Origin of the sequence: Methylobacterium sp. Leaf91, assembly GCF_001422815.1 — a bacterium.
GTDB lineage: Bacteria > Pseudomonadota > Alphaproteobacteria > Rhizobiales > Beijerinckiaceae > Methylobacterium.
Genome location: NZ_LMMP01000045.1, coordinates 56,676 through 169,457, shown reverse-complemented (window position 1 = coordinate 169,457; position 112,782 = coordinate 56,676). Strand labels below are relative to the sequence as shown.

The 112,782-nt window shown below is 67.4% G+C and carries 105 protein-coding genes, 1 tRNA gene, 1 other RNA gene and 1 riboswitch (1 of these 108 cut by a window edge); of the genes, 50 read left to right on the top strand and 57 right to left on the bottom strand.

Annotated elements, in window-relative coordinates; genetic code table 11:
* The 10 genes from ASF32_RS19290 to rnpB form a co-directional block, all read right to left on the bottom strand.
* A protein-coding gene (locus ASF32_RS19290) for a PAS domain S-box protein (RefSeq protein ID WP_056432119.1) crosses the window boundary here: on the bottom strand, positions 1–2,852 show its 5' portion. The gene continues 808 nt to the left of window position 1, outside the view; only the first 2,852 of its 3,660 coding nucleotides appear in the window; the start codon lies at positions 2,850–2,852; its stop codon lies off the left edge, out of view.
* A gap of 159 nt (positions 2,853–3,011) precedes the next feature.
* Positions 3,012–4,262, bottom strand: coding sequence for an O-antigen ligase family protein (locus ASF32_RS19285; RefSeq protein WP_056432116.1), 1,251 nt, complete (start codon positions 4,260–4,262; stop codon positions 3,012–3,014).
* 230 nt (positions 4,263–4,492) lie between these two features.
* Complete coding sequence (murD, locus tag ASF32_RS19280) at positions 4,493–5,851, bottom strand: UDP-N-acetylmuramoyl-L-alanine--D-glutamate ligase (RefSeq protein WP_056432113.1); 1,359 nt, start codon at positions 5,849–5,851, stop codon at positions 4,493–4,495.
* A gap of 209 nt (positions 5,852–6,060) precedes the next feature.
* Positions 6,061–7,143, bottom strand: a complete 1,083-nt coding sequence (gene mraY / locus ASF32_RS19275) for a phospho-N-acetylmuramoyl-pentapeptide-transferase (RefSeq protein ID WP_056432110.1) — start codon at positions 7,141–7,143, stop codon at positions 6,061–6,063.
* Between the two features lie 128 nt (positions 7,144–7,271).
* Positions 7,272–8,735: a UDP-N-acetylmuramoylalanyl-D-glutamyl-2,6-diaminopimelate--D-alanyl-D-alanine ligase gene (locus tag ASF32_RS19270; protein WP_056432107.1), complete on the bottom strand. Its 1,464-nt coding sequence runs from the start codon at positions 8,733–8,735 to the stop codon at positions 7,272–7,274.
* Positions 8,736–8,934: 199 nt separating this feature from the next.
* Entirely contained in the window at positions 8,935–10,410 is a 1,476-nt protein-coding gene (locus ASF32_RS19265) for a UDP-N-acetylmuramoyl-L-alanyl-D-glutamate--2,6-diaminopimelate ligase (RefSeq protein ID WP_056432104.1), read from the bottom strand.
* Positions 10,407–12,122, bottom strand: a complete 1,716-nt coding sequence (locus ASF32_RS19260) for a penicillin-binding protein 2 (protein WP_210348164.1) — start codon at positions 12,120–12,122, stop codon at positions 10,407–10,409. Before ASF32_RS19260 ends, ASF32_RS19265 begins: the two co-directional genes overlap by 4 nt.
* 121 nt (positions 12,123–12,243) lie before the next feature.
* Positions 12,244–12,720, bottom strand: a complete 477-nt coding sequence (locus tag ASF32_RS19255; RefSeq protein WP_056432099.1) for a hypothetical protein — start codon at positions 12,718–12,720, stop codon at positions 12,244–12,246.
* Positions 12,717–13,781, bottom strand: a complete 1,065-nt coding sequence (gene rsmH / locus ASF32_RS19250) for a 16S rRNA (cytosine(1402)-N(4))-methyltransferase RsmH (RefSeq protein ID WP_056432096.1) — start codon at positions 13,779–13,781, stop codon at positions 12,717–12,719. The genes ASF32_RS19255 and rsmH overlap by 4 nt, the downstream gene beginning before the upstream one ends.
* 428 nt (positions 13,782–14,209) lie before the next feature.
* An RNA gene (gene rnpB, locus ASF32_RS19870) (RNase P RNA component class A) lies at positions 14,210–14,605 on the bottom strand.
* Between the two features lie 168 nt (positions 14,606–14,773).
* Here rnpB and ASF32_RS26030 point away from each other — a divergent pair.
* Positions 14,774–14,950, top strand: a complete 177-nt coding sequence (locus ASF32_RS26030) for a hypothetical protein (RefSeq protein WP_200919194.1) — start codon at positions 14,774–14,776, stop codon at positions 14,948–14,950.
* A gap of 54 nt (positions 14,951–15,004) precedes the next feature.
* Here ASF32_RS26030 and ASF32_RS19245 read toward each other — a convergent pair whose 3' ends face one another.
* The gene (locus ASF32_RS19245; protein ID WP_056432090.1) at positions 15,005–15,445 is read right to left on the bottom strand and encodes a VOC family protein; all 441 of its coding nucleotides are present in this window, start codon (positions 15,443–15,445) and stop codon (positions 15,005–15,007) included.
* A gap of 169 nt (positions 15,446–15,614) precedes the next feature.
* Between ASF32_RS19245 and pepN the strand changes: the two genes are divergently transcribed.
* The 3 genes from pepN to ASF32_RS19230 all read left to right on the top strand — a co-directional run bounded on the left by pepN (position 15,615) and on the right by ASF32_RS19230 (position 21,297).
* Positions 15,615–18,257, top strand: a complete 2,643-nt coding sequence (gene pepN / locus ASF32_RS19240) for an aminopeptidase N (RefSeq protein WP_056432081.1) — start codon at positions 15,615–15,617, stop codon at positions 18,255–18,257.
* A 191-nt stretch (positions 18,258–18,448) separates the two neighbouring features.
* Complete coding sequence (locus tag ASF32_RS19235) at positions 18,449–20,854, top strand: ATP-binding protein (protein WP_056432078.1); 2,406 nt, start codon at positions 18,449–18,451, stop codon at positions 20,852–20,854.
* On the top strand, positions 20,851–21,297 hold the full coding sequence (locus tag ASF32_RS19230) for a hypothetical protein (protein WP_056432076.1): 447 nt from the start codon (positions 20,851–20,853) through the stop codon (positions 21,295–21,297). The genes ASF32_RS19235 and ASF32_RS19230 overlap by 4 nt, the downstream gene beginning before the upstream one ends.
* Positions 21,298–21,357: 60 nt before the next feature.
* On the opposite strand, the gene fae is transcribed toward ASF32_RS19230, so the two are convergent.
* Complete coding sequence (gene fae, locus ASF32_RS19225; protein ID WP_056432453.1) at positions 21,358–21,897, bottom strand: formaldehyde-activating enzyme; 540 nt, start codon at positions 21,895–21,897, stop codon at positions 21,358–21,360.
* 260 nt (positions 21,898–22,157) lie between these two features.
* Between fae and ASF32_RS19220 the strand changes: the two genes are divergently transcribed.
* The gene (locus tag ASF32_RS19220) at positions 22,158–22,379 is read left to right on the top strand and encodes a hypothetical protein (protein WP_056432071.1); all 222 of its coding nucleotides are present in this window, start codon (positions 22,158–22,160) and stop codon (positions 22,377–22,379) included.
* Between the two features lie 21 nt (positions 22,380–22,400).
* Here the strand turns inward: ASF32_RS19220 and ASF32_RS19215 are convergent, their stop codons facing one another.
* The 4 genes from ASF32_RS19215 to ASF32_RS19200 form a co-directional block, all read right to left on the bottom strand.
* Positions 22,401–22,832: a hypothetical protein gene (locus ASF32_RS19215; protein WP_056432068.1), complete on the bottom strand. Its 432-nt coding sequence runs from the start codon at positions 22,830–22,832 to the stop codon at positions 22,401–22,403.
* 168 nt (positions 22,833–23,000) lie between these two features.
* Positions 23,001–26,753 (bottom strand): methionine synthase, encoded by a 3,753-nt coding sequence (gene metH / locus ASF32_RS19210; protein ID WP_056432060.1) that lies wholly within the window; start codon positions 26,751–26,753, stop codon positions 23,001–23,003.
* A gap of 157 nt (positions 26,754–26,910) precedes the next feature.
* Positions 26,911–27,831 carry a methylenetetrahydrofolate reductase [NAD(P)H] gene (gene metF / locus ASF32_RS19205; protein ID WP_056432058.1) on the bottom strand — a complete coding sequence of 307 codons (921 nt, stop codon included), beginning with the start codon at positions 27,829–27,831 and terminating at the stop codon, positions 26,911–26,913.
* A gap of 65 nt (positions 27,832–27,896) precedes the next feature.
* Positions 27,897–28,913 carry a metalloregulator ArsR/SmtB family transcription factor gene (locus ASF32_RS19200; RefSeq protein ID WP_056432055.1) on the bottom strand — a complete coding sequence of 339 codons (1,017 nt, stop codon included), beginning with the start codon at positions 28,911–28,913 and terminating at the stop codon, positions 27,897–27,899.
* A 176-nt stretch (positions 28,914–29,089) separates the two neighbouring features.
* Here ASF32_RS19200 and minC (ASF32_RS19195) point away from each other — a divergent pair, with 176 nt between their 5' ends.
* From minC (ASF32_RS19195) to minE, 4 genes are all read left to right on the top strand, one after another.
* Entirely contained in the window at positions 29,090–29,788 is a 699-nt protein-coding gene (minC, locus tag ASF32_RS19195) for a septum site-determining protein MinC (RefSeq protein WP_244477880.1), read from the top strand.
* 121 nt (positions 29,789–29,909) lie between these two features.
* Positions 29,910–30,608 (top strand): septum site-determining protein MinC, encoded by a 699-nt coding sequence (gene minC, locus ASF32_RS19190; RefSeq protein WP_056432051.1) that lies wholly within the window; start codon positions 29,910–29,912, stop codon positions 30,606–30,608.
* A gap of 14 nt (positions 30,609–30,622) precedes the next feature.
* The gene (gene minD / locus ASF32_RS19185; RefSeq protein ID WP_018045194.1) at positions 30,623–31,438 is read left to right on the top strand and encodes a septum site-determining protein MinD; all 816 of its coding nucleotides are present in this window, start codon (positions 30,623–30,625) and stop codon (positions 31,436–31,438) included.
* Entirely contained in the window at positions 31,435–31,740 is a 306-nt protein-coding gene (gene minE, locus ASF32_RS19180) for a cell division topological specificity factor MinE (protein ID WP_018045195.1), read from the top strand. Before minD ends, minE begins: the two co-directional genes overlap by 4 nt.
* A 10-nt stretch (positions 31,741–31,750) precedes the next feature.
* On the opposite strand, the gene ASF32_RS19175 is transcribed toward minE, so the two are convergent.
* Positions 31,751–32,998 (bottom strand): nucleoside transporter C-terminal domain-containing protein, encoded by a 1,248-nt coding sequence (locus tag ASF32_RS19175; RefSeq protein ID WP_056432049.1) that lies wholly within the window; start codon positions 32,996–32,998, stop codon positions 31,751–31,753.
* Between the two features lie 152 nt (positions 32,999–33,150).
* Between ASF32_RS19175 and ASF32_RS19170 the strand changes: the two genes are divergently transcribed.
* The gene (locus ASF32_RS19170) at positions 33,151–33,279 is read left to right on the top strand and encodes a hypothetical protein (RefSeq protein WP_018045197.1); all 129 of its coding nucleotides are present in this window, start codon (positions 33,151–33,153) and stop codon (positions 33,277–33,279) included.
* Positions 33,280–33,598: 319 nt separating this feature from the next.
* Here ASF32_RS19170 and ASF32_RS19165 read toward each other — a convergent pair whose 3' ends face one another.
* Both ASF32_RS19165 and ASF32_RS19160 read right to left on the bottom strand, forming a co-directional pair.
* Complete coding sequence (locus tag ASF32_RS19165) at positions 33,599–35,224, bottom strand: ABC-F family ATP-binding cassette domain-containing protein (RefSeq protein ID WP_056432047.1); 1,626 nt, start codon at positions 35,222–35,224, stop codon at positions 33,599–33,601.
* A 137-nt stretch (positions 35,225–35,361) separates the two neighbouring features.
* Complete coding sequence (locus ASF32_RS19160) at positions 35,362–36,561, bottom strand: patatin-like phospholipase family protein (protein ID WP_200919193.1); 1,200 nt, start codon at positions 36,559–36,561, stop codon at positions 35,362–35,364.
* Between the two features lie 400 nt (positions 36,562–36,961).
* On the opposite strand from ASF32_RS19160, the gene ASF32_RS19155 reads away from it, so the two are divergent.
* Together ASF32_RS19155 and ASF32_RS19150 are read left to right on the top strand one after the other, a co-directional pair.
* Positions 36,962–38,086, top strand: coding sequence for a histidine kinase dimerization/phosphoacceptor domain -containing protein (locus tag ASF32_RS19155; protein WP_056432044.1), 1,125 nt, complete (start codon positions 36,962–36,964; stop codon positions 38,084–38,086).
* Positions 38,079–38,519, top strand: a complete 441-nt coding sequence (locus tag ASF32_RS19150) for a response regulator (RefSeq protein ID WP_056432039.1) — start codon at positions 38,079–38,081, stop codon at positions 38,517–38,519. The genes ASF32_RS19155 and ASF32_RS19150 overlap by 8 nt, the downstream gene beginning before the upstream one ends.
* A gap of 18 nt (positions 38,520–38,537) precedes the next feature.
* Here ASF32_RS19150 and ASF32_RS19145 read toward each other — a convergent pair whose 3' ends face one another.
* Entirely contained in the window at positions 38,538–42,446 is a 3,909-nt protein-coding gene (locus ASF32_RS19145) for an EAL domain-containing protein (protein ID WP_348271431.1), read from the bottom strand.
* 232 nt (positions 42,447–42,678) lie between these two features.
* On the opposite strand from ASF32_RS19145, the gene ASF32_RS19140 reads away from it, so the two are divergent.
* Both ASF32_RS19140 and ASF32_RS19135 read left to right on the top strand, forming a co-directional pair.
* A complete protein-coding gene (locus tag ASF32_RS19140; RefSeq protein ID WP_056432033.1) occupies positions 42,679–43,407 on the top strand; it encodes a pyrimidine 5'-nucleotidase in 729 nt (242 codons plus the stop codon).
* Positions 43,404–43,823: a metallopeptidase family protein gene (locus ASF32_RS19135; RefSeq protein WP_056432028.1), complete on the top strand. Its 420-nt coding sequence runs from the start codon at positions 43,404–43,406 to the stop codon at positions 43,821–43,823. The genes ASF32_RS19140 and ASF32_RS19135 overlap by 4 nt, the downstream gene beginning before the upstream one ends.
* Before the next feature lie 29 nt (positions 43,824–43,852).
* On the opposite strand, the gene ASF32_RS19130 is transcribed toward ASF32_RS19135, so the two are convergent.
* From ASF32_RS19130 to ASF32_RS19110, 5 genes are all read right to left on the bottom strand, one after another.
* On the bottom strand, positions 43,853–45,127 hold the full coding sequence (locus ASF32_RS19130) for a hypothetical protein (protein ID WP_056432444.1): 1,275 nt from the start codon (positions 45,125–45,127) through the stop codon (positions 43,853–43,855).
* Positions 45,128–45,253: 126 nt separating this feature from the next.
* Positions 45,254–45,772 carry a DUF2937 family protein gene (locus ASF32_RS19125; RefSeq protein WP_056432025.1) on the bottom strand — a complete coding sequence of 173 codons (519 nt, stop codon included), beginning with the start codon at positions 45,770–45,772 and terminating at the stop codon, positions 45,254–45,256.
* A 61-nt stretch (positions 45,773–45,833) separates the two neighbouring features.
* Positions 45,834–46,100, bottom strand: coding sequence for a hypothetical protein (locus tag ASF32_RS19120; protein ID WP_056432022.1), 267 nt, complete (start codon positions 46,098–46,100; stop codon positions 45,834–45,836).
* A gap of 4 nt (positions 46,101–46,104) precedes the next feature.
* Positions 46,105–47,112, bottom strand: coding sequence for a WD40 repeat domain-containing protein (locus tag ASF32_RS19115; protein ID WP_056432020.1), 1,008 nt, complete (start codon positions 47,110–47,112; stop codon positions 46,105–46,107).
* A 13-nt stretch (positions 47,113–47,125) separates the two neighbouring features.
* On the bottom strand, positions 47,126–47,797 hold the full coding sequence (locus ASF32_RS19110; RefSeq protein WP_056432017.1) for a YoaK family protein: 672 nt from the start codon (positions 47,795–47,797) through the stop codon (positions 47,126–47,128).
* A 226-nt stretch (positions 47,798–48,023) separates the two neighbouring features.
* Here ASF32_RS19110 and ASF32_RS19105 point away from each other — a divergent pair, with 226 nt between their 5' ends.
* From ASF32_RS19105 to ASF32_RS19095, 3 genes are all read left to right on the top strand, one after another.
* Positions 48,024–48,452 carry a response regulator gene (locus tag ASF32_RS19105; RefSeq protein WP_056432015.1) on the top strand — a complete coding sequence of 143 codons (429 nt, stop codon included), beginning with the start codon at positions 48,024–48,026 and terminating at the stop codon, positions 48,450–48,452.
* Positions 48,453–48,490: 38 nt separating this feature from the next.
* A complete protein-coding gene (locus tag ASF32_RS19100) occupies positions 48,491–48,874 on the top strand; it encodes a hypothetical protein (protein WP_056432009.1) in 384 nt (127 codons plus the stop codon).
* Between the two features lie 200 nt (positions 48,875–49,074).
* On the top strand, positions 49,075–50,154 hold the full coding sequence (locus ASF32_RS19095) for an ROK family protein (protein WP_056432441.1): 1,080 nt from the start codon (positions 49,075–49,077) through the stop codon (positions 50,152–50,154).
* Between the two features lie 63 nt (positions 50,155–50,217).
* On the opposite strand, the gene ASF32_RS19090 is transcribed toward ASF32_RS19095, so the two are convergent.
* The 4 genes from ASF32_RS19090 to ASF32_RS19075 form a co-directional block, all read right to left on the bottom strand.
* Entirely contained in the window at positions 50,218–50,886 is a 669-nt protein-coding gene (locus ASF32_RS19090) for a DUF2939 domain-containing protein (RefSeq protein ID WP_056432005.1), read from the bottom strand.
* Positions 50,883–51,449, bottom strand: a complete 567-nt coding sequence (locus ASF32_RS19085) for an RNA pyrophosphohydrolase (protein ID WP_056432437.1) — start codon at positions 51,447–51,449, stop codon at positions 50,883–50,885. The genes ASF32_RS19090 and ASF32_RS19085 overlap by 4 nt, the downstream gene beginning before the upstream one ends.
* A 79-nt stretch (positions 51,450–51,528) precedes the next feature.
* Positions 51,529–52,287, bottom strand: a complete 759-nt coding sequence (locus tag ASF32_RS19080; RefSeq protein WP_056432001.1) for a phosphatase PAP2 family protein — start codon at positions 52,285–52,287, stop codon at positions 51,529–51,531.
* 13 nt (positions 52,288–52,300) lie between these two features.
* Positions 52,301–52,876 carry a 2'-5' RNA ligase family protein gene (locus ASF32_RS19075; RefSeq protein ID WP_056431998.1) on the bottom strand — a complete coding sequence of 192 codons (576 nt, stop codon included), beginning with the start codon at positions 52,874–52,876 and terminating at the stop codon, positions 52,301–52,303.
* A gap of 105 nt (positions 52,877–52,981) precedes the next feature.
* On the opposite strand from ASF32_RS19075, the gene ASF32_RS19070 reads away from it, so the two are divergent.
* The 7 genes from ASF32_RS19070 (at position 52,982) to ASF32_RS19040 (ending at position 58,237) form a co-directional block, all read left to right on the top strand.
* A complete protein-coding gene (locus ASF32_RS19070; RefSeq protein WP_056431995.1) occupies positions 52,982–53,959 on the top strand; it encodes a glutathione S-transferase family protein in 978 nt (325 codons plus the stop codon).
* Between the two features lie 133 nt (positions 53,960–54,092).
* Complete coding sequence (locus ASF32_RS19065; RefSeq protein ID WP_244477900.1) at positions 54,093–54,518, top strand: hypothetical protein; 426 nt, start codon at positions 54,093–54,095, stop codon at positions 54,516–54,518.
* Positions 54,519–54,673: 155 nt separating this feature from the next.
* Positions 54,674–55,603 (top strand): co-chaperone YbbN, encoded by a 930-nt coding sequence (locus tag ASF32_RS19060; protein WP_056431989.1) that lies wholly within the window; start codon positions 54,674–54,676, stop codon positions 55,601–55,603.
* A 28-nt stretch (positions 55,604–55,631) separates the two neighbouring features.
* Positions 55,632–56,300 carry an LON peptidase substrate-binding domain-containing protein gene (locus ASF32_RS19055; RefSeq protein ID WP_056431988.1) on the top strand — a complete coding sequence of 223 codons (669 nt, stop codon included), beginning with the start codon at positions 55,632–55,634 and terminating at the stop codon, positions 56,298–56,300.
* A gap of 26 nt (positions 56,301–56,326) precedes the next feature.
* On the top strand, positions 56,327–56,533 hold the full coding sequence (locus ASF32_RS19050; RefSeq protein ID WP_056431985.1) for a Trm112 family protein: 207 nt from the start codon (positions 56,327–56,329) through the stop codon (positions 56,531–56,533).
* An 8-nt stretch (positions 56,534–56,541) separates the two neighbouring features.
* Complete coding sequence (locus tag ASF32_RS19045; protein ID WP_056431982.1) at positions 56,542–57,531, top strand: asparaginase; 990 nt, start codon at positions 56,542–56,544, stop codon at positions 57,529–57,531.
* Positions 57,532–57,844: 313 nt separating this feature from the next.
* Positions 57,845–58,237: a hypothetical protein gene (locus tag ASF32_RS19040; protein WP_056431979.1), complete on the top strand. Its 393-nt coding sequence runs from the start codon at positions 57,845–57,847 to the stop codon at positions 58,235–58,237.
* Positions 58,238–58,243: 6 nt separating this feature from the next.
* On the opposite strand, the gene ASF32_RS19035 is transcribed toward ASF32_RS19040, so the two are convergent.
* The 3 genes from ASF32_RS19035 to ASF32_RS19025 all read right to left on the bottom strand — a co-directional run bounded on the left by ASF32_RS19035 (position 58,244) and on the right by ASF32_RS19025 (position 62,082).
* A complete protein-coding gene (locus tag ASF32_RS19035; protein ID WP_056432431.1) occupies positions 58,244–58,603 on the bottom strand; it encodes an STAS/SEC14 domain-containing protein in 360 nt (119 codons plus the stop codon).
* Positions 58,604–58,687: 84 nt separating this feature from the next.
* The gene (locus tag ASF32_RS19030) at positions 58,688–60,865 is read right to left on the bottom strand and encodes a primosomal protein N' (RefSeq protein ID WP_056431976.1); all 2,178 of its coding nucleotides are present in this window, start codon (positions 60,863–60,865) and stop codon (positions 58,688–58,690) included.
* A gap of 26 nt (positions 60,866–60,891) precedes the next feature.
* Entirely contained in the window at positions 60,892–62,082 is a 1,191-nt protein-coding gene (locus ASF32_RS19025; RefSeq protein WP_056431972.1) for an MFS transporter, read from the bottom strand.
* Positions 62,083–62,189: 107 nt separating this feature from the next.
* Here ASF32_RS19025 and ASF32_RS19020 point away from each other — a divergent pair, with 107 nt between their 5' ends.
* Together ASF32_RS19020 and ASF32_RS19015 are read left to right on the top strand one after the other, a co-directional pair.
* Positions 62,190–62,933 carry an alpha/beta fold hydrolase gene (locus tag ASF32_RS19020; RefSeq protein ID WP_156467898.1) on the top strand — a complete coding sequence of 248 codons (744 nt, stop codon included), beginning with the start codon at positions 62,190–62,192 and terminating at the stop codon, positions 62,931–62,933.
* A 139-nt stretch (positions 62,934–63,072) separates the two neighbouring features.
* Positions 63,073–63,933 (top strand): cell envelope integrity EipB family protein, encoded by an 861-nt coding sequence (locus tag ASF32_RS19015; protein WP_056431969.1) that lies wholly within the window; start codon positions 63,073–63,075, stop codon positions 63,931–63,933.
* Positions 63,934–64,056: 123 nt separating this feature from the next.
* On the opposite strand, the gene ASF32_RS19010 is transcribed toward ASF32_RS19015, so the two are convergent.
* On the bottom strand, positions 64,057–64,362 hold the full coding sequence (locus tag ASF32_RS19010) for a DUF3572 domain-containing protein (protein ID WP_056431966.1): 306 nt from the start codon (positions 64,360–64,362) through the stop codon (positions 64,057–64,059).
* Positions 64,363–64,438: 76 nt separating this feature from the next.
* Between ASF32_RS19010 and ASF32_RS19005 the strand changes: the two genes are divergently transcribed.
* Positions 64,439–64,816, top strand: coding sequence for a response regulator (locus ASF32_RS19005; protein WP_018045229.1), 378 nt, complete (start codon positions 64,439–64,441; stop codon positions 64,814–64,816).
* Positions 64,817–64,872: 56 nt separating this feature from the next.
* On the top strand, positions 64,873–66,246 hold the full coding sequence (locus ASF32_RS19000; protein WP_056431962.1) for a PleD family two-component system response regulator: 1,374 nt from the start codon (positions 64,873–64,875) through the stop codon (positions 66,244–66,246).
* A 22-nt stretch (positions 66,247–66,268) separates the two neighbouring features.
* Here ASF32_RS19000 and ASF32_RS18995 read toward each other — a convergent pair whose 3' ends face one another.
* The 4 genes from ASF32_RS18995 to ASF32_RS18980 form a co-directional block, all read right to left on the bottom strand.
* Positions 66,269–67,480 (bottom strand): O-antigen ligase family protein, encoded by a 1,212-nt coding sequence (locus ASF32_RS18995; protein WP_082469901.1) that lies wholly within the window; start codon positions 67,478–67,480, stop codon positions 66,269–66,271.
* 22 nt (positions 67,481–67,502) lie between these two features.
* Positions 67,503–68,096, bottom strand: coding sequence for a DUF2059 domain-containing protein (locus tag ASF32_RS18990; protein ID WP_156467897.1), 594 nt, complete (start codon positions 68,094–68,096; stop codon positions 67,503–67,505).
* Between the two features lie 51 nt (positions 68,097–68,147).
* Positions 68,148–68,858, bottom strand: a complete 711-nt coding sequence (gene rpiA, locus ASF32_RS18985) for a ribose-5-phosphate isomerase RpiA (RefSeq protein ID WP_056431959.1) — start codon at positions 68,856–68,858, stop codon at positions 68,148–68,150.
* Positions 68,859–69,022: 164 nt separating this feature from the next.
* Positions 69,023–69,577, bottom strand: a complete 555-nt coding sequence (locus ASF32_RS18980) for a hypothetical protein (RefSeq protein ID WP_244477879.1) — start codon at positions 69,575–69,577, stop codon at positions 69,023–69,025.
* A gap of 280 nt (positions 69,578–69,857) precedes the next feature.
* On the opposite strand from ASF32_RS18980, the gene gph reads away from it, so the two are divergent.
* Positions 69,858–70,547 carry a phosphoglycolate phosphatase gene (gph, locus tag ASF32_RS18975; protein ID WP_056431956.1) on the top strand — a complete coding sequence of 230 codons (690 nt, stop codon included), beginning with the start codon at positions 69,858–69,860 and terminating at the stop codon, positions 70,545–70,547.
* Positions 70,548–70,553: 6 nt separating this feature from the next.
* Here the strand turns inward: gph and ASF32_RS18970 are convergent.
* The 4 genes from ASF32_RS18970 to ASF32_RS18955 form a co-directional block, all read right to left on the bottom strand.
* Positions 70,554–70,628: transfer RNA gene (locus ASF32_RS18970), tRNA-Val, on the bottom strand.
* A 130-nt stretch (positions 70,629–70,758) separates the two neighbouring features.
* Positions 70,759–72,480: an iron ABC transporter permease gene (locus ASF32_RS18965; RefSeq protein WP_082469899.1), complete on the bottom strand. Its 1,722-nt coding sequence runs from the start codon at positions 72,478–72,480 to the stop codon at positions 70,759–70,761.
* A gap of 11 nt (positions 72,481–72,491) precedes the next feature.
* On the bottom strand, positions 72,492–73,520 hold the full coding sequence (locus tag ASF32_RS18960; protein WP_056431952.1) for an extracellular solute-binding protein: 1,029 nt from the start codon (positions 73,518–73,520) through the stop codon (positions 72,492–72,494).
* A 125-nt stretch (positions 73,521–73,645) separates the two neighbouring features.
* Positions 73,646–74,725 (bottom strand): ABC transporter ATP-binding protein, encoded by a 1,080-nt coding sequence (locus ASF32_RS18955; RefSeq protein WP_056431949.1) that lies wholly within the window; start codon positions 74,723–74,725, stop codon positions 73,646–73,648.
* Positions 74,726–75,092: 367 nt separating this feature from the next.
* Between ASF32_RS18955 and ASF32_RS18950 the strand changes: the two genes are divergently transcribed.
* A complete protein-coding gene (locus tag ASF32_RS18950) occupies positions 75,093–75,638 on the top strand; it encodes a GcrA family cell cycle regulator (RefSeq protein ID WP_082469897.1) in 546 nt (181 codons plus the stop codon).
* 246 nt (positions 75,639–75,884) lie between these two features.
* Here ASF32_RS18950 and ASF32_RS18945 read toward each other — a convergent pair whose 3' ends face one another.
* The 9 genes from ASF32_RS18945 to ASF32_RS18905 all read right to left on the bottom strand — a co-directional run bounded on the left by ASF32_RS18945 (position 75,885) and on the right by ASF32_RS18905 (position 86,119).
* On the bottom strand, positions 75,885–77,162 hold the full coding sequence (locus ASF32_RS18945) for an aminotransferase (protein WP_056431946.1): 1,278 nt from the start codon (positions 77,160–77,162) through the stop codon (positions 75,885–75,887).
* Between the two features lie 67 nt (positions 77,163–77,229).
* A complete protein-coding gene (locus ASF32_RS18940) occupies positions 77,230–78,150 on the bottom strand; it encodes an ROK family protein (RefSeq protein ID WP_056431943.1) in 921 nt (306 codons plus the stop codon).
* Positions 78,151–78,159: 9 nt separating this feature from the next.
* Positions 78,160–79,551, bottom strand: a complete 1,392-nt coding sequence (locus ASF32_RS18935; protein WP_056431940.1) for a dicarboxylate/amino acid:cation symporter — start codon at positions 79,549–79,551, stop codon at positions 78,160–78,162.
* A gap of 266 nt (positions 79,552–79,817) precedes the next feature.
* Entirely contained in the window at positions 79,818–80,711 is an 894-nt protein-coding gene (locus tag ASF32_RS18930) for a hypothetical protein (protein WP_056431937.1), read from the bottom strand.
* 292 nt (positions 80,712–81,003) lie between these two features.
* Positions 81,004–81,411: a peptide-methionine (R)-S-oxide reductase MsrB gene (gene msrB, locus ASF32_RS18925; protein WP_056431934.1), complete on the bottom strand. Its 408-nt coding sequence runs from the start codon at positions 81,409–81,411 to the stop codon at positions 81,004–81,006.
* Positions 81,412–81,475: 64 nt separating this feature from the next.
* Positions 81,476–82,555, bottom strand: coding sequence for a YihY/virulence factor BrkB family protein (locus tag ASF32_RS18920; protein WP_082469895.1), 1,080 nt, complete (start codon positions 82,553–82,555; stop codon positions 81,476–81,478).
* Positions 82,556–82,717: 162 nt separating this feature from the next.
* The gene (locus ASF32_RS18915) at positions 82,718–84,238 is read right to left on the bottom strand and encodes a malonyl-CoA synthase (RefSeq protein WP_056432411.1); all 1,521 of its coding nucleotides are present in this window, start codon (positions 84,236–84,238) and stop codon (positions 82,718–82,720) included.
* Positions 84,239–84,292: 54 nt separating this feature from the next.
* Positions 84,293–85,699, bottom strand: a complete 1,407-nt coding sequence (locus ASF32_RS18910; RefSeq protein ID WP_056431929.1) for a malonyl-CoA decarboxylase — start codon at positions 85,697–85,699, stop codon at positions 84,293–84,295.
* Positions 85,700–85,924: 225 nt separating this feature from the next.
* Positions 85,925–86,119 (bottom strand): hypothetical protein, encoded by a 195-nt coding sequence (locus ASF32_RS18905; protein WP_056431926.1) that lies wholly within the window; start codon positions 86,117–86,119, stop codon positions 85,925–85,927.
* A 374-nt stretch (positions 86,120–86,493) separates the two neighbouring features.
* Here ASF32_RS18905 and ASF32_RS18900 point away from each other — a divergent pair, with 374 nt between their 5' ends.
* Positions 86,494–87,681, top strand: coding sequence for an MFS transporter (locus ASF32_RS18900; RefSeq protein WP_056431923.1), 1,188 nt, complete (start codon positions 86,494–86,496; stop codon positions 87,679–87,681).
* Here the strand turns inward: ASF32_RS18900 and cobD are convergent, their stop codons facing one another.
* Complete coding sequence (cobD, locus tag ASF32_RS18895; protein WP_056431919.1) at positions 87,682–88,701, bottom strand: threonine-phosphate decarboxylase CobD; 1,020 nt, start codon at positions 88,699–88,701, stop codon at positions 87,682–87,684.
* Between the two features lie 51 nt (positions 88,702–88,752).
* On the opposite strand from cobD, the gene cbiB reads away from it, so the two are divergent.
* Together cbiB and ASF32_RS18885 are read left to right on the top strand one after the other, a co-directional pair.
* Positions 88,753–89,754 carry an adenosylcobinamide-phosphate synthase CbiB gene (cbiB, locus tag ASF32_RS18890; RefSeq protein ID WP_056432407.1) on the top strand — a complete coding sequence of 334 codons (1,002 nt, stop codon included), beginning with the start codon at positions 88,753–88,755 and terminating at the stop codon, positions 89,752–89,754.
* A 34-nt stretch (positions 89,755–89,788) separates the two neighbouring features.
* A complete protein-coding gene (locus ASF32_RS18885; RefSeq protein WP_056431916.1) occupies positions 89,789–90,856 on the top strand; it encodes a DUF3616 domain-containing protein in 1,068 nt (355 codons plus the stop codon).
* A 289-nt stretch (positions 90,857–91,145) separates the two neighbouring features.
* Here the strand turns inward: ASF32_RS18885 and ASF32_RS18880 are convergent, their stop codons facing one another.
* Complete coding sequence (locus ASF32_RS18880; protein ID WP_200919192.1) at positions 91,146–92,606, bottom strand: cobyric acid synthase; 1,461 nt, start codon at positions 92,604–92,606, stop codon at positions 91,146–91,148.
* A 57-nt stretch (positions 92,607–92,663) separates the two neighbouring features.
* Entirely contained in the window at positions 92,664–93,386 is a 723-nt protein-coding gene (locus ASF32_RS18875; protein ID WP_244477878.1) for a hypothetical protein, read from the bottom strand.
* 91 nt (positions 93,387–93,477) lie between these two features.
* Between ASF32_RS18875 and ASF32_RS18870 the strand changes: the two genes are divergently transcribed.
* Positions 93,478–93,891 (top strand): RusA family crossover junction endodeoxyribonuclease, encoded by a 414-nt coding sequence (locus ASF32_RS18870; RefSeq protein ID WP_056431913.1) that lies wholly within the window; start codon positions 93,478–93,480, stop codon positions 93,889–93,891.
* Positions 93,888–94,538: a hypothetical protein gene (locus ASF32_RS18865; RefSeq protein WP_056431910.1), complete on the top strand. Its 651-nt coding sequence runs from the start codon at positions 93,888–93,890 to the stop codon at positions 94,536–94,538. Before ASF32_RS18870 ends, ASF32_RS18865 begins: the two co-directional genes overlap by 4 nt.
* 13 nt (positions 94,539–94,551) lie before the next feature.
* Here ASF32_RS18865 and cobO read toward each other — a convergent pair whose 3' ends face one another.
* Both cobO and cobU read right to left on the bottom strand, forming a co-directional pair.
* Positions 94,552–95,172, bottom strand: a complete 621-nt coding sequence (gene cobO, locus ASF32_RS18860; RefSeq protein WP_056431907.1) for a cob(I)yrinic acid a,c-diamide adenosyltransferase — start codon at positions 95,170–95,172, stop codon at positions 94,552–94,554.
* Entirely contained in the window at positions 95,169–95,681 is a 513-nt protein-coding gene (gene cobU / locus ASF32_RS18855; protein ID WP_056431903.1) for a bifunctional adenosylcobinamide kinase/adenosylcobinamide-phosphate guanylyltransferase, read from the bottom strand. Before cobU ends, cobO begins: the two co-directional genes overlap by 4 nt.
* Positions 95,682–95,787: 106 nt before the next feature.
* Positions 95,788–95,982: riboswitch (cobalamin riboswitch) on the top strand.
* Positions 95,983–96,035: 53 nt separating this feature from the next.
* Between cobU and ASF32_RS18850 the strand changes: the two genes are divergently transcribed.
* From ASF32_RS18850 to cobJ, 10 genes are all read left to right on the top strand, one after another.
* Positions 96,036–96,212 (top strand): CbtB-domain containing protein, encoded by a 177-nt coding sequence (locus ASF32_RS18850; protein WP_018045261.1) that lies wholly within the window; start codon positions 96,036–96,038, stop codon positions 96,210–96,212.
* Between the two features lie 30 nt (positions 96,213–96,242).
* A complete protein-coding gene (locus ASF32_RS18845; protein ID WP_056431900.1) occupies positions 96,243–97,037 on the top strand; it encodes a CbtA family protein in 795 nt (264 codons plus the stop codon).
* The gene (locus ASF32_RS18840) at positions 97,030–97,452 is read left to right on the top strand and encodes a DUF1636 domain-containing protein (RefSeq protein WP_056431897.1); all 423 of its coding nucleotides are present in this window, start codon (positions 97,030–97,032) and stop codon (positions 97,450–97,452) included. Before ASF32_RS18845 ends, ASF32_RS18840 begins: the two co-directional genes overlap by 8 nt.
* Complete coding sequence (gene cobW, locus ASF32_RS18835; RefSeq protein ID WP_056431894.1) at positions 97,449–98,483, top strand: cobalamin biosynthesis protein CobW; 1,035 nt, start codon at positions 97,449–97,451, stop codon at positions 98,481–98,483. The genes ASF32_RS18840 and cobW overlap by 4 nt, the downstream gene beginning before the upstream one ends.
* A gap of 143 nt (positions 98,484–98,626) precedes the next feature.
* Complete coding sequence (locus ASF32_RS18830) at positions 98,627–99,412, top strand: DUF4349 domain-containing protein (protein WP_244477877.1); 786 nt, start codon at positions 98,627–98,629, stop codon at positions 99,410–99,412.
* 13 nt (positions 99,413–99,425) lie between these two features.
* The gene (gene cobN, locus ASF32_RS18825; RefSeq protein ID WP_056431888.1) at positions 99,426–102,908 is read left to right on the top strand and encodes a cobaltochelatase subunit CobN; all 3,483 of its coding nucleotides are present in this window, start codon (positions 99,426–99,428) and stop codon (positions 102,906–102,908) included.
* Positions 102,905–104,233 (top strand): hypothetical protein, encoded by a 1,329-nt coding sequence (locus tag ASF32_RS18820; RefSeq protein ID WP_056431885.1) that lies wholly within the window; start codon positions 102,905–102,907, stop codon positions 104,231–104,233. The genes cobN and ASF32_RS18820 overlap by 4 nt, the downstream gene beginning before the upstream one ends.
* Positions 104,230–104,862, top strand: a complete 633-nt coding sequence (locus ASF32_RS18815) for a precorrin-8X methylmutase (RefSeq protein WP_056431883.1) — start codon at positions 104,230–104,232, stop codon at positions 104,860–104,862. Before ASF32_RS18820 ends, ASF32_RS18815 begins: the two co-directional genes overlap by 4 nt.
* Positions 104,862–105,653 carry a precorrin-2 C(20)-methyltransferase gene (locus tag ASF32_RS18810; RefSeq protein ID WP_056431880.1) on the top strand — a complete coding sequence of 264 codons (792 nt, stop codon included), beginning with the start codon at positions 104,862–104,864 and terminating at the stop codon, positions 105,651–105,653. Before ASF32_RS18815 ends, ASF32_RS18810 begins: the two co-directional genes overlap by 1 nt.
* The gene (cobJ, locus tag ASF32_RS18805; RefSeq protein ID WP_056431876.1) at positions 105,650–106,405 is read left to right on the top strand and encodes a precorrin-3B C(17)-methyltransferase; all 756 of its coding nucleotides are present in this window, start codon (positions 105,650–105,652) and stop codon (positions 106,403–106,405) included. The genes ASF32_RS18810 and cobJ overlap by 4 nt, the downstream gene beginning before the upstream one ends.
* Positions 106,406–106,575: 170 nt before the next feature.
* On the opposite strand, the gene ASF32_RS18800 is transcribed toward cobJ, so the two are convergent.
* Positions 106,576–107,313 carry a cobalt-precorrin-6A reductase gene (locus tag ASF32_RS18800; RefSeq protein WP_200919190.1) on the bottom strand — a complete coding sequence of 246 codons (738 nt, stop codon included), beginning with the start codon at positions 107,311–107,313 and terminating at the stop codon, positions 106,576–106,578.
* A 32-nt stretch (positions 107,314–107,345) separates the two neighbouring features.
* Between ASF32_RS18800 and ASF32_RS18795 the strand changes: the two genes are divergently transcribed.
* From ASF32_RS18795 to ASF32_RS18780, 4 genes are all read left to right on the top strand, one after another.
* Positions 107,346–108,575 (top strand): bifunctional cobalt-precorrin-7 (C(5))-methyltransferase/cobalt-precorrin-6B (C(15))-methyltransferase, encoded by a 1,230-nt coding sequence (locus ASF32_RS18795; protein ID WP_056431870.1) that lies wholly within the window; start codon positions 107,346–107,348, stop codon positions 108,573–108,575.
* 63 nt (positions 108,576–108,638) lie between these two features.
* Positions 108,639–109,082 (top strand): cobalamin biosynthesis protein, encoded by a 444-nt coding sequence (locus ASF32_RS18790; RefSeq protein ID WP_280136574.1) that lies wholly within the window; start codon positions 108,639–108,641, stop codon positions 109,080–109,082.
* Positions 109,079–109,861, top strand: a complete 783-nt coding sequence (gene cobM / locus ASF32_RS18785) for a precorrin-4 C(11)-methyltransferase (RefSeq protein ID WP_056431866.1) — start codon at positions 109,079–109,081, stop codon at positions 109,859–109,861. Before ASF32_RS18790 ends, cobM begins: the two co-directional genes overlap by 4 nt.
* Complete coding sequence (locus ASF32_RS18780) at positions 109,858–111,186, top strand: cobyrinate a,c-diamide synthase (protein WP_056431864.1); 1,329 nt, start codon at positions 109,858–109,860, stop codon at positions 111,184–111,186. The genes cobM and ASF32_RS18780 overlap by 4 nt, the downstream gene beginning before the upstream one ends.
* Before the next feature lie 11 nt (positions 111,187–111,197).
* On the opposite strand, the gene ASF32_RS18775 is transcribed toward ASF32_RS18780, so the two are convergent.
* Positions 111,198–111,596: a helix-turn-helix transcriptional regulator gene (locus ASF32_RS18775; RefSeq protein WP_056431861.1), complete on the bottom strand. Its 399-nt coding sequence runs from the start codon at positions 111,594–111,596 to the stop codon at positions 111,198–111,200.
* 460 nt (positions 111,597–112,056) lie between these two features.
* Between ASF32_RS18775 and ASF32_RS18770 the strand changes: the two genes are divergently transcribed.
* Positions 112,057–112,416, top strand: coding sequence for an antibiotic biosynthesis monooxygenase (locus tag ASF32_RS18770; protein ID WP_056431858.1), 360 nt, complete (start codon positions 112,057–112,059; stop codon positions 112,414–112,416).
* The last annotated feature ends 366 nt before the right edge of the window (positions 112,417–112,782 follow it).

The window sequence follows — 112,782 nt, the reverse complement described above, 5'->3', positions numbered from 1 at the left end:
TTCGCTGCGTCGGCGCGCGGCAGGACGAGAGTGAACCAGAAGGTCGATCCTTGCCCGGGAGTGCTGGTGACACCGATCTCCCCGTCCATCATCGAGACCAGGCGACGGCAGATCGCGAGTCCGAGACCGGTACCGCCGAAGCGGCGGCTGATCGAGGAATCGACTTGGCTGAAGCGCTGGAACAGGCGCTCCTGCTGCTCCGCCGAGATGCCGATGCCGGTATCCACCACCTCGAAGCGCAGGACCGGACCAGCTGCCTCCTCGCCGCATTGGCTGACATTGAGGGTGACGGACCCGGAGAGTGTGAACTTCACCGCGTTATTGAGCAGGTTGAGCAGAACCTGCCTGAGCCGGTTCGCATCGCCCATGGTCCAGGGCGGCAGCGCGGGGTCGAGCCGCGAGAGGATGGTCACGGGGCTCTTGAGCGCACTGCCGCGCACGATCTCCACGGTGTTCTCGATCAGGTCGCGTAACGGGAACGGCAGCAATTCCAGCGTGAACTGCCCCGCCTCGATCTTCGAGAAGTCCAGTACATCGTTGACGATGGTGAGGAGCGCACTGCCCGCCCCCTGGATCAATTCGAGGCGGTGCCTGTCGTCGGACGTCCGGCTCGGCTCCTCCAGCAGGAGGTCGGCATAACCGAGGATACTGTTCAGCGGCGTGCGGATTTCGTGGCTCATAGCAGCGAGGAACTCGCTCTTCGCAGCGCTCGCCCCCTCGGCCCTGGCTGTCGCGGCCTGCAATGCGGCCTCTACGGTCTTTCGTTCGGTGATGTCGAAATGCAGGCCGACCATACGATAGGGCGCGCCAGTTACGTCGTAGAGTACGCGTCCGCAGGTGGAGATCCAGCGCTGCTCGGTTTCCGCGAGGATGCGGTATTCCGCGACGTAGTTGAGCTGGTTCCGGATCGCGTGGGCCGCCTCCTCGCGGACCGCCTGCCTGTCATCGGGATGGACGAGCCGGATCCAGTCCCGGACCGGCATCGCCTGGGCGTCCTCCCCAGGGATGCCGAACAGGCCCAGTGCTTTCTGGCTGAGCGTGATCGCGTCTGTCCGGAGGTCGAGGTCCCAGGTACCGGCATCGGCCGCCGTCTGGGCGATGCGGAGCAGGTCGGACGTCTCCTCCAAGCGCTGACGCGCGGTGATGATGTCGTCGATGTCGAGGGCAGTGCCGAGCCATTCGGCGTCGTCGGGCGCCCGGTCGTCATGGGTCGGGATCGGAATCATCACGATCTTGTGCCAGCGGTAGACGCCGTCGTGGCGGCGCAGGCGTCCCTCCACCATAAAGGTCCGCCCCCGTTTGTGGGCGGTCCGCCAAGCGACCTCCATCCGTTCGGCATCGTCGGGATGGTTGCGCGCCGTACGCTCCGTCCTCTCGGGACCGATAGCGCCGTAAAAATCCGTGAAGGCGGGATTCACATAGGTCGCCGTCCCGTCCGGTGGACGCGTCGTCCAGATTAGCGCGGGCAGCGCCTCCGCGAGAGTGCGGTAGCGATCTTCGCTGCGCTGGAGTTCGAGTTCGGCCGCCCGACGCTCGGTGATGTCGCGGGTGATCTCAGCATAGCCGACCACGGAGCCTTGTTCGTCGCGGATGGCGTCGATGGCGACACTGGCGAAGAATTGCGAGCCGTCTCGGCGAACCCGCCAGCACTCGAATTTGACCTTCCCTTCATAAGCAGCGGTCGCAAGCGCGATACGCGGGGCCCCCGCTTCGAGCCCCTCCCTCGTGTAGAAGCGCGAGACGTGGCGCCCTATGGCATCCTGGGCGGAATAGCCGGTGATACGCTCCGCTCCGCTGTTCCAGTTGGCGACATGCCCGGTCCGGTCGAGGGTGACGAAGGCGCAATCGCTCACCGCGTCCACGAGACGGCGGAACTGGCTCGTCCGCTCCCGCAGGGCGGCGTCGGAATTCCGGGCGTCCGTCACGTCGATGGCGGTGCCGACCAGACCCACGGTCAGACCCGCCACGTCGCATTCGCAGATGCCACGAACCACCATCGTCCGGATTTCTCCCGTGGGACGAACCATCCTCGCTTCGAAGGCGAAAGCACCTCTTCGCTCCAGCGCATTGGAGATGCTGGACCGAACCAGCTCACGGTCGTCGGGATGATGCAGATCGATGGCCCCGTCGAATGTCGGCGCGGAGGTCGCGGGATCGAGCCCGGCAATTCCGTAGATGCCGGTGGACCAGAAGGTCTGGCCATCGGCGAGCCGAACGCGCCAATGGCCGATCCCGGCAACCTCTTCCGCCATGGCGAGCAGGTGATGCGCGCTGGCGAGCGCGCTCTGGCGCTGCTGCAACTCTTCCCGTTGGTCGGCGATGGTCGCCTGATGGGCCGCGCGTTCCTCGGCCTCGCGGACCAGCCTCACATGGGCGTCCGCGAGGCGAAGATGGGCGGTGACGGTGGCCGCGAGGTCGTGCAGAGCCGCTTCATCCTCCACGCCGAACGGGCGCGGAGTGCTGTGCATGAGACAGAACGAGCCAACGCGGAAACCCGATTCGAGGCACAGTGGCACGCCGGCGTAGAAGACGATGGGATCGGGGCCGGTCACCAGGGGGTTCCCGGCGAAGCGCGGATCGAGGCGCGCATCCGGCACCACGAGCATGTCGCCACCGGCGATGGTGTGATGGCAGAACGATTCGAGGCGCGGCATCTCCTTGCGGCCGAGATCGCAGTCCGACTTGATCCACTGCCGGTCGGAGTCGATGAGGGCGACATAGGCCTTCTCGACCCCGAAAAGGCGTTTGGCCGTGCGCGACACCGCCTCGAAATGCTCTTCGGGGGGCGTATCGAGGATGCCGAGCCTGTGAAGCGCAGCAACGCGCTCGGCCTCGTCAGTCGGCGTGATCAAGAAGCTGTCCTCATCGAGCTGCTGTGCCAGCTCTGCGATGACTCACACCTACCGGCCGTGACGCTAACGATCGATGTATCGAATATGATTTCCACATGCCCGCATCGCATTCTCCACAGGGCGCTGTGTAATCCCTTCATCGACGATACTTTTTAAAGATCACGGTCGGCCGCGATCGAGAATGCCGGTAGTCGCTCGTTGCTGAATCAACCAGCGCACACGGGCCGCCTCAAGTCCCCATACCATGCCAAGCATCATATAAACATGACGCCACTTCTCGATATCGATCTGGAATGCTTGCAGAAAGAACATCAGCAGGGCTGGAAACACGATTTGGGCGAGCCCCTGATACGGCGATGGTTTGAGGCACAAGCGAAATCCGACGAAGATCGATGTCAGGACCATAGAGACGAAAGCGAAACCTCCGAGCCACCCGCCATTTGCGAAACCACCGATATAGGAATTGTGCGGCTCCAGATCGAAGACCACGCGCCATCTCAGCGGCCCGAAACCGAGGGGGCGATCGATGAGCATCGGGATGCCGCGGCGCTGGTTGCCGAACCGGCCGGTCTCGCCTTCGTCATAATCCTTCGTGACCTGCGCCCGATCGGTGAACCGCTCCGAGACACCCTCCATCGACAGAAGACCGCCGATCAGGAGCGCACCGACGAGTACGGCGAGGGCCGACAATCGGGCGATCCGCTGCCGAACCGCACGCGACGGAGAGGTCACGAATGTGAGGCTGATCGTCAGGAGGATGCCAAGCAGGCACGCCCCCCAGGACCCGCGCGAGAAGGAGAGGAAGACGCAGGCCAGGAGAGCGAGTAGCGCCATCGCCGACAGGAACACCCGCTGCGTCTCACCCACCAGCATCCGGCGAATGAGGTACAGCACCGACAGGATCAGGAAGGATCCAAGCAGGTTGGGATCCTGGAACACGCCCGAGGCACGGCCGTCCATCTTGAACAGCACGTCTTCGCCGAGCACGTCGAAATAGCTGAAGATGCCGCAAATCGCGGCGAAAAGGGCCCCGGCGAGGTAGGCCTTGAGGACGAATCCGACCCTTTCCGAGGTCTCGTCCGAGAAGAACATCACGAAGAAGATCCCGGTTAAACCGAGATAGACGGCCTGATACGTCCATTCGACCGAATTGCTCTCGTCGAAATAGGGTATCAGCGCGATGACGATCGCCATCAGATAGATCAGCAGAAGCGCGACGATGAGGATCGTCGAGCGGTAGAGCCTGATCCCCAGAAGGAACCACAACGCGATCGTCGGCAATGCCAGAAAATCATAGGGCGACGGCTTCATGAAGGTGAAGCACGTGAAAAAGATGACCAGCGCCAACAGCGCGTAGCCGAGGGTGTGGAGCGGGCCCGACGAGACACGGCGAGGATCAGCCGACGCCATATCGACGCCCGCCGCACTCTCGCTCCATCTCCCGCCTGCCGCCATTCCGCCCGTCCAACCCGCCTGAGGATACGCGCCCGGCCTCAGCATGAGGCACTCCCCGTCAGCGAAGACTTAAACCGACGGTCTTGCGTCCCCCGCATGCCGAGGGCGGTCGCCTAAGCGTCAGGCCGTCGCTGTCCTGGGAAGCCGGGGGCGGACCAGGATTGCCTTGATCACGCGGCGTCGGATTACCCGATCAGCCCCCGCACGAGCGCGCGGAACTGGTCGCCCCGATCTTCGAAACTCTTGAACTGGTCGTAGGAGGCACAGGCCGGCGACAGGAGGACCACCGGCTCCGGCGCCTCTGATCTCGCAGCAGCCTCCGCCGCTTGCTTCGTCGCCACATCCAGGGTGCCGCAGCGCGTATAGGGCACCCTCCCCTCCAGTGTCGCGGCGAAGACGTCGCTCGCTGCGCCGATGAGGTAGGCGTGGGCGACGCGGTCGAACAGAGGCTCCAGCAGGTCGATACCACCCTCTTTCGGCTTGCCACCGAGGATCCAATGAATGTCGCGGAAGGCGGTGAGAGCCTTCTCGGTGGAATCCGCGTTGGTCGCCTTGGAATCGTTGACGAAGAGCATCCGCTCGCGACGGCCGACCTGCTCCATCCGATGCGGCAGGCCGGGAAAAGTCTCCAATGCGGAAACGATCTCGTCACCCGTCACACCGAGGGCCTGGACGACGGCGATGGCGACGGCGGCGTTCTGCCAGTTATGCGCTCCACGAAGCGATCCGATGCCGGATATGTCGGCGATGGCCTCCCCGGAGCGCCCGGCCACGATCCCGTCGCGGACGGTCAGCCCATCCACATCCTGCACCGCGACGCCGATCCGCACGAGCGCCCCCCTATGCCGGTCGGCGATGGCGCGGCTCGGCTCGTCGTCGACCCCGACCACCGCAAGGGCGGAGCCATTGATGAGGCGCGCCTTGATCGCCGCGTAATTCTCCATCGTGCCGTGGCGGTCGAGATGGTCGGGCGTGATGTTGAGGAGCACGCCGATGCTCGGAGCCAGCGACAGCGTCAGGTCGATCTGGAACGACGACAGTTCGATGACGTGACAGCGCCCCGGCGCCGGTGCCTCCAGTGACAGGATCGCGGTGCCGATATTCCCGCCCATCTGCACGTCACGGCCCGCTTTGGCCAGGATATGAGCGATCAGCGCCGTGGTGGTCGACTTGCCGTTCGTGCCGGTGATGGCGACGAAAGGTGCATCGGGGGCGATCTTGGCCCGCTCGCGGCAGAACAGCTCGACATCGCCGATAATTTCTATCCCGGCGGCCTCGGCGAGACCGACGCTCCAATGGGGTACGGGATGGGTCAGCGGTACGCCAGGCGCCAGGATCAAGGCGGCAAAACCCGACCAGTCTGCGCTGCGCAGATCCGCAACGGTGACGCCCTGTTCTCGCGCCTTTGCCTGGCTCTCGGTACTGTCGTCCCAGGCGACGACGCGGGCGCCCCCGGCGTGGAGCGAGACCGCCGTGGCGAGGCCGGAGCCGCCGAGGCCGAACAGGGCGACCGTGCGGCCGGCGAAGGTGGTGGCGGGGGTCATGCGGGTCTCGAACTCGCCAATGCTCTGATCTCTGTCCCCCTCCCTCTACCTCATCCTGAGGTGCCCGCGCGAGCGGGCCTCGAAGGAGGCCTTCAGAGCCCAATGCACGAAGTGGAGGGCTCCTTCGAGGCCTCCGCTCCGCTGCGGCGCCTCAGGACGAGGTGGATCGGCGGGAGGAAGACCAGTTGTGACGAACCGTCATACGACGCTCAGCGCAGCTTCAGCGTCGCGAGGCCGGCGAGCGCCAGGATCACGGCGATGATCCAGAACCGGATGACGACCTGCGGCTCCTTCCAGCCCTTCTGTTCGAAATGGTGGTGGATCGGCGCCATGCGGAAGACGCGCTTGCCGGTGAGCTTGAACGAGGCGACTTGGATGATCACCGACATGATCTCCAAGACGAACAGGCCGCCGACGATGGCGAGGACGATCTCGTGCTTGGTGGCGACCGCCACGGTGCCGAGCAGGCCGCCGAGGGCGAGCGAGCCGGTATCGCCCATGAAGATCTGCGCCGGGGGGGCGTTGAACCACAGGAAGCCGAGCCCCGCCCCGATGACTGCACCACAGACGACCGCGAGTTCGCCGGTGTCGCGGACGTAGTTCACCTGGAGGTATCCGGCGGTGAAGACGTTGCCGACCAGATAGGCGATGACCCCGAAGGTTCCACAGGCGATCATCACCGGCACGATGGCGAGGCCGTCGAGGCCGTCGGTGATGTTCACGGCGTTTCCGGCACCGACGATGACGAAGCCGGCGAACAGCACGTAGAACCAGCCGAGATTCAGCAAGGCATCCTTGAAGACCGGGAAGGCGAGCTGGTTCTGGAGCGCGGGCGCCGAATAATACGAGATCAGGGTGCAGGCCGAGATGGCGATGGCGGCTTCGAGCAGGAGCCGGAACTTGCCAGAGAACCCCTTATGCGACTGCTTCGTCACCTTGAGATAATCGTCGTAGAAGCCGATGGCACCAAAGCCCAGGGTCACCGCGAGGGTCACCCAGACGAAGTGATTGCGCGGGTTGGCCCAGAGCAGGATCGCCACGATGGCACCGGCCAGGATCATCAGCCCGCCCATGGTCGGCGTGCCGCGCTTGGTCAGATGAGTCTGCGGACCGTCCTCGCGGATCGGCTGACCCTTGCCCTGGCGCAGGCGCAGCAGCGAGATGATGAGTGGCCCGAACCAGAACACGAACAGGCCCGCCGTGAACAGCGCGCCGCCGGTGCGGAAGGTGATGTAGCGGAAGACGTTGAGGGGCGAGAGCGTGCCGCTCAGGTCCGACAGGAGATACAGCATCCGACACCCGGTCGCGGTTTGTCTGAGAATGGATCATCGGGGTTGGAGGAGGCCGCGCGCCTTTCCATCCCCGCCGTGCACCCGGCTGGCGGGCGAACCCGGTGCGAGGCCGGGCCTGACACGGAGGTCTATTGGCGGATCGCGGCCTGCGCCGACTCGGCGCGGTCCACCGCGTCCGCGTAGCGGGCTTTGAGAGCTTCGACAATATGACCCATGCGGATGCTGTTCGACCCCTTCACCATGACGGCGTCTCCGGCGCGGAGGGCGCCGATGAGCGGATCGACCAGATCCGACGAAACGCCCGCCGAGACGCCGCGCCGGCTCACCGGCAGCGCCTCGAACAGATGCCGCATCATCGGGCCGGCGGTGAAGACGAGGTCGATCCCGCCCGCTTCCACGGCGGAGGCGAGCGCGCGGTGGTGATCTTCGGCCGAAGCGCCGAGTTCGAGCATATCGCCTAGGACCGCGATGCGGCGCCCGCGCGGCCCTGTCTCGATTCCCGACAAGGTGGCCAGAGCCGCCCGCACCGAAGCCGGGTTGGCGTTGTAACTCTCGTCCACCAGGAAGGCCTCGCCCTCCTTGAGCCGCAAGGCCGTGCGCTCGCCACGCCCCACCGGCGGTTTCAGCGCGGCGAGCGACAGGGCAGCGCGGGCGAGATCGGCCCCGAGATCATGGACCACCGCCATGACGCCGAGGGAGTTCATCGCCACGTGCCGGCCCGGCGTGCCGAGCTGGTAGGTGACGGGGACGCCCATCACCACCGCGTCCACCACCGAGAGATCGGGCCGCATGACGATGCGAAGGGCGCGGACATCCGCCTCCTCGTGCTCACCGAACGTGACGACCCGCCCCGCCTTCGAGGCATGCGCATGGGCGAGCAGACGCGGATAACTCGGATTGTCGCGGTTGATGATGGCGGTCCCGCCCGTACTCAACCCGGAAAAGATCTCACCCTTGGCATCGGCGATGGCCGAGAGCGAGGCGAAGTGCTCGATATGCACCGGCTCGACCGTGGTGATCAGCGCGATGTCGGGCCGGACCATGGCGGTCAACGGCACGATCTCGCCCGGATGGTTCATACCGATCTCGAACACGCCGTAACGGCTCTCGGCCGGCATCCGCGCCAAAGTCAGGGGCACGCCCCAATGGTTGTTGTAGGAGGCGATGGAGGCATGGGTCTCGCCCTGAGCCGAGAGGACGTGAAGCAGAGCCTCTTTCGTGCCGGTCTTGCCCACCGAGCCGGTGACGGCGACGATGCCGGCCTGGCTGCGGGCGCGCGAGGCCTGGCCCAGAGCCCGCATGGCGTCGAGGATCGGGTCCTCGCTCGTCCCCGATACCGCGAGAAGGCCCCCTGCCCCGGCGAATTCCTCGGCCCGGTCAGCCGCGACCACGGCCGCCCCGGCACCACGCGCCAGGGCATCGCGAACGAAGTCGTGACCGTCCCGCGCCTCACCGCGAATGGCGAAGAACAGGTCGCCCGGCTGCAGCGTCCGCGTATCGATGGAAGCGCCGGTGATCGGCTTCGGGTTGCCGCGCAAGGTGCCGCCGGTAGCGGCTTCCAGGGCCCCGGGGGTCCAGAGGGGCGTCGTCATCGGGCGGACTCATGCATGGGGCGACCGCGCGCGTACCCTCCCCCCTCTGCGGGGGAGGGTGGCCCGCGAAGCGGGTCGGGAGAGGGGAGCGCCGGTTCCGGAGAGGTCGTCCCCTCTCCCGCCTGCTCCGCAGGCACCCTCCCCCGCAAAGGGGGGAGGGAGAGACGCGCTGAAGACAGCGTTTCACCCTGAGTCGATCTCACGCCCCCACCTCCGCGATCGCTGACCGGACAACTGCGTGATCCGAGAACGGGAGCACCTGTGTGCCCACGATCTGGCCGGTTTCATGACCCTTGCCGGCCACAACTAGGACGTCGCCGGCCCGGAGCCCGCGCACGGCGGTCTGGATCGCCTCGGCCCGGTCGCCGATCTCGGTGGCACCGGGAGAAGCGGCGAGAATGGCAGCGCGGATCGAGGCCGGGTCTTCGCTGCGTGGGTTGTCGTCGGTGACGATGACGAGGTCGGCTTTCCGCGCCGCGATGGCGCCCATGAGCGGGCGCTTGCCGGTGTCGCGGTCGCCGCCGCAGCCGAATACGCAAGTCAGGCGACCTGTCGCGAAGGGGCGGAGCGCATCGAGCACGCTCTCCAGGGCTTCGGGCTTGTGGGCGTAATCCACGAGGCAGAGGGCGCCGTTGACCTCGCCGATCCGTTCCATGCGGCCGGGCACGCCGGTGAGGTGTTCGAGGGTGGCGAGAATGTCCGCCATGCGGTCGCGGCCGATGGCGGCGCCGACGAGGCCGGCGGCGAGGAGCGCGTTCTCCACCTGGAAGGCGCCGACGAGGGGCAGACGCACGCTATAGGCGGTCGGCCCTCCCGGACCGGGCCCATGCACCCGTAGAACCTGAGCAAATCCCTCGGTGGTCGCGTCGGTCAGGCGAAGATAGCCGCCGTGGCGTCCAGTCGTAAGGAGTTCATGCCCAGCGGCATCGGCGGTTTCCATTACTCTACCGGCATAAGGGCCATCGGCATTCACGACAGCGGGCCGGCCATCCGGCAGGAGGGTCGTGAACAGCCGCAGCTTGGCCTGGAGATACTCCTCGATGGTGGCGTGGTAATCGAGGTGGTCACGGCCGAGATTGGTGAAACCGGCGACGGCGAGCCTCACGCCATCGAGGCGGCGCTGCTCAATCCCGTGGGACGACGCCTCCATGGCGAGATGGGTGATGCCGTCGTCGGCGAGCCGCGCGAGGGTCTCGTGCAGCGAGACCGGATCGGGCGTGGTCAGCGAGCCGTATTGCGCGCCGCGATCGGTGACGATGCCGACCGTACCGAGGCTCGCCGAGGCGAGCCCCAAACGCGACAGGATCTGGCGGACGAAATCGGCCACCGAGCTTTTGCCGCTGGTACCGGTCACGGCGATCACGGTCTCCGGCTGGCGCCCGGAAAAGCGCGCGGCAGCCAGAGCCAATGCCCGTCGCACGTCGGGAACGGGGATCCAGAGAGCCTCAGCCGGCAGGCCGGCGGGCCGATCGCCCTCGCCCAGGATGGCGACGGCGCCGTCTGCGAAAGCCTTGGCGGCGAAGACCTTGCCGTCCACCCGCGTGCCGGGCACCGCCACGAAGACGCCACCGGGAACGACCCGGCGGCTATCGGCCGTGATGCCCGTCACGATCGCGCTGGAGGCCGGCCCGACATCGAGGTCCGGGAACAGCGAACCGACATTCATGTCGCTCATCGCGGGTCGAGCATCGTCGCGTGATAGGCGCCGAGCTTCACCATCAGGGGGAATGGCTTCACCGGCGGATCGAATTGCGGCGGCAGGCCGATAATCGGGGCGACGCGCTCGATCACCCGGCCGGTCACGACGCCCGAATTCCAGGCGGCGGTAGCATAGCCGCCGGATTCCGGCAGGCCCTGCGGCTCGTCCATGATGGTGACGAACAGGTATTTCGGGTTGTTCATGGGCGCGGCTGCCATGAAGGTCGTGAACAGGCGGTTCTTGACGTAGCGGCCGTGGATGACCTTCTCCGCCGTGCCGGTCTTGCCGCCGACATAGTAGAGCGGGATCGACGCCTTCTTGGCCGATCCTTCCACCGCGTTGAGGCGCATGATGAAGCGCATCGCCTCGCTGGTCTCGGGCTTGAGCACGCGGGTCGCCTTCTTCAGCGCCTCGGCTTCCGTCGTCTTGAGGAAGGTCGGCACGATCAGGTTACCGCCGTTCGTGATCGCGCCCACCGCCGCCGCCGCCTGGAGCGGCGCGACCGCGAGGCCGTGACCGAACGCGATGGTGATGGTGTTGATTTCTGTCCAGCGCGAGGGAACGATGGGCTCGGCGCTTTCGGGCAACTCCGTCCGCATCCGGTCGGTGAGACCCATCTTCTTCAAGAAGGCCCTGTGACCTGGCACGCCGATGCCGAGCGCCATCTTGGCCGAGCCGATGTTGGAGGAGTGCGTGAACACCTCCGGCATGGTGATGGTGCGGTTGGTACCGTGATATTCGTGGATCTTCTGCCGGCCCCAGGTCAGCACGCCGCCGCGCGTATCGAAGGTCGAGTTGACGTTGTACTTGCCGGAATCGAGCGCCATGGCGAGGGTCATCGCCTTGAAGGTCGAGCCCATCTCGTAGACGCCGACATTCATCCGGTTGATCCGGTCGGGATTGTTGGCCTCGGCCGGGTTGTTCGGGTCGAAATCCGGCAGGGAGGCGAGTGCAATCACCTCTCCGGTGGTCACGTCGAGGATCAGGCCTGCCGCGGCCTTGGCCTTGAAGTGATCGACGCCCCAGGCCAGTTCGTCGCGCAGGGCGAACTGCGCCCGCAGGTCGATGGAGAGCTGGACAGGGCGGAGGTCGGTGGCCTTGGCGACGAAGCCGAGGCTGTTCAGGTCCTTCAGGCCGGTATTGTCGATGTACTTCTCGATACCGGCGATGCCGATATTGTCGAGGTTGGTCACACCCAGAATATGGGCCGCCGCGGTGCCGTTGGGGTAGACGCGCTTGTGATCGGGAAGGAATCCGACGCCGGGAATGCCGAGGCGATGCACTTCGAGCTGCTGCTTCGGGGTGATCTCACGCTTGACCCAGACGAAGCCCTTCTTCGTCGAGAGCTTGGCACGCAGATCGGTGGCGTTGAGCTCGGGTAGGACGGCGGTCAGAAGCTCGACCGCCTCGTCCTTGTCGTAGATGTTCTTCGGCTCGGCGAAGACCGACACGGTGCGGATGTCGGTGGCCAGGATCTCACCGTTGCGGTCGACAATGTCGGGGCGGATCGCCGTGGTGGCCGCGGCGGCGACGCGGTTGTCTCCGTTATCGGCCTGAGGGAAGGCCGCCATCGCCACCAATCGGCCGGCGATGGTCAGGAACACCAGCGCGAAACCAAGGCCGACGAGGCCGACGCGAGCATAGGACCGCTCGATAGCAAGGTGGAACATCGCCCGCACCAAGCCCATCGGCGTCCAAGGCGGGCGCGTGGCGGCCACGGGCTGCGGAGCGCCTTCCTGCGGAAGAGCATCACCGGCCTCGTCGGCGGCGTGGAGCGTGTGATCGTGAACGGTCTCGTCTGACACGGGACTACCTCGAAACCGTATTGGGCGTTCTGGTGGTTTGGACGGTGGTCGTCTTGATCGTCGACGCGGTCACAGTCGGCTTGGTGGTGGTCGTACGCGTGGTGATCGACCCGGTCGTCCTCGGCTCATCGGCAGCCTTCGCCGAAGATTTTTCCTTGGGCGTTGCGGTGGCGGCCAGCAGGCGACCGATCTCGTCACCGCGGTCTGGGCGCATCGGCAGGTCGGAGAGACGGCCGAGATGATTCACGCCGATGGGCTCCAGGGCAAGATGACGCTCGACGGCGGCCTGAAGGCGGTCTGGCCGGGTCAGGAGCTGCCACTCGGCCCGGAGCACCGCGATGGCCTGCCGCTCTTTGTGGAGCTGGCTCTTGGCCTTCGAGACCTGACCGGCCTGGTACAGCGTGTCGTACTTGATCGAGTAGGCGTAAATCGCCGAGCCGATCAGTCCGAGAATGGCGACGACGTTCAGGAGACGGATCACCGACGCACTCCACCGCTCTTCGAGACGAGGTGACCGCGCTGGGCGGGAAGAGCCGCCAGCGCTTCGATGGCCGCCAGCGGCGGCGCGGCCGGCGCCATGGTCCGCTCCGCCGCCCGGAGCTTGGCCGAGCGCGAGCGGGGATTGGCATGAACCTCGGAGTCGGAGGCCGTCACCGGGCCCTTCGTCACCATGGTGAAGCTGCGCGGGGTCGGCGCATCGGCGCTTGGCAGATGACGGGAGGCCTGGGCCGCTCGACCGCTGCGCGCGGAGAAGAACTGTTTGACGATACGGTCTTCCAGGGAATGGAACGTGACCACGGCGAGGCGTCCGCCCGGCCGGAGGATTCGCTCGGCGGCATGGAGCGCCTGGACGAGTTCGCCCAATTCGTCATTCACCGCGATGCGCAGCCCCTGGAACGTCCGGGTGGCCGGATGGATTCCGCTGGCGGGATCCGCCCAGACCACGCTCGACACGATCTCGGCGAGCGCCGCCGTGGTCTCGATCGGGCCTTTCCGCCTGGCCTCGATGATGGCGCGGGCCACCGCCCGCGAGCGGCGCTCCTCGCCGTAATGGTAGATGATGTCGGCCAGCGTCGCCTCCTCGGCGCCATTGACGAGGTCGGCGGCGCTCTGGCCGGCGCGCTCCATGCGCATGTCCAAGGGCCCATCGTTGCGGAACGAGAAGCCGCGGTCGGCTTGGTCGATCTGCATCGAGGAGACGCCGATATCGAGGACGACGGCGTCGGCAGATTCGATGCCTTGTTCCCTGACAAGCGTATCAAGCGTGCCGAACCGGCCGGGCACGAGGGTCAAACGCCCTTCGGAAGCTGCCACGAGGCCGGCGCCACTTGCGATGGCAGTGGGATCGCGGTCGATCGCGAGCACGCGGATCCCTGGATCGGCATGCAGCATCGCGCGGGTGTAGCCGCCTGCACCGAAGGTTCCGTCGACAACAAGGGATGTGCCCGGAAGTGCGAGCGATGCCACCACTTCGGCGATTAGCACCGGAATGTGCGGCGCAGCGGTAACCGCGCCGGCGGCGGCGGCATGAGTGAGCGTCATGCCGAAACCCGACCGGCGGCTCGGAACGGAACCGATCGCAGAGACCCGCACCGGGCTGGAACGAGTCGGGGACGCCTGGCGGCGGCGGAAGATGGGATGTGACGCATGCGTCCCTGCGGCGGGCATCGACCGCTTCGAGGCGGCCGGAGGAGACGGAACGGCAAAGAAAGAGGAGACGTCGCGGACGCGGCCCGCACTTCGCCCCCGGCGAGCGCGCAGCGCGTCCGCCGTTCCCAAAATCGCCGCTGACGAAGTGATTCCGGGTAACATGAGCCTCTGAGCACCGTCAACGCGCGGACCCGCATGTGAGCCGCCGAGTCCGATCAGACCTCAGCAAGGTTAACCGACGGTAAGTTTCGTCGGTTTTATGCAGCGTATTCGTTGGGTGTGAGAGAGCTCGCCAAGCGCTGGCCGATGCCGGGGGAAAGAGGATCAGCCGGCCTTTAAGCCGGGTTCTGTAGGGCCCGGAAGCGAACTTCCGGACGTGGCGGCCATTCCTCTGGGACGTTCGTTACCGAACGCCTCGAGCAACCAACCCGGGCGACGAGCCTGGAGAGAGGGCCTGCCCCATCCCTTTCGGGAGAAGGCGTGTCGCCCCTATTCGGTTTTGCTCCCGGTGGGGTTTGCCGTGCCGTCCGCGTTGCCGCGTCCGCGGTGCGCTCTTACCGCACCCTTTCACCCTTACCCTGCATGAAGCAGGGCGGTCTGCTCTCTGTGGCACTGTCCCTGGGGTCGCCCCCGCCGGACGTTATCCGGCACCGTCTCTCCATGGAGCCCGGACTTTCCTCCCCGGTTCGCACCGGAGCGGCCGCCCGGCCGACTGATCCGGCGCGGATGTGCGCCGCCATCGCGCCCGAGGTCAAGGAGCCGGATGCCCATCCGGGTGCCATGGCGGGATTTTGTTCGGCGGCTTGCTCGACGATCCACGTGGCCCTAGCTCATCGAATAGGGCCACGCCCGTCGCGGCGGCCCGCCAACGTGAGGAGGTGACCATGGCAGCGAGCGATTCGGCCTGGACGCTCGAAAACGTATCCGAACTCCGGACGCTGGCGCGCGAGCGCGTACCGGTCTCCATCATCAGCCTGAAGCTCAAGCGGCCGATCGAAGCCGTCTCGGCCAAGCTCGCCGAACTCGGCATCACGCCGGCCAGCGAAGCGGGCGGCGCATAGATCTAGAACCGAGATCGCGGGGCGCGCGATGACGCGCCCCGCGATCTCGCCGTCCTACCAGGAGCCGGTATTCTCCATGGAGGCCCACGGCTCCTGCGGCGCCTTGGCCTCGCCCTTCTGCAGGATCTCGATGGAGATCCCGTCCGGCGACTTCACGAAGGCCATGTAGCCGTCGCGCGGCGGCCGGTTGATGATCACGCCCTTGTCCTGCAGGCGCGCGCAGAAGGCGTAGATGTCGTCCACCTGATAGGCGAGGTGACCGAAATTGCGCCCGCCGGAATAGGTCTCCGGATCCCAGTTGTAGGTGAGCTCCACCTGGGGCGCCTTCGTCTCCAGGGCCGTGTCGTAATCCCCGGGGGCGGCGAGGAAGACGAGGGTGAATCGACCCTTCTCGTTCTCCACGCGGCGGGTTTCGCGCAGGCCGAACGTGTCCACGTAAAAGGCGAGCGCCTTGTCGAGATCCGCCACGCGGACCATCGTGTGCAGGTATTCCATGGGCTGGGTCGTCTCCGGTTGATGCCGCCTATGTGGCCCGACTATGCCGGGCGTCAACGCCGCGATGCCCCCGACGCTCCCGCCCCCTCTCATACCTTGAGGGTGGAAGCCGAGCGGGCCGACGACGCGGAGCCGTTCTTAGTCCTCGCTCCCGATCAGGACCAACCGCATGCGCACCGAAAGCCCGACCCTGATCCGTCTCGATGATTACCGGCCGAGCGACCACCTCATCGACACGGTGGCACTCGACGTTCGGCTCCATCCCCGTGAGACGCGGATCGTCGCGACCCTGGCCCTGCGCCCGAACCCGGACGGACGCCCGAACACGCCCCTGGTGCTGGACGGTGATGATCTCACGCTGACGCGACTGTCGCTCGACGGCGAAATCCTCGATCCGGCGGCCTATTCCGCCACCGCCTCGGCGCTGACGGTGCATGAGCCGCCGCAAAAGCCCTTCACGCTGGCGATCGAGACGCGGATCGACCCGACCGCCAACACCAAGCTCATGGGCCTCTACCGGTCGAGCGGCGTCTACTGCACCCAGTGCGAGGCCGACGGCTTCCGCCGGATCACCTACTTCCTCGACCGGCCCGACGTGATGTCGGTCTATACGACGCGGATCGAGGCCGATGCCGACGAAGCGCCCGTCCTTCTCGGCAACGGCAACCTGACGGAAGCCGGGCCTGCCGGCCAGGGTCGCCATTATGCGATCTGGCACGATCCGCACCCGAAGCCCGCTTATCTCTTCGCCCTCGTCGGCGGCCGCCTCGACCGGGTGTCCCGCCCGTTCACCACGATGGACGGCCGCCCCGTTTCCCTCGCCGTCTACGTGGAGCCGGGCAAATCGGACCGGGCCGCCTATGCCCTCGACGCCATCGCCCGCTCGATGACCTGGGACGAGGAGGCGTTCGGCCGCGCCTACGATCTCGACGTCTTCAACGTCGTGGCGGTGTCCGATTTCAACATGGGCGCCATGGAGAACAAGGGCCTCAACATTTTCAACGACAAATACGTCCTCGCCTCGCCCGACACCGCCACCGATGCCGATTACGCGGCGATCGAGCGGATCATCGCCCACGAGTATTTCCACAATTGGTCGGGCAACCGCGTCACCTGCCGCGACTGGTTCCAACTCTGCCTGAAGGAGGGCCTCACGGTCTTCCGCGACCAGGAATTCTCGTCCGACATGCGCTCGCGCGCGGTCCATCGCATCGGCGAGGTCAGGACGCTGCGCGCCCGCCAGTTCCCGGAGGATGCCGGGCCGCTGGCCCATCCGGTCCGGCCCCGGGCCTATGCCGAGATCAACAATTTCTACACGGCAACGGTCTACGAAAAGGGTGCCGAGATCGTGCGGATGCTGCGCACGCTGATCGGCCCCCATGTCTTTCGCGCGGGGATGGACCGCTATTTCGTCGAGAACGACGGACGAGCCGCCACGGTGGAGGATTTCCTCGCTGCCTTCGCCGCTGAGACCGGGCACGACCTGTCGGCTTTCGCGAGATGGTACGAGCGTCCGGGAACACCAACGGTCAGCGTCGAAGGAGATTACGATGCTGCCGCACGGACCTATCGTCTGCGCTTTAGCCAGCGCCTGGCAGGCGCCGAAGGCATCCCGCCCCTCGTCATCCCCATCGCCCTCGGCCTCGTAGGCGAGCGCGGCCCGATCGCTGCTTCCTGCGAACGCGTCAGCGAGGGCGTCTTCGTCCTTGACCGAACGTCGGACGAGATCGTCTTCACAGACGTCGCCGAGAGGCCGGTCCCGTCCTTGTTCCGAGGCTTCTCCGCCCCGGTTCGCACCGACATGGCATCGAGCGATGCCGACCGCCTGACGCTCCTCGCCCATGACACCGACGCCTTCAATCGGTGGCAGGCTGCGCAGAACATCGCCCTGCGCCTGATCGTCGAACGCACGAGAGCCAACGCATCGCTCACGGAGGAGGCGGACCCCGCCGCGCAAGCCTTCATCGAGGCGCTCGCTACCTTCCTGGACGACGAGGCCTCAAGCGATCCTGCCTTCGCAGCCCTCGTCCTCGGCATCCCGAGCGAAGGCGACGTCGCCGGCGATCTGGGCTCCGATGTCGATCCCGATGCGATCCATCGGGCCCGAAAGATCCTGCGGCGCCAGATCGGACGAGGACTCGGTCCGCGCCTGGAGACCCTTCGCGCCGCCATGGCGGACGGAGCGGACGCGCCATTCGACCCCGGTGCGGTCTCGGCGGGTCGCCGGGCCCTGCGCAACGCCGCCCTGGACCTGATCGCCGCTTCGAACGGGGAGCGAGGCGTCGAGCTCGCCACTGCCGAACTCGCTGACACCACCAACATGACCGACCGGCTGGCGGCACTCTCGGTCCTGGCCTCGATCCCGGGAACGGCCAGAGAAACCGCGCTCAACGCCTTCGACCTCCGCTATGCCGACGAACCACTGGTTCTCGACAAGTGGTTCGCCATCCAGGCGATGATCCCGGAAGACGGCACGATCGAACGAATCGAGAGGCTGCAGCAGCATCCGGCTTTCGCGATCACCAATCCAAATCGCGTACGCTCACTGATCGGGAGCTTTGCCATGGCGAACCCGACGCAGTTCGCCCGACCCGATGGAGCGGGCTTCGGACTGCTCGCGGACGCGGTTCAGACGACTGATCGGACGAATCCCCAGCTCGCAGCGCGGCTTTTGACCGCGTTCGGTTCGTGGCGAATGTGGGAGCCGGTGCGGCGTAGCCAAGCCAAGGCCACGCTTGGAGAAATTGCCTCCAGGACAGGGCTTTCCCGTGATGTGGCTGATATTCTGGCCCGGACCCTCGGTGATGGTTAACACACTCCAAAATAAGGTTAAATTCGATCCATTGATTCTCTGAATCTGATTGCCACACTGCGCCAGGAGTCAAGCGGACGGCCAAGAATTTCGTGGACAAGTTGGCTGTGGAAATGCTGAATTGAATACGATTCGGAGCGTGACTCACCGACATGCCCCGAACGACTCACCAGCAGCTGCGGGGGCTTGTCATGCTGGAGGCGGATTCCGCTTCCCTCTCCGCACGTGCGGATACGATTCTCGGTATTCACCGCCCTCAGACTGCGGCTCATACCCGGTTCGTCCGTGCCGAGATCTGGCTCCGCTATGCGGTGCCCGCCTTCCTCGCCACCTTTCTCGTCTGTCTGGCGGCCGGCGCAGCGCTTCAATTGCGCGGCGAGCGCAGTGAGATCCTGCGCGATGCGGTCACGGACATGGAGACCTTCACGCGGCTCGTCACGGCCGCCATGTCGGACGCGGAAGCGACGCCGCCCGCGATCCGGTCGCGTCTGGAGACTCTGCTCCCCGCCTCGCTGATGCCGTCGGGCCGCCAGATCCTGGTGGCCTCGTCCTCCGAAACGCTTCTTGGCGCCCACCCGGCCCTGACGGACCTGAGCGGGACCATCGCGGACCGCCTCGGAGAGATGCAGGCCCTGAGCACGCTGGGCGAACGCGCTGGCGTGATGGCGCTGACCCTCGCCAATGGCGAACAGGCCTTCGCGGCCCTCCGGACGCTTCCCAAAGGTCGCGGCCAGGTTGCGGTGATCCAGCCGATCGCCCCCATTCTCGATGCCTGGGCCACGCGGATGCGGCATCAGGCGGTCCTCTACGCGGCTGCCGCCCTCGTGATCGTCGGGATCGGCATCGCCTACGCGCTACAGACCCAGCGGGCCTATGCGGTCGACAGGCTGTGCGAGCAGATCAAGCAGCGGCTCGACACGGCGCTCGGTCGCGGTCGGTGCGGATTGTGGGACTGGGATATTCCGCGCGGCCGGATCTACTGGTCGGATTCGATGTACGCCCTGCTCGGTTATCGCCGGGAGCGCGAGTTCCTGTCCTTCGGCGACGTCAACGCCCTGGTCCACCCCGATGACGGGGACCTCTACGCCCTGGCCCGCCAGTTGGCTGCGAGCCAATCCACCGTCGATCACGAATTCCGCATGCGCAGCGCCAATGGCGGCTGGATCTGGCTGCGCACCCGCGCCGAGGTCGTCCCCGATCAGCTCGATGGCGGCCGGCACCTGGTCGGCATCGCACTCGACGTCACCGAACAGCGTCAGCTCGCCGAGTCCAACGCCACCGCCGACATGCGCCTCCGCGACGCGGTGGAGGCGATCTCGGAAGCCTTCGTCCTGTGGGACACGAGCAACCGCCTCGTCCTGTGCAATTCGAAATTCCGCCACCTCCACGCTCTGAGTCCCGACGATGCGACTCCGGGCAAGCGCTACCATGAGATCATGGGCCGGGGCGTCCTGCCGCCGGTACGCCGCGAACTCCGGGAGATCGAGGTTTCGTCGGCGACCGCCCGCACCTTCGAGGCGGAGCTCACCGACGGCCGCTGGCTCCAGATCAGCGAGCGGCGGACCAAGGACGGCGGCTACGTCTCGGTCGGCACCGACATCACCAACCTCAAGCGCCAGCAGGAGCAGCTCGTCGCCTCCGAGCGCGAACTGATCGAGACGGTCAAGGACCTCAAGCGCTCGCGCCGGACCCTCGAACTGCAGACCCAGCAGCTCGCGGACCTCGCCGAACGCTACCTCGACCAGAAGGCCCAAGCCGAAACCGCCAACCAGGCGAAATCCGAGTTCCTCGCCACCATGAGCCATGAGCTGCGCACGCCGCTCAACGCCATCATGGGCTTCGCGGAGTTGATGGAAAGCGGAGTCTACGGAACGCTGGGATCGCCCCGCTACACGGAATATTGCCGGGATATCCGCTCCAGCGGCGACTACCTGCTCTCGGTCATCGACGACATCCTCAACATGTCGCGCATCGAATCGCACAGCGTCCGCCTCGCGCTTCGGGAAGTCCCCCTCGACACCGCCGTCCAGGGCGCATTGAAGCTGGTGGCCGAGTCGGCCCGGGCGAAATCACTCAGCATCGACGTCGACGTCTCAGACGACCTGACCCTGCTGGCGGATGGCCGCGCGCTGCATCAAATCCTCCTGAACCTCATCCAGAACGCGGTGAAGTTCACGCCGGGCGGAGACGGGCGCATCATCGTCAAGGCGCGGCCGGCCGGCGACCGGGTCCACATCTTCATCGAAGATAACGGGATCGGCATCCCGAAAGCCGCTCTTCGCCGTCTCGGCTCACCGTTTCAGCAGGTGGAGACGAACCTCACCCGGACCCATAAGGGCTCCGGCCTGGGGCTCGCCATCGCCCGCTCCATGGCAGAGCTTCATGGAGGCTCGCTGCGCATCCGGTCCGAGGAGGGTCTCGGCACGATCATCCTGGTCTGCATGCCGATGCCGACGGCGGAACGGCGGCGTGATCTCGTTGCCCCCGGTTCCGACGAAACCGTGGATTCCCTGCGCGAGGCGTCGGGCGCGCAACCGCGCGGCGGAGCCGGATCGGGCGGGCTGCAGAAGCGGAATCCGACGGCCGTTCCAGCGTGATGCGGCCGGTTTATCTTACAGCGGCCATCACCCTGTCCGTGGCGGTCCCGGCCCATGCGGATGAGTGCGACGGACTGGCGGCGAGAATCGCTTCCGAGATCGGCGCGAAGGTCGGCAGGCGGCAAGGGCCGAGCATCGATCTCAAGATCCCGAACGGCACGAAGATCGACCTGACCTGCAGGTCCGAGCCCATCGTCCAGGCGGCCTCCGGCGATCCGACACCCTCGGCGGTCTATTTCCAGGATCTGGCGATTGCCGGTGCGGCGGCGACCCGTGAGAACGCCGGTGCGGTTCAAAGCGCCATCGGCAAGGCCTACGAGACGTCGCTCCGCGAGCGGCGCAAGTCGTTCATCCAGCAGAACGGGTGGTCGGCGAGCTGCTACACCGATCCATCGGGCTCGATCCGCACCCTGTGCTCGGTGGGCCGCATCCCGCCGGGCTGACGGAGACGGGATCCAGCGGCGGGTGGAAGGACGCCAGTGCATCCCCCCACCCCCAGTCTCTCAGTACTCGACGATGTCCTCGAGCGCGTAGTGCTTCACCGTCTTGCGGTTGGCGATGAGCTCGTCGATGGTCGGCTCGCCCTTGATGGCGCGGGCGATGGCGAGCTTCGTCGCCTCGTAATTGGTGCGGTAGAGGTCCTTCTGGTCGAGATTGGCGTCCTCGGCGCAGCGCGGGTCGAGCCAGATCATGATGATCATGCATAGGTCGTCGAGCCCGTCCTTCGGCAGGATGCCCTCGATCACGCAATCGACGATGGCATCGCCCGTGGCGGCCTGAACCACGCCGCCCAGGAGGTTGACGTATTCCACGGTGTGGATCGTCGCCTTGGTGGTCATCATCGTCGAGGGGCGCACGAGCTGGTTCAGGTCGCGCACCACGAACATGCGGGTATGCCCCTGGACCTGCCCCATCATGCCGGCGAAGGCCTGGCCCACCGGGCCACGGGTGGAGCCGATCAGCACCTCCGGCATCGCGTCGGTGTACTGGCCATCGGCGGCGAGGACGGTGGCCTCTCCGGTGCGGAACCAGATCTCGGACATGTCGGCGTTTCCTTGTTCCTGGGCATTGGCTGCCGGGCCGGCGATCCGGCCGTTTCGCGGGCGGAGAAACACCGTTCCGCCGTCGCCCGTCAATATTCCTCGGCCGAGAGAGTTTCGCGGGCGGCGCTTCCGCTCTGGCCCTGCGGGCCGCAATCGGTCATTCCATGCGCGGTTCCAGGCATCGCGGCATCGGAGTTCTTCGCTCGGTCGCGTCCCATCGCCCGTCCGATGCCGTGGCGAACCGAACGGGAGACAGGCGCATGAACAGGCAGCAGGAACGGGACTGGAGTCTCGCCGTCGCCGCATTGCCGGACGGTGTGCGGCTCGAACTCGGCCTCGCGGACCTATCCGGGGCACCCTTCACGGCCATTCTGGCCCTCGACCGGCGCGAGGCCCGCGACCTCGCCCGTGCCCTGCTCGCGGCATCGGGGGATGCGGCGGAACGGACGTTCCCGCGCCCGTCCTCCACGAACGGCGATTAGGGCGCCGGACCAGCGCTTCCCTCAGCGACCGGGAAGTCTCGGCACCTTCAGGCCGCGCTCTTCCGGCGTCGGCTTGCAGATATAGGAGAACTCGGTCTGCAGGTCGGAGAAGACCGCTTCCCCGGTGATCTTGCAATTCTCTCGGGCGGTCTCGTCGAGGAAGGTGCGGGCCGCCTCGCGCAAGCGCTTGGCGCGGGTCTCCGCCGGGCCGCCCTGCCCGTCATAGCGCTCGTCGATGCCGCACCCCGTGATCTCCCGCAATCCATCGGAGACGACGAGCATCTTGTTCACACGGCGCTGGTCGTAGACGGAATACGGGTCCTTGCAGCCGATCGTCACGATCTGGACGCCCACAGCGGCGTAGTTCTTCGACAGATAGGAGAAACCGGTGCAGCCGGAGACTCCCAAAGCGAGCGTGACCGCGACGGCCAGAATTCCGGTGGTCCGGTTCAACGTGGTCGCGCTCCGCTCAAGCCATCGATCAAGGGATCGCATTGAAGCGCGACGGAGACCACGGTCAAGCCTCCGCCGGACACACAGAGCGCCATTCCACCAGATCGCGCGGCTTATGCCACGCCTCGGTGAGCCTGCCGCATCGGTCAGGCTCACCGAGATCCGGCGTCATTCGGCGGCCGCCGCGAGGTAGCGGGCCGGGTCGTAGTTGAGGATGGGGCCGAGCCAGCGCTCCACCTCGCGCAGGTCCATGCCCTTGCGCAACGCGTAATCCTCCACCTGATCGCGCTCCACCTTGGCGACGCCGAAGTAATGCGCTTCCGGGTGGGCGATGTAGAGGCCGGAGACCGACGAGCCGGGCCACATGGCATAGCTCTCGGTGAGCTTCACGCCGATGCGCGACTCGGCCTTGAGCAGGTCGAACAGGGTGACCTTCTCGGTGTGGTCGGGCTGGGAAGGATAGCCGGGTGCCGGGCGGATGCCGGCATAGTCCTCGCGCACGAGGTCTTCGGGGGCGAAGGTCTCGTCGGCGGCATAGCCCCAGAACTCCTTGCGCACCCGCTCGTGCATGCGCTCGGCCAGCGCCTCGGCGATGCGGTCGGCGAGCGCCTTAACCAGGATCGAGCGGTAATCGTCGTTGGCGCGCTCGAAGCGCTCGGCGATCCGCACCTCTTCCAGGCCGGCCGTGACCACGAAGCCGCCGACGTAATCGCCGATGCCCGTCTCCTTCGGCGCTACGAAATCGGACAGGCAGGTATTGGCGCGCCCGTCGCGCTTCGACAATTGCTGGCGCAGGCCGTGGAAGGTCGCAAGCTTCTCCGACCGGCTCTCGCCGGTGAACAGGGTGATGTCGTCGCCGACGCTGTTGGCGGGCCAGAAGCCGATGATCGCCTTCGGGTTGAACCAGCGCTCGTCGACGATCTGTTTCAGCATCTCCTGAGCGTCGTCGAACAGGGCCTTGGCGGCGGGACCCTGGTTCGGGTCCTCGAAGATCGCCGGGTAGCGGCCCTTGAACTCGTAGGTCTGCAGGAACGGCGTCCAGTCGATATACGGCACGAGGTCGGCGACCTCGTAGGAGGAATAGACCCGCACGCCGGTGAAGCTCGGCTTCGTTGGACGGTAACCCGACCAGTCGATCTTGAACGGGTTGGCGCGGGCTTTGGCGAGCGGCAGGCGCTGCTTGTCGAGCTCCGAGCGGGCATGCGCGTCCGAGACCTTGCGGTACTCGGCCTGGATGTTGGCGATGGTGGTGTCCCGCGTCTCCTTCGAGAGCAGGCTGGAGACCACGCCGACCGCACGGCTCGCATCCGTCACGTAGACGGTCTGACCCCGATTGTATGAGGGGTGGATCTTCACCGCCGTGTGGACGCGGCTGGTCGTGGCCCCACCGATGAGCAGGGGAACCGAAAAACCTTCGCGCTCCATTTCGGCCGCCACGTGAACCATCTCGTCCAGCGAGGGCGTGATGAGGCCGGACAGGCCGACGATGTCGACATTCTCACGCTTGGCCACGTCGAGGATCTTGGCCGCCGGCACCATCACGCCCAGATCGATGATCTCGTAATTGTTGCAGGCCAGCACGACGCCGACGATGTTCTTGCCGATGTCGTGGACATCGCCCTTCACCGTCGCCATCAGGATCTTGCCGGCGGCCTGGCGCTTGCCGTCGCCGCCATTGGCGAGCTTCTCGGCCTCCATGAAGGGTTCGAGATAGGCCACCGCCTGCTTCATCACGCGGGCGGACTTCACCACCTGCGGCAGGAACATCTTGCCCGAGCCGAACAGGTCGCCGACCACGTTCATGCCGGCCATCAGCGGGCCTTCGATGACGTGGAGCGGACGTTCGACGCCGAGGCGCGCCTCTTCGGTGTCGACGAGGATGTACTCGGTGATCCCGTTGACCAGGGCATGCTCGATGCGCTTCGCCACCGGAGCCTCGCGCCAGGACAGATCGGCCGCCTTGGCCTGGACGCCGCCGCCGGACTTGAAGCGCGCGGCCGCATCGAGCAGCCGGTCGGTGGAATCGTCGCGGCGGTTGAGGACGACGTCCTCGCACAGCTCGCGCAGCTCGGCCGGAAGCTCGGCGTAGATCGCCAGCTGGCCGGCATTCACGATGCCCATATCCATGCCGACCTGGATCGCATGGTACAGGAACACCGCATGCATCGCCTCGCGCACGGGCTCGTTGCCTCGGAAGGCGAAGCTGAGATTCGAGATGCCGCCCGAGATATGGGCGTGGGGCAGAGTCTCGCGGATGGTCTTGGTCGCCTCGATGAAGGCGACACCGTAGCCGTTATGCTCCTCGATGCCGGTGGCGACGGCAAACACGTTCGGATCGAAGATGATGTCTTCCGGCGGGAAACCGACCTCTTCGGTCAGGACCTTGTAGGCCTTGGTGCAGATCTCGACCTTGCGCTCATAAGAATCGGCCTGGCCCTGCTCGTCGAAGGCCATGACCACCACGGCGGCGCCGTAGGAGCGGCACACCTTGGCGTCACTGATGAACTTCTCGACGCCCTCCTTCATGGAGATCGAGTTCACGATCGCCTTGCCCTGGACGCATTTGAGCCCAGCCTCGATGACGTGGAATTTCGAGGAATCGATCATCACCGGCACGCGGGCGATGTCGGGCTCGGCGGCGACGAGATTGAGGAACTCGACCATCGCCTTCTCGGAATCGAGCAGGCCCTCGTCCATGTTGATGTCGATGATGCTGGCGCCCGCCGCCACCTGATCGCGCGCCACGTCGAGGGCGGCCGCGTAGTCGCCGGCGGTGATGAGCTTGCGGAATTTGGCCGAGCCGGTGACGTTGGTGCGCTCGCCAACATTCACGAAGGGGATCTCCTTCGTCAGCGTGAAGGGCTCGAGGCCCGACAGGCGCATCAGGCGGGGCACCTCCGGGATCGCGCGGGGCTTCACGCCCTCCACCGCCTGCGCGATGGCGCGGATATGATCCGGGGTGGTGCCGCAGCAGCCGCCGACCATGTTGACGAGGCCGGCGGTGGCGAACTCACCCACCAGCCTGCCCATGGCTTCGGGGCTCTCATCATAGAGGCCGAATTCGTTGGGAAGACCCGCATTCGGATAGGCGCAGACCAGGGTGTCGGCGATGCGCGACAGTTCCGAGATGTGGCCGCGCATCTCCTTGGCGCCGAGCGCGCAATTCAGCCCGATGGTGAGGGGGCTGGCATGCCGCAGCGCGTTCCAGAACGCCTCCGGGGTCTGGCCCGAAAGGGTGCGGCCGGAAAGATCTGTGATCGTGCCTGAGATCATGATCGGCAGGACCATGCCGCGCTCCTCGAACACCGCCCAGGCGGCAGCGACCGCCGCCTTGGCGTTGAGCGTGTCGAAGATGGTCTCGATCAGGATCAGTTCGGCGCCGCCATCCATCAGGCCGCGCACCTGCTCCATGTAGGCGGTCTTGACCCCATCGAAGGTCACGGCCCGGTAACCGGGATTGTTCACGTCCGGCGAGATCGACAGGGTGCGGTTCGTCGGGCCGATGGCGCCGGCCACGAAGCGGCGGCGGCCATCCTGCTTCTCGGCCAGTGTGGCGGCCTCGCGGGCGAGGCGCGCGCCTTGCGCATTCAACTCGTGGACGATCGATTCCATGCCGTAATCGGCCTGGGCGATGGTGGTGCCCGAGAAGGTGTTGGTTTCGCAAACGTCGGCCCCGGCCAGGAAATAGTCGAGGTGGATCTGCCGGATCGCGTCGGGCTGCGTCAGGATCAGAAGGTCGTTGTTGCCCTTCTGGTCGTGCGCGTGATCGAGGAAGCGCCCCCCGCGAAAATCCGCCTCGCCGTAGCCGAGGCGCTGGATCACGGTGCCCATCGCCCCGTCGAGGACGAGGATTTTTTCCGCTGCCCGCTGGCGCAGGGCGGTTTCGATCTCTTTTCCGTCAACGGGGCGGAGGTCTGTCATGGGGTCTCTCAAGTTCCGTCGCAGATGATCCCCCTCCCCCTTGTGGGGAGGGGTCAGGGGTGGGGGTGGCCGCGAAGATGTCGCGCCGTATCCGACACCACCCCCACCTCCAGCTCCTCCCCACAAGGGGGAGGAGTGGCCCCCGTCCAAGGGTCGTTCAGGCCGCCTTCGCCGCCGCGACCTTCGGCGCCTGCGCGCGCAGGCCGAGGAGATGGCAGATGGCATAGACGAGGTCGGAGCGGTTCATCGAGTAGAAATGGAAGTCGTTGACCCCCTCGTCCACCAGATCGAGCACCTGCTCGGCCGCCACCGCCGCCGCGATCAGCCGGCGGGTATCGACATCGTTGTCCAGCCCCTCGAACCTGGCGGCCAGCCAGTACGGCACCGAGGCGCCGGTGCGGCGGGCGAAATTGGCGGATTGCTTGAAGTTCTGCACCGGCAGGATGCCGGGGATGATCGGGATCTCGATCCCCGCCGCCCGCACCTTCTCCACGTAGCGAAGATAGACGTCGTTCTCGAAGAAGAACTGCGTGATCGCCTGGTCGGCACCCGCATCGACCTTGGCCTTCAGCGCATCGATATCGGCATCGAGCGTGGCGGCCTCGGGATGCTTCTCCGGATAGGCCGAGACCGAGACCTTGAAGTCGCCGATCCGCTTGATGCCGGCCACCAGATCGCTGGTCCTGGCGTAGCCGCCGGGATGCGGCCGATAGGCGGTGCCGACGCCGTCCTGCGGGTCGCCGCGCAGGGCCACGATGTGGCGTACCCCGGCATCCCAATAGGATTGCACGACCTCGTCGATCTCCTCCCGGGTGGCGTCCACGCAGGTGAGATGGGCGGCGGGCTTGAGGCTCGTCTCCTTGATCATCCGCGCCACGGTGTTGTGGGTGCGCTCGCGGGTGGAGCCGCCGGCCCCATAGGTCACCGAGACGAATTTCGGCTGGAGCGGGGCGAGCCGCTCGATCGACGACCACAGGACCTTCTCCATCTCGTCAGTCTTCGGCGGGAAGAACTCGATGGAGACCTGGATCGGACGGTAGCCGTCGCGGCTGGCGCGGTGATGGGAAGCGGTGGGCATTGGGTCGTCCTCAAGATCTTTCGGTTCAGACGTGTGTCGTCGAGGCGGGAATCCGTGGCGGCCGGTCAGGCCACCGCGCGCTCCGCCTCGGAAGCGAGGGTCGGCTCGGCCGCCGAGGCGGCGAGCCAGAGGGTCACGGTGAGCTGGTGCCCGCTCTCGTCGGCCGGGGCGAGATGGCGTGTCGCCACCATGCCGAGCCCGGCATCGGCGAGCCAGCTCGTCACCTGCTCGGCGGCGAAGCCGAGGCGGCGATGGGCCTGCTCCTCGCGCAAGAATTCGAGATCGTGCGGCGCGAAATCCACCACCAGCAGCCGGCCTCCGGGCGCCACGAGCCGTGCCGCCTCACGGAGCGCACGGGCGGGGTCGTCGAGATAATGCAGCACCTGATGCACCACCACGAGGTCGAAGCTGCCCCGGCCGAAGGGTGGCGCATGGATGTCGCCCTGGCGCAGGTCCACGCCGGACAGGCCGGCCCGCTCCAGATTGGCGCGGGCGACGGAGAGCATGGCGTGGCTCGAATCGAGCCCCGTGGCGCGGGAGGCCCTCGGCGCGAGAAGTCCGAGCATCCGCCCCGTGCCGGTGCCGAGATCGATCAGGCTCCGCACCGGCCGCGATCCAAGGGCGTCGATCACCGCCGCCTCCACCATCGCCTCCGGCACGTGGAGCGAGCGGAGCTGGTCCCATTTCGGGGCGAGGCGGGCGAAGAAGCTCTGCGCGGCATCCGCGCGCTGGGCCCGCACACCCTCCAACCGGGCCCGATCCTCGGACAGAGGCGGGCTCGACCGGTCGAGACCGCCGACCAGGGGCTCCACCAGCCCGGTCCTCGCCTCGATCAGCCGGAAGAACGCCCAGGCTCCCTCGCGATGCCGCTCCACCAGACCCGCCTCGACCAGAAGCTTGAGATGGCGCGAGATGCGGGGCTGTGACTGGCCGAGAATGTCGGTGAGATCGGAGACCGACAATTCCCCCTGCATCAGCAAAGCGAGGATGCGCAGGCGCGTCTCTTCCGCGGTGGCGCGCAGCACACCGAGGGCATCGGAGAAAGGAAGGACGAGTGTCGCCTTGGCGCTCTCTTGAGACATAAAGATATCTTTATGTTCGATCCGGGCGCATGGCAAGGGGAAACGGCGGCTGGCCGGAGGCATGAGAGAAACAGGCGTGGGCGACGATGCCGGGAGGGGAGCGTTCCGGGCGATCTGCCGATATGGTCGGCTCAAGAAGTCCCTTTTCGATTCCGGAACAACAGAAACGCCCCCGCGTGACCCAGCCGAATTCCCGTCCCCCAATCCGTTTCCGTGGCCGCTCCTTCATGGCCCTGGTGCTGGCCCCCTCGGCACCGGTGCATGACTGGCTCGAAGACCTCGACGCGCTGGCCCGGCGCTCCCCCGCCTTCTTCGTGGGGCGCCCGGTGATCCTCGACGTGTCCGGCCTCGGCCTCGACCGGGCGGACCTCACCGCCCTGGTCTCCGAGCTCAAGGCCCGCGACGTCACCGTGATGGGGATCGAGGGAGCCAAATCCGGCAGCCTCGGCGAGGGGCTGCCCCCCGCCCCGGCCGGCGGACGGCCGGTGGACGAGGTCGCCACGCCGGACGCGCCCGCGCCGACGCACGCGGAGCCGCCGCGCGCCGCCCGCTCGCTGATCCTCGACCAGCCGGTCCGGTCGGGCCAGACGATCCTGCATCTCGAAGGCGACATCACCATCATGGGATCGGTGGCCTCCGGGGCGGAAGTGATCGCCGGCGGCTCGATCCATATCTATGGAGCGCTGCGGGGGCGGGCCATCGCGGGCGCATCCGGCAATCCCGATGCCCGCATCACCTGCCGCAAGTTCGAGCCGGAACTGCTCGCCATCGACGGTCTCTACCGGACGGCCGACGATCTCGGGCCGGACCGCCGGGGCCAACCGGCGCAGATCCGCCTGGAAGGCGATGCGATCAAGGTCGCCGCGCTGGAGTAGCGCCGACACAGGAACCCGGGATCGCAGGATTATAGGGTCACAGGATCACAGAAAGCCGGCTCGTTAACCAAGCGGTAACCATAAGGACCGTCAATGGTTCGGTAAGGAATCGCGAGAGCCCGTGACACACGCCCCTCCATCCCGCCGATCCGTGACGCTACGAGGCCGTGCCTTCAAGGCACTCGTCCTGGCTCCGGAAGCTCCGCTTCCCGATTGGTTCGCCGATCTGGACGCCTCGCTGAAGCGGTCGCCGACCCTGTTCGACGGCCGCCCCCTCATCCTCGACATCGCGGCGCTCGGGTCTGACCCGGACGTGGTGGGCAAGCTGCTGGCCGATCTCGGCACCCGCCGCATCCGCATCCTCGGCATCGAGGGCGCGGAAGCCACGCTCTCGGGCAAGACCTTGCTCGACGGCATCGCCCTCCCCCCGCTTCTGGTGGCGGGACGGCCGGCGACCAGCATCGAGATCCCGGGCGATGCCGAGCCCGAGACCACCTCCCTCATGATCGAAGGGTCGGTCCGTTCCGGCCAGTCCATCGTGCATCCGACCGGTGACGTCACCGTCATGGGTTCGGTCGCCTCCGGCGCCGAGATCCTCGCCGGCGGCTCGATCCACGTCTACGGCGCATTGCGGGGGCGCGCCATCGCCGGCGCCGCCCGCAACCCCCGCGCCCGCATCTACTGCCGCAAGTTCGAGCCCGAATTGCTCGGGATCGATCGCCTCGTCCGCACGGCCGAGGACATGGGCACGACCCTGCGCGGGAAACCCGTGCAGATCTGGCTCGATAGCGGCTCCATCAAAATGGCAACCTTGGATTAAGGAGAGATACGAACATGGCCAAGGTTCTGGTCGTTACTTCGGGCAAGGGCGGCGTCGGCAAGACGACCACCACAGCGGCTCTCGGCGCAGCACTCGCGCAGGCCGGACAGAGCGTCGCCGTCGTCGATTTCGACGTCGGCCTGCGTAACCTCGACCTCGTGATGGGCGCCGAGCGGCGCGTGGTCTACGACCTCATCAACGTGGTCAACGGCGACGCCAAGCTCAACCAGGCGCTGATCCGCGACAAGCGGCTCGAGAACCTGTCGCTGCTGCCCGCATCGCAGACCCGCGACAAGGACGCCCTCACCGACGAGGGCGTCGCCAAGGTGATGGAAGAGCTGCGCGAGAAGTTCGACTGGGTGATCTGCGATTCCCCAGCCGGCATCGAGCGCGGAGCCACCCTGGCCATGCGTCACGCCGACCTCGCCGTCGTCGTCACGAACCCGGAAGTCTCTTCGGTCCGCGATTCCGACCGCATCATCGGTCTCCTGGATTCCAAGACGCTGAAGGCCGAGCGCGGCGAGGTGATGGAGAAACACCTCATCCTCACCCGCTACGACCCCGCCCGCGCCGATCGCGGCGACATGCTGAAGGTCGACGACGTGCTCGAGATCCTCTCGATCCCGCTGCTCGCCATTATCCCGGAGAGCCTGGAAGTGCTGCGCGCCTCCAATGTCGGCTGCCCGGTGACGATGAACAACCCGCTCAGCGCCCCGGCCCGGGCCTATATCGATGCCGTCCGCCGCCTCAAGGGCGATACGGTTCCGATGACCGTGCCGTCCGACAAGAAGTCTCTCCTCAACAAGCTGTTCACCCGGAGGGCGGCATGAGCCTGCGCAACCTCTTCAGCAAACGCGCCTCGGCCCCCACGGCCCGTGACCGTCTCCAGTTGATCCTGGCCCACGAGCGGGCCGGGGCCGGCGGCTCCGATCTGGTGATGCTCCTGCGGGAGGAGATCCTCGCCGTCATCGCCAAACACGTCACGGTGGAGCGGGACAAGGTCCAGATCCGCCTGGAACGGGGACAGGACATGTCGACCCTCGGCGTCGACATCGAACTTCCGGTCACGGCTCCGGCCAAGGCCGCCCCGGCAGCGGCCAAGCCGTCCAAGGCCAAGCGCGCCGCCGCGTGAGGGTCCGCCGTCAGCCGATGAACAGGCCGGCGATGGTCGCACTCGTCAGGTTCGACAACGTACCAGCCAGGATCGCGCGCATTCCATAGCGTGCGATCTCGGACCTCCTCTCGGGGACGAGGCTCGCCAGACTCGCGAGCTGGATCGCGATGGAGGCCAGATTGGCGAAGCCGCACAGGGCGAAGCACAGGATGGCCGTCGTCCGGGCATCGAGGGTGCCGGCCTTGAGTGTCGGCGAGAGTTGCGCATAGGCCAGGAACTCGTTGAAGGCGATCTTCTGCCCGATGGCACCGCCGACCAGACCCGCGTCGTTCCAGGGCACGCCCATGAGCCAGGCCAGCGGCGCGAAGGCGAGCCCGAGTACTCCCTCGATACTGAGAGACGGATAACCGACCAGTCCGCCGCCCCATCCGGCAATGCCGTTGAGAAGGGCGATGAGCCCGGTGAAGGCGATCAGCATGGCGCCCACCGAGACCGCGATGACGAGGCCCTTCTGCGTGCCGTCGGCCGCCGCCTCGATGAGGTTCACCGCCCGCGTCTCGGCGAATTCCACCCGCATCGTCGTCACCCGCGTCGGCTCCGTCGAGGGCATCAGGATCTTGGCGTAGAGAAGCCCGCCGGGAATCGCCATGACACCGGCGGCGAGGAGATACTCCATCGGCACACCCAAGGCGGCGTAGCCGGCCAGGATCGATCCGGCGGTGGAGGCGGCCCCGCTCGACATGACGGCGAACAATTCGGCCCCGGTCAGCAGGATCAGGAATGGCCGCAGGGCCACGGCAATCTCGCTCTGGCCGATGACGATGGTGATGACGGCCGAGAAGGTCTCGATGGGCGAGGTGCCGAGCGCCCACTGAAGTCCCGCGCCGATGAGGCGGGCCAGGGTCTGCATCACCCTCAGATGATACAGGATCGCGATCAGCGCCGAGACGTAGAGGATCTGCGGCAGCACCCGCAGGGCCAGGATGAAGCCGCTGCCGCCGAAGAGTTCGAACATGCGCGGCTCGACGAGGCCGCCGAACAGGAACAGGACCCCGCGATCGCCATAAGCCAGAATTGTCTGGACGAGGGTGGAGGCCGCGTCGAGGACCTGCCGCCCCACGGGCACGAACAGCACGACCGCGCCGATCGCGATCTGCAGGGCAAGGGCCGAGATGACGGTCCGGGGTCGGATCGCCCGGCGGTTGGTGGAGAACAGGATCGCGATCGCGAGGAGCAGCGCGAGGCTCGCGCCGGCATGGAGCAGTCGCTCGGTCATCGTGCCTCCTCTTTCGGCCCGAGAGGAGCAAGGGCGATGCCGGGACGGGCGCACGTCATGTGGGGGTTCATCCGGAACGGGAGGACGTCCGGCGTGTTGACCGTCAAGCTGCGCCGTAATGCGGCGCATAACCGGTTTGAAGGGATACAGCCATGAGCCTCATCGGACGCCTCGTCACCAAGCTTCTCGGCAACGACAACCGCCCCGTCGTCCGCGACGACCGCAACTACGATTCGAGCAACCCGATCGGCCGCCTCGTGACGAAGATCCTGCGGAAGTAAGCTCCACGAACATCTCCTCTCCTCGCACGCGGGGAGAGGGGCTACGAAGTTCACATGGTTCGAGGGCTGCGCGGCTCTCCTCCCCCTTGTGGGGAGGAGTTGGAGGTGGGGGTGGTTGGGCGACCCTCCTGCTGCTTCGGAGGCAGGCGGAGCCACCCCCACTCCTAACCTCTCCACACAAGGGGGAGAGGGACGCGCTCTGCTTGGGAAAAGCAGTTGTGTGAATCCCAGGAAGCACGGGGGAGGGGAGTGACGGCGGATTCGTTCGGGCCTGAGGGCGATACGCGTCAGCTCTATCCCAACGCGAAACCTCTCGTCCTCACGCCGCCTTGCGTTTTCCCTTCTTCTCCCGGCCCTGCCCCGGCGCGGTCTTGCCGGTCTTCGACCGGTCGAGGACGAAGCGGGCGTAATCGTCCATGTCGCCGGCGAAGGGCTTCACCGTCCGGTCGGCGGCGAGCCAGAGGCGGTCGGCCACCAGTTCCATCAGCGAACGGTCGTGGGTGATGAGGATGACGGCGCCGCCGTAATCGTTCAGCGCGTCGAGCAAGGCCCGGCGGCTGTCGATGTCGAGATGGTTCGTCGGCTCGTCGAGGATGAGCAGGTGGGGTGCCTGCATCGCCACGAGATTGAGCAGGAGTCTCGCCCGCTCGCCACCCGAGAGCGCGTCGACCGTGGTCTCCTGCTTGTCGAAGGCGAGGCCGAAACTGGCGAGCTTCGCGCGGCGCCCGGATTCGCTGTCGTCCGGCCGCTCGCGGCGGATGATGTCGAGGGGCGTGTCTTTCGGGTCGAGGGCTTCGATCTGGTGCTGGTGAAACCAGCCGACCTGCACCCGGCCCTCACGCACCATGCGCCCGTCCCGCACCTTCAGGGCGCCGGCCGCCATCTTGGCGAAGGTCGACTTGCCGGCACCGTTCACCCCCAGCAATCCGATCCGGTCATCGACGTCGAGGGTCAGGTTGAGGTCGCGCAGCACCGGCTCGTCATTGCCATAGCCGATGGTGGCATCGGTGAGATGCATCAGCGGCGGCGCCAGCGGACGCTTCGGCGAAGGCAGGTGGAACGGGGCCACATGCTCCTCGATGGTGGTGGAGATCGGCTCCATCTTGGCGAGACGCTTCATGCGCGACTGGGCCTGCGCCGCCTTGGAGGCCGACGCCTTGAACCGGTCGACGAAGCTCTGCAAATGAGCGCGCTCGGCGTCTTGCTTCATCTTGGTCGAGGCCTGCAGCCGTGCCTTCTCGGCCCGGCGCTTCTCGAAATCGTCGTAACCGCCGGTATAGAGTTCGAGCTTGCCGTTGGCGACGTGAAGGATCGCGTCCACCGAGTTGTTCAGAAGCTCGCGGTCGTGGCTGATGATGAGCGCCGAATGCGGATAGCGCTTCAGCCGCGCCTCCAGCCAGAGGGCGCCTTCCAGATCGAGGTAGTTGGTGGGCTCGTCGAGGAGCAGCATGTCCGGCTCGGCGAAGAGCGCGGCGGCCAGCGCCACGCGCATGCGCCAGCCGCCGGAGAATTCCGACATCGGCCGGGTCAGGTCCTCCACCGAGAAGCCGAGGCCGGCGAGAATTTCGCCCGCCCGGGCCGGCGCCCGGTCGGCGTCGATCTCGATCAGCCTGCCGTAGATCTCGCCCATGCGCTCGGGTTCGGCGGTTTCGAGTTCGAGGTTCAGGGCCTCGCGCTCGATATCCGCGGCCAGGATGGTGTCGATGAGGGTGACGGGTGTCGCCGGATGCTCCTGGTCGACGGAGGCGACGCGGGCATTCTTCGGCAGCAGGATCACGCCGCTATCGGGCTGGAACTCGCCGAGGATGATCTTGAACAGGGTCGATTTGCCGACACCGTTACGGCCGACGAGCCCGACCTTCGATCCGGGCGGGACGGCCACGCTCGCGCGGTCGAAGAAGCGCCGGCCCCAGGCGCTGAAAGTGAGGTCTTCGATCTGGATCATGGGTCAACGGCCAAACGCAGGGGAGATGCGGGCCGGTGGCCACACGGGAGGATGTCCCTCCTCCTATCGCAGTGCAGCAACGAGCGCGAGAGCGGGCCGCGCAGGGCACCACCCCACCGGGGGATGGTGCCGGCCGGTCAGTTCCGCGCGGCGCCGGCGGCGATCGCCTTGACGAGGGGAGCGGTGGGGACGTTCTTCTGCCAGAAGCTTCCGGTCCGTCCGGTCTCGCGCCCTCTCTCGTAGAGCTGGCGCATGTAGCCGGTGTCGAACCCCCGCGCCGTCGTCGTGTTCGGCGCGGCCTCGTCGATATAGGTGAGGTTGAAGCCCATGCCGCTGCCGCGGGTGAAGGCGTAGGTGGCGGCCAGGGTGGCGCGGCTGCGCGCCCGGCTCGCGGTGGTGAAGGAGCGCTCGACGATGGACAGCGTGTTGTTCTGCGCCACGTCGAATTCCGGCTCGAGACGTCCGTTGATGATGACGTAGATGTCGGTCTTGCCCGCCGTCCGCAGGCGGTTGTCCCGCAGCAGGAACGATTGCGGGAGGGTGAAGACCGGCGTCACCACCGACCCGTCCACATGCATCTCCTGGAAAGCCCTGCCCTCGGCCTGCACGTCGAGGAGCTGGGGCGGGAACACGGCCGGGATGCTGGCGGAGGCCGTGAGCACATCCGTGAACAGCGAAACGGCATTGGGACCGCCATTGGCCGCGATGGCGCCCATGTTCCAGATGACGGCGCGCTGGGAATCGAGGTTCGTCGTCACCACGAGGAGGCGGCGGCCCTTGGCGTGCTGCTCCGCGATGGCGGCGAGCAGGTCGGGCGTCACGTAGCGGCGCACGAGATCGCGCAGGCGGCCATCCCCGAACAGGCCCGATCCGAACACGATGTTGGCCACGCTCGGCGATTGGACCAGGGTCGAGGCGACGCCGCTCGTATAGATGTCGGTGAGGGTGGAATCGTAGGCCGGCCCGAGGAAGGCGAAGGGCGCGATCAGCGCGCCGGTGCTCACACCGGAGACGAGGGCGAATTCGGGCCGCTTGCCGGATTCCGACCAGCCGTTGAGGATACCGGCGCCGTAGGCTCCGTCGCCGCCGCCGCCCGACAGGGCGAGGTAGGCGAAGGCGCGCTTCGAGCGCTCCGGCCGCGCCACCATTTCGGTGAAGGTGCTCTCCGACGCGTCGGCATAGGCGCGCACGCTGAGATCCATGCCGGAAGGAACCGCGGCGGCGGCTTGATCGGCGGTGTAGGCCACGCGCGGGATCGATCCGCAGGCGGCCAATTGCGCGGCCACCGCGAGCGCGGCCGCGCCCTTGACCCATCCGAACCGGCGAGATGTCGACATGACGGGATGATCCTGGCGTTCGACCGGCAACGGAGCAGTCAAGCTCGACCATAACGAGCTTGACCATTCTACCGTTCCGGGGTTCGGCGGGCAATCATCGCTCCCCCGGTCGTGCCGAAACGTTGAGCACGTGATGGAACAGCAACGGTTATCCCGCCGTGTTCAGGCACACGCTCCGTAAGAAATGCATCAAAAGAGGGGAAACAGAACCAAAAGACGAAGCTTGTCGATTGAAAGACGTACTCTATGTCGTTGACCTCAGCTCATAACGGCTTTGTCGCCAAACTTTCGCGCGTCATGACGGATCGATGCGGATCCTCGTGATACTGAAGGCAACCTTGTCGTGACTGACGACATTTGCTCTGGCCGCGAGACGCGCCGGTCAGCACAGGAAGGCAAAATGGAACCGGACGACGCCTGGCACCTCACCGACCGATTGGGGGCCGAGCACGGCAGGGGCGATCCTTTCGCGGCGGCCATCCGCGCGACGCGCATGGCGATGCTGATCACCGACCCTCGGCAGGATGACAATCCCATCGTCTTCGTCAACGATGCGTTTCTCAAGATGACCGGCTACAGCCGGCCCGAGATCATGGGCCAGAATTGCCGCTTCCTGCAGGGTGAGCAGACGGATCCCGGCACCGTGCGCAAGATCCGTGACGCGGTCACGGCCAAACGCGACATCGCCGTCGACATCCTCAATTATCGCAAGGACGGCACCCAGTTCTGGAACGCGCTGTATGTCAGCCCGGTGATCAACGACGACGGCGAGACGGTGTATTTCTTCGCCTCGCAGCTCGACGTCTCGGACCGGATCGACACGCTCATGCAGACGCGCAACGAAAGACTGCATTTCGAGCGCGAGGTACAGAAGCGCACGAAAGAGCTGACCGAAGCGCTGGCCGCCAAGACGATGCTGGTCCACGAGGTGGACCACCGGGTGAAGAACAACCTCCAGATGATCGCCTCGCTGCTGACCCTGCAGACGCGGACGATCACCGACCCCGATGCGAAGGCGTCGCTCAAATCCATGCTGGCCCGGGTCGAAGCCCTCGGCACGGTGCACAAGCGGCTCTACCAGTCCAACGACGTCCAGCGTTTCGACGTCGCCGCCTTCGCGCGCGAACTCGCCGTCGATCTGGTGCGTGGCTCCGGGCGACAGGGGATCGAGCTCGATTTCGACCTCGTTCCCGTCGAGGTCGCCGTCGAACAGGCGCCGCCGGTCGCCCTCGTCATGAACGAGCTGCTCACCAACGCACTGAAACACGCGTTCCCGCGCGATGCCACAGGCCAGCTGTCGCTTTCGGTGAAGCCCGAGGGCGACATGATCCGCATCACGATCGCCGATGACGGGATCGGCATGCCGCCGGACGTGGCTCGAGACCGGACTTTCGGGAAGCGCCTGATCGAGAGCCTTGTGCGCCAGCTGAATGCCGCTATCGCTTGGCATCAGGCCGAGCCCGGGACGCGGATCGAGATCCGCCTCCCCGCGACGGGACCGGCAACAGGAACGCACCGTGAGTGAACCTCTGCGGATCGTCGTCGTCGAAGACGAAGCCCTGATCGTGATGCAGCTCGAAATGCTGCTGGAAGAAGCCGGACACGAGGTCGTGGGCACGGCGGTCTCCGCGAGCGACGCCATCGCGGTGGCCCGGCGGACGCGGCCCGACATCGTCCTCATCGACCTGCAACTCAAGGGCGGCTCGTCCGGTCTCGACGTGGCCAGGAATCTGGCCGACGAGCCCACGATGACTCTGGTCTTCCTCACCGCGAATGCCAGCCGCTTTCACGACGACTTCGCCGGTGCGGTGGCGGTGATCGCCAAGCCGTTCTCGGAAGCCGTCATCGGGGACACGATGATCTTTCTCGAGGAATGCATCCGAACCCCGCCGCCGGTCACCACCCTGCCCCTCGGCCTTCGGCTCGCGCCGGGTTATCTCGCCAGTCTCGGCGCCTGATCCCTCGGTGTTTCCGCGTCAGGCGGCCCTCTCGGCACAGGACAGCCTCGCGATGACGCCCGGCAGGTCCCGCGCCGAAACGGGCTTGCTGAAGAAGTAGCCCTGGACCTCGCCGCATCCCTCCGCTCGCACCAGATCGAGCTGGGCACGGGTCTCCACGCCCTCCGCCGTGATCGTGGTCCCCCGACGCTCGCCGAGCCCGACGATGGCGCGAACGATGGCGGCCGTGTCCGCATCGGCGATCTCGCGGATGAAGGAACGGTCGATCTTGATCTTGTCGAAGGGGAATTGCCGCAGATAGCTGAGGGACGAATAGCCCGTCCCGAAATCATCGAGAGCGATCCGGACGCCGAGGTAGCGCAGGCGGTGCAGGCAGCCGATCACCGCCTCGGTATCCTGGATCAGGACGCTTTCGGTGATTTCCAGTTCCAGCCTGTCCGCCGCGAGGCCCGAGGCCGACAGGGCCATGATCACGCATTGTTCGAGGCCCGGCTCGCGAAACTGCATCGCCGAGACGTTGACCGCGATCCGGGCGGAATGGGTCCATGAGGCGGCTTCCCGGCAGGCCTCGCGCAGGGCCCAGTTGCCCAGATCGATGATCAGACCCGTCTCTTCGGCGATCTCGATGAAGGTGGCGGGCGGGATCATCCCACGGGTGGGATGCGGCCAGCGCATCAGCGCTTCGACGCCGCTCACCGTGTCCGTCTCGAGATCGACCACGGGCTGGTAATGCAGAATGAGGTCGCCGCGCAGCACGGCTTGGCGAAGATCGACCTCGAGCTGAAGCCGCTCCTCGATCGCCGCGTCCATGCCGGCTTCATAGACGCGGAACGTGTTCCGACCGCCGGCCTTGGCGCGATAGAGCGCGAGATCGGCATGCCGCAGGAGAGGGTCGGCCTCGAGCCCGTCGGCCGGCGCGTGGGCGATGCCGATGCTGATCCCGATATTGGCGAGTTGACCGTCCAGCTTGATCGGCTGGGCAATGGAATCGATCACCCTGCGGGCGATCTCGGCGGCTTGGTCACTCCGGTCCAGATCGACCAGAATGATGCCGAATTCGTCGCCTCCGAGGCGGGAGACCATGTCGCCGGGCTTCACCACGTCGGTCAGGCGCTCGGCGACGACCTTCAGGAGCGTATCGCCCGCCAGATGCCCGAGCGTGTCGTTGATGGCCTTGAACCGGTCGAGGTCGAGACAGAGCACCGCCGTCGCGCAGCCGCCGTTCCGAACCGTCGCGAGTACCTGCTTCAGACGGTCGTGGAACACCGATCTGTTGGGCAGGCCCGTCAGGGCGTCGTGGCGGGCGAGATGGGCGATCCGCTGGTCGGCCTCCTTGCGCGCCGTGATGTCGATATAGGTTCCCACGAAACGGATCGGGGCACCGTCGGCGGCGCGGGTGACGACCTTGCCGCGGGCGAGGAGCCAGCTATGGCCGCCGACCTTGTTGCGAACCCGGACCTCGATTTCGAAAGCCGGTAGGCGGCCTTCGAAATGAGCGGTCGCGGCGACGTGGCAAGCCGCCATGTCGTCCGGGTGGATCAGGGACTGGACGTAGCTGAAAGACTTGCCGAATTCACCGGGCTCGTAGCCGAGCATGCTCTGGGAGCGGTCGGAAAACCAGACCGCGCCGGTCTGGAGATCGGCGTCCCACAACCCGTCCCTGCCGCTGTCGAGGGCGAGAGCGAGCCGTTCCTCGCTCACGCGCAGGCGGGCATCACTGGCCCGGAACGCTTCCTCGGTCTCCTTGCGGGCCGTAATGTCGAGATTCATGCCGACGAAGCGGCAGACCTCGCCCGTCCGCGGATCGAGGACGGCGCGGCCAAACCCCTGGAACCAGCGGCATTCACCGGTCGACGGGTGGAGGGCGCGGAACTCCACCCTGTGATTTGTGCGCGTGGCGATGGCCCGGCGGGCCTCGTTCCGAACCCGGATCACGTCGTCGTCCGGTACGTTCCGCTCCCACTCCTCCATGGTCATCGAAAGGCCGGCGGCCGGATCGGCCTCGTCGAGCGGCAATCCCTGCATCCGCGCGCTTTCCTGGGATTGCCAGACCCGGCCCGTGACCAGGTCCCACTCCCAGACCCCTGCCTCCGCCGCGTCCTGCGCCAGACGCAACAGGTCGCCCGTCCGCTCCAGGGCGATCCTGGCGGTGATGATGTCGTCGATATCGAGGGCCGTGGCGAGCCATCCGGGCGCGCCGTCGAGGAGGCGGATCGGACGCTTGCTGACCTTGTGCCAGCGATAGACGCCGTCGGCGCGGCGGATGCGGATCTCGAAATCGTAGTCCTGCCACGCTTTGTGACGGTCGCACACGTCGCCATAGACGCGATCGCGATCGTCGGGGTGGTAGGATTCCACCCGCTCCAGCAGCGAAACGAGGGGCCGTCCGTAATAACGGTCGCAATGGCGGTTGCAGTAGGTGGTGTCGTCCCGATCGTTCGTGATCCAGACCATCTGAGGCAGGAAATCGGCGAGCAGGCGGTAGGACGCCTCGCTCTCGCGCAATGAGCGTTCGGCCATCTGGCGGGCGGTGACGTCGGCGAAGGTGTAGACGGTGCTGCCGTCGGCCAGCGGCACACCGCAGAGTTCGAGGAGGGTCTCGTCGCGCTGCTGGTGCTCGCCGGTGGCGCCCGCTTCGCCGCGTTCGCGTCTCGCGTCGCGGACGCCCCTGTCCAGAACTGCGGGAAGCGTCCCGTCCCGCTCGGCGATGAAGTGGCGGACATCGTCGAACGGCGCGCCGTCGTGGAGCATTCCCGGCGGCAGGTCGAGCAGCAGGTTCAGCCGCTCGTTATGAACCCGGACCCGGTCATCCATGTCGACCATGACGAGGCCCTCGTCGATGCTTTCCAGGGTGATGCGCAGAAGGTTCGTCGTTTCGCGCAAATGCTGGTCGGATCGGGCCAGTTCGGTGACGTCGAGGCAGATTCCGGAAATGGCACGGATGGCTCCGGTCGGGTCGCGCTCGACGATTCCCCGTTCGGTGACGACCCTGCATTCCCCGCCCGGGCGGATGATGCGCGACCGGTGCTCGTAATCGTCGCGCGCGAAGGCGCCCACCCCCGCCACGGCTTCGTCGAGATGCCAGCGCACACGCTCCCTGTCCTCCGGATGGTAGAAGGCCAGATGCTCGTCGAGGGGAATCCGGGCAGGGTCGACGGGCGCGCGACCGTGGATCCGCGCCATTCCCTCGGACCATTCGACCCGGCCTTCGGGGATGTGGATACGCCAATGTCCGAACCCTGCGATCTCCTCGGCCATGCGCTGGGAGTCCAAGGCGGCCCGGAGAAGCGCTTCACGGCGCGTGAGGATGGACGTCACGCGCTGGCGCTCGCACAGCTCGGCCTCGCGCTCCACATTGGCATCATGAAGACGCAGATGCCCGGTGACGATGAGAGCGAGGTCCCGCAACTGGAGCAGTTGCTCCTCGGTGAAATCCGGACGCGGCACGGTATCGATCAGGCAGAGCGTACCGGCCCGGTGACCGGGACGATGCGCCAGAGGCATGCCGGCATAGAATCGGGCCTGGAACTCCCCCTTCGCCAGGGGATGATCGGCAAAACGAGGATCGGCGAGGAGATCGCGGATCACGACCGGTCTGTCGGTCTCGCCGGCGATGTGGTGTGAAGACACCGCATCGTCTCGATCCTGCTCGGCCTCCCCGGTCCCCGGTCCGGCCTTCAGGGGGAGAAAGTCGGTATCGGCGAGGGGAACGAGGACGATCGGAACACGAAATAGAGCGGCCGCAATACGGCACACGGCGTCGAGATGAAACTCGGGGTCACGGTCGATCCATGATGTGGAATCCGGTCCGACAGCGTCAACGCCTTCTTCATCGCCTCGGTCCTGTGCCTGATCTTGCACGTCGCGCCATCCCGGGAAGCAATCCGAAGCTACCCATCCTGCCCGTGACCGTGATCGACCATGCATGACGGAGGCTTTCAGAGGCATGTTACGCAAATCAACGTTGCAACATTCCTACCGTTTCCTTCGCTCCGCATTCGTTATTCAGCCAGTTCAGGCGTGACATGCAACTCGGCCATCCCGCTGCCGCACGTGGCCGAATGGCAGCGCTTCCTTTCGCAAGGCACAATTTCATCGTAACCAGGGACGATCGTCGTCGGTCACCACCGTCCCCCGTCTCGAACCCCGTTCAGCCCCCTTGTTCCTTCCCGGTGAAAGCCATCTCTCCAGCGCGGGCTCCCGCGGCTTCTCGACCATCGACACCTGGGTGTTCGATCTCGACAACACGCTCTATCCGAGCGACGCGCGGGTCTGGCCGCAGGTCGACGAGCGGATCACGCTCTACGTCATGCAGCTCTACGGCCTCGACGGGATCTCGGCGCGGGCGCTGCAGAAGCATTTCTACCATCGCTACGGCACCACGCTGAAAGCCCTGATGGTGGAGGAGAAGGTCGACCCCTACCATTTCCTCGATTTCGCCCACGACATCGACCATTCGACGATCCGCCTCGACGCGGCCTTGGGCGACGCCATCGAGCAATTGCCGGGTCGCAAGCTGATCCTCACCAACGGCTCCCGGCGCCATGCCGAGAACGTGGCGGCGAAGCTCGGCATCCTCGACCATTTCGAGGACGTGTTCGACATCGCCGCAGCCGATTTCATCCCGAAGCCCGAGCGCTCCACCTATGAGCGGTTCCTCGACCGACACGGGGTCGATCCGCATCGGTCGGCTTTGTTCGAGGACATCGCCCGCAACCTCGTCGTGCCGCACGATCTCGGGATGGCGACGGTCCTCGTCGTTCCCCGCACCATCGATCCGTTCCGCGAGGCGTTCGAGCAGGAGGCGGTGAAGGAGCCGCATATCGACCACATCACCAACGATCTCGCCGCCTTCCTGAACGAGCGGATCCTCCCGGCGATCCGATGAGCGAAGCCGGTCAGGACTGGTCAGAGGTCAGATCGCCCTCCCTCGACGATGTGGAGATCCTGGCGCGGGACGCCCTCGCCCGCCTGCCCGCGACGTTCCTCGCCCTTTGCGAGGGCGTGACGGTCCATGTCGAGGATTTCCCCGACGACGAGACCCTGAGCGAGATGCAGTGCGAGAGCGAATTCGACCTGCTCGGCCTGTTCCGGGGAATCGGCCTAGCCCAGAGCGGCGAGACGGTGACCGGGCAGATGCACAACCGGGTCTGGCTCTACCGCAGGCCGCTGCTCGATTACTGGGCCGAGCACGAGGAGACCCTCGGTCACCTCGTCACCCATGTCCTCGTCCATGAGATTGGGCACCATATGGGCCTGTCCGACGACGACATGGCCGCCATCGAGGCGGCGGCGGAAGGCTGAGGCTCGAATGCTGCGGCCGCCCGCTCCGGTCAATCGTCGTTGGCGGGGCGCGGGCTCGCGGCGCGCGGCCTGAGCAGGCTGGCCTTGGGACGACGCGTGCGGAACTGCCCGCGCTCCACGGCGATGAAGACCAGCACCGTGATCGTCAGCGTCGTGATCCACCAGATCGCCGTCAGGCCGACGCCGATACAGGCGATGGTGAAGGCGCTTGCGAAGATGGCCATCGCACCCGGTGCGATGGCGCCGGGCGCGGCGGCGGTGGCCGAGCGCCCGCTATGCCGGATCGCCGCGTGGAGGGCGAAGGCGGCGGCGAAGGCGCCCACGATCCCGAGTTCGTACCAGAGTTCGAACAGCATCGTCGTCGGGGCATTGCTCGGAAGCAGGTTCACGAACCGGCCGCGCGAGGCGGTCTCGAACCCGTGCCCGGTCACGAGGCGGACCGGCTCGGTGGTCACGACCTTCTGCCACGCCTTAATGGTCAGAACGCCGGGGGCCGTCGGACCGAAGGCAACGATCCCGATGGGCCGGGCGATGAACGGCAGGAAAGGCGCGCTCACCAGCAGGCCACCGCAGATCAGGGCCACGGCCCGCACGCCGACGAGCGGACGGTAGGTGGTGAGCAGAAACGCCACCGCGCCGACGGCGAGGGCCAGGATCTGCGTGACGTTGGAGGAGAACGAGAGGGCGACCGCCACGAGGATGGCCGTGCCGAGGGCTTCGAGGTCACGCCCACGCGAGCGCAACCATGCCACGGAGGGCCAGACCAGCAGAGCGAGGAGCGTGAGGCCGCGATCCACCGAGCTCTGATCTTCGGGCATGTTGCGCAGGAGCGTATCCCCGAACAGGCCGAACAGGATGGAGACGATGGATGCGGCGATGACGCCCAGGGGCAGCAGATAGAGATTGGCCGAGCGCATCCGGTCCGGCAGCGCGAGATAGGCGGCCAGAGTCATCAGGATGGTGGCGATGACATTGAGCAGGCGCTCCGTCGCCGGGCCGAGGAACGGCGTCCAGACGAGGGACAGGGCCGACCACAGGATGACCAGCCCACCGGCGAGGAACGTCGGGGATGTCAGCATCCGCGTCGCCGTCAGCCGGAGCGGCCGCTGTTTCCCGTCGATGGCGCTGGCGATGACGATGAGTGCGATGGCGATGGGCGCCAGGATCACGGTGGCGCGGCGGGCCACCTGCGCGGCCACGGGAAGCAGCACGAACAGGCCGAAGAAGCCGACCCGCCGCAGCAGGGCCGCGGCGTCGAGGGCCGGGTCGATGGGGGGTCGTGACGTGGTCGCGCGGGGAGGCATGGTGCGATTGCAGCCGTTCAACGGCGCCACGAGTCCATCCGTGCGCTACCGGTCGAGTCGTAGTCCACGGCGCGGACATTCGCTGTAGATGCCATGCAACACACGCGCATCCTCCGCCGCGTGTATTCAGGCGGTCCTGGGTTGTCGCCGCGCCGGACTGAGCCGCCGTCCGACATCAGTGAGCACGCGCCAGCCCGCCCAGGTCGCCAGGAATCCGAGGAGGCCGGCGATGATCCCGTCGGCGCTCGCCGGAACGGCCGGCACGTAATCCTGGTAGGTGGCGCGGGCCAGGGACATGTCCGGGTCGCGCAGCAGCGCCGCGAAGCGTCCCAGGGGCCCGCTTGCCTCCGTCAGGGCCCGCTTCTGCGCATCGAGATGCGCGAGGCGCTCGATATCCGCGCGGGCGGCTTCGCCGCGGCGGGCCACCAGGGTGTCGCCGTTGCCGCGCAGGCGGTCGACGGCGCCCTGCCGGTCGGTCCCGCTCGCCGCCGCGTCGGCGTCGAGCGCGGCGAGGGAGCGCCGTAACTCGTCGAGGGTACCACCGAGCCGCTGCGCGTATTGCTGGGCGAATTCCGGCCCCTGCGCGGCGACGATGCCGCCGAGGAGGCCGAGGGCGAGGCCGAGGGTCCGGATCACACGAAGCACGATTCATCCCTCATGACGTCGTTCAGACAAAAGGCCGAGCCGCGCGGCGGTTCCCGGACGATCAGAGCACACCCGCCAGGGCGGTCTCGACCTCGGCGCGCGTCACCTCGGCCAGGGGCTTCTCGACCTTCGCGGCCTGGGTCTTCCGCCCCGGCCGCATGACGAGGATGATCGTCTCCAGGCCGGGACAGGAGGGGTCCGGGCAGAGGATCTCGTTCACCTTCACCACGCTCTCCGGCTCGACGAGGGCGCGGACCCACGATTCGACGTTGCGCCGGGCGGTATCGTCGGGCGGGTCACGCCGACGGCCGAAGCCGAGAAGTGCCATCGCCTCAACCCGGCAGCGTCAGGATGCCGGCCATGCCGTCCGCGCAGCCGAAAGCGAGCCGGCCGCCGCGCCCGTCCCAGATTAAAGCCGAGATCGCCCCGCCCTTGGTGGCGGGCCGGACCAGGAGTTCGGAGGCATCGGCGAAGCGCACGAGCATGACGCAGCCATCCTCGTAGCCGATGGCCAGGACGAGGGCCTTGGGGTGGAACGCGACCCGCGTCACCCGGGCCGGGCGGATCCCGCATTCGCGCGGCGCCTTGCCGGTGGGGCCCTCCTTCGAGTCGAACGGCCAGATGATGGCCGCCTCCGCTCCGCTGGTGGCGAGCCAGTTGCCGTCCCCGGACCAGCTCACCGAGCGGACCTTGCCGGGATAACCCGACATCCGCATGTGGCCGCGATCGGGCTGGAGACGCCAGCCGTGGAGCGAATTCTCCTGCATCGTGGTCACGACGAAGCGGCCGTCGGGCGACCAGGTGACGTCGATATGGGAACCCTTCCATTCCACGAAATCGGGCGTGGTTTCGAGGTTCGGGTACCAGAGCGTCGCGCCGTTGTAATGCGCCACGGCGAGGCGGTAGCCCTTGGGCGCGAAGGCGAGGCCGCGTGCGGTGGACGGCGCCGCGAAGATCTTTTCGCGGCCCTTGGCATCGCGGGCGACGACGTTGCGACCGGCCGCGTAGGCGATCGCCCCGTCGGGATGAAGCGCCAGGGCGTCGATCCAGGCGCCGCCCTTGGCGACGGCGACTTGCGTCATGTCACCGTCCGCCGCCGTAGCCACGATGCGGCCATCGTCACCACCCGTCACGATCCGGCGGCCATCGCCGGACGCCACGAGGATGCCGGCCTCGGGATGGGCCTCGACGCGCCGGGTCGTCTCTGGGCCGACCAGCAGCACGGCCCCGTCACCCAGCGCCAGCGCCAGCACATCCTTCAGCCAGACCGCTCCCGTGACATGGGCGCCGGCCTCCAGCGGGACGACATGATCGAAGAGTGTCGGAGCGCTCACGCTCATCGGTGAAAACCTCTCAGGTCGCGGATGCGGCGTCCGGCGCCGATCTCACGACGGTCATGACCGTCGCGACCAGGGCGAGACAACCGGCGATACCGGCGGGAATGGCGAGGGCATACAACGCGAAGCGGCCATAGGCGACCGTTCCGGCCAGCGAACCGCAGAGCAGCGAGAGCCAGACGAGCCCGTCACCGACCCAGCCGAAGCGCGGGCCGCGCCCCGCCAGGGCGGTGGCGAGTTTCTGCCCGGTGCTGAACAGCGCCCCGGTGACGAAGGTGGTGCCGGCCCGGAACCCCTGGACATGGGCGAGGACCGCATTCTGCGCGCCCATGGCGAGGGCGAGAAGCAGCGAGGCGTGGCCGGGACCGGGATCCTCCACCGCCGTCAGATAGGCGCCGGACACGAGGACGGTCTCGAAGCCGAGGAGGACCGGCGTGCTCCACCGCGCCGGGGTCAACGCCGAGAGACCGCCGCCGCACAGGGCGCCGAGGACGAAGGCGGCGATCAGGAGACCCGGCAGGATCGCCAGAAACGGCGTGTCGCGCCCCAGCGCCACAGCGAACTGGGTCGTGTTGCCGCTCATGAACGACGTGTAGAAGCCGCCGAGCCGGATGAACCCGAGCGCGTCCACGTAGCCGGCCAGGGCCGTGAGGATGAGGCCGAAGCCCAGATGCCAGGAACGGCTCATGACAGGGACCGGCTCATTTCCGAGACCGGCTCATGGCAGCGCGCGCCTGCCCGGTGCCCCGTTCCGTCCCGGGACGACCGGTACCGGTCCGGTAGGGTTAAGGCATTGCTTACCAAGTCCGCGCAATTCGAATGAACGGGATCGAACATCGAAGCCGTGAGCCCCGTTGGTGTGACGATCCGGCGTCGGAATGGTCATTCCAAGCCGGGTGAGTTGGAGTTGCGTCATGATCCCTGTCGCTTACGCTGCCTTTGCGGTGCCGAACTTCGCCTCCGTGCGCGGAGCCGAAACCGTCCTCGTGGTGGAGGATGAAGCCATGGTGTGCGAGCTGGCCGTCGAGGCCCTTATCGACGAAGGCTATCGCGTTCTGAGTGCCGCCGATGCCGAAGAGGCCGAGGACATCCTGGCGCGTGAACGCATCGACCTGCTCTTCACCGATATCGATTTGGCCCGCAACACCAACGGCCTCACCCTGGCCCGTCATGCGCGGCGCCTGCGCCCGAACCTTCCGGTCATCTACACCTCGGGTGGTCGCGGAAGCCTGTCGCAGGCGGATGCGGTAGCGGAATCAATCTTCGTGCCGAAACCCTATCGGCCGAGCCAACTCATTGCCCTCGCCAACGGCCTGCTGCGCCGTTTCCCCCATTACGCCTGAGCGCCTTCCGCGCCCGCCTACTTGGAGCCCCATTCCCCATGCGCACCCTTCTCGCCACCGCCCTCGTCCTCTTCGGCACGACGCTCAGCGCCTACACGACGGGGAACGCGAAGGCCGCGTGCGACGTGAAGGGAGCGAAGCTGGAAGAGGCCATCGCGGGCAAGACCGAGCTCCGCGAGACGGCCAACAAACAGGCCGTGCGCGACTTGCGCACCCTGCGCGACGCCGCGATCATCCTGGAAACGTACAAGTATGAGAGCGAATGCGATCGTCTCGTCACGATCATCAAGGCGCTGGCCGCCAATCCCGAGAAGGCGATCGAGCAGAGCGGCGATACGGACGAGGAGAAGGCGGAGGACCTGATGGAGGCCCGCCAGCCGAAGGCGCCGACCGGTGAGGCCGCGCCCGCCAAGCCCAAATGACCGCCTTCCCTCGTAAGGGCCGTTCCCGCAGGTAGAACCTCTGTGACAGGGCCCCCGAGGGAACGGACCTGCGACAAGAATGCTTGCATCGCTGGTCATTCCGCTTCGATGCGGCGGACCAGCGGTGGCCGGGTCTCCACGAGGGCGATCTCGAGCCCCCGCACGTTTCCTTCGTCTTTGGTGAAAAGGATCGATCGAGCATGGGCACCGATACGGCAACGCGCGGATCGAGCATCTCTCACGCGTCGAACGATCTGCCCTCGGTCGTCCTCGACGATTACAATATCGAACTGAAGAACGGAGAGGGTTTCGTCGGCGATCGCGTGTCGAAGGCGGCGTTCCGGGATCTCATCGAGGATTGGCGGGAAAAGCTGCGCAAGCTCGGCCCCGATCCGCTGGGGGCGAAAGCGAGCCGCGATTTCAGCAAGCGGCGTCTCGACGATCTGCTGATCGACGGCCCTCCGCTCGCCGCCGGTGTAGTCTTCGGCGCGGTCGAGGAATTCGCGCAGGAGCTCGCCACCGTGGTGCGGCGCTTTCTCCGCCAGAAGGGGTGGCGCGATACGCAGAGCATCGTCGTGGGCGGAGGTTTCAGCGACAGTCTCGCGGGACGTCTGGCCATCGACCGAGCCAGCGTGATCCTCCGGGCCGGCGGCCTCAACCTGAAGCTCGAACCGATCCGCCATCATCCCGACGAGGCGGGGCTGATCGGAGCCGTGCACCTCGCGCCATCCTGGATCTTTTCGGGCTACGACAGCCTCCTGGCCGTCGATATCGGCGGGAGCAACATCAGGGCCGGAGTCGTCTCCACGAACCTGAAGAAGGCCTCCGACCTGTCACGCGCGGAAATCTGGCGCTCGGAACTCTGGCGTCACCGCGACGAGGATCCGGCTCCAAGCCGTGACGAGGCGGTGGACCGGCTGATCGCGATGCTGAACGACCTGATCTCGCGGGCGGAGCGATCGCGCCTGAAGCTCGCGCCGTTCATCGGCGTAGGGTGCCCCGGCGTCATCGCCGCCGACGGGACCATCGAACGCGGCGGTCAGAACCTTCCCGGAAATTGGGAGAGCAGCCGCTTCAACCTTACCGAGCGGCTCGTCGAGGCGATCCCCACCATCGGCGATCATGACACCATGGTGCTCATGCATAACGACGCCGTGGTGCAGGGCCTGTCGGCCATGTCGGACATGACCGACGTCGCACGGTGGGGCGTCCTCACCATCGGCACCGGCCTCGGCAATGCCCGCTTCACCAACCGCCGGCTTCCCGACACGGTGCATTGAGAAGAGACGGACCGTCCGGCCCCGATCAAAGATCGAAGGATGCCCCAGGGAGAAAGCGATGCCCTAGGGAGAAGAAGCTGGCGCGGCATCCTGGTCGGGCCGGTTCCGGGCACGGGCGACCTTGCTGGCGATGCGGTTCCGCAGTTCGCTCGGTAGTTCGATCTCGACCAGCCGCCACGACCATCCACGCAGGCGAAGGCGCAGGCGGAATCGCTGCGCCCGTGGCGCTTCGGGGGGTACGGCGATGACGAGGGCACGAAACCCCCGCATGTCGGAGGCGAAGTAGTACGGGACCAGCCGGAAGATCGTCTCGATCTTCAACCCGGCGGCGCTGCTTGCGTGCTCGGCCTTCAACCACGCCCCATCCCCACCGAGGGGGCCGAGATCGAGGGATTGAGGAATGCCGTCATCGAGAAGGTCGATGACCGACTGTGCCGTGACCAGGGATTCGGTCAAGGGTTCGGCGAGGGCCGCAGCGGCCTCGATCAGTCTCTGCTTGTCCGGGGAGAGTGGGACCTCGGCACCGGCCTCGCCGCGCGGCTGAGCGGCCGCTGCCGAAACCTGCCGGATCATGGATTGGCGCAGGGTGCGGAAATTGACGTGCCGCTCGACATAGCCGACGTCCCGCGCCTGCACGGCCCGGGCAAGGTCGTAGAGCATCCAGAACGGCGTCAGCGTATAGACGAACCACGCCAGAACCAGGGAAACCGGGATCCACCACAATCGCGTCATTGCGACGGAGCGGCCCTCTGTGCCTGTTCGCTCCAACCGGCGTGGCCCGCGAATTCCGCGATCACGGCCTCGTAGACCGGGCGTTTGAACGGCACGATGAGATCGGGCAGTCCGGCCATGGGCTCCCAGCGCCAGGCATCGAATTCCGATTTGTGGAGGCCGCCGCCAGGTGAAATCACGTCGATCTCGGTCTCCGGCCCGACGAGACCGAAGGCGAACCACTTCTGCGTCTGTCCGCGATAACGGCCCTTCCAGGCCTGTTTCAGCACGGCCGGCGGCAGGTCGTAGGCGAGCCAGCCGGACGATTCTCCCAGAAGCGTGACGGAACCGGGCGAGACGTTGGTCTCCTCGTGAAGCTCACGCAGCGCAGCCGCCAGTGGGGCCTCCCCTTCGTCGATCCCTCCCTGCGGCATCTGCCAGGCGAGGTCGCCGTCGACATGTTCCGGCCCCGCCTCCTTGCGACGACGGCCGACGAAGACGCTGCCTTTCGGGGCGATCAGCATGATCCCGACGCAGGGCCGGTACGGCAGGTCGAGCGCGAGGTCGGGGGCTGGAAGGTTCATGCGCGGGACCATAGGTCAGGGGATCGATGGGCCGCAATGCGCCACGCCGTCGTTCGACGCGCCAAAGCGCGGAATGCTGTCATCCCGGAGGCGGATCGGGGGCCTCGACCTCTCCCTTGCGCTGGAGAATGAGCGCGACGAACCAGCAGAGCGAGGCCCATGCCGCGCCGATGCACCAGCCGGCGAGCACGTCGCTCGGCCAGTGAACGCCGAGATAGATCCGGCTGGCGCCGACCAGGAGCGTCATCCCGACGCCGACGATGAGGACCAGCACCTTCACGGACCGGTTCGGATCGACGCGGGCGAGAAGCGACGCCAGGGTGAGGTAGGCGATCGCCGACATCATCGCGTGGCCGCTGGGGAAGCTCGCGGTGAACACGTCCATGCCGTGGGGGACGAGATCCGGCCGGGGCCGGTGGTAGAACATCTTGAGCACGGTGGAGACGAGGAGCCCCCCGCCGATGGCGCCCAGAACGAAGACGGCGATGCGGTGCCGGCGGGTGGTGGCGAGATAGGCCACCGCGCTCAGCGTGACGAAGGTGATGGTGAAGACGCTCCCCAGGCCAGTGATGTCGCGCATGGTCTCCTCCAGCCATCGCGGTCCGATCGGGTCGGACAGGTCGGCCGGGTTGCGCAGGGCCAGGAGGATCTTACGGTCGAGGGCGGCCGTGGATCCCTCCCCCACCTCGTCGGCGAGATAGAAGAAGCCGTAGCCGAGACAGCTCACGCCGAGCAGGGCCACCAGGGGGCCGACCTCGTTGAGGCGAAGACGCAGCCAGAGGGCGGTGGCCCGGTCGAAGAGCGGATGGTTGAGATAGGTCGGAAGCGGAGCCTTCATGGTGCGGTCTTCATCATCCGTTCGTCCTTCGATCGATTTCCACGCCCGAAGGCGAACTTGCCCGCCCGAAGGCGAAGCGTCCCTGCTGTTGCCATGGTCCGCCAAGGTAACGCCAGAGCAGAAGCCCCGTCGCGGTGAAACGGAACGGCTCGAAATCCCGTTCCAGCGACCGATGCAGGGCACGCGCGGCCTCCGGCGAAACCTTGTTCTGGATGGTGACGTGGGGCCTCCAGCCCTGTCGATCCTGCGCGGTCAATGCATCGCCGTAGCGCCGGGCGATGCCGTCCCTGACCGATGCGAGGACGTCGGAGGCAAGCGTGAAGGCGACGCCGCGCCCGAGGAAGCGCAGACCGGTCACCTCGACGACGACCGGCGGCGCGGCGGCAGTCAGTTCGGCGAGCGTCCTCGAGATGCCCTCCTCCTCGGGGCCCGGCAGATGATGGAACAGGGTGGCATGGGCCGGGATATGGTTGAGCTTTTCCGGGAAATGCCGCCGCCTTAACCCGTCGAAATGCGCGAAGGCCGCCTTGTCCATCTCCAGCGTGAGGATAAGGGGATCGGATGTAGGGCCGCTGGGGGATTCGCTCATTCCCGCCAGATGGAGCGGGACGACGCGCAATCCAGTCGTCCGGCCCTACTCGGCGAAGATGCGTGGCCCATCTGAATCGAGCCAAGCACGGGAGAGGGATCGGGCATGGGACTTCTGGTCGACGGCGTCTGGCAGGACAAGTGGTACGACACCAAGGAGACCGGCGGGCGCTTCAAGCGAACCGACGCGAAGTTCCGCAACTGGGTCACAGCCGACGGCAAGCCGGGCCCTTCCGGCGAAGGCGGCTTTCCGGGTGAGGCCGGGCGCTATCACCTCTACGTCTCGCTCGCCTGCCCTTGGGCCCATCGCACGCTGATCGTCCGCGCACTGAAAGGTCTCGAGGACGCCATCTCCGTTTCGGTGGTCGATCCGCTGATGGGGCCGGACGGCTGGGTCTTCGGAGACACGCCGGGGGCGACCCCCGATACGGTGAACGGCGCGAGCCGCCTCTATGAGGTCTACCTCGCGGCCGTGCCCGACTTCACCGGCAGGGTCACGGTGCCGATCCTATGGGACAAGCAGCGCCGCACCATCGTGTCCAACGAATCCTCCGAAATCATCCGGATGCTGAACGACGCCTTCGGCGGGACTGGACCCGATCTCTATCCGGAGGCGCTGCGCGGCGAGATCGATACGATCAACGCACGGGTCTACGACGCGGTGAATAACGGCGTGTACAAGGCCGGCTTCGCGACGAAGCAGGAGGCCTACGAGGAAGCCTTCGACGCCCTGTTCGCGGAACTCGATTCCCTCGACGAGCGCCTGGGCCGGACGCGCTACCTGTGCGGCTCGGCGCTCACCGAGGCCGATATCCGCCTGTTCACGACCCTGGTGCGGTTCGACCCGGTCTATCTCGGCCACTTCAAGTGCAACCTGCGCCGGATCGCCGACTACCCGAACCTTTCGCACTACCTGCGCGACCTCTACGCCCTGCCGGGCGTCGCCGGGACCGTCGATCTCACCCATATCAAGCGCCACTATTACGAGAGCCATCCGACCATCAACCCGACCGGCATCGTGCCAAAAGGCCCCGAACTCGATCTCGACGCGCCCAATGATCGCGCCTCGCGTTTCGGAGCCTGAGATGACGCGGTTCGACGCGATCGGCCCTCGACAGATCGAATGGGGGACATACATCTGCGTGATGACGACACGATCCTCCTTTCTTCGGCCCGCGACCCGCTCGAGCCTGCCCGGCCTCTGTCTGGCGCTTGCGATGGCGGTTCCTGCATCGGCCCAGACGGCGATCAAGCTCGAAGGCTCTTGCGAAAAGTTGATCATCGCCGGGTTGGACATCACCCAGAACTGCAAGGACACGATGATGAACACCGTGTCCCGCAACCGGGCGAGCTTCGATTTCTCGGCATGGGATGGGCGCGGCCTGAGCTTCAGCGGCAGCGGCGCACAGCAGGAGCGCACCGAGGAGACCGACGCGCTTCAGCCGATCAACCTCGTCGTGCCGAGCGAGACGACCAGCGAAGGGGTGGTCCGTGGGCCGCTCGTCGCCGTCGGCTCCTGCAGCTTCAGCACGCCATCCGAGGGAAAGACCGCGATCACCTGCGAGGCGAATGCCGCCAAGGGTCGGTACGAGGCGCGGTTCGTCACCGATGCGAAGGCCCCGCCGACCGCACCCAAGCCCTGAGGCGGACGAGCCGTCCGGGTCTTGCATGGAGAAGCGGGATAGACGCGAAGGCGCTCTGGTCTCGCTGCGACATCGCGCCCATCTAGGGCTCGGTGATATGTGATCGGCGAGACCGGCCTCGTGCCGACGATCGGGCCGCTAGAGTTGAGGATGGCATGCTGAACGACGTTTCCACCGCCGGGGCGACCCCCGCCGGCGGCCCCCAGAACCTCATCAAGGACGTTACCTCCGCGACCTTCCGCGAAGAGGTGATCACCGCATCGATGACGCAGCCGGTGCTGGTGGATTTCTGGGCCACGTGGTGCGGCCCGTGCAAGCAGCTGACGCCACTGCTCGAGAAGGCGGTGACCGCCGCCAAGGGCGGGGTCATTCTCGCCAAGGTGAACATCGATGAGAATCCGGCGATCTGGAGCCAGATCAGCCAGCAGCTCGGGCTGCAATCGATCCCCGCCGTCATCGCCATCGACAAGGGGCGTCCCGTCGACGGTTTCGTCGGCGCGCTGCCGGAGAGCGAGATCAAGGAATTCATCGGCCGCCTCGCCGGTCCCGCTGGCCCGACGCCGGTGGAGGCGATGATGGCCGAGGCGGAGGTCGCGCTCGGCGAAGGCGATTTCGCCGGTGCGTCCGAGCTCTATGCCGCAGTTTTGGGTGAGGAGCCGGGAAATCTGGTGGCCCTCGCGGCGCTCGCGAAGATCCAGCTCGATGCCGGCGAGATCGCCAACGCCCGCCAGATCCTCGACATGGCGCCGCCGGAGAAAACCGGTGACCCGGCCCTCGCCGGCATCCGCGCGGCGGTGGAGCTCGCCGAACAGGCGGCGTCCCTCGGCGATCTCGGTGTCTTCCAGAAGCGCATCGCCGCCGACCCGGCCGATTTCCAGGCCCGGTTCGACTTCGCGCTCGGACTCAACGGGCTCGGCAAGCGGGACGAGGCGGTGGACGAACTGATCGAGATCGAGCGCCGCGACAAGACCTGGAACGACGGCGCGGCGCGCAAGCAGCTGCTGACCTTCTTCGAGGCCTGGGGCTTGATGGACAAGGCCTCGATCCGCGGCCGGCGACGACTTTCGACGCTGGTCTTCGCGTGACGCAGAAACGCCAGGGCGGAGACAGGCGATGAGCACCCATTCGGGCTATAAAGGACCGGGCGATTGCCCCGGCGTCATCCCTGTCTTTCCTCTGCCCGGCGCTTTGCTGCTGCCTCGCGGACAGATGCCGTTGAACATCTTCGAACCGCGCTACCTCGCCATGGTGGACGACGCGCTGAGGACGGACCGGGTCATCGGCATGATCCAGCCCGACGTTGAGAGCGGATCGTCGCCGATGACGCCGAAGCTGTTTCGCGTCGGCTGCCTCGGCCGGATCACCCAGTTCGCCGAGACCGGCGATGGGCGCTACCTGATCTCGCTCACCGGGATCAGCCGGTTTCGTGTGGAGAGCGAGCTCGCCACCACCACCCGCTACCGCCGCTGCCAGGTCTCCTACGACGATTTCCTCAGCGATTTCGAACCGAGGGCCGGCGAAGAGGCGGTGGACCGCGAGGGCGTGCTGAAGGCGCTTCGGGACTTCGTCGAGGTCAACGACCTCAAGGTCGATTGGGCCGGAATCGACGAGGCGCCGAACGAAGCCCTCGTCAACGCCCTCTGCATGATGAGCCCGTTCGGCTCGCGAGAAAAACAGGCGATGCTGGAGGCGGCCGACCTCAAGACCCGCGCCGAGGTCTTGATTGCGGTGACCGAGATGGAGTTGGTGCGCGGATCGGGGTCCGAACCGACCCTGCAGTGACTCCGTTGACCCGAGGATAGGACACGATGGCAGACGAGATCCCCAACGCCGTGGAAGCCACGCGCGTCGACCCCAAGCTCCTCGAACTCCTGGTCTGCCCCCTGACAAAGCAGTCGCTGGAATACGATTCCGCGCGCCAGGAGCTGATCAGCCGTTCGGCCAAGCTCGCCTACCCGATCCGGGACGGCATCCCGATCATGCTGCCCGAGGAAGCGCGGCCCCTGAACGATTGAGGCGAAAGGTGACGGACGTCATTCTCCCCACCGTCGCCATCGTCGCCACAGGCGGCACCATCGCGATGAAAACCGACCCGGTGACCCATGCACCGGTGCCGGCTTTGTCCGGAGCCGACCTCGTCGCCGCCGCGCCGGGCCTGGAGAAGCTCGCGCGGATCACCGTGACGGAGTTCTCCAACATCCCGAGCGCGGAGATGGGCCCGGACCTGTGGCCCTCGCTGACACAGACCGTCGAGGCATTGCTCGCCGATACCGAGATCGCCGGAGTTGTGGTCCTGCACGGGACCGACACCCTCGACACCACAGCCTATTTCCTCGATCTGACGCTGCGCAGCGACAAGCCGGTCGTCGTCATCGGCGCGCAGCGCAACGCCTCCGACCCCGACAGTGACGGGGCCCGCAACCTCCTCAATGCAGTTCGCCAGATCCTCACGCCCGCCGCCGCATCCCTTGGCGTGACGGTGACGCTCAACCACGCGATCAACGCCGCGCGTGAGGTGAGGAAGACCCACACCCACAATGTGGAGACCTTCCATTCGGGCGAGACCGGCTATCTCGGCACCATCGACGAGGATCGCGTGGTGATCCGCCGGACGCCCACGCGACGGCAGACCCTGCCGCTGCCCGAACGGCTCGCCAGAATCGCCATCGTGGCGATGTATGCCGGTGCCGATGGCAGCCAGATCCGCCATGCCGTGGAGAGCGGCGCGGAAGGGATCGTGGTGGCCGCCCTCGGCATGGGCAACGTCAATGCCGCGCTCCTCGATGCGATCAGGAGCGCCATCGCCCAGGGTGTCGGCATCGTCATCGCCACCAAGCTGGAAAACGGCCGCGCCCTGCCGGTCTACGGCTTCCCCGGCGGCGGAAGCACCCTGAAGGCGGAGGGCGCCGTCTTCGCCGACAACTTGTCGCCAGACAAGGCCCGTGTGCTCGCCCTCCTCGCGCTCCCGATCACTCGGGACCGCGACGCGTTGCAGGCCTATTTCGATCGTTGAAACGAGCGTTCATCTGAGGTGCCATCGCCCGGCACCGAAGCATTGCCAACATCGAAGCGATCCCGGCTTGGCTATAGTTTGCGCGCCATGTCACGCCGCGCCTGTTTTGTCCGCTCCCGATCGACATTTCGCCTCAGCATTCGACACCATCTGCATACGAGAACGGCGAAGCTTACCTTGGCCGATGCCATAAATTTGCCCTGAGCATCCTAGATCTATACAATCCAACAACTCACAGAACGCAGGATTCCTCTCAAGAGCGCCGAACGGCTGCCCGTGGGAATCTGTGAACTATCTCAACTCAGGGGGAAACATGTCGAAACTCGTGGCTGTGCTGGCGCTCGGAGCCGGACTCTCATCCGCTCATCTTCAACCGGCCGTCAGCCGCGAGGGCGGCAATTTCAATGGCGCGTGGTCCGTCGAGCTCGTGACCGAGAGCGGCATCTGCGACAGCCGCTACAGCTATTCGGTCTCGGTGCAGGACGGTCAGGTTCGGCTCATCTCGTCGGCCGACCGCGCGACGATGACCGGCCGCGTCGGCACCGACGGAACGGTGGGGCTCAATGTCTCGAATGGCGGCGCGAGCGGTGCAGCTTCCGGCCGGCTCGACGCCCGTTCGGGCAGCGGCACCTGGAAGGTTTCCCCGCTCTGCTCGGGGCGCTGGACGGCGCGGCGTCAGACCACGCGCACCGCCCAGGCCGAGTAGGGTGCGTTAAGCGGCGGCGAGCCAGCTCCGTGCCTCATCGATATGGGCGCGGTCGAAGGTCTTGATCTGTGCCGGGGACACCTTGCCGAACGTATCGGCGATCATCCGCAGCCAGGATGCGTCGGTGACGAGCGCGACGTGGCTGACGCCCTTCATCATGGCGAGACCGAAGCGGACGTCCTTGAAGAAGGCCGCGGGCTCCATGCCCTTGAACTCGCGCACGTCCTCCAGAAGCTTGAGCTTGCCGCCCTTGTCGAGGTCGGCCTGCATGGCGGCGATCACGGTGTTCATGTCCTGGTCGGTGATCTGCCCATCCACGACGATTTCCGCGACGGTCGAATCCGGGTTCTTGGTGTAGGTCAGCACGTGCAGCACTCCTCGTGGGGTCGAAGATCTTCAGGGCGTTAGGTCTTCAGGTCGAACGCTACCCAAGCGAACGTCAGGCCAGGGTTATAGGAAACTCTGAGGGTCTACGTCGATGGCGACCTTCACGTTGCCGCGAACCTTCGGTCCCCGCTTCAGCCAATCGCGAAGATACGATTGGAGATCGACCGCCCGCTCGGTCTTGACCAGCAGGCGAAACCGGTAGCGCCCCCGGATCAGCGCGAGCGGCGCTTCCGCCGGCCCCAACACCATCACACCATCGGGCGGATCGGCGGCGCGGGCCAGGGCCTGCCCATGCGCCTCGGCGGTCTCGCGCTCATTGGCCGAGACGATGAGGGCGGCGAGACGCCCGAAGGGCGGCAGTCCCGCCGCTTCCCGAGCGGCGATTTCCTCCTCGTAGAACCGCGTCGCGTCGCCGGAAAGCAGGGCCGCGATCACCGGATGGTCCGGCTGGTAGGTCTGGACCAGGGCACGCCCCGGCTTCTCGCCGCGCCCGGCACGGCCCGTCACCTGCTGCAGCAACTGGAAGGTCCGCTCCGCCGCGCGCGGATCCCCCGAAGTCAGGCCGATATCGGCATCGAGCACGCCCACCAGGGTCAGGTGCGGGAAGTTATGGCCCTTGGCGACCAATTGCGTGCCGATGACGATGTCGCATTCCCCGTCCGCCACGCTCTGCAACTCGGCGCGCAGGCGCTCGGCGCCGCCGGGAAAGTCGGAGGAGAGCACGATGATGCGCTTGTCCGGGAACAGCTCCGTCACCTCCTCGGCGATGCGTTCGACCCCCGGCCCGCAGGGGGTGAGGTTGTCGAACGTGCCGCATTCGGTGCAGGCATCGGGCCGGCGCTCGGCATAGCCGCATTGGTGGCAGACCAGGGCCTTGCGGAAGCGGTGCTCCACCAGCCAGGTCGAGCAGTTGCGGCACTGGTAGCGGTGGCCGCAGGCACGGCACAGGGTGAGCGGCGCATAGCCCCGCCGGTTGAGGAATAGCAGCGCCTGATCGCCGGCCTCGATCGTGGCGCGGACGGCATTGACCAGGGGCGGGGCGATGAAGCGGCCCTTCTCCGGCTTGTCCAGGCGCATGTCGATGGCGTGGATATCCGGCAGCCGCCGCCCGCCGAAGCGTTCGGGCAGGACGATATGGGCGTAGCGCCCTTTCTCGGCATTGACCTTGGTCTCGATGGAGGGCGTCGCCGAGGCGAGGACCACCGGGCAGTTTTCCAGCCGGCCACGCACCACCGCCATGTCACGGGCATGGTAATGCACCCCGTCTTCCTGTTTGTAGGCCGCCTCGTGCTCCTCATCGACGACGACGAGGCCAAGATCGGTGAAGGGCAGGAACAGGGCGGAGCGCGCACCGACCACCACCGAGACCTCGCCCGCCGCCACGCCGGCGCGCAGGCGCTCGCGGCGCTTCGAGCCGATGCCGGAATGCCAGGTCGCCGGGCGGACGCCGAAACGCTCGGCGAACCGGTCGAGGAACTGCGCCGTCAGGGCGATTTCCGGCATCAGGATGAGGGCCTGGTGCCCGCGCCGGACGGCTTCGGCCACAGCTTCGAAATAGACCTCGGTCTTGCCCGAGCCGGTCACGCCTTCGAGGAGGATCGTCGGCGCTTTCGCATCCTCCGGCGCGGGAAAGGCCAGGCCGATGAGGTCACGGGCTGCCTGGTCTTGCGCCTCCGACAGGGGGACGCGCTCGTGGTCCGGATCGGGCGGGAGCGCCACCGGCTCCGGTGCCAGAGCCACGGCTTCGAGGGCGCCATCGTCGATGAGGCCGTCGACCACGCTGAGCGAGACGCCCGCCTCCTTGGCGAGCGCGCTCTTGCCGCGCATCGCCCCATCGGCGGTGACTACCAGCACCTTCATCCGCGCCGCGGTCGGCCGGGCGGGCGGCTTGCCCGAACCGCGCACGCCGATCCGCGAGGTCTCGCCGCGCGCCGCCTCGTCGGGCAGGCGCAGGGCCATGGCGAGAGCCGAGCCCTTCGGCGCCAGGGTGTAGCGGGCGAGCCAATCGACGAGCTCGCGCAACGGGTCGGACAGGGGCGGCGCTTCGATTCGCCCCGCCACCTGCCGCAGGTTCGAGCCGCCGGGGCTCTCCGCCACCTGCCAGACCACACCCACCGTCTCACGCGGCCCGAGCGGCACCTGCACGACATCGCCCGGCGACAGGACCAGCCCGGCGGGTACGGCGTAGCTATAGGCGTTGTCGAGCGCGAGCGGGATCAGGATATCGGCGACGCTGGGCATGGGCTCTTCTGCATGGGAACCATGTTCTATCTATGTACTCTCTCGCCCGATCGCGACCGCTCGCTGCGCGCCAGAAGGACTGCCACCGGAAGGGCCGCGAGACTGACCCCGCTCATGACCCAGAACCCCGACGCCCCGTAAGCGGCGAAGAGCGGACCGGCCGCAAGCGTGAACAAGGCAGAGGACAGGCCGAGGCCGAGGGGACCATAGAGGGTCAGGGCCGTGGCGGTGAGGTTCTGCGGCACGCAGCGACCGATCTCCTTCAGGCAGGCGAGATGCAGGAGCGCGAAGGTGAGCCCGTGCAGGCACTGGATCGCCATGAGCGCGGTCAGCGACACAATCTCGGCACTGATCCCCCATCGCAGCGCCCCGAAGAGGGCGGCGAGCCCGATCGCCCGACCCGGATCCAGCCGCGCCAGGATCCATGGGCCGGCGACGAGGAAGACCACGATTTCCGACGCCACCGCCTCCGCCCAGAGCAACCCGGCGACATCCGGCGTGATGCCATTGCGGCTCCACAGGATCATCGCGAAAGCGTCGTGCAAGGCATGGGCGCCGAGGATCAGGGAAGCGGCGAGGACGACGAGCCCGAACCGCCGGTTCGCCAGGACGATCATCAGGCCTCGCCCTGCGGCCGGTCTCGCGTGCTCAGCGATCGGCTGGGTCGGCAGCGTCCAGGCTGCGAAGCCGGCGGCGATGAAGAGCCCCGCCCCGAGGAGGATCGCGCCTCTGATTCCGACGTTCAGCACCACCATGCCGGCGAGGCTGGTGGCCAGGATGAAGGCGGCCGAACCGGCCCCCCTCACCCAGCCATAGGCGAAGCGTCGCCCACCTTCCGAAGCCGAGAGGGCGAGGGCATCGGCGAACGGGGCCAGGGGCGCGGTGAAGACCGCATAGGCGAGAGCGACGATGAAGAGACCGGCGAAACCAGCAACCGCCAGATGGGCCGAGGCCGCCACCCCCGTCAGGGCGGCGGCAAGAGTGAAGACCGGGCCGACGATCCCCCATCGGTCGGCGATCCGTCCGGCCAGCGGCCCGGCAGCCATCCGCACCAGCATCGCCATCGCCAGGAGCCAGGCGATCTTCTGCGCCGACAATCCGCGCTGTTCGAGGAACAGCGGCAGGAACGGCGACAGCGCGCCGTACCCGCCATAAAGCGCCGTGAACAGCGCGAGATGGCCGAACAGGCTTCGGCGATCCTTGGCGCTGGCGCTCACGCGAGTGTGGCCGGCATCGGACGTTTCCTCGCTTGCGTCATGGCCGTGGCGGGCTCTACCCCTTCGGCAGCCCGATGATCGGGCGATGCGCTGCGGGGAGACACCCGATGACGGCTTTGCCGCTCACCTTCCTTGGCCCGGACGATCGGCCAGGGGAAGCCCGCGCCCGGGAAGGCGTCGTGCTGCTTCACGGCATCGCGCGGCGCTCGGCCTCCCTCGGGCGGATGGAGCGCGCTTTCAAGGCCGAGGGATTCCACACCCTCAACTTGAATTATCCGGGGCGGAAGGCAGACCTCGCCAGCATCGTCGCCGAGGTGGCGCCACAGGTGGCGGGTTTCGCCGCCGGGGTCGCGCGGGTGCATTTCGTCACCCATTCCATGGGCGGCCTCGTCGCGCGCGGGCTCATCAACCGGCATCGCCCGGCCAATCTCGGCCGCGTGGTGATGCTGGGAACGCCGAATGGCGGCAGCGAAGTCGCCGACTTCCTCCACCGGATGCTGCCCTACCGCCTGTTCTTCGGCCCGGCGGGGGTGCAGCTCACCACCTTTCGCGACCGGGATCTCGTCGCCCTCCTCGGCGAGGTCGATTTTCCCCTCGGGATCATCGCGGCGGACCGCTCGATCTGGCTGATCGAATCCTTCCTGATCCTGCCTCGCCCCAATGACGGCCGTGTCAGCGTGGCGCGAACCCGCGTGGCCGGCATGACCGACCATCTGACGATCCATTCCACCCATGACCTGCTGATCCTGAACCGGGCTGCGATCGCGGCCTCCCTGCGCTTCATCCGGCAAGGACGCTTCCGCGAGAACCGAACCGGCGAGGAATCACGTGTGGCACTTCTCGACGGGTGAGGCCGATGCCCGGCCACCTTCGAGGGCCGCGCCACCGCACGAGAATACGCCGCCGTTGCCGCTCCGGCATCGACCCCCTATCTGTGTCGACGCATCGGCACGCCGTTCCCTTCGACCGGCGCGTCCATCGGGAGACCTCATGCGGTTGCCAAGTTCCACCCTCGCCATCGCGTTCGGCGCACTCGCCGCCTTCACGGCCATTGCTGAGGCCGCGCCGATGCGACTGGCCGGCCACCGCGCGGTCTACGACCTGTCGCTGGCCGAGAGCCGGGGCGCGCGGGCGGTGGAGAGTGCGCGGGGTCGCATCGTCCTCGAGTTCAGCGGCGATGCCTGCAAGGGCTACACGATGCAGACCCGGCAGGTGACGGAGCTAGACAGCGGCGAGACCGGCAAGCGTCTTTCTGATCTGCGCAACACCACCTTCGAGGGCGGCGACGGCCATCATTTCCGCTTCAAGACCAACACGGTGCTCAACGGCAGCGCATCCACGGCAGTGGATGGGACAGCAGAGAGCGGCGCCGAGGCGTTGAAGGTCAAGCTCAAGGAGCCCAAGCGCGACCAATACACCGAGACCGGCCCCGTATTGTTTCCGACCTTCCACATGCGCCGCATGATCGAAGCGGCACAGGCCGGCGAGACGACGATGTCGGCCAAGGTGTTCGACGGGTCGGACGACGGGCGCAAGATCTTCGACACGCTCGCGGTGATCGGCAAGCCGGTCACCACGGACGAGCCCGCGAAGAATGGTGCGGCCGACCGCGACAAGCCCCTGCGGGAGGGCGAGATGGCGGGGATGCGGCGCTGGCCTGTGACCCTCAGCTACTTCACTGCCGGACAGGGCGAGCGCACCCCGGTCTACGTCCTCTCCTTTCTCCTCTACGAGAATGGTGTGAGCGGCGGACTCAGCCTCAACTACGGTGATTTCACCATCGCGGGCGACCTCAGCCGTCTCGACCTGCACAAGGCCGAGGCCAAGACCGAGGCCGAGTGCAAGCCCTGACGCCTGTCGCCCCGCCGCCTCGTCGAGGCGGGCGGGTCTAGGCTCTAGACGTCTCTCGTAGTGTCGCCCCTATACGGGAGCAGCGGCGCGCAGCCTTACGTTGCCGGCCGCCGGACCGGGGCGTCAGCCGAAATCGGCATCGGGATCGGGGGGGCCGAGACGGCGCCACGCGTCGGCAATGCGCTCCGGTTTCATATCGAGTGCCGTGGCGCAGGCGATCAGCACGGCTTCGTCGCCCATGACATGGTCGAGGACCGCCGAGAGAAAGGCGGGATCGGCAGCACTCTCCCGCAACGTATCGGGTGTCAGGCCGGAGGAGGCCATGAACGGCAAGAGCCTGTCGCCGTCCTCCGCGATCCATCCGAGCACCGAGATGGCGACCTGCTCCGCGGATTGATCGGGGCGGTCGGATTTGCGTTTCGTCAACATGTATCCCTTAGGTTCTCATCGAGCGGGACGCCGGTCCTTCCAAAATGCGCCGCCAGCCTGCCGGGAACAATGAGCCATGCCGAAAACAGTGCTCATCGTCGAGGACAACGAGCTGAACATGAAGCTCTTCAACGATCTGTTGGAAGGGCATGGCTACGCGACTCTCAAGACGGCCAATGGGATCGAGGCCATCGAACTCGCCCGCGCCCACCGTCCCGACCTGATTCTGATGGACATCCAGCTTCCCGAGGTTTCCGGCCTCGAAGTCACGAAGTGGCTGAAGGAAGACGACGACCTCAAGCATATCCCCGTCATCGCCATCACGGCCTTCGCCATGAAGGGCGATGAGGAGCGCATCCGCGAAGGGGGCTGCGAAGCCTATCTGTCGAAGCCGATCTCGGTTGCCAAGTTTCTTGCCACCGTCCGCCTCTACCTCGGCGACGGAGCCCGTTGAGGAGCACACCGTCGACAGGGTCGTCCCGTCGAGCCCGTTAACTTGAGCGAGGAACGATGTCGGCCCGCATCCTGATCGTCGATGATCTCTTTCCGAATGTGAAGCTGCTCGAGACCAAGCTGTCGCTCGAGTATTTCGACGTTCTGGCGGCCATGAACGGGCCGGATGCGATCTCGATCTGTGAGAAGGGCCTGTGCGATCTCGTCCTGCTCGACGTGATGATGCCGGGCATGGACGGGTTCGAGGTCTGCCGCCGCCTCAAGAGCAGTCCGACCACCGCCCACCTTCCGGTCGTGATGGTGACGGCCCTCGACCAGCCGGCTGACAGGTTGCGCGGCCTCGATGCGGGGGCCGACGATTTCCTGACGAAGCCCATCGACGACACTGCCCTGTTCGCGCGGGTACGCAACCTCGTCCGCCTCAAGGCGGTCACCGACGAGCTGCGCCAAAGGGCGCTCGCCTCCCGGGAATTCGGCATGGGCGATCCCCTCGCCCTCGCCACCGCCGAGGACGGCCAGAACGCCTCGATCCTGCTGGTCGAGGATCGGGCGAGCTCGGCCGAGCGGCTATCGGCGGCCCTCAGCCAGCACCATCGGGTCACCGTGGTCGCCGATCCGCACGACGCCCTGGTCCTGGCCATCGAAGGCGATTTCGAGCTGGCTCTCGTGAGCCTCGACCTTCAGGGGTTCGACGGCCTGCGCCTCTGCAGCCAGATCCTGTCCCTCGACCGCATCCGCAACATGCCGGTGATGATGATCGCCGAGGAGAACGAAAGGGCGCGGGTCATCCGCGGCCTCGAATTCGGCGTGCACGATTATCTGCTGCGCCCGGTCGACCGGAACGAACTCGTCGCCCGCGTACGCACCCAGCTGCGTCGCAGCCGCTTTTCGGAAACCCTGCGCGGCGCCGTGCAGGCATCCATGGAAATGGCCGTCACGGATGGCCTCACCGGGCTGCACAACAGGCGCTACCTCGACAGCCATCTCGCGGTGCTGTTCGCCGATGCCGCCCCGCGTCACCGCGCAGTCTCGATGCTGATGCTCGATATCGACCGGTTCAAAACGATTAACGACACCTACGGTCACGATGCCGGTGACGAGGTGCTCCGCTCCTTTGCCAACCGCATCCGCCTGCATACCCGCGAGATCGATATCGTCGCCCGCTATGGCGGCGAAGAGGTGGTCATCATTCTGCCCGATGCGGAGCCGGAGGCCGCCCATCACATCGCCGAGCGCATCCGCGAACGCATCGAAGCGGTGCCGTTCCTGATCCAGCGGGAAACGCGGGACATCCACGTCACCGTCTCCATCGGGGTAGCGTGCCGCCATGCCGACGATTCGGGACCGGCCGATATGCTGAAGCGGGCCGACCTCGCGCTCTACCGCGCCAAATCCTCCGGCCGTAACCGCGTCGAGGCCGAGGCCGCCTGAAGCGGCCAGGACGGGCCGGGTTTCATGCCGGCTCCTTGCCAGCCTCGCGCGTCCAGGCGACGGCGGCACCGACAGCCGCGATCCACCAGCCCTGCCAGGCCCCGTGCTCCACGAAGGCGACGGCCGTGCACGACCCCACGAGGCCGAGGGCGATGACGCTTTCCCCGCGCGGCAGGCGTCCGATGAGCGCCACCATCATCATCAGGATCGCCCCGGCCAGGGTTGCGCCGACGATACCGAGCTCAGCCCAGATCTGCAGGAAGATGTTGTGCGGGTGGCCCACCGCCAGCATCGGGCGCAGGCCGGGCTCGATCCGTGCGGCAACGGGCGTATCGATGAATCGCGCCGAGGTCCCGAACCCGGCGCCTTGCCAGGGATCGAGGGCTACGGCCGCGCCGAAGCTGCGAGCGATGGCGACCCGTGCGCGCGAACTGCTCTGGACCAGACGCTCGTGGATGGCATCGGGCATGACTTTCTGAAGAATATCCCCCTCGATCGGCGAGAGGACGAGGGCGAGAGCCAGGGCAGCGCCCACGATGGCGAGCCCGACCCGGCGAGGGGTCAGGACGGCGATGAGGGCCGTGATGGCACCGGCTGCGAGACCCATGGCGGCGGCGCCGCTGATCGATCGCAGGATGGCCCCGGTACTGATCACGATCACCAAAAGCGCCGCGATCCCATGCCCGCGCCGGTAGAGAAGATAAGCCAGGGGCCCCATTACGGGCGCGATCGTCAGGGCTGGGCGATTGAAGACGAACAGCGCCACCCGCGAGCCCATCGCCCGATGGAGGGGAAGGTGGTTGGCCAGGGCCACGACGATGTAGAGGCCGGCGATCGCGATGGACCAGGCGGCGAGCCGGGGCGTGAAGGCCGGCATGTTTCCGGGCGCGAGGCGCGCGAGGAGATAGGCCCCCGCGACGGTCGGCAGGAATTCCTGCATGTTGCGCCAGGACAGATCCTTCACCGGGCTCCAGGAGATGCTCGCCAGCGACCAGACGACGAAGCCGAGGACTGCGAGACCGATCGGCGTGGCGAGCGGCCTCGCCACGAACCGCACCGTACCGCGCGCATCCTCGATCAGCCCGGCGATGAGGAAGAACGAGGCGGAGAGGCCGACGACGGTCGGGCTCGACCGATTGGCCAGCGCCATGGCCACCGGAAGGATGGCGAGTGTGATGGCACCGGCGGCGCGTAGGCGTGCGACCGTCTCCGATCGGGGCGGGAAAGAGATCATTGGAGACGGGCGGACCGGACGGTTACTGGAGTTCGTGGCCGCGCTTGCCCATCTCGGCACGCACACGGACCATCATGTATTCGGACACACCCTGGGTCCAGTTCTGCATGGCCTGGACGATCTCGTCGAGCACCTGCGGCTGGGTCTCGACGTAGCGCTTGCCCGCCGCCGAATGGAAGAAGGCGACGATCTCGGTGAGCTCCGCCTCGGACAGGCGGCTCGCGTAGATCTTGGCCGCCGTCTCGATCATCATCTGCTTTTGCAGTTCCATCTCGGGCGCCAGGGAGGTGAGAACCTCATCGAGATCCTTCGTCAGGTCCGGGCGGGTGATGGCCGCCTGTTTGATCTGCTGGCCAAAGGCCGGAAGAATCGAGTCGAACGACCGGGCGATGCCGGAGCTGAGGGTGACTTCGCGAGCCAGGGCCAGATGGTTCGGTGTGTAGGTCGGCTGCTGGGCCGCGGGCGTCGAAGGCGCGGGCGCAGCGGGCTTGGCCCCGGGCTTGGCCGGCGCGGCAGGCTTCTGCGCCTGAGCCAGGCCGGCGGTCGGAGCCGAGACGGAGAGGATTCCGGCGAGGACCGAGGCGGTCAGGACGAAAAAGAGGGGGCGGCGGGACATGCGAGCGCTCCGGAAAGACGTGTCGAGGAATCAAGCGGATGGGGAAGCGCGTCAGACCGCGCCGAGACAGGTGACATGCGCCTGCCCGTCACGGGCCTCCGCCAGGATTGCGCCCGTGGCGAGCCCGATGAACAGACCGTGCTCGACCACGCCGGGCACCGCCCAGAGCGCGGCGGACAGGCGTTCGGGATCGGCGATGACCTTCAGATGGGCATCGAGGATGAGATGGCCGCCATCTGTCACGAAGGGCGAGCCGCCGGGTCCGGAGCGCGGCACGAGATCGCCCGCGCAGCCAGCACTCTCGATGGCCTTTCCCACGGCGATGCGGGTAGCGCCGAGGCCGAACGAATTGACCTCCACCGGCAGCGGAAACGCGCCGAGGGTGGTCACGGATTTCGCCGCGTCGGCGATCACCACCATACGGCGGCTCGCGAAAGTCACGATCTTTTCGCGCAGGAGTGCGCCGCCGCCGCCCTTCACCAGACGCATCGCGGCATCGATCTCATCAGCGCCATCGATGGTGAGGTCGAGTTCGGGCAGGTCTTCGAGGGTGGCCAGGGGAATGCCGACGCGCTCGGCGGCGATTCGCGTCGCCTCCGAGGTCGGTACACCCGTCACCTTGAGTCCCTCGCGCACCCTGGCGCCGAGAAGCTCCACGAACACGTTGGCGGTGCTGCCGGTACCGATGCCGAGTCGCATCCCATCCTCGACGAGGTCGAGGGCGCGGGCGGCGGCGGCACGACGCAGATCGGGTCCGCTCACGAGGGAGACCGGTTCGTCGGGAGGGCGGGGACCAAATGCATGGATGGGCTCTCGGGCTACGGGCTGGGCCGCTGAAAGTCCCGAGGCCCTAGCACGGCTGGCAACGGCGTCCAACGGAGCACTTGCCGAACGCGGCACTTGCCGAGAACACGCAGCGATTGTCGTCAGGGCCGGGTGTTCTGGGGCGGCGTGGCACTCGGCCCCGCTCGGCCGGGCGCCTGCCCCGTGGCCACGGCCTCTTCGGGACCGCTGGTGGCCGGGTTCGCCTGGGCCGTGCACACCACCGCTTCCTTCTGGAGCTGGACGTAGCAGATGCTCATCTCACCCGTGCGGTAGTTGACGCGGAACACCCCGGCCTCCCGGGTGTGGCGGGAGGCGACGAGGCCATATTCGGACGGGGCCTGGGCACTGGCGCCCTCCCCGGAGCCGTAGCACACGGTGAGGCCGACGCTGCCCACCGCACCCTCGCGCAGGCCGTACTGGCAGGACGTGACCTCGCCGGTGACCTTGTCCACGCGATAGACCCTGTTGAGGTCGATCTGCGGCGCGGGCACGAACTCGAAGGAGGCGGCGGACGCGGCGCCAACAGTGCCGGCGAGAACGCTGAGGGTGATCGCTACCCGGCATCCAAAATTGCTCCAGCGCCGCCCCCGCGAACGGGCGGAAGCGGCCGGAACCATGAGTGTGAACGCGGGATCGGTCGGCAGGGTCGAACGCATGGTCGCCTTCGTGTCCGGATGAAGACAAGGGAATCTCACGGCCGCTCCCCTATAGCGGCCTTGCGGCGCAACCGTGACCCGCTCGCGAATGCCTTGATCGCACCACGTCACGATTCTAGAGGGTGGAATCGGATACCGGATCCGGGTCGATCGCGTAAGTCCTTGTCCCCTAACCGGCTTTTCCCAATGGGCCATGCCGCTTTATCGGGCGGGGACCGCCGCGCAAACCGGTTCTTCACCATCGCGCCCTTTACCGACCCATAGAACCCAGCGAGCCACCATGCCAAGCCTGCCGCCCATCGTCGTGTTCGACCTCGACGGAACCCTTGCCGAGACCGCGGGCGACCTCGTCGGCACCCTCAACGCGATCCTCACCCGCGAAGGCCTGCCGACACTGCCCCTGGATCAAGCCCGCGACATGATCGGCGCCGGCGCGAAGGCGCTGATCCAGCGAGGCTTCGAGGCGGCGGGGGAAACGCTCGACGACACAAGGCTGCAGACCCTGTTCGTCGATTTCCTCGACCATTACGGCCGGCATCTCAGCGAGCATTCCTACCTGTTCCCCGGCGTCGAGACGGCGCTCGATACGCTGAGCGCCCGCGGCTTCCTGCTGGCGGTCTGCACCAACAAGGTCGAGGCCCATGCCAAGCAACTGCTTGAGGAGCTCGGTATTGCCAGCCGCTTCGCCGCCATCTGCGGCCGCGACACGTTCCCGGTCTACAAGCCCAATCCGGCCCATATCACCCTCACGGTGGAGCAGGCGAAGGGCGACGTCTCGCGCGCGGTGATGGTGGGGGATTCCCGCGCCGATATCGATGCCGCGAAGGCTGCCGGCATTCCGGTGATCGCAGTGCCGTTCGGCTATACCGACCTGCCGGTGGAGCAACTCGGCCCCACGCGGGTGATCCAGCATTTCGATGACTTGGTGGATGCGGTCGAGGCCCTCGTGCCGGCTATCGCTGCGGCTTGAGGGGAATGGTGGGCGCGACAGGGATCGAACCTGTGACCCTTCGCGTGTGAAGCGAATGCTCTCCCGCTGAGCTACGCACCCGGACCGAGGGCCTTCTAGGGCGAGGCCCACGCGCCCGTCAAGGGCCTCTGTCGCGTTGGGCGGCAGCGACCATGCCGAGCCGGCATACGATAAGGTTCGGACGCCCGGCGAACGGCCTCGATCCTGAACCTCAACCGCCCCTCGGGGCCCGCTCCGGCGAGCCGAAGCGGAGGAGCAAAGCCACCGGGATCAGGCCGACGACGACGATGAGGAGGGCCGCCACCGCACCGTCCTCGTAGGTGCCGCGCACCGCCTCCCCGTAGAGATGGGTCGCGAGGGTCTCGACGTTGAGCGGGCGCAGGAGCAGGGTCGCGGGCAGTTCCTTGACGCAGTCGACGAAGACGAGGAGCGCGCCGCTCAGCAAAGCCGGCCACGTCATCGGCAGGTGGACGCGCATCAGCGTGCCGACGGGCCCCCGGCCGAGCATGCGCCCGGCTTCCCCGAGGGAGACCGGCACTTTCGACAGGCCGGCCTCGCAGGCGCCGACGCCGACCGCGAGGAAGCGCACCAGATAGGCGATGACGAGGGCACCACCCGCGCCGACCCCGATGATGGCCGGGGCGACGCCGAAGAGCGCCGTCGTGACACGGGACAGGGAGGCATCGGCGAGAGCCAGCGGGCCGAGGAGCCCGATCGCCAGGATCGCGCCGGGGAGCGCGTAGCCAAGGGCGGCGATACGGATCAACCCCTGCCCGAAACGTCGCGCGACGAGGCGCGGGCCGGCGGCGACGAGGAAGCCGCATATCGCCGCCAGCAGGGTGGCGAGGCCGGCATAAAGGAGGGTGTTTCCCGCCTCTGCGATGACTCCCCGAGGAAATCCCAGCCGCGTCACGCGGGCGATGGCGGAATGGACGAGATAGGCCGCCGGAATCAGGAAACCGATGGCGATGGGAAGAGTGCCGAGACACAAGGCGGCCAGGACCGACGCGCCGGACAGGCGATGGCGGGCCATGCCGCGCTGGCGCTGTGCCGTGCCGGAATAGCCGCGCCCGCGCCGGCCCCAGCGTTCGGCTGCCAGCAGCAGGAGCACCATTGCCAGCATGACCAGCGCGATCTGCGCGGCGCCGGGCAGATCGGAGCGGTTGATCCAGGTGGCGTAGACCTGAACCGTAAGCGTCCTTACGCCGAGAAATTCGGCGGCACCGATATCGTTGAGTGTCTCCATCAGGGCGAGGCTGGTGCCGAGGGCGATGGCGGGGCGCGCCAGCGGCAAGGCGACGTGGAAGAAGACCGCCATCGGCGACCGCCCGAGAATGCGCGCCGCCTCGATGAGCGTGCCTGCCTGCATCAGGAACAGCGCCCGCGTCGGCAGGTAGACGTATGGATAGAGCACGAAGCCGAGAAGCAGGATGCAGCCCGGCAGGGACCTGATCTCGGGCAGCAGCAGATCCTTCGGCCGCGCGATGCCGAGAGCATCGCGTAGCGCGGTCTGGACCGGGCCTATCGGATGAAGCAGGTCGAGATAGGCGAAGGCGACGATGTAGGTCGGCACCGCCAAGGGCAGCAGCAACCCGATTTCCAGGAGACGTCGGCCCCGGAACTCGTAGGCTGAGACAAGCCAGGCGGAGCCGACCCCGAGCATGACGACGAGGAGGCCGACGCCGCCGAGGAGCAACGCAGTGGTGAGCGTCGCCTGCGGCAGGACATGCGCCAGGAGATGCGGCCAGACCTCGCTCGATCCCCCCGCCGCCGTCAGCGCCAGGGATACGACCGGGCTCAGGATCAGGGCGGCGAGCGCCAGCGCTCCCGCCGCCCAGGCGAGAGGCCCGGCGCGCAGGCGCGACGCGGGGCGCGGAACGACGCCCGTGCCGAGCGCGGCCTCCGATCCGGCCAGTTCGGCAGCCACCCGCATCGGCCTGGACTTCAGTTGTCGAAGCCGACCGTATCCACCAGCAGGCTCGCGGCCTTCCGGTTACGGGCGATCTCGGCCAGGGGCACGGTATCGATGGTCAGCGGGCCTAGCGCGGTGAGCTGGGGGTCGATCGGCGCGCCCACCTTCACGGGATATTCGAAATTGGCCTTCGCATAGAGGCCCTGGCCCTCGTCCGAGACGAGGTATTCGAGAAGCTTGACCGCTTCGTCGCGGTTCGGCGCGCCTTTCGCGACGACGGCGCCGGAGACGTTCACATGGGTGCCACCGCTCGTAAAGACCGGCAGCACGACCTTGATCCCGTCGCCCCATTTCTGCTGATCCGGGCCACCCTTGCCCGAGCGCATCAGCCCGAAATAGTACGAGTTGCCGAGACCGACGGTGCAGGTTCCGGCCAGGATATCGCGGGCTACGTCACGGTCGCCACCGGCCGGCTTGCGCGCGAGATTGGCCTTCACGCCGGTCAGCCATTCCTTCGCCTTATCCGGCCCGTGCTTGACGATGTAATGGGCGATGAGCGCCGTGTTGTAAGGGTGCTGGCCCGCGCGCAGGCAGAGCTTGCCCTTCCATTTCGGGTCGGCGAGATCCTCGTAGGTCAGGGCCTTCTCCGCGAGGTCCTTGTCGGCATAGGCGACACGGGCGCGCATGGAGAGGGCGTACCAGAGACCACCGGCATCGCGCAGGGGGGCCGGGACGGCGGCTTCCAGGGTCTCCGTACGAACCGGCTGCGCCAAGCCGCGATCCACGAGTTCGATGAGATTGCCGATATCGACGGTCATGAGCACGTCTGCCTTAGACCGCTCGCCCTCGGATGCCACGCGCTCGGCGAGGCCCTTCTCGACGAAGACGGTGTTGACGGTGACGCCGCTCTTGGCCGTGTAGGCATCGAGCAGGGGCTTGATCAGGCCGGGCTCGCGCGTGGTGTAGATGTTGACCTCGGCGGCCGTCGCTCCGGAGATCCAGGCGAAAGCCGTCGCACCGCCGACCAGACATTTCGAGACCCAACCGACCATGACGTCCATTCCTCTTCCCGTGGCGAACGGTTCTGGGCCGCATCTTCACGAGAAAAGCAAGACTTATGTCTTCAGTTTATTATCGTTAAAAACTATACTTCTGGATATTGCCAAGCACGAGCAACCAAGCGGAATTAATCCGTCTCGAGCGGAAAAACCAAGCCTGCGCCGTTCGCGAGCTTCAGGCCGACGCAATCGCCCTCCCCCGCCGATGTCTCTTCCGCGACGGTGAGGCGGAACGTGTCGGAGAACCCCTCCGCCGCCAGGGTCAATTCCGCCACGGGTCCGAGGAAGCGCCGGCGGATGACCCGCGCCGGATGACCGGTTTCCGCGCCGGATAGCAGAATCGCCTCGGGCCTGACGCAGGCGGCCACCCTTGCGCCGCTGGCGATTCCCGGCGCCGGAAACTTGCCGAGCGGCGTCGTTGCCGCGCCGTCGATGCAGCGCGTGGGGAAAGCGATGAGATCGCCGAAGAAGCTCGCGGCGAAATGCGAGACGGGACGCCGGTAGAGATCCGCACCGGTGCCGATCTGGACGATGCGGCCGCTCCGCATCAGGACGATACGGTCACTCACCAGCAAGGCCTCCTCCGGGTCGTGAGTCACCAGGAGCGCCGTCGCGCCCGTGGCGCGCAGGACCGAGATCGTGTCGGCCCGGACCCGGTCGCGGTTACGCCGGTCGAGATTGGAGAAGGGCTCGTCGAGGAGCAGCACGCGTGGCCCCGGCGCCAACGCGCGGGCGAGCGCCACGCGCTGGCTCTCGCCGCCGGACAGGTCGCCGGGATAACTCGCGGCCCGGTCGGCGAGGCCGACCTGTTCCAGCCGCGCCCTCGCCACGGCATCGGCCTCATCGGCGCGCAGCCGGTGAAGGCCGAAGCGAACGTTCTGCATGACGGTGAGGTGGGGGAACAGGGCGTAGTCCTGGAACATCAATCCGACGCCCCGCTCCTCCGGCGGCACCCTCGGGCCCATGATCTGCCCATCGAGAAGGACGAGGCCGCCGCTTGGCTGTTCGAGCCCCGCCACCGCACGTAGCAGGGTGCTCTTGCCGCAGCCGGAATCACCCAGAAGGGCGATGATCTCGCCCGCGCGAACGGCGAGGGAGACGTCGTCGAGGGCGAGCTTGCGACCGAAATCGACACGCAGGCCTCGTGTTTCGAGGCGTGGCGGCACCTCGCCGGAGCGGCGTCCCTCGGTCGGATCGGGCGCGACCATGACCTGTCCTTCACTTCTCGGCTCGTGGTGAAACACGCGCTTCTCGCCCGATCCGGCGTCAGGTCAAGGGAAAGCTGGGCCGGCGGGCGATGCGGTCGGATGCGGAGGAGGATTATGCCGTCGCACTCATGGTGGAGCCGCATCGCCGCCGCCCCTTCAGAATACAGCCGAGACGCCCCCGACGGTTTGCCGGTGGAAAGTCCGTCCCGGCTTTCGGGCGCCCTTGCATCGGCATCGAAGCGTCCTGTACGGTTCCGATCGTCGTCGTAAGGGTGCCCTGGGCGACCACCATCTGTATGGTATTGGACGGACAGGCCATGCGGGTTTTCGCAGGGTTCGTTCGGTGCCGGTCGGGGGAATCGAGCGGATGTCGGAGGGGGCGATGACGGATACCGGTGCTGGCTGGACGGACGAGCGTGTCGAGCTACTGCGGCGTCTCTGGGACGAGGGCCTGAGCGCGAGCCAGATCGCGGCCCAGCTCGGCGGCGTCACCCGCAATGCGGTCATCGGCAAAGTCCACAGGCTCGGCCTTTCGGGCCGCGTGAAGGCAGCGGATTCGCCGGGTAATGGCCGGAAGAAGCCCGCGGCACGGGCACCCGAGACCGAGGCCGACACGGTCGTGGAATTCGCGTCCGTGGCCGATCCCGTCGCCACGCCGAGCTTGGCATTTCCCGAGACAACCGCCTTGGTCATGCCTCAGGCTACGCCGCTGGCCGTGTCCAAGCGCGTGACGATCATGGATCTACGCGAATCCATGTGCCGCTGGCCGCTGGGCGATCCGACCTCGCCGGATTTCCACTATTGCGGCGACCGCTCGATCACCGGCCTGCCCTATTGCACTCACCACGCTCAGATCGCGTATCAACCGGCCGCCGAGCGTAAGCGGGATCGTCGCGTCGGCGGATTCCGCTGAACGACTAGGTTCGGCCGCATCACCGTCGCCCCCGCGGGCGACGCCGTACTTGGTCTCGCCTATCGCGCTTCACGCTCACATGCCGGCCAGCCGATCACGCGCCGGTCGCTTATCGAGCGATGCCGGGCCCGCCCTCCGTCCCCATCATGGGTAAAGAGAGCGGTAGGGATCCGTCCATATCCTGTGCCTCATCGTCGGCCGCCATCGCCCCCTCTCGCCGAGGGGAGCGAATAGCGGCCGGCTTGGTCAGGCCGCCTGCTGTGTCTCGAGTCCGGCGAGGAGGATGCAGAGCGCGATCCCCTCCGCCGCCGCCTTCACGTCGGAGAGCGAGGGAAAGGTGGGGGCGAGGCGCAGGGTGCGGTCATGCGGGTCGCGTCCATAGGGCGAGGTCGCACCGGCGGGCGTCAGGGCGATGCCGGCTTCCTTGGCGAGGGCAACGGTCCGCTGCGCCGCGCCGTCCACCGTGTCGACGGTGATGAAGTAGCCGCCTTCGGGCTTCGTCCAGGTGGCTGCGCCGGTTCCGCCGAGTCGGGACTCCAGCGCGTCGAGAACGGCCTGAAACTTCGGCGCGATGAGCGCACGCTGCTTCTCCATATGCGCCTCGATGCCGGCCATGTCCTTGAGGAAGCGGACGTGGCGCAGCTGGTTGAGCTTGTCCGGCCCGATGGTGCGGAAGAACGAGCGGCCGAGGAACCAGCGCACGTTTTCCGGCGAGGAGGCGAACACGGCGATGCCCGCTCCCGCCAGGGTGATCTTGGAGGTCGAGGCGAAGATGAAGGGCCGGTCGGGATGGCCGGCTTCCTCGCAGAGGGTGAGGATGTCGGCGAGGGGGTGGCGCGTCGCGGTGAGGTGATGGACCGTGTACGCGTTGTCCCAGAAAAGGCGGAAGTCGGGAGCGCCGGTCTTCATGGAAGCGAGGCGCCGGACTGTTTCGTCGGAATAGGTCTCGCCGCTCGGATTGGCGTATTTCGGCACGCACCACATGCCCTTGACCGCGGGATCGGCGGCAAGCTTCTCGACCACGTCCATATCCGGCCCTTCGCCGGTCATGGGGACGGGCAGCATGCGGATGCCCAGGGCCTCGCAGATGGCGAAGTGGCGGTCATAGCCCGGGACGGGACAAAGGAAGACCGGCTCCTCTTCCTTCGACCAGGGCTTCTCCGAGCCGGGCACGCCCTTCAGCAGAGCCCAGGCGATGCAATCGTGCATGAGCGCGAGGCTGGAATTGTCACCGATGACAATCTGGGCGGCCGGCGCCTGTACCATCGGCGCGAACAGGGCGCGCGCCTCTGGCAGGCCTTGGAGGCCGCCGTAATTGCGCGCATCGTCGCCGGCCTCGGCGAAGTGGTCGCCGTTCCCCGGAAGGGACATCATCGCGCTGGACAGGTCGAGCTGCTCGGGCGACGGCTTGCCGCGGGTCATGTCGAGCTTCAGGCCACGGGCCTTGAAGGCCTCGTAGGCGTCGCGGGCCTCTGCGTGAAGTGCGTCGCGGGCGGCGGGATCGAGGGAAGCCAGACTCGTCATGGGAATACGCTCACGTCGTTATGCGATGCCCCGTCCATACCGGCTGCGGGGAACGATGGGGAGAGGTTCAGGCGTGGAGGCCCCATAACCAGGCTGCACCCCGCACGCCGGAAGCGTCGCCGTGGCGGCTCACCCGGATCGGCGTCTCGCATTCTCCCGAGAAGACATGCGGATGGATCAGTCCGGTCAGGTCGGCGGTCAGTTCCGGCACGGTCGACAGCCCACCACCGAGAACCACCACATCGGGGTCGAGGACGTTAATCACGCCGGCCATCGCGCGGGCGAGCCTGTCCCGATAGCGAGCGACACTTTCGCATGCAGCTGCATCGCCCGCCCGCGCGGCGGCAATGACGGATTCGCCCGTCGGGGCGGCCGCTCCGATGCGCCTGCCATGGTCGGCGGCGAACCCCGGCCCGGAGAGCCACGTCTCGATACAGCCCTTCCGACCGCAATAGCAGGCGGGACCGGGCCGTTCGTCGTCGCGAGGCGCGGGGAGTGGATTGTGCCCCCATTCGCCCGCGATGCGGTTGGCGCCCGACAGGGCCACACCGTCGATGGCGATGCCGGAACCGACGCCGGTCCCTAGTATGATCGCCCAGACGACCCGCGCCCCGGCACCCGCGCCATCCACCGCCTCGGAGACCGCGAGGCAATTGGCATCGTTCTCCGCTCGGACCGGCCGACCGAGCCGCGCCTCGAGATCGATGACGAAGGGCCTGCCGTTCAGCCAGACCGAGTTGGCGTTCTTCACGAGGCCGCTGCGTGGCGAGACCGCGCCAGGCATACCAATGCCGACACTGCCGATGCCGCCTGCCTCGCGCTCCATCCGCAGGACGAGCGACACGATCGCGTCGAGGGTCGCGTCGTAATCGTCCCTCGGGGTCGGGATCCGGCCATCGGCGCGAACGGCTCCGCCGGCATCGAGAACGATGCCGGCGATCTTGGTGCCGCCGAGGTCGATCCCGATGCGGAGATGCGCCGGGTCCATGTCCTCGCCCTATTGTGCGGCGACCGCCGGACGGGGAGCAGGCTCCTGGTCCATGTTCGGCGCGTGGTCGGAAATGTCGGTGCCGATGGAGAAGGGATGCGCCATGACTTGGTTCAGCTTCTCCTGATCGAGTTCACCCTCCCAGCGGCTGACCACCACCGTGGCGACGCCGTTGCCGATCAGGTTGGTGATGGCCCGGCACTCCGACATGAACTTGTCGACACCCAGGATCAGGGTCATGGCAGCAACCGGCACCGGATTGTTCGGGATGGCGCTGAGCGTGGCCGCAAGAGTGATGAAGCCCGCGCCCGTGACGCCGGAGGCTCCCTTCGAGGTCAGCATCGCGACCAGGATGATGGTGGCGTACTGGCCGAACGAAAGGTCCGCACCCACGGCCTGAGCCAGGAACAGCGACGCCAGCGTCATGTAGATGTTGGTGCCGTCGAGGTTGAACGAGTAGCCCGTGGGGATCACCAGGCCTACGACGGAATCCGAGGCGCCCAGGCGGCGCATCTTCGTCATCATGTGCGGCAGCACCGTCTCGGAGGACGAGGTGCCGAGCACGATGAGGAGTTCGTCCTTGATGTAGGCCAGGAACTTGAAGATCGAGAAGCCGGCCACCCGGGCGATGCCGCCCAGAACCAGAACCACGAACAGAAAGGCGGTGACGTAGAAGGTGCCGACGAGCCAGGCGAGATCGATCACCTTGCCGATGCCGTACTGGCCGATGGTGAAGGCCATGGCGCCGAAGGCGCCGATGGGGGCGAGCTTCACCACGAGGCCGATGATGCGGAAGAAGATCTGGCCGGCCGTGTCGATGGCGTGCGTGATCGCCTCGCCGCGCTTGCCCATGCCGGTCACCACGACGCCGGTGAGGATCGAGATGAGAAGAACCTGGAGCAGGTCACCCGTGGCGAAAGCGTCGAAGAAGCTCTTCGGGATCAGAGCCATGATATGGCCGGTGACGGAATCGTCGGCGGCGATCTTGGCGTATTTCTCAACCGATTTACCGTCGAGCTTGCTCACATCGGCATTGAAACCGGCGCCCGGCTTCACCACCTCACCCACAAGTACGCCGATGAGGAGCGCAATGGTCGAGACCACCTCGAAATAGACCAGCGCCTTCAAGCCTACGCGGCCGACCTTCTTCAGGTCGCCGATGGAGGCGATGCCGTGGACGATGGTACAGAAGATGATCGGCGCGATCATCATCTTGATCAGGGCGATGAAGGCGTCGCCCAACCACTTGACGGACTTGCCCCATTCGGGGTGCAGATATCCGAGCAGGATGCCGAGCGCGATGGCGATCAGCACCTGGATGTAGAGGACCTTGTACCAAGGTTCGTGAGGTGTCGGTGCTGCCGGCGCGCTGCCTCCGGCATGGACGGTGGTCTGAACCATGTTCCCTCACAGGCGCCTCGTTGGGCGCACGCTCGTCTGTCTTGGCGAGACGCTAGCGAGTTTAATCCCTCGCCTCAACGCGGCTATGAGAGATAATCTTTGTTTCTCGCCGAAACCGTGAGGATGGGCTGCTTCTGTAACGCGCCGAGCTTCTGTCGCGCTACTGCATACAATCGTTGGTCATCCACCTTGCCGGATCTGCCCGGTGCTGCTGGCTCCTCGCGAGGAGCCCGGAGATGGGCATGACCCACCTCCGGTCCCAGGGTTCAGGTCTGCGGAGTACGGCGGGGACGCACGGTCCAGCGCTCGAATTCGGCGGCCGGATCGTCGTCGCGTGCAGGAGCGCGGGACGGTTGAGACGCGCCCAGAGCCTGCGACAGGCTTTCGATGACGTCGTCGATGCGGGCATCGGTGCGGATCGGAGTGTCCGTCGCGGTCTCCTCCGCCGCCGCGGGCTCTTCCCGACGCTCCTCGCTCCGTTCCTCAACGACGGGTTGCGGTGCGGGCTCTTCCACCGGGATGGCCGCAGGAGCGGCCGCCTTGGCAGCCAGGGCGGCAGCGCGGCGGTTCGCCCGAAGGGTCGCCTCGTCCTCACCGGCCTTCGGCGGCGGGGCATTGAAGCGGCCGAAGCCGAAGCGCGGTTCGAGCAGATCGAGGATCGCTTCGAGGGCGGCGTTGTTCAGGGGAACCTCGCCGGTTTGCGGCACACCCTGGATCGCCACGGAATGGCGGTCAAAGGCGGAATTCTCGGTGACGTCGTCGCCGAACCAGGCCGGGGGCACGAAAGCGGCGGCCTGGGCGGGGTCGTCGAACACGACGCTGAGCAGGTCGAGGGCGCCCGGTGTCGCGTAGCGGTCGACGAGCGCCTCGCGGCCGTTGCCGAGCGCGAGCACAGCGCGGTCGTAGATCGCCTTGCCGGAGCAGACATCCAGAAGGGCATCGCCGTGGGCGCGGGGAACGTCTGTCCGCTCCTCGCTCGACGTTCCGTCCGGCGCCGTGGTGACGAGGACGAGATGGCAGTTCTGGCCATCGACGCGGACATAGGAGGTGCGACCGGCCTGGGGAGCGAAATAGCCCTCGGTGATCTTCGAACCGCCGCGCTCCTTGCGGATCAGGCGGACGAGCGAAGGTGCGACCAGAAACCGACGAACGACACTCATGTATTCTCTCCCCCCGGATCGGCTCATCATGGCAGGCACTCCTCCGGAGCGCCGCGCCATGGGCGCAACGTCAGCGCCGTTCGAAGCCATACCCTGTTTCGGCAGCGACGGAATGCCCGGCCTGTGGAAACCGGCCGGCACGAACCGTCCGAATTCGATCGTTTTCCCGCCTCGCACCGCCGACGGCACACAAAGGGGAAGACCACTTCCCTTCGACTAAGAAAAAATGGGACTAAATCAAGGCCGCTCTCGTAAGCCCGGCCCCGATTTTTATCCTTTTATACCAATGAGCTCACGCATTCGGCTCGAAACGCAGTGAAATGCCGTTCATGCAATAACGCAGCCCCGTCGGCGCCGGGCCATCATCGAAGACGTGGCCGAGATGACCTTTGCAGCGGGCGCAGTGCACTTCGGTCCTCACCATCCAGTGGCTCCGGTCGGTCGTCGTCTCCACCGCGCCGTCGATGGGATCGAAGAAGCTCGGCCAACCGGTGCCGGATTCGAATTTCGTGCTGTTTTCGAATAACGGGGCATCACAGCCGGCGCAGTGGAACGTGCCGGGACGCTTCTCGGCATTGAGGCAGCTCGTGCCCGCCCGCTCCGTGCCGTGCTCGCGCAGGACACGGTACTGGTCCGGCGTCAGGATCTCGCGCCACTCGGCCTCGCTGCGCTGGACGGTGCCTGACTGGGTCTCGCTCATGATGGCCTCCGGTTCCTCGGGATAGGCTGGAGAAATAGGACTCCCAAGGCCGTCACGCACCCTGTCACGCAGCCGCGCCGACCGTGTCCGCCATCCGTGCCTCGCGGTCGCCCATGGGCTTTTCCGGGCCCGTCGTCGTGTCCCGAGCGGTCTGATGCTCCATTTCGGCATTGATCTCGGCGCCCAGGAGCACGATCGTCGTCGAGATCCAGATCCAGGTCATGAAGCCGATGGCGGCGCCGAGCGAACCGTAGGTCTCGTTGTAATTGCCGAAGCTGCCGACATACCACGAGAACAGGATCGAGGCGGCGAGCCAGAGGATGCCCGCCACAGCGCCACCGGTGCCGACCCATCGCCAGCGCGGCCGCTCGCGGCTCGGGCCATAGCGATAGAGCAGCGAGAGGCCGCCGAGGAGGACGACGAGCAGGAAGGGCCAGCGCAGCAGGGCGATGAGCCTCGCCCCCTGCCCGAACCCGAAGAAGTTGAAGATCACCGGGAGCACGACGATGCTGGTGAGCGCGAGGATGGTGAACAGGAGCGCCCCGACGGTGAAGGTCAGGGAGCGCAGGTTCAGCATCACGAAGGAGCGCTTCTCGTCTTCCTCGTAGACCACGTTCAAGGCATCGAACATCGCCTTCATGGCGGCGTTCGCGCTCCAGAGCGACAGGACGAGGCTGGAGAAGAACGTCAGTCCCAGCGTGCCGTTATCCTTGGCGGCGATCCGCTTCACCTGCTCGCCGATAATGTCGATGGCGCTGGAGGGCAGCACGCCCTGCATGCTGGAGAGGTGCTCGTTGATGGCGCCGACATCGGCCACGAGGCCGTAGCAGGAGACCAGGGCGGCTATGGCCGGGAACAGCGACAGCAGGGTGAAGAACGTGACCCCGGCGGCGACCGCGAGCACGCGGTCCTTGTTGAATTCCAGATAGACGCGGACGGCGATGTCCTTCCAGCCGGCGCGGGTGATCTCGGTCGGGCTGTCTGCGGCACGACCGCGATGGACCTGTGTCGCCGCCACCCATTCGGCGCTGCGCCCGCTATGCGAACGGGCACCTTCTTCGCGGCGCGGCTCGGGCGGTTCGGCCTCACGCCTGGCGCCGCGCGACCGCGGTGCCAGCGACAGGGCGACGAGCGCCGCCCCCATCGCCAGAGTCCAGACCATCGAATGGGTGGAGCCCGGCTCCGTAGGCTCGGGACGGTGAGGCTGAGACGAAGACATGACGGCAACCGGTACGGAGACGGCGCGAGCTTGGCCGTTCGATGACGAGAACCGCCGGCCCGCCAAAGCGTTCCGCCGTCTTGCCCCTCAGCGGCGGTAGAGTTCCGCATGCGCTTCGCGCAGCAGGTTCTTCTGCACCTTGCCCATGGCATTGCGCGGCAATTCGTCGGCGAAGAGCACACGCTTGGGGCATTTGAACCGGGCGAGACGCCCTTCGAGGATGCGGAGGATCTCCTGCTCTCCCGGCGCGTCCGGGCGGGCGACCACGATCGCCGTGACGCCCTCGCCGAAATCCGCATGGGCGAGGCCGATCACGGCGGATTCGACGACGCCCGGAAGCGCATCGATCTCGTTCTCGACTTCCTTCGGATAGACGTTGTAGCCACCGGTGATGATGAGATCCTTGCCGCGCCCGACGATGTGGACGTAGCCGCGCGCGTCGACCTTGCCGAGATCGCCGGTGATGAAGAACCCGTCCGCCTTGAATTCGGAGGCCGTCTTCTCGGGCATGCGCCAATAGCCCTGGAACACGTTCGGGCCCTTCACCTCGATCATCCCCACCGTATCGGCGGGCAAGGCCCGTCCCGTCTCGGGATCGACCACCCTGAGCGAGACGCCCGGCAGGGGCAGGCCCACCGTGCCGGCGATGCGCTCGCCCTCGTAGGGGTTCGAGGTGTTCATGTTGGTCTCGGTCATGCCGTAGCGTTCGAGGATGGCGTGGCCGGTGCGGGCCTGCCAGTCCCGGTGCGTCTCGGCCAGAAGCGGGGCCGAGCCGGAGACGAACAAACGGATTGTCGCCGCCGCCTCGGGGGTCAGGCCCGGCTCCTTGAGGAGGCGCGTATAGAAAGTCGGCACGCCCATCATCGAGGTCGCCCGGCCCATCAAGGCGAGCACCTGCTTCGGGTCGAATTTCGGCAGGAAGATCGCTGTGGCCCCGGCCAGCAGAACGATGTTGGTGGCCACGAACAGGCCGTGGGTGTGGAACACCGGCAGGGCGTGGATCAGCACATCGTCGGCGGTGAAGCGCCAGGCCTCCACCAGGGTGACGGCGTTGGAGGCGAGGTTGTCATGGCTGAGCATGGCGCCTTTCGAGCGCCCGGTCGTGCCCGAGGTGTAGAGGATCGCCGCCAGATCGTCTGGCCCGCGTTCCACATCCGTGAAGTCGATGCCGGCCGCGTCCGCCGCCTCCGCCATGGTGCCGCGTCCCGCCCCGTCGAGGGTACGCAGCGCTGAGACCTTCGCCTCGGCGGCGACGGGTTCCAGGGCAGCGAGCCGGGCGGGATCGCAGACGAAGAGGGACGCTTCGGCATCCGACAGGAAATACGCGATCTCGGGGGCCGTGTAGGCAGTGTTGAGCGGCAGGAAGACGGCGCCCGCCCGAACCGCGCCGAGATAGAGGAACACCACTTCGGCGCTCTTCTCGACCTGCACGGCGACCCGGTCGCCCGTCTTCACCCCGAGTGCCTTGAGGGCCGAAGCATAGGCGGCCGAACGCTCGAGCATGTCCGCATAGGTGATCCGCGCGCCGTCGCCGGTCTCGATGAAGGTCCGGGAGGCGGGATCGGCGGGCAGGCTCGCCCGGATGAGGTCGAAGAGATGGTTACGCATGACGTCGTCCAACCGTGATCGAACCGACAGCCGTGGCCGGACGACGCCCCGAAATCAAGCCTCGGCCAGGGCGACGGCGCGAATCGGCGGTAGGTTGGACCTCAGTTCGCGGCTCACGGTGCTCGATGCCGCCACCGTGCCGAGATTGGCATAGGTTTCGTGGTTCTTCTCGATGGCCGAGAGATCGTAGAGGTAATTGACCATCAGCCCGCGCGACTGGCTCAGCCCCTTGGGCGAAACGTCGCCGAGGAAGTTCAGCCGCTCCAGCCGCGCGCCATTGCCGAGATGGAAGCGCGCCACCGGGTCGAGGGGCTTGCCGCGCTCGTTCTTGGCCCGCAGGAAATAGGCGGCGGCGGCGGGGATCAGGGCCTTCTTCACCGCATCGGCCCTGGCCTTGTCGGCGTGCCAGCCCGGCTCGTCGATGGCCCGCAGAGCCTCGATATCGTCGCGCGTCAGCCCCTGCGGCGAATCCGAGCGGCGCTCGCGGTCGAGCCAGGCGGAGAAGCCGGGCACCGGCGACAGGGTCACGAAGGTCTTGAGGCTCGGGATTTCGCGGGCGAGATCCTCAACCACCTGCTTGATCAGGAAATTGCCGAAGGTGATTCCAGCCAAACCCTTCTGACAGTTCGAGATCGAGTAGAAGATGGCCGTGGTGGCGGCACGCGTCGGAAGCAGCTCGCGCTCATGCGCCAGGATCGGCGCGATGGCCGGGGCAATGCCGCCGGTGAGTGCCACTTCGACGAAGATCAGCGGCTCGTCCTGCAGGGCCGGATGAAAGAAAGCGAAACAGCGTCTGTCCGACGGCTCGATCCGCCGGCGCAGTTCGTCCCAGCCGGCGATCTCGTGCACGGCCTCGTAACGGATGATCTTCTCCAGGATATGGGCCGGCGTGGTCCAGTCGATATGGCGCAGAACCAGGAAGCCCCGGTTGAACCATGAAGCGAAGAGATGCTCGAAATCGCTGTCGAGACTGTCGACGGCGTCGATGAGGTCGTGATCCGCCTCGCTGCCCCGCAACTCCTTGCGCAGGGCGAACAGGTCCTCGCGCATCCGCACCAGAGCGAGGGTGCCGTTGCGGGCGAGGTTGAGGCGGCGGATGAGTTCCTGGCTGCGCGGCTCGGCCGCCACGTGCAGGACGCCGAGCGCGGCGCGGGTCGGGTCCCGGCGATAGGCGGCGATGGCATCGTCCACCGCTTCATGGTCGGCCCCGAACACGGTGGCGACACCCTGGAGGAAGACGAGACGCTCGGGCTTTGCCAAGCTCGAATAGCGCTCCAGGATCAGGCGGGCGAGCGCCACGCCGGAGGCTTCGCCGCGCCTGGAGATCAGGTCTTCACAGAGCTTGATCAGTTCCTGCGCGTTGGCCCTTGCCGCGAGGTCGCCGCGACCGATGCCGATGAGATCGCGACCACGGTCGCTGATGGTCTGAAGCAGGTCGCCGAAAAACGAAATCGCCGCCATGGCTCGCCGCCTGCCCCAAAAACCCTGTCACCCGGCTAGGGTGATGCCAGCCCCGCGGAACGCAGCCTTGCATGGCCGTCAGTCTATGATGTGGGGCGACCGAGGACCAGGGTCTTGAAAGCGGGACCATGCCGCAGCCGCAGGCCGACCTGTGATCGAGACCATGGCTGTGGCATCGTCCTGCTCGAGACTATGCAAAGACGGATCAAGACGACATTCCGTGTGTCAGGCTTGTGCGGCCTCGATGGCGACACGATCCGCCCGCTCGCGCCAATCCTCGACACCGTGCTGGCGCGCGAAACGAAGTTCCGCCGCACGCTGAGCACGACGCGGATCGCGCGCGCGCGAGATCTCGACCGATCCGATGGTGAACGGCACGCCGAGGATTTGCTTTGCGAAACTGACGCGGTAATTCGGCATTCCAAACTCCGTTGTCGACACGCGATGCTTGTCACCGGGACTTGGGACCGACTCGTCTCGACAGTCGAGACTGTGGCAGAACGACTTGGCTCCTGCCAAGTGGGACTCCACCGGAACGACGCACCAAGTCATTGTCCGGTAACAATTCGTATATGGGGATCGGTGCATCCGATGGAAGGTCGGGGCCCGCGTCGGCCGTCCGACGCGGCTGGGACCATTTCGCGCGGCCGCGGGTTGCCCCCGCGCGCCGCCGCCCCTAACCGAGGGCACGGCTCTCCCGTCGCTAACGGACCCGCCCACCGAATGACGTACAATCCATCGCTTTTTCATCGACTTGGCGCGACGGGCGGCACCGTTCCGGTGCACGCCTGACCATGCAACCCGAGACCGCTTCCAGCCACGGCTTCACCGCCAAGGCGCGCTTCGGCCTGACCCTGATCGCCGGGGGCGCCGTCGCCAACATCTACTACAACCAGCCTCTCCTCGCGGTTCTGGTGAGCGAGTTCGGCGAGCGCGCCGCCCTCCTCGTTCCCACCGCGTGCCTCGTGGGCTACGGCCTCGGCATTCTCGGCCTCGTCCCGCTGGGCGATGCCTGGCCGAGGCGGACTCTGATCGTGGCGCAGTTGCTCGGCCTGAGCGTGGCGCTGCTCGGCGCCGCCCTGGCAACAAACCTCGCCTTCCTGACGGTCGCCTGCCTCCTCATCGGATTCCTCTCCTCCGCGGCGCAGCAGGCGGTGCCTTTCGCCGCCGAACTCGCCCCGGATGAGAGTCGCGGCCGGATGGTCGGGCAGGTGATGACGGGTCTCCTCACCGGCATTCTCCTCGCCCGGACGGTGAGCGGCTTCGTCGGCGCGCATTTCGGCTGGCGTGCGGTGTTCTTCGCCGCCGCTGTCGTTGCCCTGGCCATCGCGTTCGTGGCAGCGACGACCCTCCCGAAGGTCAAGCAGACGAAGCCTCTGCGCTACCGCGCGCTGATGCTGTCGATCCTGCATCTGGTGAAGACGCAGCCGATCCTGCGCAATGCGAGCCTCTCGCAGGGATTGTTGTTCGCCAGTTTCAACGCGTTCTGGGCGACCCTGGCCCTGCTGGTGGAAGCTCCGCCCTTCGATCTCACCGCTGCCGGCGCCGGCCTGTTCGGGGTGATCGGGGTCTGCGGCGCCTTCGTCGCCCCCCTCTCCGGGCGCTACACCGACCGGAAGGGCGCCCGTCCGGTGGTCGTCACCGGTGGTGCGCTCGTCCTCGCGTCGTTCCTGGTTCTGTGGCTGGGAGGAGAGGTTTCGCTGGTAGCAGTCGCCATCGGCGTGCTCCTCATCGATATCGGCATCAACGGCGCGCTCATTGCCAACCAGACCCGGGCCTATGCCCTCGTCCCCGGCGCCAGGGGCCGGATCAACACCGTGCTGTTCACGGTGATGTTCGTGTTCGGGGCGCTGGGCGCCTTCGCCGGCTCGCAGGCCTTCCTCATGGCGGGGTGGCCCGGCGTCTGCGCGGTGGGCGCCCTCCTCTCGGGGGCGGGCCTTCTCGTGTCGATCAATGACCGGTCGCGGTCGAAGCCCGCCTGATCAGGCGGGTTTGAGCACGCGGGACAGGCGGCACCATTCGTCCTTGTCCGCCGGCAGGCCGAAACGTAGCCATCGCGGGTTGGCCTCGAACCGGCGGACATAGATGCCCGCCTCGCCGAGGCGCCGGAACAGGCCCGGCGCATCGTCGAACGCGGCCGTGCGGAACAGGCAGGTGCCGCCGACGACACGCCCTCCCCGACAGGCCAGAAGCCGGTCGAGACGCGATGCATCGGCGTGGCGCGCAAGGGCGGCCTCGTACAGCCATGGCGTGTCGGCCAAGGCCGCGCGGCCGATGGCGAGCGCCGGCCCCGGCACCGCCCAGGGTCCCAGCGCCTGCGCGATCCGCCGGGCGAGCGCCGGTTCGGTGAGGGAGAAGCCGAGACGGATGCCGGCGAGGCCATAAGTCTTGCCGAAGGAGCGCAGCACGATCAGCCCCGGCCCCACACGGGGCGCAACGGATTCGACTTTTTCGAGATCGATGAAGGCCTCGTCCACGACGAGCCACCCGCCGCGCCGTGCAAGGCGTCCCGCGAGATCGAGGAGGGTGGAGGCCTCCCAGGTCCGGCCATCGGGATTGTTGGGGTTGACCACGACAACGACGTCCGCCCCCTCGGCCTGCGCCGGATCGGTCACCGTCGCCACCGCGTGGCCACCCCGGAGCCAGGCTGCCTCGTGCTCGGCATAGGTCGGGCCGATGACGGCCACGCGCGAAGGGGGCCTCAGGCGAGGCAGCGTCTCGATGAGGATCTGCGTGCCGGGCGCCGCGACCAGATGGTCCGGATCGACGACGCCATAGGCGCGGGAGGCGGCGGCGAGCAGAGCGTGGAGGTCGGCACGTGAGGGAAGCCGCCGGAACGTGCTGGCGTCCAACGGCGGACAAGGATACGGGACCGGATTGATCCCGGTGGAGAGGTCGATCCAAGGCCGTTCGGCGTGCGGGAACAGCGCCCCGGCGGCGTCGAGATCGCCGCCATGGACGATAGGCCGAATCCCCTCGCCCGCCTCCTCGCTTCCGCTCATCGGGCCTCCGTCGCGCTCCCGCTCACCAGCCTGGATACCCTCCGCGAACCGATGACCTGGACCGCTCTCTTCCATCCGCCGGATACGCTCGTGGTGTTGGGCCTCGCCCTCGCCATCGAGGCGGCGGCTGGCTATCCGGACCGGCTCTACAGGGCGCTGGGCCATCCTGTCACCTGGATCGGCTGGGTGATCGCCCGGCTCGACCGGTCCCTCAATACGGGCAGCGAGGCGAGACGGCGCGCGGCCGGGATCGTCGGCCTTCTCGCCCTCCTGGCGGTCGTCGGGGCGGTATCGATCGGGGCGACGACGCTGGCCGCCGCGTCCGGTCACCTGCCTGCCGTGATCCTGCTCGGCCTCGTCTGCGCGTCCCTGCCGGCGCAGCGCAGCCTCCACGATCATGTCGGCCGTGTCTCTTCGGCGCTCCGCTCCGAGGGGCTGGCTGGCGGGCGGCGCGAAGTCGCAATGATCGTGGGGCGCAACCCGGAGAGCCTCGACGAAGCCGGCATCTGCCGCGCCGCCATCGAGAGCCTATCGGAAAACTTCTCCGACGGCATCGTGGCGCCCGCGTTCTGGATCGGGATCGGCGGCCTGCCGGGGGGCGCGCTCTACAAGGCGATCAACACTGCCGACAGCATGATCGGCCATCGCACGCCCCGCCACGAATCCTATGGCTGGGCCTCGGCCCGCCTCGACGACCTCGTCAACCTCCCGGCCTCTCGGCTCTCGGCGGGGCTGATCGCGGCGGCCGCCCTCCTCCATCCCGGCGCCTCCGCGGCGGGTGCGTACCGGGCGGTCCGGCGCGATGCGGGCCGGCATCGCTCGCCCAATGCCGGCTGGCCCGAGGCCGCAATGGCGGGTGCGCTCGGCCTGAGGCTGGCGGGGCCGCGCATGTACGGCTCCGAGATCGTCGACGATTCCTGGATGGGCGACGGACGGGCGAAGGCGGGCCCTCATGATGTGGAGCGGGCGTTGGCCCTGTATCGCATCGCCTGCGCGCTGCTTTTCGGATGTGTCGTCCTTGGCGCATCGATACTCAAAGTTATTTTTCCGTAATTCCGATCACCGACATTCGAAGGGGCACGCGGCAATGACACGGACTGGTCTTCTGGCGATGCTCCTCCTTCACGGAGCCGCCGCGCCGGCCTTGGCAGCGGGGGGAGCCCAGCACGACCTCGTGCCCGTCGATCCGCCCTACACGATGACGTCCGGCCTGAAAGGCAAGGACGGCAAGCCCGCCAAGGACATCAGCGGCATCGCCTGCATGCCCCCACGGGAGGGCAAACGCCGGTGCCTCGTGGTCAACGACGAGAATACCGGCGCGCAATTCATCACCATCGACGGGCACACGATCACGCCCGGTGCCGATATCGACCTCGTCGGCGGCGGACCGAGCCCGAACACGCTGGGAACCCCGCCCTCGAAGAACGGATGCTCGGGCGGCGAGGGCAAGTTCGACGATCTCGACGGCGAAGGCGTCGCCTATGCCGCCCCGTATTTCTACGTGGTCGGTTCGCATGGCTGCTCGCGCGGCAAGGCGAAGTTCAAGCTCTCCACCTTCGTGCTGGCGCGCATCAAGGTCGACGCGGCCGGCGAGCCGGTGGGACCGAGTGCAGTCGAGACCACCTACCGCCTCGGTGACGCCCTCGGCCTGGCAGAAACCGTCAGCGCCTACTACACGCAGGATCTCCAGACCGATGACGGCGACGCTACGCCCAACGGCCTCAATATCGAGGGCGTCGCCGTCGATGGAACGCGCCTGTTCGCCGGGCTGCGCGCACCGTCCCATGACGGCAAGACCTTCATCGTCGAGGCGGATGTCGGGGCTTTGTTCGCCCAGGGGCACGAGTCGCTCATGGCTGCCCCTCAGGTGATCCCCCTCATGGTCGGGCGTGGGGCCGGGATCCGCGATCTCGCCATCCTGCCCGACGGGCGGCTCCTCGTCCTCACCGGGCCGGCTCAGGGACAGACCGACGTGCCCTACAGCCTGTTCGCGGCCGGGGCCACCACCAACGCGAAGCTCGAGCCGATCGGCCGTCTCACCGGGGCGGAAAAGGGAGCCAAGGCGGAGGGCGTCGCTGTGCTGGGCGACAAGCGCATCCTGGTGATGTTCGACAGCGTCAAGGATGGCGGACCGCTCGAATACAAACTTCCCTGACAGCCTTTGTCGTTCAGGCGGCGTGTGGGGCGACGACCGGCGCGGCGACGCTGCGGCGGACGGCATCCCGGCACAGGGCGGACACAACCACGACTATCAAGCTCGCCCTACAGGCGAGTTTCAAGCGCGGGGCCGGGCAGCACCACGGTGGGCAGCCAGGAGCTCGGCCCCGTCTCACGAGTGATGCGCGTCGACCTCCGGCGGCAACGGCGTCATGGGCTACTTCCTCATGGTTCGTGCCTCGCGCGGGAGCCCGATCGGTCGAGCCCGAGCCTATGTCGAGGAACTGCTAGCGCGCCAAGGCGAACAGTCGGTCGCAATCGACATGCGCCTCGACATGGCGCGCGAGGGCATCGAGGACACGTTCGACCTCGCCCTCGTAGGAATGACCGTCGGAGGCCGCTCCCAGGCGCGCGAGCCAGGCGGCCCGCTGCCGGTCGTCGGCGAAGAGGCCGTGAACGTAGGTGCCGCAGACCCGCCCGTCGCCAGAGACCGCACCGTCCACCCGTCCATCGGCGAAGCGCAGAAGCGGCGTCACGGTGTCCACACCGGCCGTGTCGCCGACATGCATCTCGTAGCCGCTGAACGGCAGGTCGTCGGCGAGGCTCCGCCCGCTCACCGCCTCGAGGCGCTTCAGCGGGGTCATCACCGTATCGACCTCCAGCAGGCCGAGCCCGGCGACGCTGCGCGGCTCGCCCTCGATCCCGTGCGGATCGCTCAAGGTGCGGCCGAGCATCTGGTAGCCGCCGCAGAGGCCGAGCACGTGGCCGCCCCGGCGCAGATGCGCGCGGATGTCGACGTCCCAGCCCTCGCGACGGAGGGCGTCGAGATCGTCGATCGTGGTCTTCGAGCCCGGCAGCAGGACGAGGGCGACGTCGCCCGGAATCGCCTCGCCGGGCCGGACCAGCACGACCTCCACCTCCGGCTCCGCCCGTAGCGGATCGAGGTCGTCGAAATTGGCGATGCGCGGCAGGACCGGCACCGCGACGCGAATGCGCGTCCGGCCGGAGGAGGCGGAACCGGCGAGCCCCAGCGCATCCTCGGCGGGCAGGCGCGCGGCCTCGGGGAAATGCGGCACGAGCCCAAGGGCGGGCCATCCGGTGGCCGTGGCAACGATCTCCATGCCGTCGGCGAACAGGCTCGGGTCGCCGCGAAACCGGTTGACGAGGAAGCCCACGATCATCGCCGCATCCTCGCGCGCGATCACCGCCTTGGTTCCGACGAGGCTGGCGATGACGCCGCCCCGGTCGATGTCGCCGAGCAGGATCACGGGCGTGTCGGTGGCCCGCGCGAAACCCATATTGGCGATGTCGCCCCGGCGGAGGTTGACCTCGGAGGCCGAGCCGGCGCCCTCCACGATGACGAGGTCGGCCTGGCCCTTCAGATGATCAAAACTTTCGAGCACGGAGGCCAGGAGACGCGGCTTCCAGGCCTGGTAATCTCGCGCCTTCGCGGTGCCGACCATCCGGCCCTGCACCACCACCTGCGAGCCGGTCTCGCTCTGGGGCTTCAGCAGGACCGGGTTCATGTGGATGGAGGGCGCCACCCCGCAGGCCCGCGCCTGCAGCGCCTGGGCCCGGCCGATCTCGCCGCCATCGGCGGTAACGGCCGCGTTGTTGGACATGTTCTGCGGCTTGAACGGCCGCACGGCGAGGCCGCGCCGCGTGAAGGCGCGGCACAGGCCGGCCACGATCAGCGACTTACCGACATCCGAGCCGGTGCCCTGGATCATGAAGGCGCGGGCGGTCATGCGATCGGGTCTCGTCCGGTGTGCCGAGGGGTGTCGGCGAGCCCTAGCACGACCGCGTCAGGGCCGCGACGGCGGGCCGGCGACGCAGGCGGTATCGAGAGGCCGCGCGGCCCGGCGGAAATCGAGGATGGCGGAGGCGTAGGTCTCGACGACCTCCGAGAACGGCACCCGCTCGGCCGTGAACAGGACGGCCCGATGGCTGAACAGCCGGTCCGGAATCGCGAGCGGCGCGCAGGCGGGATCGGGCGGGGCCGCTTGGTCCCAACCGGGCGGCAGAGGCTGCCAGAGACGGTCCGCCCCGATGGTCTGGCGGGTGGTGCCCAGCGCCTGGACCGCCCTGCCAAAGGGTGTATCGGTCGTCTCCAGCAGGCGGTTCATCTCCGGGTTCAGTCGCTCCGGCACGTACCAATTGTCGGCCTCCGACAGAACGTGATTCCCGCAGGCGAGCCGGACCCGGCGATATTTCAGGACGGTTTCGGGTCCGGCGGCGAGGCGGCGGCGCGTCTCTTCCGAGGCGGGCTTGTCCACATCGCGCAGGAGGGTCGCCGTGAGCCGCGGGTCCGTCGCCATGCCGTGCTCGAAGCACCAGCCTTCGAGGGTCGCGGTGGCGCTGCGGCTCGCCAGGAGCCGCGCATTGAGCCCCTCCATCACCGCCAGCGCCTCGACGCGGGCGAGATAGGTGTCCGGCCAGGATGTGATGGACTCCGCGGAGGCCGCACCGGCACCGGACAGAAGAAGCGTGAGCGGAACGAGGCAGCGTCGGAAGCCGCGACGGAACACAACCCAAGGGAGATTCCGCGATACCCTATACACGTTGACGAAGCCGTGCATAAGTTGCGGGACCGAAGCCCGCGACGCTAGGCGATCTCTCGTGGAGCTCATCTTTCCCATCGAGTTCCTCGTCAGCGGCACACCGGTCTCGTTCCAAGCGGCCCGACCGAGTTCCAAATCGCAATGGAAGCAGAAGGTCCGAGCGGCAAGCGACGGCTCCTTGCCCGAGAATCACTTCGCCTGCGAGGGTAAACTCGCCGTGACGCTGTTCTACTTCCCCGTCGGCTCCGTGCAGGGCGATGTGGACAATATCGTCAAACTGGTTCCCGATGCCCTCAACCAGCACATCTACATGGATGAGTCTCAGATCGAACGGGTGGTCATCCAGAAGTTCGAACCGCAGCGGGTGTTTTCGTTCACGCAGCCGAGCCCCGTCCTGGCGGCGGCACTGTCGGCACAGAAGCCGATTTTATACGTAAGGCTCTCGGACGATCCATTCGAGGAACTGGCATGAGCGGCATGGAACCAGAACGGCCGGTCCTCGACCTTATCATCCCGACACTCATGGATGCCGGCTACGAGGTTTATACTCACCCTTCCCGCCAGCTTCTGCCATCCTTCATGGGCGACTACGTTCCCGACGCGATTGCGCTCGGAAAACCCAAGAATCTCGCGATCGAGATCGTGCGGGATGGCTCGCGATCGGGAAGCCAGGAAAGAGTCGCGGACCGGTTCCTCGGTGTCGCCGATTGGGAACTTCGGATCTACTACGCTCGCTCCGGCGGCGGCGTACCCGCCATCGACGGCGTGACGCCCGACATCATTGACCGCACGATCGCGAAGGTCGAGGCTCTCATCGCAGCCGGCCAGATGGAGGCCGCTCTGCTGCTCGGCTGGTCGACCTTCGAAGCCATCGGGCGGGCCTTGATCCCGGACCGCCTGTCGCAATCTCAATCGTCCGCACAGCTGATCGAACAGCTCGCGGGCGAAGGCATCGTAACGCCCGACGAGGCGGATCGGCTTCGCCCCATGGCGAGCCTGCGCAACGCCGTCGCCCACGGGGCCCTGCAGCGAGACCTTGATCCCGCCGCCCTGGAGGATTTCGTCGCTACGCTGAAGCTCGTCCTCCACGAGAATCAGCCAGTCGGCGGCGTGGCCTGACCGCGCCCAGCAGTCAGAACTCGATCCCCTCCTGCGCCTTCACGCCGGCCGAGAAATGGTGCTTCACGCTGCCCATCTCGGTGACAAGGTCGGCGGCCTGGATGAGGGCCGGCTTGGCGTTGCGGCCGGTGACGATGACGTGGAGGTCGGGCCGTCGCGCCCGGAAAGCCGCCACCACGGCATCGATGGGCAGGTAATCATAGCGCAGGGCGATGTTGAGTTCGTCGAGAAGGACGAGGCGGATGGTCGGGTCGGCCATCAGCTCCTCGGCCTTGGCCCAGGCATGCTCGGCCGCCGCGATGTCGCGGGCCTTGTCCTGCGTCTCCCAGGTAAAGCCTTCCCCGAGCGTATGCCACTCGATCCGGTCGCCGAAGGCCTTCAGCGCGTGCTTCTCGCCCGTATCCCACCCCCCCTTGATGAACTGGACCACGCCGACCCGCCAGCCATGGCCGAGCGCCCGCAGGACGAGGCCGAGCCCGGCCGTGGTCTTGCCCTTGCCGGGGCCGGTATTGACGATGAGGAGGCCTTTCTCGATCGTCTTAGCCGCGACCTCGGCGTCCTGGACGGCCTTGCGCTTCTCCATCTTCTCGCGGTGACGGTCGGCCTCCGCCTCATTTATCTCCAGATCGTTCATGCGCTCGCTCCGGGTTGGGGTTTCACGATCATCGGCAGTCCCGCCACCATGAACACCACATGGTCGGCCCGCGCGGCGAGGCGCTGGTGCAGTCGCCCGGCCGCGTCGCGGAAGCGGCGGGCGAGCGCGTTGTCCGGCACGATGCCGAGACCGACCTCGTTGCCGACGAGCACCACCGGCCCCGGCGCGCGGCCGCAGGCCTCGATCAGGGCAGCGCTCGCCGCCTCGATATCGGCCTCGGACAGGATCAGGTTGGTCAGCCACAGGGTCAGGCAATCGACGAGCACCGGCTCTGTCGCCGCAGCGACGGCCTCGGCCAGATCGATCGGCACGTCCCGGGTGATCCAATCCGCCGAGCGGCGCGACCGGTGAAGGGCGACGCGCTCCCGCATCTCGTCGTCCCAGACCTGCGCGGTGGCGAGGTAGAGCCACGGCGCGGGGCAAGCTTCGATCAGGCGCTCCGCGTGCAGGCTCTTGCCCGAGCGCGCGCCGCCGAGGACCAGTGTCATTCTTGGAGAAGGCTGCCGCATGGCTCCCTTTAGCGCGAAACCGCCCTGCCCCGTCAAAGCCGGTAAAACGCTTTGGCGGCGCGTTGTCAGCGGTCGCGCGAGCGCGTAGAAGCGAGGTTCGGACGGTGCCCCGGCGACGGGGTGAAAAGGGAATGCGGTGAGGGCTCGCGCCTGAAACCGCAGCTGCCCCCGCAACTGTGAGCGGAGACGGGTCTGCCATCGGCCACCGGAGCGATCCGGGAAGGCGGCAGGACCGGACGACCCGCGAGCCAGGAGACCTGCCTTCCGAAGGGGACATTGTCCTCCCGCTCTATCCTCGAACGCCGCCGGCGGGGCGGCTGGAGACCTGACACGATGACCACGAACACCCTCGTCCTCACCGGCACCCGCAGCAACGAGCGTCTCGGCGCGGTGCTCATGGCCGCTTTCCTCGGCCTCGGGCTCGTCTTCATGGCCGGCTTCGCCCCGGCGATGGCGCTGCACAACGCGGCCCACGATTTCCGGCACGCCCAGAATTTCCCCTGCCACTGACCGCCTCGCGCTCAGTCAGGACCTGATTCCATGATGATCCGACTCGTGTCGGCGGCCCTGGTCGCCGGCTTCCTGGCGGCTGTCGTCGCCACGGGCTTGCAGCTCGCCCTCACCTCGCCGCTGATCATCGCGGCCGAGCGTTACGAGAGCGGCGAAGCCACGGCGCCGGCCGCGCTATGGATGCCGCGCGGCGCCTCCCCGGCCTCCCTCATCGTGCCCGTCCATTCGGGCCACGACCATGGTGGCAAGGACCATGGCGGCAAGACGGACGGTGTCGAAGGCGGCGAGGTCGCTCCGGCCTGGCAGCCCGGCCCCGGCCTGCCCCGGATGGTCTTCACCGCCCTCGCGACCCTGGTCGGCGGCGTCGGCTACGCCCTGTTGCTGGGCGCGGCTCTCATTGCCTGTGGGCGCGAGCCGAGCCCGGAAACCGGCCTGCGATTCGCCATCGCGGGGTTCCTCGCCGTGGCCCTCGCCCCGGCCCTCGGCCTGCCGCCTGAACTACCCGGCATGGAGGCGGCCCCGCTCGCCGAACGCCAGTTCTGGTGGATCATGACCGCGGCCGCCACCGCCATGGGGCTTTACCTCATCGCGATCCGCCGCTCCTCCATCGCCATCGCTGGAGGGCTCGTGCTTCTCGTCGCGCCACATCTGGCCGGAGCGCCGGAGACGAGCCACACCGCCTCCGCCCTGCCCCCGGGCTACGCGGCCCAATTCGCCGCTCGGTCGCTCGGCATCGCCTTCGTGTTCTGGGCGGTGATCGGCCTTGCCTTCGGCTGGGCCTGGAACAGCGTCGGGCGCAAGAGCCCGGCGACGTCCCATGCCTGACGAGGACATCCAGGCCGGCAGCCCGGTCGTACTCTATGTCTGCGCCACCTGTCGCACGGCCGGCGACACGTCCGAGCCCCGCTCCGGGGCCCGCCTCGTCTCGGCGCTGCGCGATGCGGTGACGGAAGCCGCCATCGAGGGCATCGCGGTCGAAAGCGTGGAGTGCCTCTCCGTCTGCAAGCGCCCCTGCACCGTCGCCGTGGCTTCCGAAGGCCGCTGGACCTACGTCTACGGCGATCTCGACCCGGTCGAATCCGCCAGAACCATCCTCGCGGGCATCGGCCTGTACGCGGAGACGCCCGACGGCATCGTGCCCTGGAAGGCGCGGCCGGAGGCGTTCCGCAAAGGCGTCGTCGCCCGCATTCCCCCGTTTCCTCCGCCCCGCGCGGACAGAATTCCGGACGCCGCCGAATGAGCATCGTCGAGAAGATCCCCTGCACCATCGTCACCGGCTTCCTCGGAGCCGGCAAGACGACCCTCGTGCGTCACCTCGTGGAGAATGCCGGCGGTCGTCGGCTCGCCATCATCGTCAACGAGTTCGGCGATATCGGCTTCGACGGATCGTTCCTGGCCGCCTGCGGCATCGAGGGCTGCCAGGACGAGGACATCGTGGAACTGGCCAATGGCTGCATCTGCTGCACCGTGGCCGACGACTTCGTACCGGCCCTGAACAAGCTGCTCGACCGGCCCGACCCGCCGGAGCACATCCTCATCGAGACGTCCGGCCTCGCTCTGCCGAAGCCCCTGGTCCAGGCCTTCCACTGGCCGGCGATCCGCTCGCGGGTGACCGTGGACGGGGTCATCGCGGTGATCGACGGACCGGCCGTGGCGGCCGGCTTCTTCGCCGACGATCCGGCGGCCCTCGCCGCACAGCGCGCCGACGATGCCAGCGTCGATCACGACAACCCGCTGGAAGAGGTGTTCGAGGACCAGCTCCTCTGCGCCGATCTTGTGGTCATGAACAAGGCCGACCTCCTCGACGAGGCCGGAAAGGCCAAGGTCCGCGCCGAGGTGGAGCGCCAGCTGCCGCGCGCGGTGAAGATGGTCGAGGCCGAGCATGGCCACCTCGATCCGCGCGTGATCCTCGGTCTCGGTGCCGCCGCCGAGGACGATCTCGACGCCCGCCCCTCCCATCACGGCGAGGGCGAGGACCACGATCACGACGATTTCGACTCCGTGGCCATTGCCGTGCCTGCCACGGCGAGCGCCGAGGATCTGGCCTCCCGCGTCGCCCGCGCCGCCGAGACCAGCGGCGTCCTGCGGATCAAGGGCTTCGCCGAGGTCACCGGCAAGCCGATGCGCCTCGTGGTCCAGGGCGTCGGTGCCCGTATCGCCCATCATTACGACCGCCCCTGGCGGGCGAGCGAGAACCGCGACGGCCGGCTCGTGGTCATCGGGCTGAAGGGTTTCGACCAGGGGGCGGTGGCGGCCGCCCTGGCGGGGTGAGCGCGTTGACCGCCCGACGGATCCTGGCTCTCGTGTGCCGCGGCCTCGTAGCCGCGTCCGGCCTGGCGGCTCTCGCGGCGATCGGTGGCTGCTCGGATTCACGCCCACCCAAACCGGAGTTTCAGGCTTCGGACAGCCGGACGATGGCACGCCTCGCTCCGGTGGCCCGCCCACTGGGCCAGACGAGCGATGCGAAGCTCGCCTATACCCACGACCTGACCATCGGGTTACCGCCCCAGCGGGTGAACGCGCATTTCGAGGCGGCGCGCGACCGCTGCCTGAACGAGGCGGCTCTGAAATGCGTTCTCGTCGCTGCGTCCATCGACGATGGCCGCAGGCCTGCGGGTCGTCCGCAGGCGCAGGTTCAGGTCCGACTGCCGCATGAATCCGTCGCGCCCTTCATGGCCTTCGTCACGGCGCCCCTCCCCGGCGAGGCGGCGGGTGACGTCGTGCTCCGGAGCCAGTCGACGCGTGCCGACGACCTGACGGACGCCATCGAGGATGGCGGCCGGCGCTTGGCCCAGCTCACCGCCTATCGCGCCCGGCTCGACGCGATCGCTGCACGGCCCGACCCGCGCGTGGAGGATCTGATCCGCATCGCGCAGGAATTGGCGCAGGTTCAGTCGCAGATCGAGGAAGCCGATGCCAAGCAGCGCGGCCTGAACCAGCGCGTCGACACGGAGCTCGTCTCCATCGCCCTGCGCTCCGACGAGGCGAGGGCCGGGCCTCTCGCCCCCGTGGAGGAAGCCTGGGCCCAGGCAGGCCAGACCTTCGGCGCGAGCGCTGGATCGGCCTTGCGCTTCGTCGTCGCCGGCTTGCCATGGTTACCGCTGGTGCTGATCGGTGTGCTTCTCCTTCGCGCGCTGTGGCGCCGGCGCGGCCGCCAAAGCGCCGTGACCGAGCGGACGTCCTCCAGGGCACAGCCATGACGGCGCGCCGCCCATGCATCTGATCCGAATCGACACGGTCTCCCTCGACGAGGGCGAAGCCGCCATCGATCTGGGCCAGGCGCCCGGCGACATCGTGTTCCTGTCCTTCACCGATTCCGACCTCTCCGGCATGGCCGGCGCGCATGCGGCCGAGCGGGAGGCGGCGGCACGGGACCCGTCGGCAGTCGACGTCCCGACGCTCCGCCTCGCCAAACTGGCGCGGCTGCGCCATCCGATGTCCGTCGATCTCTACGTGGACAACGTGATCGCGCGGTCGAAATTCGTGGTCATCCGCTGCCTCGGTGGCCTCGATTACTGGCGCTACGGCATCGAGCGCGCCGCCGCCGCGGCTCGCGCGAACGGCGTGAAGCTCGCCGTCATTCCGGGCTGCGACAAGCCCGATCCCCGCCTCACTGCCTTCTCGACGGTGGCTCCCGAACTGGTGGAGACACTCGAGGGCTATTGCCGCGCGGGCGGAGCCGAAAACCTGCGTAGAATGATCCGGCGTCTCTCCGGCGAGATTGGGTATGCGATCGAAGCGCTGCCGCCGGTCGCCCTGCCGCGCGGCTTCGCCTGGTGTCCGGGTTGCGGACCGGTCGCACACGAGACCGCCCTCGCCGCAGCCGGGCAGAACCGCCCCCTCGCCCTGATCCTGGTCTATCGCTCGGCCGTGCTCGGCGGCGACACCCGGCCGGTGGCCGACCTCATCGCGGCCCTCGGTGAGCGCGGCATCGGAGCCGCCACCCTCGCGGTCGCAAGCCTCAAGGACGCGCTCGCCCTCGATACCGTGCGGGAGGCTCTGGCCGCGCGCAGCCCGGACATCGTCATCGCGGCGACGGCCTTCTCCGCGCGGGAGGATGCCGGATTCGTCCTCGATGGCGCCGACGCGCCCATTCTGCAGGCCTACACGATCGGGGCCTCACGGGAGGCCTGGGAGGCCTCGGCGCGGGGGATGAACGCCGCCGACCTCGCCATGCAGGTGGCGCTTCCCGAATTCGACGGACGGCTCTCCGGTTTCCCGATTTCGTTCAAGGAGGACGGGCCGGAGATCGACGGGTTCAGCGAGCGCCGCGCCGTTCCCTTCCCGGCCGGCATCGCGGCCCTGGCCGACCGCGCCTCCGCCTGGGTGGCGCTGAAACACCGACCGCGCGCAACGCGTCGCCTCGCTCTGGTCCTGTCCGACTACCCTGCCAGAGGCGGCCGGGCCGGCTTCGCCGTGGGGCTCGACACGCCGGCGAGTGCGGGGACCATCGCGGAGACGCTGCGGCAGGCCGGCTATGCGGTGGGCCACCTGCCGGAGCCGGACGCTCTGATGCACGCGCTCACGAAGGAAGCTCCGACCTTCGCGGTATCGCTCGCGGCCTATCGCGACTGGCTCACCACACTGTCACCGGACGAGCGCGGCACGCTCGATCGACGGTGGGGCGAGCCGGAAGCCGACCCGGTCTGCACTGACGGGGCGTTCCGATTCCCGATGGTCGTGGCCACTACTGCTTCCCCCCCACGACCTCATCCTGAGGTGCCGGAGCGCAGCGCCGGCCTCGAAGGAGGCTTCCAGCTGCCTCAGAGAGATCTGGAAGCCACCTTCGAGGCCGCTGATGCGGCACCTCAGGATGAGGTCATTGGTTGGACGAGAGGACGCCTCGCCGTCTTCCTTCAGCCCGACCGTGGCCGGGCGGCGGATCGCAAGGCGGGCTATCACGACCCCGACGAGCCGCCGACCCATGCCTATCTCGCCTTCCATCTCGGATTGCGGGAAGGGTTCGACGCCCTGATCCATCTCGGCACCCACGGCACCACCGAATGGCTGCCGGGCAAGGCGGTGGCCTTGTCGCCGGCCTGCTGGCCGGCGCGGGCGATCGGGCATCTGCCCGTGATCTACCCCTTCATCGTCGACGATCCCGGCGAGGCGGCCCCCGTGAAACGCCGGCTCGGCGGCATCGCCCTTGGCCACCTCACGCCCCAGACCGAATGCGCCGGCCTGACTCCGGAGGCTGCACGGCTACGTGAACTCGTGGAGGAATATTCCTCGGCCAGCGTGCTCGATCCGCGACGGGCAGACATCATCGCCCGCGCGATCCTCGACGATGCGGCCGATGCCGGCCTTCTCTCGGGCGCCGGGATCGACGCCGACACTTCCATGGCCGACGCGCTCACCGCCCTCGACGCGCATCTGTGCGATCTCGGTGAGGTGACCACCCGCGACGGGCTCCACGTGTTCGGATCGGCACCGGACGACGCGCCGGCCCCTGTGAGAGCCTGCGCGGCCGCCGAGCGCGAGGGACTGCTCGCGGCCCTCGACGGACGCTTCGTTCCCCCAGGCCCCGCCGGTTCGCCCTCTCGCGGGCGGACCGACGTGATGCCCACGGGGCGCAACCTCACCACGCTGGATCCGCGCAGCCTGCCGACGCGGGCCGCCACGCTGCTCGGCTCGAAAGCCGCCGACGCGGTGGTGCGGCGCTACCTGCAGGACGAGGGCGACTACCCGGCCCGCATCGTCATGGATCTCTGGGCCTCTCCGACCCTCCGCACCGGCGGCGAGGACGTGGCGCATGCTCTCGCGCTCATGGGCGTGCGCCCGACCTGGGACCATGCCTCGACCCGCGTCACCGGATTCGAGGTGATGCCGCTCGCCCTCCTCGACCGGCCGCGCATCGACGTGACCCTGCGTATCTCGGGCGCGTTTCGCGACACCTTTCCCGAAACCCTCTCCCTCCTCGCCCGCGCGGCATCTGCCGTCGCCGAGCGCGACGAGGAGGACGACGAGAACCCCCTTGCCGCCGCGCGCCGCCGGGGCGAGGCTCCCGCCCGTGTCTACGGCGCAGCACCCGGCCGCTACGGCGCGGGCGCCGGCGAACTCGCCCTCGACGGGGCTTGGCAAAGCCGCGCCGATCTGGGCCAAGCCTATCTCGACGCCACCTCGCACGCCTATGGCGGGACCGAGGACATGGCCGATACGGGCTTCGCCACCCGCGTCGCGCAGGCCGACGCCTATGTCCACGCCTTCGATGTCGCCGAACGGGACCTCCTCGACGGCGACGCCGCGGCCGATGCCATGGGGGGGTTCTCCGCCGCCGCCGCGCTCGGCGGGCGCGCTCCGGCACTCTACAGCCTCGACGTTGCCGACCCGGAAAAGCCCAAGGCACGCACCGCCCGCGAGGATGCGGCGCGCCTCATCCGTGCCAAACTCGCGAACCCGCGCTGGATCGCGGCGCAGCTGCGCCACGGCTATCGCGGTGCCCAGGAACTGGCACAAGGGATCGATGCGGTCTTCGTCCTCGCCGCCGCCACGGACGCCATCTCGGACGCCGATCTCGACCGGCTCTACGGGGCTATGATCGCCGATCTCGATACGTTCGATGCCCTGCGCGCGGCCAATCCCGATGCCGCCCGCGCCATCCTCGAACGGTTCGACGAAGCGCGCCGGCGCGGCCTCTGGACCACCCGCCGCAACGCCATGGCGGCCGACGAGCTGATGTCGGAGGCGGCCGAATGAGCGCGCCGCGCCGCGTCTCCCCGGAGCCTGCACGCCGGGGCTGGTGCCCGAGCCTCGCCCGGCCGATGCCGACAGGGGATGGGCTGCTTGCCCGCGTGCATCCACCACTGGGCATCCTTACGCCGGCGCAGGCGCGGGCGGTGGCGGAAGGCGCGCGCCGCTTCGGCAACGGCCATATCGACGTGACGGCGCGGGCTAATTTGCAGGTCCGGGGCGTCACCGAGGCTACCCGCTGCGGGCTCGCGGAGGCCCTCGGCGCGGCCGCGCTAGACGATGTACGTAGCGACGGTGGGCCACAGCGGCTCACCCTGACCGCGCCGCTCGCCGGCCTCGAAGCGACGGCCATCGACATTCCGACCCTGGCCGGGGCGATCGAGGCCATCGGGTTGGCGATCCCGGGCCTGCCGCCCAAGGCGCTGGTCGCCGTCGAGGCGGCGGAGTGCGGCGCCTGCCTCGGCGGGGCCCAGCCGGATTGCCATCTCGTCGCCACGGCGGAGGGCTTGGTGTTGCAACTCGCAGGCGACGCGGCTTGGTGGCATGTCCCGGCAGACGGCGTGCATTCTGTCCTCGCCGCCGCCTTGCGTCGGCTCGCCGGGAGCGGTGAGCGCCGGATGCGAGATATATCCGCCCTAGATAGGAGCGGCCTGACGCTCGGCTTAGGCTTGCGCTCCGCAGCGCCTCCTCCTGGCGCATCGCTACCGCGCCCTGGCCTACTTGCCCTGAACTCACATCTCACCAACGCTCGTGGGCAGCACGAGTCCCGCCCTAGCGAAGCTTCGCCCGTCGGCATCCTGCTCGACGCGCCCTTCGGCCGCTGCACGGCGGACGCCCTGGACTCCCTCGCCGATGCGACCGAAATTCTCGGCATGGAGCCCCTGCGGCTCTCGCCGACGAGGGGGTTTCTGCTCGTTGCCCCCAACGCGGCGGCGGCGGAGGCGGTGCGACCCATCCTCGCGGCGGCAGGCTTCTTGACGGAGCCGGACGATCCGAGACGGGCGGTTGCCGCCTGTCCGGGAGCGCCGGCCTGCACTTCCGGCTCGACGACGACGCTTATCGACGCGGCACGGCTGGCCGACGCCTTCGAGGCCTTCTCGGCGCGAGGCCTGTCGGCCCATGTCTCCGGCTGCGCCAAGGGCTGTGCCCATCCTGCCGCCGCTTCGCTCACCCTGGTCGGGCGCGATGGCCTCTATGGCATCGTCCTCGACGGCCGGCCCGATGCATTGCCGGCGACCCTCCTCACTTTCGACGCGGCGCTGGAGCGCGTAAGGAGGGCCGATCCAGCCTATCCCGAAACCCTCGCCCACGCTTTCAGGACATCCCCATGAGTTCGCGCCTCGACTATCTGCGCGACGGACAGGCGATCTACGCCCGATCCTTCGCCATGATCCGCGCCGAGGCCGACCTCGCCCGCTTCTCCGGCACCGCCGAACGCGTCGTCGTGCGGATGATCCATGCCTGCGGCATGACCGACCTGCCCAAGGACGTGGAAGCCTCCGAGGATTTCGCCGCCAGCGGCGAGGCCGCGCTCAAAGCCGGAGCACCGATCCTGTGCGATGTGCGCATGGTCGCCGACGGTGTCACCCGCTCGCGCCTTCCCGCCGACAACCGGGTGATCTGCACCCTGACCGACCCTCGCGTGCCCGGCCTCGCCGCCGAGCTGAACACGACCCGCACGGCCGCCGCCATGGAACTCTGGCGCGAGCATCTTCCCGGCAGCATCGTCGCCGTCGGCAACGCGCCGACCGCCCTGTTCCGGCTGCTCGAACTGCTCGATGAAGGCGTTGCCCCGCCGGCGGCGGTCATCGGTATCCCCGTCGGCTTCGTGGGTGCCGCCGAATCGAAGGAGGCCCTCGCCCGCGACGGTCGGGTGCCCTTCATCGTCGTTCATGGAAGGCGCGGCGGCAGCGCCATGACCGCCTCCGCGATCAACGCCCTCGCCAACGAGATCGAGTGATGGATTCGAGCGAGCGGCTTCCCCCCGCCGAGCCAGCGGACGTCACCGAGATCCCGCGACAGGTCACCACCGGCACGCTCTACGGCGTCGGGATGGGGCCGGGCGACCCGGATTATCTCACCGTCCGCGCCATGAAGCTCCTGGCCGAGGCGCCGGTCCTGGTGCATTTCTGCAAGAAGGGCCGGCGCGGCAATTCCCGCACTATCGCCGACGCGGTGATGCGCGACCCGGCCCGCGAGATGCCGCTGGTCTATCCCTACACCACCGAGCTTCCCCCCGAGCATGGCGAGTACGTCTCCGCCCTCGCGTCCTTCTACGACGATGCGGCGACGCGGATCGCCGACCATCTCGGGGCCGGGAGGGACGTGGCGATCCTGTCGGAGGGCGACCCGTTCTTCTACGGCTCGTTCATGCATCTGTGGCGCCGTCTGAAGGACCGTTTCCCGGTGGAAGTCGTACCCGGCGTCACTGGCATGTCGGGCTGTTGGACCAGGGCCGGAACGCCGATCACCTGGGGCGACGACGTACTGACCATTCTACCGGCGACGCTGGGCCATGACGCCCTGGTGGAGCGCCTGCGCATCACCGACGCCGCCGTCATCATGAAGCTCGGCCGCCACCTGCCGAAGGTGCGCAAGGCGCTGGCCGAGACCGGCCTCCTCGACCGCGCGGTCTATGTGGAACGCGGCACCATGGCCGGCGAGAAGGTGATCGCGCTGGCCGAGAAGCCGGACGACGACGCCCCCTACTTCTCGATGGTTCTGGTGCCCGGCGAGGGGCGCCGCCCGTGACCGGCTCCGTCACGGTCGTCGGCCTCGGGCCGGGCGATCCGCGTCTCCTCACCCAGGCGGCGAGCGAGGCCCTGGCGCAGGCGCAGGACCTCATCGGCTACATCCCCTACGTCGCCCGCGTGCCCGATCGTCCGGGGCTGACGAAACATGCCACCGATAACCGCGTCGAGATCGACCGCGCCGGCCACGCGCTCCGGCTCGCCGCCTCCGGCCGCCGGGTCGCGGTGGTGTCCGGCGGCGATCCGGGGGTCTTCGCCATGGCGGCGGCGATCTTCGAGGCGGTGGAGACCGGCGACCCGGCATGGCGCCACCTCGCCATCACGGTCGAGCCCGGCATAACGGCGATGCTGGCGGCCGCCGCTCGCCTCGGCGCGCCCCTCGGCGGCGATTTCTGCGCGATGTCGCTGTCCGACAACCTCAAGCCCTGGGAGGTCATCACCGCCCGGTTGGAGGCGGTGCTGCGGGCCGATTTCGTGATCTCGCTCTACAACCCGATCTCGTCGGCCCGACCCTGGCAGCTCGGGGCCGCGCTCGGTCTGGCGGCCGAGCACCGCGCACCGGAGACGCCGGTCATCTTCGCCCGCGCGGTCTCCCGCCCGGACGAGGCGATCCGAATCCTCACCCTGGCGCAGGCGCGTGAGACGAAGGCGGATATGGCGACGATGGTGATCATCGGCGCTTCCGCCACCCGGCTGATCCCGCGCGGTGACGCGACGCCCTTCGTCTACACCCCGCGCAGCGTGCCGGCGTGAGGGCGGGACGTCGGCCACACGGAGACCCTCCCCCCTTTGCGGGGGAGGGTGCCTGCGGAGCAGGCGGGAGAGGGTGCGACCTCTCCGGAAATGGATTTCCCCTCATCCGACCCGCTACGCGGGCCACCTTCCCCCGCGGAGGGGGGAAGGAGATGCGCGCCAAAGGTCGCTCAGGCTTCCAGGCGCTCCCGCAGCCACGCCAACGCACCCTCGGCATCCGGCACGCTGTCGACATCCGGCTTATCGGGCGGGCGTACGATCACCACTGGCACGTCGAGCGCGCGGGCGGCGGCGATCTTGCCGTAGGTGGCGGGACCGCCGGAATTCTTGGTGACCAAGACCTCGATTTGCCGCTCCGCGAGGAAGGCTGCTTCGGCCGCCTCGTCGAACGGACCGCGCGCGGCGATCTCGGTGAGGCGCGGCACGGGCAGAGCATCGCCGATCGGTTCAATGGCGCGGACCAGGTAATCGTGCTGCGGAGCAGTCGCGAAGGCACCGACTTCGAGGCGCCCGATCGTCAGGAACACCCGCCGGGGCGTCTCGCCGAGGGTGCGGGCGGCCTCCGCCATGGTCTCGACCTCGGTCCAGCGGTCCCCCTGAATACGCTCCCAGGCCGGGCGGCGGATGGCGAGGAGCGCCACACCGGTCCGCTCGCAGGCGAGCGCCGCGTTGCGGCCGATCCGCGCCGCGAACGGATGCGTGGCGTCGATCACCGTCTCGATCCGGTTCTCGGCGATCCACGCGGCCAGGCCCTCGGGGCCGCCGAAGCCGCCGATGCGGGTGGGGACCGGTTCGCGCTTCGGCGCGCTGGTGCGGCCGGCGAGCGACAGGGTGGCGTCGATCCTCGGATCGAGCCCCTTCACCAGAGCGCTCGCCTCGGTGGTGCCGCCGAGGATCAGAACTCGCATCGTCGCCCTCTCCCTATCCGGCAACCTTGTCCATGAGCGCCACCCCCGTGTCGAGCACCGCCCCCTGGCTCACCATCGTTGGGATCGGCGAGGATGGGCGGGCGGGCCTGAGCTCCACCGCCGCAGCCGCCCTCGACGGGGCGGAGGTGATTTATGGCGGAGCCCGCCATTTCGCCCTCGGGGCACCGTTGAGGGCCGAGACGCGGGTCTGGCCGCGCCCGATCTCCGACGCTTATCCCGGCCTCCTCGCTCGGCGCGGACGGCCCACCTGCATTCTCGCCACCGGCGACCCGTTCCATTACGGCATCGGCGCAGAGATCGCGCGGCTGCTGCCGTCGGCCGAGATGTGCGTGTTCCCCCACCCCTCCGCCTTCAGCCTCGCGGCGGCGCGCCTCGGCTGGCCGCTGGCCGAGACCACCTGCCTCACCCTGCACGGGCGGGCATTGGAGCGGATCGTACCCCACCTCCAGCCCGGCGCCCGCCTCCTCGTCCTGACCTGGGACGAGACGACGCCGGAGGCCGTCGCCGCCCTGCTCACGGACCGCGGTTTCGGCGCCTCTCGCCTCGTCGTCCTCGAAGCCATGGGTGGCCCGCGCGAGCGCCGCCTCGAAGCAAGGGCCGATGCGTTCTCCCTCACCGGGATCGATCCGCTCAACACCCTGGCGGTGGAGGTGGTGGCCGATGCCGACGCGCGCATCGTCTCCCTGAGCCCCGGCCTCGACGATATCTGGTTCGAGAATGACGGCCAGCTCACCAAGGCCGATATTCGCGCCGTGACCCTCGCCGCGCTGCGACCCCGCGCCGGCCAGCGCCTCTGGGACATCGGCGCCGGAGCCGGCTCGATCTCCATCGAGTGGATGCTGCGCGGTTCCAGCCTGCGCTCGCTGGCCATCGAGGCGAACCCGGCCCGTGCGGCGCGGATCGCCCGCAACGCCGCCCGCCTCGGTGTACCGGACCTACGCGTGGTCGAGGGCGAGGCGCCCGCCGCCCTGGAAGGGCTCGAGCGGCCGGACGCGATCTTCATCGGCGGCGGCGTAGCGCGGCTTGGCGTGCTCGACCACGCCGTCGACGCCCTCAGGCCCGGGGGCCGGCTGGTCGCCAACGTCGTCACCCTTGAGGGCGAGGCGGTCCTGCTTGGCGCCTTCGCCCGTCTCGGCGGACAGCTGAAGCGGCTATCGGTGGCCCATGCCGACCCGGTCGGCCATCTCCACGGCTGGCGCGCCGCAATGCCGGTGACGCAATGGGTGTGGACGAAGCGGTGACGGGCGGCTGGGCGGTGCCTGACGCGCTTCCCCTCCCCCTTGTGGGGAGGAGGGGCCCGCGACTTGTCTGACGATGATCCGGCCCTTCGAGATACGTGGGCAACCCGTCTCATCGTAGCCGGCATCGGCTTCCGGCATGGCGCCATGCCCAACGAGATCGTCGCCCTGATCCACCGCGCGCTTGCTGAAAGCGGCCATGTGCCGGACCGGCTCGGCGCGATCGCCACCGCTGAAGACCGCGCGAATGAACCGTCGATCGTCGAGGCCGCCGCTGTGTTCGGCCTCGCGCCCGTCGGACTATCACCCGCCGAGATGATCGCAGTCGATGGGCGCGTACCCACCCGCTCGGGCCGGATCGAGGCGAGCCGGGGGGTCGGATCGGTGGCGGAAGCCGCCGCTTTGGCCGTGGCCGGCGAGGGCGGAACCCTCATTCTGCCGCGCATCGCGTCACCAGCGGTGACATGCGCCCTTGCGCTTCCCGCGTATTTCGCCACTCAAGCGGGATGACCGTACATTTCATCGGCGCCGGCCCCGGTGCGGCCGACCTCATCACGATCCGCGGGCGCGATCTCATCGCGCGCTGCCCCGTCTGCCTCTATGCCGGTTCGCTGGTGGCGCCGGAGATCCTGTCCTGGTGCCCGTCCGACGCCCGCATCGTCGACACCGCCCCCCTCGACCTCGACGCGATCGTGGCCGAGATCACCGCCGCGCACGAGGCCGGGAAGGATGTGGCGCGGCTGCATTCGGGCGACCTCTCGATCTGGAGCGCCCTGGCCGAACAGACCCGCCGCCTCGACCGGCTCGGCATTCCCTACACGGTGACACCGGGCGTGCCGTCTTTCGCCGCCGCCGCCGCCCTGCTCCGGCGCGAACTCACCGTGCCGGGCCTAGCCCAGTCGGTGGTCCTCACCCGGACCTCCGGCCGCGCCAGCGCCATGCCTGAGCGCGAAACGCTCCAAGCCTTCGCCGCCACCGGCGCGACCCTGGCCCTGCACCTCTCCATCCACGTGATCGAGACCGTGGTGACCGAGCTTGTGCCGTTCTACGGGGCGGATTGCGCCGCCGCCGTGGTGTTCCGGGCCACTTGGCCGGACGAACGCGTCATCTCAGGTACCCTCGCCACCATCGCGGAGGATGTTCGCGCCGCCGGTCTCGAGCGGACGGCGCTGATCCTCGTCGGCCCGGCCCTCGCGGCCAGCGAGTTCCGCGAGAGCGCGCTCTACTCCACCGATTACGACCGGCGCTTCCGTCCCACGGGGCAGCCGGCCCCCGGAGTCGAGTCATGACGAATACGGACCGATCGCATCCGCCCGGCCTACTCGTTGCCGCCCCACGGTCGAGCTCGGGCAAGACCACCGTGACGCTGGCATTGATGCGGGCGCTCGCCCGGCGCGGCCTCGCCGTGCGCGGCGCCAAATGCGGGCCGGACTATATCGACCCGGCCTTTCACCAGGCCGCCACGGGCTATCCCAGCGTCAATCTCGACAGCTTCGCCATGCCGGATGCCATGCTCGATTCGGTGGCGGCGATGGCGGGCCATGGGGCCGATATCGTCATCGCCGAAGGCTCCATGGGCTTGTTCGACGGCATCGTCGCCAGCGAAGGCCGAACCGGAGCCAATGCCGACATCGCCGCCCGCTACGGCTGGCCGGTGCTCCTCGTCGTGGACGTCTCGGGGGCCGCCCAATCGGCCGCCGCCGTGGCACTCGGCTGCGCCCGCTACGATCCCCGCATCCGCATCGCCGGCGTCGTGCTGAACAAGGTCGCCAGCGCCCGCCATCGGCGTCTGGTCGAGGCCGGACTCGCGCGGGTCGGCATCCCGATCCTCGGAGTGCTCATGCGCGACGCGACCCTCGCCCTGCCCGAGCGTCATCTCGGTCTGGTGCAGGCCCGCGAAACGGGAGACCTCGCCGCGCGGCTCGACCGCCTCGCCGATCTGGCGGAGGCGAGCCTCGATCTCGACGCCATCTTCGCAGCCGCGTCGGGACGCCTGCCGGACGTGTCGGATGCCGCCTTGCCCCCTCCTCCGGGACAGCGCATCGCCATCGCATCGGATGAGGCCTTCTCGTTTCTCTATCCGCATATGGAGGCGGGCTGGCGCGCGGCGGGCGCCGAACTGGTCGCCTTCTCACCCCTCGCCGACGAGGCGCCCCCGGAGGGCTGCGACGCCTGCTGGCTACCGGGCGGATATCCTGAGCTTCATGCCGGGAAACTGGCAGCGGCGGGCCGGTTCCTGAACGGCCTCCGGAGCTTTGCCAAACGCAATCCCGTCCATGGCGAGTGCGGCGGCTACATGGTCCTCGGACGCAGCCTGGAAGACGCGGCCGGCGTCACGCATGCGATGGCGGATCTGCTTCCGGTCGCGACCTCCTACAAGGTGCGGCGACTGCATCTGGGCTACCGCGTGGCGACGCTCGTCGGCGACGGCGCCCTCGGAAGAGCGGGTTCACGCCTCGTTGGCCACGAGTTTCACTATGCGAGCGAGCTCACACCTCCACCGGGCGAAGACATCGCCTTAGCGGCGGTGACCGACGCGGAAGGCGTTTCGCAAGGGATGGCCGGCCACCGATGCGGTCGCGTGTCCGGAAGTTTCTTCCATCTCATTGGATGATGTAAAAACGTTCAAACAGCCACGGGGAGCTCTGAACGTTTTCCCATCTTTGCTGCGGTCCGGACGAGCGCCAGAACATCACGCCGAAGCTGGTCGTCCTCAATGGACGCGTAGGCTTGAAGAAGCTCGATCGCTCCATGAGCGCTCAGGAAGCCGAACACTTCGGATTGCGTTCCGCCCGCATCATCTTCCTCGAAGAACGCCGAGACCGGAACCTCCAGAAGGCGGGAAATCTCGCGGAGACGCCCGGCACCGACCCGGTTCTGCCCCTTTTCGTACTTCTGGACCTGTTGGAACGTTACGCCAACGGCGGTTCCGAGCGCGGTCTGGCTCAGGCCGCGGGCCTTACGCAAGGCGGTGATTCGCAACCCAACTAGGCGGTCGACGTCGGTGGTTTGCTTGGGCATCATCACTCGTTTCAGTGCTCAATACGGTCTTGGCCGGCTGTTTCGATCCCCAACCAAGTCGCCATCTGCCACGCGACTCATTCGGAAGGGTTAAGGGTCACACGAATGTGAGTCTATCATCTTCACGGTCCGCCCCGGGAGGGCCGCCAATGTCCTGGAACATCCAAAGAACACCATCGGTACGATAGGATCAAGCATGCGCGAAAACAGCTTGACCACAAATGAGGCAAGGATGGCAAGAGTGACCGCAAATTTGCCCATGCAAACGACGGTCGCCCAGTGAAGCCCCGATGTAAATGAAATGAATCCGCTCTTCTAACTCATGATGCTAATGACGCAAAAAGCACTATTTAGATGGAAATTAATCGTTTTCATATTATTTTTTAATCCGCCTCTTAAGGCCTAGGATAGCACCCCAGGCGGCCGGTCGACCCTCGGACTGGCCTGACGAAGAAGGTCCTCGATGTTCATCGCTATGAATCGATTCAAGGTCGTCCCCGACGCAACAGAAGAATTCGAACAGGTCTGGCTCGGTCGTGATAGCCAACTTGGCGAAATGGAAGGCTTCGTAGAGTTCCAGCTGCTTCGCGGCCCAGCCTATGAAGACCATGTCCTTTATGCATCCCATACCGTTTGGGCCTCCAAATCGGCTTTTGAAGCCTGGACCCGGTCAGAGCAGTTTCGAAAGGCGCATAGCCGGGCACCCTCGACGAAACCTCTCTATCTCGGCCATCCCCAATTCGAGGGCTTCGAGCCCATCCAGACCTTGGCCAAGACGGAGGATGGATCCTCGTCCCGGACACATCCCGAAACCGTCGCCTGATCGCCCTTCCTCGCTGCTGCATCCTCCGGCTCACGCGGTCTGAAGTATATGGTGCACCAGCACGCGACGGGTAGGTCCGCCAGACCTTGCATGCACCTCCTTCGCTTGGCCAAGGTAAAGCTGCACCGCGCGGCAGGCGCTGCAATCGCCTGCCGGTCCATCTGTATCGGCGGCAATCCGCTTTCGGGGCTGCGCGAGTTGGTCCTGCCGTCGACAAAGCGGTCTTCCGGCTTCGCAAGATGAGTTTTCTACTTGGAAGCCGCCGTTCAGGTCGATGAGACCACCCAAATGCCGGATCGGCGCGAGGGAAGTATCGAGGCCGAGCGAGCCTCGGTCGCACGACAATTCCCCAGGTGACCGCCCCTC

What these genes read in the sequence shown, in the direction of transcription:
- ASF32_RS19285 (WP_056432116.1), bottom strand. Translation starts at nt 4,262, where the DNA reads ATGGCGTCGGCTGATCCTCGCCGTGTCTCGTCGGGCCCGCTCCACACC.
- murD (WP_056432113.1), bottom strand. Translation starts at nt 5,851, where the DNA reads ATGACCCCCGCCACCACCTTCGCCGGCCGCACGGTCGCCCTGTTCGGC.
- mraY (WP_056432110.1), bottom strand. Translation starts at nt 7,143, where the DNA reads ATGCTGTATCTCCTGTCGGACCTGAGCGGCACGCTCTCGCCCCTCAAC.
- ASF32_RS19270 (WP_056432107.1), bottom strand. Translation starts at nt 8,735, where the DNA reads ATGACGACGCCCCTCTGGACCCCCGGGGCCCTGGAAGCCGCTACCGGC.
- ASF32_RS19265 (WP_056432104.1), bottom strand. Translation starts at nt 10,410, where the DNA reads ATGAGCGACATGAATGTCGGTTCGCTGTTCCCGGACCTCGATGTCGGG.
- ASF32_RS19260 (WP_210348164.1), bottom strand. Translation starts at nt 12,122, where the DNA reads ATGGGCTTGGTGCGGGCGATGTTCCACCTTGCTATCGAGCGGTCCTAT.
- rsmH (WP_056432096.1), bottom strand. Translation starts at nt 13,781, where the DNA reads ATGACGCTCACTCATGCCGCCGCCGCCGGCGCGGTTACCGCTGCGCCG.
- ASF32_RS26030 (WP_200919194.1), top strand. Translation starts at nt 14,774, where the DNA reads ATGGCAGCGAGCGATTCGGCCTGGACGCTCGAAAACGTATCCGAACTC.
- ASF32_RS19245 (WP_056432090.1), bottom strand. Translation starts at nt 15,445, where the DNA reads ATGGAATACCTGCACACGATGGTCCGCGTGGCGGATCTCGACAAGGCG.
- pepN (WP_056432081.1), top strand. Translation starts at nt 15,615, where the DNA reads ATGCGCACCGAAAGCCCGACCCTGATCCGTCTCGATGATTACCGGCCG.
- ASF32_RS19235 (WP_056432078.1), top strand. Translation starts at nt 18,449, where the DNA reads ATGCTGGAGGCGGATTCCGCTTCCCTCTCCGCACGTGCGGATACGATT.
- fae (WP_056432453.1), bottom strand. Translation starts at nt 21,897, where the DNA reads ATGTCCGAGATCTGGTTCCGCACCGGAGAGGCCACCGTCCTCGCCGCC.
- ASF32_RS19220 (WP_056432071.1), top strand. Translation starts at nt 22,158, where the DNA reads ATGAACAGGCAGCAGGAACGGGACTGGAGTCTCGCCGTCGCCGCATTG.
- metH (WP_056432060.1), bottom strand. Translation starts at nt 26,753, where the DNA reads ATGACAGACCTCCGCCCCGTTGACGGAAAAGAGATCGAAACCGCCCTG.
- metF (WP_056432058.1), bottom strand. Translation starts at nt 27,831, where the DNA reads ATGCCCACCGCTTCCCATCACCGCGCCAGCCGCGACGGCTACCGTCCG.
- ASF32_RS19200 (WP_056432055.1), bottom strand. Translation starts at nt 28,913, where the DNA reads ATGTCTCAAGAGAGCGCCAAGGCGACACTCGTCCTTCCTTTCTCCGAT.
- minD (WP_018045194.1), top strand. Translation starts at nt 30,623, where the DNA reads ATGGCCAAGGTTCTGGTCGTTACTTCGGGCAAGGGCGGCGTCGGCAAG.
- minE (WP_018045195.1), top strand. Translation starts at nt 31,435, where the DNA reads ATGAGCCTGCGCAACCTCTTCAGCAAACGCGCCTCGGCCCCCACGGCC.
- ASF32_RS19175 (WP_056432049.1), bottom strand. Translation starts at nt 32,998, where the DNA reads ATGACCGAGCGACTGCTCCATGCCGGCGCGAGCCTCGCGCTGCTCCTC.
- ASF32_RS19170 (WP_018045197.1), top strand. Translation starts at nt 33,151, where the DNA reads ATGAGCCTCATCGGACGCCTCGTCACCAAGCTTCTCGGCAACGACAAC.
- ASF32_RS19165 (WP_056432047.1), bottom strand. Translation starts at nt 35,224, where the DNA reads ATGATCCAGATCGAAGACCTCACTTTCAGCGCCTGGGGCCGGCGCTTC.
- ASF32_RS19160 (WP_200919193.1), bottom strand. Translation starts at nt 36,561, where the DNA reads ATGTCGACATCTCGCCGGTTCGGATGGGTCAAGGGCGCGGCCGCGCTC.
- ASF32_RS19155 (WP_056432044.1), top strand. Translation starts at nt 36,962, where the DNA reads ATGGAACCGGACGACGCCTGGCACCTCACCGACCGATTGGGGGCCGAG.
- ASF32_RS19145 (WP_348271431.1), bottom strand. Translation starts at nt 42,446, where the DNA reads ATGCATGGTCGATCACGGTCACGGGCAGGATGGGTAGCTTCGGATTGC.
- ASF32_RS19135 (WP_056432028.1), top strand. Translation starts at nt 43,404, where the DNA reads ATGAGCGAAGCCGGTCAGGACTGGTCAGAGGTCAGATCGCCCTCCCTC.
- ASF32_RS19130 (WP_056432444.1), bottom strand. Translation starts at nt 45,127, where the DNA reads ATGCCTCCCCGCGCGACCACGTCACGACCCCCCATCGACCCGGCCCTC.
- ASF32_RS19120 (WP_056432022.1), bottom strand. Translation starts at nt 46,100, where the DNA reads ATGGCACTTCTCGGCTTCGGCCGTCGGCGTGACCCGCCCGACGATACC.
- ASF32_RS19115 (WP_056432020.1), bottom strand. Translation starts at nt 47,112, where the DNA reads ATGAGCGTGAGCGCTCCGACACTCTTCGATCATGTCGTCCCGCTGGAG.
- ASF32_RS19110 (WP_056432017.1), bottom strand. Translation starts at nt 47,797, where the DNA reads ATGAGCCGTTCCTGGCATCTGGGCTTCGGCCTCATCCTCACGGCCCTG.
- ASF32_RS19105 (WP_056432015.1), top strand. Translation starts at nt 48,024, where the DNA reads ATGATCCCTGTCGCTTACGCTGCCTTTGCGGTGCCGAACTTCGCCTCC.
- ASF32_RS19100 (WP_056432009.1), top strand. Translation starts at nt 48,491, where the DNA reads ATGCGCACCCTTCTCGCCACCGCCCTCGTCCTCTTCGGCACGACGCTC.
- ASF32_RS19095 (WP_056432441.1), top strand. Translation starts at nt 49,075, where the DNA reads ATGGGCACCGATACGGCAACGCGCGGATCGAGCATCTCTCACGCGTCG.
- ASF32_RS19090 (WP_056432005.1), bottom strand. Translation starts at nt 50,886, where the DNA reads ATGACGCGATTGTGGTGGATCCCGGTTTCCCTGGTTCTGGCGTGGTTC.
- ASF32_RS19085 (WP_056432437.1), bottom strand. Translation starts at nt 51,449, where the DNA reads ATGAACCTTCCAGCCCCCGACCTCGCGCTCGACCTGCCGTACCGGCCC.
- ASF32_RS19080 (WP_056432001.1), bottom strand. Translation starts at nt 52,287, where the DNA reads ATGAAGGCTCCGCTTCCGACCTATCTCAACCATCCGCTCTTCGACCGG.
- ASF32_RS19075 (WP_056431998.1), bottom strand. Translation starts at nt 52,876, where the DNA reads ATGAGCGAATCCCCCAGCGGCCCTACATCCGATCCCCTTATCCTCACG.
- ASF32_RS19070 (WP_056431995.1), top strand. Translation starts at nt 52,982, where the DNA reads ATGGGACTTCTGGTCGACGGCGTCTGGCAGGACAAGTGGTACGACACC.
- ASF32_RS19065 (WP_244477900.1), top strand. Translation starts at nt 54,093, where the DNA reads ATGGCGGTTCCTGCATCGGCCCAGACGGCGATCAAGCTCGAAGGCTCT.
- ASF32_RS19060 (WP_056431989.1), top strand. Translation starts at nt 54,674, where the DNA reads ATGCTGAACGACGTTTCCACCGCCGGGGCGACCCCCGCCGGCGGCCCC.
- ASF32_RS19055 (WP_056431988.1), top strand. Translation starts at nt 55,632, where the DNA reads ATGAGCACCCATTCGGGCTATAAAGGACCGGGCGATTGCCCCGGCGTC.
- ASF32_RS19050 (WP_056431985.1), top strand. Translation starts at nt 56,327, where the DNA reads ATGGCAGACGAGATCCCCAACGCCGTGGAAGCCACGCGCGTCGACCCC.
- ASF32_RS19040 (WP_056431979.1), top strand. Translation starts at nt 57,845, where the DNA reads ATGTCGAAACTCGTGGCTGTGCTGGCGCTCGGAGCCGGACTCTCATCC.
- ASF32_RS19030 (WP_056431976.1), bottom strand. Translation starts at nt 60,865, where the DNA reads ATGCCCAGCGTCGCCGATATCCTGATCCCGCTCGCGCTCGACAACGCC.
- ASF32_RS19020 (WP_156467898.1), top strand. Translation starts at nt 62,190, where the DNA reads ATGACGGCTTTGCCGCTCACCTTCCTTGGCCCGGACGATCGGCCAGGG.
- ASF32_RS19015 (WP_056431969.1), top strand. Translation starts at nt 63,073, where the DNA reads ATGCGGTTGCCAAGTTCCACCCTCGCCATCGCGTTCGGCGCACTCGCC.
- ASF32_RS19010 (WP_056431966.1), bottom strand. Translation starts at nt 64,362, where the DNA reads ATGTTGACGAAACGCAAATCCGACCGCCCCGATCAATCCGCGGAGCAG.
- ASF32_RS19005 (WP_018045229.1), top strand. Translation starts at nt 64,439, where the DNA reads ATGCCGAAAACAGTGCTCATCGTCGAGGACAACGAGCTGAACATGAAG.
- ASF32_RS19000 (WP_056431962.1), top strand. Translation starts at nt 64,873, where the DNA reads ATGTCGGCCCGCATCCTGATCGTCGATGATCTCTTTCCGAATGTGAAG.
- ASF32_RS18995 (WP_082469901.1), bottom strand. Translation starts at nt 67,480, where the DNA reads ATGATCTCTTTCCCGCCCCGATCGGAGACGGTCGCACGCCTACGCGCC.
- ASF32_RS18990 (WP_156467897.1), bottom strand. Translation starts at nt 68,096, where the DNA reads ATGTCCCGCCGCCCCCTCTTTTTCGTCCTGACCGCCTCGGTCCTCGCC.
- ASF32_RS18980 (WP_244477879.1), bottom strand. Translation starts at nt 69,577, where the DNA reads ATGCGTTCGACCCTGCCGACCGATCCCGCGTTCACACTCATGGTTCCG.
- gph (WP_056431956.1), top strand. Translation starts at nt 69,858, where the DNA reads ATGCCAAGCCTGCCGCCCATCGTCGTGTTCGACCTCGACGGAACCCTT.
- ASF32_RS18965 (WP_082469899.1), bottom strand. Translation starts at nt 72,480, where the DNA reads ATGCGGGTGGCTGCCGAACTGGCCGGATCGGAGGCCGCGCTCGGCACG.
- ASF32_RS18960 (WP_056431952.1), bottom strand. Translation starts at nt 73,520, where the DNA reads ATGGACGTCATGGTCGGTTGGGTCTCGAAATGTCTGGTCGGCGGTGCG.
- ASF32_RS18955 (WP_056431949.1), bottom strand. Translation starts at nt 74,725, where the DNA reads ATGGTCGCGCCCGATCCGACCGAGGGACGCCGCTCCGGCGAGGTGCCG.
- ASF32_RS18950 (WP_082469897.1), top strand. Translation starts at nt 75,093, where the DNA reads ATGTCGGAGGGGGCGATGACGGATACCGGTGCTGGCTGGACGGACGAG.
- ASF32_RS18945 (WP_056431946.1), bottom strand. Translation starts at nt 77,162, where the DNA reads ATGACGAGTCTGGCTTCCCTCGATCCCGCCGCCCGCGACGCACTTCAC.
- ASF32_RS18940 (WP_056431943.1), bottom strand. Translation starts at nt 78,150, where the DNA reads ATGGACCCGGCGCATCTCCGCATCGGGATCGACCTCGGCGGCACCAAG.
- ASF32_RS18935 (WP_056431940.1), bottom strand. Translation starts at nt 79,551, where the DNA reads ATGGTTCAGACCACCGTCCATGCCGGAGGCAGCGCGCCGGCAGCACCG.
- ASF32_RS18930 (WP_056431937.1), bottom strand. Translation starts at nt 80,711, where the DNA reads ATGAGTGTCGTTCGTCGGTTTCTGGTCGCACCTTCGCTCGTCCGCCTG.
- msrB (WP_056431934.1), bottom strand. Translation starts at nt 81,411, where the DNA reads ATGAGCGAGACCCAGTCAGGCACCGTCCAGCGCAGCGAGGCCGAGTGG.
- ASF32_RS18920 (WP_082469895.1), bottom strand. Translation starts at nt 82,555, where the DNA reads ATGGGGGCGGCGCTCGTCGCCCTGTCGCTGGCACCGCGGTCGCGCGGC.
- ASF32_RS18915 (WP_056432411.1), bottom strand. Translation starts at nt 84,238, where the DNA reads ATGCGTAACCATCTCTTCGACCTCATCCGGGCGAGCCTGCCCGCCGAT.
- ASF32_RS18910 (WP_056431929.1), bottom strand. Translation starts at nt 85,699, where the DNA reads ATGGCGGCGATTTCGTTTTTCGGCGACCTGCTTCAGACCATCAGCGAC.
- ASF32_RS18905 (WP_056431926.1), bottom strand. Translation starts at nt 86,119, where the DNA reads ATGCCGAATTACCGCGTCAGTTTCGCAAAGCAAATCCTCGGCGTGCCG.
- ASF32_RS18900 (WP_056431923.1), top strand. Translation starts at nt 86,494, where the DNA reads ATGCAACCCGAGACCGCTTCCAGCCACGGCTTCACCGCCAAGGCGCGC.
- cobD (WP_056431919.1), bottom strand. Translation starts at nt 88,701, where the DNA reads ATGAGCGGAAGCGAGGAGGCGGGCGAGGGGATTCGGCCTATCGTCCAT.
- cbiB (WP_056432407.1), top strand. Translation starts at nt 88,753, where the DNA reads ATGACCTGGACCGCTCTCTTCCATCCGCCGGATACGCTCGTGGTGTTG.
- ASF32_RS18885 (WP_056431916.1), top strand. Translation starts at nt 89,789, where the DNA reads ATGACACGGACTGGTCTTCTGGCGATGCTCCTCCTTCACGGAGCCGCC.
- ASF32_RS18880 (WP_200919192.1), bottom strand. Translation starts at nt 92,606, where the DNA reads ATGACCGCCCGCGCCTTCATGATCCAGGGCACCGGCTCGGATGTCGGT.
- ASF32_RS18865 (WP_056431910.1), top strand. Translation starts at nt 93,888, where the DNA reads ATGAGCGGCATGGAACCAGAACGGCCGGTCCTCGACCTTATCATCCCG.
- cobO (WP_056431907.1), bottom strand. Translation starts at nt 95,172, where the DNA reads ATGAACGATCTGGAGATAAATGAGGCGGAGGCCGACCGTCACCGCGAG.
- cobU (WP_056431903.1), bottom strand. Translation starts at nt 95,681, where the DNA reads ATGACACTGGTCCTCGGCGGCGCGCGCTCGGGCAAGAGCCTGCACGCG.
- ASF32_RS18850 (WP_018045261.1), top strand. Translation starts at nt 96,036, where the DNA reads ATGACCACGAACACCCTCGTCCTCACCGGCACCCGCAGCAACGAGCGT.
- ASF32_RS18845 (WP_056431900.1), top strand. Translation starts at nt 96,243, where the DNA reads ATGATGATCCGACTCGTGTCGGCGGCCCTGGTCGCCGGCTTCCTGGCG.
- ASF32_RS18840 (WP_056431897.1), top strand. Translation starts at nt 97,030, where the DNA reads ATGCCTGACGAGGACATCCAGGCCGGCAGCCCGGTCGTACTCTATGTC.
- cobW (WP_056431894.1), top strand. Translation starts at nt 97,449, where the DNA reads ATGAGCATCGTCGAGAAGATCCCCTGCACCATCGTCACCGGCTTCCTC.
- ASF32_RS18830 (WP_244477877.1), top strand. Translation starts at nt 98,627, where the DNA reads ATGGCACGCCTCGCTCCGGTGGCCCGCCCACTGGGCCAGACGAGCGAT.
- cobN (WP_056431888.1), top strand. Translation starts at nt 99,426, where the DNA reads ATGCATCTGATCCGAATCGACACGGTCTCCCTCGACGAGGGCGAAGCC.
- ASF32_RS18820 (WP_056431885.1), top strand. Translation starts at nt 102,905, where the DNA reads ATGAGCGCGCCGCGCCGCGTCTCCCCGGAGCCTGCACGCCGGGGCTGG.
- ASF32_RS18815 (WP_056431883.1), top strand. Translation starts at nt 104,230, where the DNA reads ATGAGTTCGCGCCTCGACTATCTGCGCGACGGACAGGCGATCTACGCC.
- ASF32_RS18810 (WP_056431880.1), top strand. Translation starts at nt 104,862, where the DNA reads ATGGATTCGAGCGAGCGGCTTCCCCCCGCCGAGCCAGCGGACGTCACC.
- ASF32_RS18800 (WP_200919190.1), bottom strand. Translation starts at nt 107,313, where the DNA reads ATGCGAGTTCTGATCCTCGGCGGCACCACCGAGGCGAGCGCTCTGGTG.
- ASF32_RS18795 (WP_056431870.1), top strand. Translation starts at nt 107,346, where the DNA reads ATGAGCGCCACCCCCGTGTCGAGCACCGCCCCCTGGCTCACCATCGTT.
- cobM (WP_056431866.1), top strand. Translation starts at nt 109,079, where the DNA reads ATGACCGTACATTTCATCGGCGCCGGCCCCGGTGCGGCCGACCTCATC.
- ASF32_RS18780 (WP_056431864.1), top strand. Translation starts at nt 109,858, where the DNA reads ATGACGAATACGGACCGATCGCATCCGCCCGGCCTACTCGTTGCCGCC.
- ASF32_RS18775 (WP_056431861.1), bottom strand. Translation starts at nt 111,596, where the DNA reads ATGATGCCCAAGCAAACCACCGACGTCGACCGCCTAGTTGGGTTGCGA.
- ASF32_RS18770 (WP_056431858.1), top strand. Translation starts at nt 112,057, where the DNA reads ATGTTCATCGCTATGAATCGATTCAAGGTCGTCCCCGACGCAACAGAA.